Below are 115343 nucleotides of genomic sequence, written 5' to 3' on the forward strand. Positions count from 1 at the left end.
AACACTACAACCAATACGCCACCAGCATATCCCCTTCTCATCCTATACAATTGTCAATGAACAAAACCGTAAAACACATCAAAAACCTTTTGCTCTCTCAATGTCTGTGTGACCTTATCTATACAATTTAAATCCAAGAATCAACCCCTAAAATTTTATTTTTTTATTTTTAATTTTAAATCCTTTTTTATTCTAAAAAACCGTTTTTAATTAACAATGTAAATCCGCTCATTTAACAATTTATAAAATAAGATATCAGGTTTACTTCTTTTCTATTTAAAAAATTGACTATTTTCATACTGAAAATGAAATATATTTCCCACTTATTAGTATATAAGTATTATACATACATAAAACGCTGTTCATTCATTTTAAACTGATTGCAATAATGGGATTTAATTAACAAAACAATAATCAGTCCAAAACAGATCTGGTTTTAAAAAAACTGTTTCATATAAATGTATATTTGCATAAAAAACTTGCGAGATCTTTATTTTTTTTTAAAAACAAGATTGTTTTTTATTATAAGCCCTATTAAACGTAAATACATAACCATAACAATGAGTTTTTACATGTTGCAAAAAATACTTTCTTCATTTGTAGAAAGCTTCTATACACAATATGTTTGGCAACAGCCAAACAGGATTGCTCTTTTATAATCATAATGAAGTGATTATTATTTATCTTTAGGTATACTTAACAAAAGCAATTTATATATACTGTTTTGTAAAAAACTTGGTGGAATTTTAATTGTGGACATAAACAAACATCCAACACCAACGGATTCTGGTCTTAAACGACGTTTTGGTGATTTTGTTTCTCTTTCTGAGGCTTTAGATTACGCCGCTCAAGGAAAAAGCGGTATTAATTTTTATTCAGCCAAGGGAGTTTTATTAGAATCATTACCCTATTCTGACCTGCGACAACAAGCTATACATGTTGCCAAGCAACTTTTGACCTTGGGACTAAAGAAAGGCGATCGCCTGGCCATTGTTGCAGAAAGTGACAGTGACTTTAGCCGTATCTTTTTTGGCTGCCAATATGCAGGTATTGTTCCCGCCCCAATGCCTCTGCCTGTTGCTTTTGCTGGAAAATCTTCTTATATCAACACCTTGCGGGGAATGATTGAAAACTCTTCCGCAAAAGCGGTTATTATTCCACAAACAATTCAAAGCTGGACGCGGGAAATTATTGAAAAATTTCCTTTATTGTTCGGAGGAAGTCCTGCCCAGCTAAAAGAAATAAAAGTTAATAGCGCCATAGAATTACCAGTTATTCAGGCTGATGATCTTTCTTATCTTCAATTTTCTTCAGGAAGCACTCGCTTTCCTATGGGGGTTGCTGTCACCCAGAAAGCCTGTTTGGCCAATGCTCATGCAATCTCATATTATGGATTGGCAGTAAAAGAAACAGGAGACCGATGCGTTTCATGGTTACCCTTGTATCACGATATGGGGCTGGTTGGATTTTTTCTAACCCCTATGACATGCCAGTTAACCATTGATCTTTTGCCTACCAGGGATTTCGCAAGGCGTCCACATGTCTGGTTGGATCTGATCAGTCGTAATAAAGGGACCCTATCTTATAGTCCATCTTTTGGGTATGAACTTTGTACACGCCGTATGCCTTCCTCAACCCTGAAACTTGATTTATCCTCTTGGCGTGCGGCAGGTATTGGCGGAGATATGATACGTTCTCATATTTTAGAACAATTTGCCGAACAATATCAAAAATATGGTTTTAATTCAAAAGCTTTTGTCGCAAGCTATGGTATGGCGGAAGCAACATTAGCCCTTTCATTCGCACCTTTGGGAGAGGGACTTAAAACCGATACTATTGATTTGCCCCTTCTTGAAACGACAGGTATAGCAAAACCTTCCAATGATCCTCGCGTTACAACCAGGACTTTTACTCTTTGTGGTCCGATACTTCCTAATCATGAAATTGAAATACGAGACGAAAATGGAAATACTCTTCCCGAAAGAAGAGCGGGCAGCATTTACGTGCGAGGCCCAAGCCTTATGAAAGGTTATTTCAATAAAGAAAAAGAAACAGAAGCCGTTCTTGACAAAAAAGGATGGTTAAAAACAGGTGACCTAGGTTATATTTTAAATAACGAAATTGTCATAATTGGACGCGAAAAAGATTTGATTATCATTAATGGGCGAAATATATGGCCCCAGGATCTGGAATGGGCGGCTGAACATGCTTTTAACTCGCTAAGAAGCCGCGATGTCGCTGTATTCTCGGTTGATAAGAATAATCAAGAAACTGTCGTTGCACTTGTCCAATGCCGTGCCATTGATGAGTCTGAAAGAAAAAGACTTCAAGAAGATATGACCAGTCTGTTTAGAAGACAAAATGGTGTAGAAGTATCTGTCCTGTTAGTCCCTCCACATAGCCTACCGCAAACCTCCTCTGGAAAATTGACACGGGCAAAAGCAAGACAAATGCTTTTAAAAGGAGAATTCGGATTTCATTTTTAAAAATTCAGGTATGAAATGAAATTTTATGGCCTCTTGAACAGAATTTAAAAGCTATTTACAATAAATCAATTCTTTCCTTAGGATATGCGACTGATTGCGTTAAATGTCATCCAATCAGTCATAATCGTTCAAATATTGATATTTAACAAGGTAACACTATGACTGAAACGGTTGAAGAAATTTCAAAAATAATTATTGATACATTATTAGAAAACCCAAAAGTTCCCAAAAACATTTCACCAGACAGCAAAATTATTGAAGATTTGGAATTCGATTCTCTAGCTGTCATGAATTTCGTCATGGAAATTGAAGATAAACTAGACGTATCCGTTCCTTTGGATCGCCTGACAGACGTAAGAACGATTCGTGATCTTGCAGATGCCATCGTTTCCCTTAAATAAAAGCTCTCTCCTATGGATATATTTACAAAATTCAAGCCACTTGAAACTGCTTTCAACCAACTTATTTCCTTTGCCCCACACAATCCATTTGGGGTTACAATCGAAAAAACACTTTCTGCAACAGTTGGTACTATCAACGGGAAAGAAACGCTTCTTTTTGGAACAAACAATTATCTAGGCCTCAGTCAATCCGAAGAGGCACGAAAAGCAGCTGCTGAAACAGCTATGCAATATGGTGTTGGAACAACGGGATCCAGAATTGCCAATGGCTCTTATTCCTTACATCAATCACTCGAACAAGAACTGGCTCAGTTCTTCAACCGTCGTTCCTGCATGGTTTTTTCAACAGGATATCAAGCAACCCTCGGCATGGTATCAACTCTTGCCGGTAAGGATGATTACCTTTTCTTGGATGCGGACTGTCATGCCAGTATTTATGATGGCAGCAGACTCAGTCAGGCACAAATTATACGTTTCCGACACAATGACGCTGACGACTTACGTAAGAGATTACGCCGAGTTGGCAATATAAACGGTATTAAACTGGTTGTTGTGGAAGGAGTTTACTCCATGTTTGGAGATATCGTTCCCCTCAAAGAATTTATCCAGGTCAAGAAAGAGGAAAATGCTTATCTCATGATTGATGAGGCACATTCTTTTGGTGTTTTTGGTGAACATGGTCGAGGAATTGCAGAACGTGAAAACGTGGAACAAGACGTTGACTTCATCGTGGGAACTTTTTCTAAAAGCTTGGGTACTGTTGGAGGATATTGTGTTTCCGATTATCCACAAATGGATAAATTACGTCTTTGTACCAGACCCTACATGTTTACGGCCTCTTTACCTCCCGAAGTAATCGCCGCAACACGTGAAAACTTGAAAATCATCGCTAACCGTCCTGAATTGAGAAATAAACTAAAGAATAATGCCTCCCGGTTTTATCATGCATTACAGAATGCTGGTTTTCAAACTGGTCCAGATATCAGCTCTGTTGTTTCTGTCATCTTGAATGAATTACCTCAGGCTGCTCATTTCTGGAACAGGGTGTTAGAATTGGGGGCTTATATTAATCTTAGCCTGCCTCCCGCCACACCAGATAACAGACCTTTATTAAGAGCGAGTATCGCCGCGGCCCATACAGAAGAACAGATTGACCGACTAGTTCAAATCTACATTCAGGCGGCTAAAGATGTAGGGCTAACTCTTAATTAAAATCTTTATCGTTTGAATAAACCCTGTCGATATAATTTGAATAATATCCAGGGTGCATTTATAAGGGGATATTTTTTTTGGAACGCTGTCAACTCAAGATTAATGTCACGGTGTCGATTAATTTTCCATACAATATACTGCGCGCCCCCTTCAAACGTGAAAGCGGCCTTAATTAATCGGCAAATATTCAAGGGTCGACCCAATATTTTCCGAATCTTCCAGCGTTTTCTAGCATATTCTCGTTGATCCTTTGACACAGATGGAAATAAAGAATAATTTTTTGTCTCGTTATAGGATATTCCTGCTTTTTGCCAGCCCAGTTTTAAAAGTTGCTTAAAGTAATCTTCTCTATTTTCCAAAATCAACATTGGACGATTATTTGATTCCACCCTTAGCTCGACATCATAAGTATGACGGAATAATGAACACCAATATTTTTCCGCAGTCCCATATTCTGGCCCCAAAAAAGTGGCCCACCATATAGCTGTATTTACCGCTCTTATGAGACAATCCAACAATGCCTGTTTTCCTTTATCATCCTTCCACCAAAGAATCTTAACAGGCTGACAAAAACGCGCCCACATCGTTGTATCAATGGATTGTAAAGCAATAGCTTTTTGAAGTTGATCTATTGATAATATCGCAACTTTGGCCCTTAAATTAACATTCCCCTCACTCCATTCATGATATTCAATATTCGGAGGTAGACAATAATTAATCACAATTTTAAAACAATCTTCCGGATACCAATCAGACAAATTTTGACAAACAACATAAAAATCAAGCAAACCTGTCAGTTCTTTTTTCCATAAAGAAGAACCGTAATAGATAACACCTATGGGTTGCCGATCTCCTATGATCTGTTTAACGAAGGCGGTAACAGATTCTGGAACAGAATGCCGATCAAATGAAGTAGCTAATAATTGTGACAAGGATGATGACATAAACAGCCGACATTATCTATAAACGGACAAACGAAAATTTGGGACCGGTCGAAAGAAGGATACAATGATCCTCGCCTGTATCAAACTGTTCTCCATCAAGAATAATATCCTCTTTGATTGACAGTTTTATTTTATTGGCGGTACCACTAAGATAATTAGGATCATTCAATAACCATTCCGGCGTTTTACCTCTTAATAAGGCGAAACATGCCGCTAACAGATGTGGAGGATGTGCTTTAACATTCAAATAATGAAGACTATCATCCCCTGCATATCGGTTAAAAAACGGCCACATTCCATGAGATAGGCTCTGTAAAGTCGTCGATAAAAACAAAAAGCAATTCTCCTGATATGATTTCTTTTCATCAATGAAAAAAGAGCATATATTGCCGTTAAGCCATAAATCCCGTGTTTTTGAAAAAAATAATTTTAGTAAAGACGTTATAATGGTGATTGCCACAGCACCATCATGAGGAAAATTTTTTAAAATCGTCGGGTTATGTGCAATCTGAATAGCCTTCGTAAATGCCGCTGCACCTTGAAACATTCCCAAAACAGGCGGACGAGAGGGATCAGACCATTCAATTTTTAATGCATGACGATGCTGAATCATAAAATGCAATCGCTGACGTTCTGCCAAAGTCCTGATACGCTTAAGAGCATTAATTCCCCGAATACCGAATCCAATATCCTTGGCTATTAAATTTGTATTTCCTGAAGGAAGAATAATGAGGCTTGGCAATTTATCATGTGGATAACAGCTATAAATAGCTGTCATGACATGACTAATCGTGCCATCCCCACCATCTATAATGATACAATCAACCCCTGTTGCGACAAAACGATTTAACGTTTGCATCATATCATCAACAGTTCGTGGCGTAGAATAATTTTCACCTAACCAGTTCAAGGCAAAATTTGTAAATTCCTTATCCTCTTTCTGATTTAATCGACTTACAGGATTTTTAATTAAGGCAATATTCTGATTCACGGATTGCTTCTAACATTCTATAGTATCTTGTTTTAATTTAATATGAGGAGTAATAAACGTTTTTATAGTTTTGATGTTATCATTCCTTCCCATTTGCTTCTTTTATGAAAAAAATTGTGCAAAAATCAACTATATTATCATGATTTCAAGTGTGTTACATAAAATAGCATAGAATATATTTAAGGATAGTCTCTTTTGAAACGCTTTACAATTGCCCATATTTCGGACATTCATCTTCCCTTGGAAAGCATTCAATTTCCGAAATTATCCCTTGTCAATAAACGATTTTTAAGTTTTCTGTCCTGGAAAAAAAGACGCCTTTCTTTGCAAAAAAAGAGACTTGATATCATTATTGACGATATTTCCAAAGAATCTCCCGACCTTTTGTTGATATCGGGAGATCTCACCAACTTGGCTCTGCCCGAGGAATTTAAACAGGCAGCTGACTGGTTGCATCATCTTCCTTTTAAAAATATAAATATTATCCCAGGGAATCATGATGCACTTGTTAAAACACAATGGCACAATAGCTACGCTTTCTGGTCACCCTGGTCACAGGCTTACAATCATGACGATTACCCTATCATAACCCGTTATGGTTCTATCGCTGTCATTGGCATTAATACAGCTGTTCCCACGCCTCCCTTTTTTGCAAATGGCCAGGTTGGAAATTATCAGCTGAATCAAATCAGATATGCACTCCAACAACTTAAAAAAGATAATTTATTCAGGATTGTGATTTTGCACCATCCCCCTGTATCAGGAATTGTTTCGGAAAGAAAGGCCTTAAAAGACAGGAAAAAATTGCAAAAAATATTATATGAAGAGGGTGTCGAGATTATTCTTTTTGGGCATGTCCATCGTACCATTACCCGAAAATTTCTTAACACCAATATACCGATGCTGGGAATTGCTTCGGCCTCTTCAAATTCAAACCGTCCGTATCACCAAGCCGCTTGGCGTAAAATCGTAATTGAAAAATTGGATGATCACTTTCATACATTTTCAACGGTACGCTTTATAGATAAAAATGGTGATTTTTCTCAAACCCACTCCTTTTATATAAATCATTATTTTCAGTAAATCCTTGTTGAAATTTCATTTAAAAAACCAGAGTTTGACCAGATTTTTATTAACAATCCACATCAAGATGTTGGATTCCTATCTTTTTGCGCAAGCTCTCCCAAGTTTTATTGTTTCTCTTGGAGTTATTCTTGCCGCCTTGATGCTGGAAAGATTGCTTGTTTTACTTGACCTATTAGCGGCAGACAGCAGCCCCCTCAGTACTTTTCTTGGCTTGCTGGCAGATCTGATCCCTCATTATCTTGGTCTTGCCATTCCGGCAGCCTTTTGCGTATCAATTTTTTCAAGTATTCGTCAGTTAAATCTTAATAATGAAATTGATGCACTATTAAATGCTGGAAAATCCCTTTTTCAATGTACACGGTCTTACATCATAAGTGGTATTGCCGTCAGTTTTTTTTGTATAATATTATATGGTTATATTCAGCCATATGCCCGATATGATTTTCGCGCAGCTTTTTTTTATGCCTCTCATGCTGGATGGGCACCCCATATTCAAAGCCATATGATTGTTCAACCCAATAACCACACTGTTATGATCGTTGACAAAGCTAGCCAAAACGGAACCCAGCTTTCAGGAATCTTCATAAGACAAACAAAATTAAATGATAAAAAACAACTGGTTGAACAAATTATTCTGGCCGATAAAGGGAATTTTTATTCACTGGCCGATCATTCAAAAATAATGCTGACCCTTTATGATGGTCAAAATCTTACATTAAATCCGAATAACAACAATAATATAACAGATTTTTCCAATGCTTCACGAATAATACAAAACACAAACAAGAAAAACATTTTTAGGGAAAGAGGCAGCGATGAACGCGAACTAACCCTGACAAATCTCTATGAACAAATTCAGCACCATACCTATCAAGACATCCCAATTTTAGATATAAAGGCTGAATTTCATTTTCGTTTAGTCCGCGCCTTATCAATTATTGCCATTCCTTTTCTTGCTGTCGCCTTAGCCATTACACCAAAACGTCGTAAAAGAAATTTAGGTCTTGGAATCGCGGCAATCATTCTTGTTGCCTATGATCATATTCAACAACTGGGTTTAACCCTTGTTTCACACGGACATGACAATGCTTTTGTCGCTTTATGGCTACCATTTTTTATATTCTTGTTTTTTTGCTTTGGCTGTCTATTCTTAAAAAACAATCCTTTTCTCCTTACCTCTCGCAATTTGTTAAGACACTTTTCAAAGTCTTCGGATAAATAATGAAAAAATTATTGAAACGTTATGTATTAACCTTTTATTTATCCAGTCGCTTGTTAGCAACGACTTTTACTACTGTCATTATTTTAACAGCAATCATGGAGGTTTTAACCCTATTGGAACAAACCTCTTCCATTTTGGAACGACAACTTGGGCTAAAAGGGGTTGTTCATTTCATGATGCTGAAATTACCTTTACTTTTTAATTCTGTTTTACCCTTAAGTACCCTTATCGGTTTCTTGATCGCCCTCACTCAATTGACAATCAACAATGAGATAACCATCCTACGATCCATAGGCCTATCGACATGGGGACTGATAAAAAAATTAATACCTGTTACGCTATTGCTAAGTTTTCTATGTTTTATTATGTCTGACCAAATTACACCCAAAACGGAACTGGATCTGGCAACATGGTGGAACAAAACCAACCCACATCCCGAAAAAGAAAATAATTTCTATTTTTACAGCAATCTTGATATCATCAATATTGATCATATTGCCTATGGAGGAAATAAAATTACAGGACTGACAATCATCAAGCGTCGTGATTTATCTCATATTGACTCGGTGCTTATTGCTGATGAAGTCATTCATAAAAACCACCAATGGATTTTCTCTCATGCAAAATTCCTGCAAAACAAACCGGATATTCCATTAAAATTTCATGAATTAACAAATGAAAAAGAAAGAATATGGAATATTAACCTGACACCACATACCCTTATAAGACTATCTTCAAAATCAATGCCACAATCCATCCATAATATGGTTCTAGAATTATCATATCAACAACCTTTCAAAATGCCTACGAATTATATAAAAACAACAATTTGGGGAAGATTGTGTTTACCCTTTACTTTTATCATGATGCTAATTATTACTGTACTTGTGACCTACATCCCGCCACGTGCCGGGTTACGTAGCTGGATCCCCATCTATTGTTTGGGATATGGATTGTTATTTATTATATTCCAAGAAGTCCTGCATGCTTTGGGGAAAGCAGGAACTATACCCGCCCCAGTGGCTTCACTTTCTGCCTTCCTTGTCTTTATGTTAGCTACATGCACTATCATTCTATCAGTTGAAGAAAAACAATGAGCAACCAATCTATCTTTCAAATTATGCGCAATCAAGACCTACGTTCCGGACGTAGTTACGATTTAGGTAAAATGGGACTAAAACAATTATGGGTGGCCTATTTGACGCATCCAACCATCCTATTATATTTCAGCCTTATTATTGGATGTATTGTCGCCGTCTGCTACACGTTCAATGGATGGGTTCCTGTCTTAAGTTCAATTATTGTCATGATATTTGGCTTTCCATTAATCTGGTATATTATCCATCGCTGGATCATGCATGTTTCGTTACTATACAGAATGAAATGGTCGGCTTCACTATGGAAACGCATTCACTTTGATCATCATCAGGATCCCCATCTTTTAAATGTATTATTTGGATCACCCTTGAATACCATACCAACCATCATTATCATTGGGGGCGGCTTGGGATATTTAGTTGGTGGATTTTGCGGTTTCTTTGCCTCTATTGGTACAGCTGTGTACATGTCATGTTTTTATGAATTTTTTCATTGCATTCAACATTTGAATTATAAACCAAAATCCAGGTATGTAAGTCATATTAAACAGGTTCATGTTTTACACCACTTTCATTATGAAAAGGGAAACTTTGGTATTACCAACTATTTTTGGGATAAAGTCTTCGGTACCTATTATGAAGATGCCAAGGCACGCCCACGGAGCCCAACTGTATTTAACATGGGATATACTGTGAAAGAAGCTGAACATTATCCTTGGGTTATGCTAAAAACCGGGGCTCCTCCACGTGATCGTCCCGCAGGATCTAATTTTCGGGAGCATAAAAAAGATTGCACCCAACACACTCAAAAAGCAGCCTAAAAGGAATTGGGGCCATTATGGAACGTGAACCCATCAATGCTTTAATTCTGGCTGGGTCAAGGCAAGGGAAACAAGATCCTTTGGCTTTGCATGCTCACGTTTCGCACAAAGCGATTATTCCCGTATTGGGAAAACCAATGATCGAATATGTTACCGAAACCCTTGCAAAAATAGAATCCATTAATAAAATTGCTGTTTCAATTGAAAAGTTCGAGGTTGTTAGGAATATTCTACCCAACTTTATTAAGTATCTTCCCACCTGTCCTGGTCCAAGTGCAAGCATCATCCAAGCCATTCAAGCGTTGGGAACCCCCCTATTAATAACAACCGCTGATAACCCCTTACTTCAACCGGAATGGGTGGAATATTTCATACAGGAAGCGGAGGCCTCACAATGTGACCTTGCTGTTGGTATCGCCCTAAAGGAACAGATTGAAAAAGATGTTCCAAACACAAAAAGAACTTACATCAAATTGGCTGACGGTTCTTTTTCTGGTTGCAATATTTTTATGTTTCGAACACCAAGGTCCATTCAAGTCGCGAAACTTTGGCAAAAATTGGAAAGTTATCGCAAAAGTCCAGTAAAAATGGGCTTGCTATTGGGATATTCGATAATCTTGCGATATATCCTGCATCGCTTGACTAGAAAAGCACTTAAAAAAAGAATTTTCAAATTAACCAAGGTTAAGATCCATTTTGTAATTATACCCTGGGGGCAGGCTGCCGTGGATGTGGATAAACCTGATGATCTCCATTTGGTTAATAATTTGATGTCTGACCGATCAAACTAAATCAATTCTTACACATTTCATTGGTTTAAAATCAAAAAATCAATAAATATTCCAAGCTTTTTAAAATATTCCATGTATTTGATATCGCATGTCAATCAAGAAACGCCTCACAGGCTGTCTAAGTATTTTTTTGCCATCTATCAGACTATAGGGACCACCCTTACTTAATGTATGCACCCCTTGATTATATTCGCCAAATATTGAACCTTTATTGAACTGGCCTGTAATTCTTGCTTCAAATTGATCAGGGGTTAATTCAATAATGTTTAAAAATGTCAGTCCTCCTCCATACGTCAGGCTACAATCCTGTGTCGGTAAAATAATACCCTGAGATGTAATGACTGCATTACCACCAGGACGTGCACTTGAGGGGGAAATCCTTACGGGATTAAGTGAATGAGAATGCCATGTTCCTGTAAGACTTTCCGACCAGGCAACAGATAAAACGCTTTGCCGACTTAACCCTTCCCTTACAGGGGTATAAAACATCCACCATAAATCATTATAAAATAATACAGTCGGATCAATGGCCACTTCAGGAAAAGAAAAAGAGGATACCTTCTCCCAATGAAATGGAAACTCAACTGCTTTATATAAACTGGTTTCACCTGATTTGTATGCCTCTGGCAGCATGTAAACCAATCCCTGATCCTCAATTAACATTGGATAGGATAGATGCCAGGGTTTCTCCAATACAATTTTTCGATCAATAAGTGAAAGCTGTTGATCAAGAATTAATACCTCTATACGGCCATGACGATCTCTGTAATCATATGCTTCCGCAAAAACATATAGTTTATTATCTCTATAGAGGCCAAAAGGATCAGCAAGAAATTTGAACGTATCCTCCTCTTTTATCCAATGAATATCGCAAATATCACAAGCTATCACATCCTCAACCGGTGCCTTGACAATACCAATGCGCCATATATCCGTTTCAAAAATCGACATCAGAAATACAAATTTATTTTGCGGGTATTAAATTCAGTAATTCAAGGGGTTTCACAGCAAAAGGTTTTACCACGCGCATCAGATTCTGGAAATGTTCCGTTTCGCAATGCGCATCCAAAGCCTGTTGATTTGCCCAACATTCAATAAAAACAATTTTATTAGGCTTGTCACTTTGAAAATAGGCTGTATAGCTGTGATTTCCTTTTTCCTCTCTTGAACGAGAAACACACACATTCACAGCATCTGAAATTTTTGACCAGGCCCCTTCATCAATTTCCAGTATAGCAACCAAATTAACTTCCTGAGACATAATTTGTTCCTTGTTTTTTAAATAAAAATAATACGTTTCATCTTTATCAAATTTTTATCTTAAAATAGTAAACAATCTGATTCTATAAAAAATTAAATATTTCTGATAAAATTCACTATAATCACATGATTTAAATTCATTCAATCATTTAAGGTTAAGACCAATTATGAGTGACGCACTTTCACGTCGTTTTATAGCTGCACAAGAAATTGTCAAAAATGCATCTGAAATTGCCTTACAAATGCGGCCCAGTCCAGGGGGACCCCAAGGATCCCTCAAACATGCCCAAGACTGGTTGACCGAAACAGATGGCAAGATCGAAACCTATATTTCAAAAGCAATTCAATCCCTCTTTCCCGAAGATGGTTTTCAAGGAGAGGAAAAGGGGAAAACACGTTCAGGGTCGTTAAGATGGATTGTCGACCCTATCGATGGAACATCAAACTATGCACGTGGCAGAAATCGGTGGTGTATTTCTCTTGGCCTTATGGAAGAAAATGTTCCCACTCTCGGTATTATTGCAGCTCCATGCGTAAACGAATTCTATACTGCCCGTCTAGGAAAAGGGGCATTCATGAATGAAAAGCCCATTCATGTTTCCGATGTTAAAGATCCAAAAATATCCATGATTGAACTGGGCTGGAGTCACGTCAGTAAAATCGATGAATTTCTAAAAAATGCAGAAGCTATCTTAAAAACTGGCGCAATGATTCGCACTTTGGGTTCTGGCACCATGTCCCTCGTCGATGTTGCGAGCGGTAGACTGGATGGACATTTTGAAATGGCCATTAATTTATGGGATGTGGCGGCAGCACTCGTTTTGCTTAGAGAAGCTGGTGCCTGTATTTCACCTTTCTTGGAAAATGGTGGCCTTCATCAAATGACACCTATTTTAACCGCAGCTCCAGGAATTTCGGATATCCTCTCGAAAACACTTCATATGTCCTTATCATAAATCACTTTTATGTTAAACTACCGATCTGTTTTTTCTTTTTCGTCAAACCTGAACTAAATTGTTAATCCTATGAAAAATAATTTCATCTTTAAATATGGTACGATGTTTTGCTTTTCAATGCTGTCAATATTTTCTATTCAGCATGCCAAGGCCAAAACTGACAAAGTACAATCTATTGTGGACCATTCTCTTTTAACAGTTGAGGATGTCTTTGCAAATATTCCCACATCCAGCCGTGTCTATACCCGTTTAAAAAACGCCAGGGCAGTGATGATTTGCCCAAATATTACACATATCTCCCTCGTGTTTGGAGGCTCCGGGGGAGATTGTGTGCTTCTTTCTAGGGATGCAAGAAATTCTTGGTCCAGTCCTGCTTTTTACAAAATGTCAAGTGGCTCTTTTGGTATACAGCTTGGTGTACAAAATACAGAAGTCATGCTTTTCATCATGAACGAACGCAGTTTGCGCAAATTGTTGGACAGCCAATTCACAATGGGAGCCAGTGCCTCTGCAACAGCAGCAAAATCCAGTAGCGATGCCAACAAGGATACAGCCGATATTTATAACCTGCAAAAAGCATCAGGATTATTTGTCGGAGCATCTCTAAAAGGATCTAAATTAAAAATTAACAGTAGTGCCAATCATAAATATTATAACCAGATTGTGGGACCAGAAGATATTGTTATGGCAATGCGCGTTAATAATCCAGCGGCAAACCGTCTGCGTAAAATCCTGATCAAATATTCAAATATGGCAAAAAATGTCCAACCTGAAAAAAAATCATCCAAAAATCATAATGTAGAGGATGATAATGGCGATGCCAATACCAATGATGATTCAGGTGCGATTGACCTTGCCCCACAAAAAGGCTCCTCATCACATAATATTAAATCTGAAAATTTGCCTGCCCCTTCAAAATCCAGAAAATAAAAAAACCATACTATATTTTAAAAGATAGTTTTTAAAAACTATCTTTTTTTCTCTGCGGCAACATTGTGATTATGTTCTGCAAGACTTGTTGAAAAACTATGCCCACCCGTTCCATTTGCAACAAAATATAATATTTTTCCTTCTGCAGGATGTGCAACAGCCTCCATAGCGGCTTCACCAGGAGAGCATATTGGTGTAGGCGGTAAAGCGCTGGTCCAATAAGTGTTATATGGGTTGACAATTTCCAGATCCTGTCGAGTTAGCCTGCGATCAAAATCATTTTTTCCATCAGTCAGGGCATAAATCACTGTAGGATCTGATTGTAATCGCATACCAAGATGCAGGCGATTGATAAATACACGAGCAACCATGGGACGTTCGCGTTTTAAAGCGGTTTCCCGCTCAACAATTGAGGCAAGGGTAACCAAATCCTGTTGCGTTTTTATCTCAGCAAGAACCTGTCGTTCACCCCAGATTTTTTGCAGTTTTTTCTGCATTGACTGTTGCATACGGAATATCATCTTTTCACGAGACATACCCCATTCATAGGCATAGGTCTGGGGCAATACCGTTCCCTCTTCTGGTGGCTGTATCTGTCCTGTCATATAGGGGGCATCATTAACCAAATTCGCAATCTGATAGGCTGTCAGCCCTTCTGGAATGGTTAATTTATGCTGTACAGGTTTTGCATACCGCAAGATATCGATAACCTGTTGAATCGATGCCTGCTTTGGAAAAGAAAACTCAGCCGCGTGTAACGTCCCGGCCTTATCTGTCAGCTTTATGCCACTACGAAAAATAAAACCGCCCCAATAGGATTGAGTGACAACATTTTCTTTCTGAAGTTGGTTCAATATTGCCGCGACATTTCCCTTGGCAATAACCACATTTTTAGCATTATCCAAAGGACCAGGAGCAAAATAGGTATATTTTCCGTAAAAGAATACAGCAAGCAGGCATACAAGTAATGCACTGACCCCATATAACAATCGACGCATTACAATTTAACCCATGATATATCTTAGTAAATTTTCATATTCTTTTAAAAATCAGACTCGCATTCGTGCCACCGAAACCGAAACTATTGGATAGGGCAGCATCAACTTTTCTTTGCTGGGCAGTATGAGCTATACGATCAATGACACTTTCCCTTGACGGATTATCAAGATTCAAAGTGGGAGGTACCTCATTATTACATATTGATAATAGAGAGAAGATCGCCTCAACCGCACCTGCTGCACCTAATAAATGACCAATAGCCGTTTTTGTTGAAGACATTGCCAAATGTTTGCTTGCATCCCCAAACAACCGCTCGACAGCTTCAAGTTCAAGATCATCCGCCATGGTTGATGTACCATGTGCATTAATATAATGGATATCTTCCAATGATAATCCTGAATGTTTAATGGCCGATGCCATTGCACGATAAGCACCTTCATGCCCTTCTGCTGGAGCAGTGATATGATACGCATCACCTGACATGCCATATCCAGCCACCTCACCATAAATTTTTGCGCCACGGGTTTTCGCATGTTCATATTCTTCTAACACAAGAACACCGGCACCTTCTCCCATCACAAATCCGTCACGATCCTTATCCCAGGTTCTTGACGCTTTTGTAGGTGTATCATTGAACCCCGTGGATAATGCTCTGGCAGAACAGAACCCTGCAATACCCAATTCACATACAGCCGCTTCCGCTCCTCCGGCAATCATTACATCAGCATCGCCAAGCGCAATCAAACGGCTTGCATCTCCAATAGCATGCACTCCTGTTGCACAGGCTGTCACTACCGCATGATTGGGCCCTTTAAAGCCATATTTGATGGAAACATATCCTGAAACCAAATTAATCAAGGCAGATGGAATAAAGAACGGAGAAACTTTTCGAGCCTGACCTTCATTAACCTTGATTGACGTTTCATAAATGGTTTGCAGCCCACCAATTCCTGAACCAATCATGACACCGGTAGCCATTTGATCCGCTTCATTTTTGGGTGTCCAGCCAGAATCCTCCACTGCCTGAATAGCCGCCACTAAACCCAATTGAATAAAACGGTCCATTTTCTTTAAATCTTTAACGGGGATCCATTCAGACAGGTTTAACCTGCCCTCTCCCTTTGAACCTTCAGGAACTTCCCCGGCAATACGTGCAGCAACACGTGAAGCATCAAAACTTTTGATTTTATCAATGCCGCTTTCGCTTGCAACAAGTCTTTTCCAAACATTATCGATACCAATTCCAAGAGGGCTTACAATCCCCATTCCAGTAACAACTACCCTGCGGTGTGGCCATGAACTTGTACTCGTCATTAAATTATCCTGTAAGTTTTATGAATCGATAATGTTATAGACTTTTAATTAAGATGCTTGTTTCTGTTTTTCAATATAATCGATAGCATCCTTGACTGTTGCAATCTTTTCTGCGGCATCCTCAGGAATTTCCACATTAAAAGCCTCTTCAAAAGCCATAACAAGTTCAACTGTATCCAAGCTGTCTGCACCCAAGTCATCAATAAAGGAAGCTTCAGGCGTTACCTTTGATTCTTCAACACCAAGATGTTCAACAACAATTTTTTTTACTTTGTCAGCAATTTCACTCATTATATTCGTCCTTTTACAGCTATAAAGCTTACATGTTTATACTATATTACCAAAGTTCCAAAGAATTTTTAGAACTTTATACGATTTTATCACAATGGTATTGGGGAAATATCACATTTCCCCCAAATAACCAAGCAAAAGCAATATTATAATTTTATAAAATGTTCAAATGGTTCACAAAGCAAGGATCTTTACACCATATACATGCCACCGTTAACATGCAAACATGTTCCAGTAACCCAATCTGTCTCTTCAGAAGCCAGATAGACAGCTGCGGATGCAACATCCTCCACCTGTCCCATTCTATTTCTTGGAATTCTTTGTAATAATCTAGATTGTTGCTCTTCTGATAATACGGCAGTCATTGGTGTTTCAATAAAACCGGGGGCAATAACATTAACGGTAACGCCTTTTTTCGCCACTTCTAACGCCAGACTTTTACTCATAGCGATTAATCCGCCTTTTGCAGCTGAATAATTGGCCTGACCAACATTACCAATAAACCCAATGATCGAAGCGATATTAATAATGCGTCCTGAACGCCGGCGAACCATTCCCTTTAACGCAATCTGACATAATTGGAAGGGCACAGACAAATCCACATCCAGAACCTCGGACCATTCCGATTCCTTCATTCGGATTGAAAGATTGTCCCGCGTTAATCCGGCACTATTAACCAGGATATCGACAGGTGCATTTGTCTGCCTCTCTGCATTCGGGATAAGCGCTTTTAAAGATTCCTGATCCTTGAGGTTGGCTGTTTGAACAAATGCGTTCTGTTCACCCAACTCTTTTTGAACCTCTCTTAAAACGTTTTCCCTGGTTCCCGACAAAACAACCTTTGCCCCTTGCTGAACAAATGCCTTGGCAATCGCTTGACCAATTCCACCCGAGGCACCAGTAACCAACGCTACCTTATTATCTAGTCTGAACATAATCTTCATAATCCTTGTGTTCTTTTAAAAAGCAGAAAGAATTTTTGCAAATTCTTCAAGATCTGCAGGTGTATCAACAGAACAAACCTTGCTATCCCGTGCAGTACGCTGCATGATTTTAGACAAAACCTTACCTGCACCAACTTCAACAAAAAAATCAACTTCCTGATCAATCATATATCGCATAGTTTCTGCCCATCTTACAGAACCTGTTATTTGTCTAACCAATGAATCCCTGACAAAAGAAGAATTTTCATAAGGGCAGGCGGTTATATTTGCGATAACAGGAAAATTAAATGGTTTGGGATTTGTTTTAGCCAAGGCATCCCGCATTTCCCGGGCAGCGGGTTCCATTAACGGACTATGAAATGGTGCTGACACAGGCAATTTAACAACTCTACGGATACCAGCTTCCTTGGCTATGGCTATAATCCGTTTAATCGCGTCCATATGACCAGAAACCACAACCTGAGACGCACCATTATCATTGGCAACTACAACAACCGAGTTTCCCTGCGTGACCTGTTTGCATAAATCCTGAACCTGTCCAATCGTGACGCCTATAAGTGCAGCCATTGCTCCCTGACCAACCGGTACCGCATTTTGCATTGCACTGCCGCGCGTCCGTAACAAATTGACAGTTGTAACAAAATCAAACACATTGGCAGCACAAAGAGCAGAATATTCACCCAAGGAATGTCCTGCTGCCATTGAAACCAGATGATTGGCATCAATATTAAATTCTTTTTCCAAAACCCTGATTACGGCCATGGAATGTGTCATTAATGCAGGTTGTGTATTTTGCGTTAAAGTCAACGCTTCCACAGGCCCCTCCATCATAATTTTGGATAATGGCTGCTTTAACGTTTCATCCAACGCTTCATAGACTTCTCTGGCAATTGGAAATGCTTCAGCCAATGCCTTACCCATACCAACATATTGGCTTCCCTGACCGGGGAATAAAAATGCACATTTCATAATAGATGATTCCAATAAAATAAATTAAACGGCAGATCTTACAAAAAGCTGGTTAATACTTCGTAAAATTTCAAAAGTCTGCTTCCACAAAGGTAAAATACGGTGTTCCTCAATACCCCGTTTTTTGACAATCTCAATTATTTCTCCAACCGAACGGCGATTGTCAACAAGTCCCAAAAACCCGCGTGCCTGTGCAGGTAAAGGAAGCATAATCGTCAACATTCCAAAAGAATAAGGAAGCAGATTGGATGGTAAAATCTGATTGGCAAGTATTTCTCCAGGCGTTTCCCGCATAAAAGGAATTGAATCAGAGGCACATGGATCAGCAAATTGTATATTATCTTCCGCGCGACGCACATACACAACATGCGTTGACATATTCCCAGCCAAAGATTCAGCCAGACCAGCCTGTGTTCTTATATCAAACTGCCTGAATTTTTCTCTGATCTTTGGATCTGTTATTAAATAAGCAGGATCATAACGCGCAGGCTCCACCAAACAGTTTACCGCCAACTCATTTTTATCCAACAGATCCCATAATTCGGCAATTTTATAGGATCGGTCACGCGGGTTTAATAAAAGATCATACAGACCAGCGTCACCTCCAGTTAAATGATCACCAAAATTTCCATTAAATCTGAGCCAGGCAGTCGATGGAAGATGCTTCATGATTCTTTTTGCAACATCCAAACGCTTTACTGGTGGATCTGACAAAGAGGTCAGTTTGGATAATGCTTCCTGCACCATATAAACACCAGTACGACCATAGGGAGCATAAACCATCAATCCCATCCCGCCGCCAGGATTTAGTTGTTCCCTTAATATTTGCAGGGCAGCAGCAGGATCAGGCAAATGATGCAAAACACCACAACAATCAATATAATCAAACAACCCGAGATTTAAATCTGGCAATTCAAGAATTGAACCCTGAACATAACGGATATTACTCAATTTCCGTGTAGCTGCCCGTTCTTTAACAATTTTCAAAACTGCCTCGGCCCGATCCAAACAGATCACTTCACCAGAACGTTGGTGTCGTGCCATTTGTTGAGCCACCATGATTGCTGCATCACCGGTTCCACAACCAGCAATCAAAATCCTTAATGGTTGCGTATAAGAACGATATCCTCCAAATACCCAATAATCAATTTCATTCAAATGGCTTGGACTGCCTATTAATAAGCGTTTGGTTTCATCCTTTGGATTGCGTTCGGGATACGGATAGGCCTCATATTGCCTTGCCAACCCCAAATCTTGCTGATCATTTTTATGGGCCATTACGCTCTTACAACCAATTTACCACGCTGCCAAGCTTCTGCCGCCTCATCGGCACTCATCCCCTGATTGCGTATTGCATTTTCCATGAACTGAACAATCTGATTACCCAACATCATTTCCTCAAGCTCATCAATCAAGTCACCCCCAAATCGCTGAATCCAATTGGGGTTTAATAGCATGGCCGCTTTTTGTTTCCGTATAAAAATATTCTCGGATTCCCTCAGACGATAAAAATTTCCTGAATCCGTGAACAATGCCGGTTCATAAAGCATCATTAACTCGGGTTCTTGTGAGTGGATTATTTCCTGATAATGAGTCAACGTCTCTTCATCTGCAATAGGTTTCAATTGATAACCAGCCTCGATCAAACCATATTCTTTCATGATTTTATTCGCGAAAACCTGCAAAGTTTCACATACCGTGATTTCACGATGAAGAAATGAAGCCGTTATAAGTTGATCAATAGAACCCACATGTTCTTGAAACTTTTTTGGCAAAGCAAAAGAGATAGAGGGTTGATAAAGATTTCCAATCACCTTGAAATTCGGATTGGATTGAATGATATCGGCATGAATATCAGGCAACCATACACTTACAAACAAATCAATTTTCCCAGCAGTCAGCTCCTGAATCAAATCCTTACATTCACCGGTAATTAATTCTATATCCGTTATTCCATGGGCCTCTAACACACGTGTTATAACTGCTGCTGTTGCTTCATGTATCAAATTATCAAAAAAACCAAGCTTCAAAGAATCCATCCCTGTTAATGTCCCACTCTTGTTCAGAAAATTGTTATATTATAGATAAAACTTGTTTGGTATAGGCTTTCTGTTGTTTATTAATAATCATTAGTATTAATTTAGACAAATATCTTTGCCATTTTTCTGAAGGCATCCACCCAATAACCTTACAAACCATATTAACCACCCTGACAATATGATGGATTTTATATAATGACATGGCCTTTTCCATATAAAGGGCTATACATCGTTTATGATTATATGGCATTCCATGGGGCTCATTGGTGGCATGAAAGGCCGAGGCAAGCTCATCATCCTGACTTTCAATTATACGACCCAAGGCAATCCTGGCTCGTTGCAACCTGGAGAGCTTTTGAGATTTCAAATATAATTTAGCATAATCATAAAACAATTTATAATGACGATATTCATCTCCAGCAATCCTTCTGCATATCTCCTTCAGGACAGGTTCCTTTACATAATCTGCCAAGGCACTGTAATAAGATGAAGTGCCAACCTCAACCATAGCCCGGGCGATAAATTCTCCCGCCTGTGATCCACGGATTGAGTGATCCGTCTTTAAGTCAATCTTATAAAAATTTCTGAAACGCTTATAACTTTCCTGATAATCCCAAGCAGGATCAGCCATCATGGCCCATCGTCCCAATGTTTCACCATGTTGCACCTCTTCATCTTCCCATTTCCTGAAAAGCTTTGTCAATTCAGGATCATGACCAAATATATTAGTCAAATAAATCGTATAGTCTACACTATTTCGTTCAACAACAGCGGCTGTTTTTATCAAAGGAACAATATCAGCATCTATTAATGAAGGGTCAAATTTATCCCAGTTAACCTGTTCAATATCCCAATGTTTCATAGTGCCACGCTTTCCTTATCAATTTTATTTTTAATTAAGAAATTATAAAATGACTATAGTAAACCGTAGTATGAGAAAATGACTAGATATTTTTATTAAATTCAATAGTCAAAACAGGAATTAATCTCGGACTCTGAAATTGGCGCCTGATTCCATTTTGGGTTATGATCCTTGTCAATAACTGCAGCCCTCACCCCTTCTAAAAAATCGGCCCGTTGGATAAGATGACTAACTAACAATAAATCGCGTGTTAAAACAGCTTCTTGAGTTGGTAATTTCAAATGCCAAGCTCTATAAGTTACCTCTAAAGAAAATGGACAAGCTTTTAATATAGTTTTAAAATCACATACGGCCCAATTATATTTACTTTTTCGCAATTTCTCAATAATCTTTGCTACAGAAGAAGCTTGATAAATATCAGCAATTTGTTTTAAAGTTTTATTATCAAATTCATAGGATTGCTTATATGTTGAAAGAAAAAAATTAATTTCATTTGGCTGTAATTCTGTTAATTTTTGTAAAAAAAGTTCTAATTCACTTGAATAAATCATATAATCTGCAAACCCCAACTTAATAGCAGTGTTACCATTAAAACGTTGTCCCGTTAACATAGCCCTTAATCCAGAAAAACCTGGAGCATTTTGAAATAAAAAAGAACTACCTGCATCTGGGGTTAATCCGATCATCACTTCTGGCATTGCTAAAATAGAACGTTCAGTAACAAAACGATATGTAGCAAACGCTCCTAATCCTATACCTCCCCCCATGGTAATGCCATCCATTACTGAAATAATGGGCTTAGAATAATGTAGTATATAATTAGCTAATACATAATTATATTTAAAAATTTCTAAACCTTTTTGTTTTTTACCTGAACGAACTAAATCAGCAATTTTCCGAATATCACCACCAGCACAAAAAGCTCGTTCACTACTACTATTAATTAAAATTATATAAATACGCGAATCGAATTTCCACTTTTCTAAAACATCTAATATTTGATTTTGTAACACATCATCAATCGCATTCAATGCTTGCGGTCTATTCAATGTTAATACACCAACATAATTTCTTTTTTGTACTATAACTAAATTAGACACTTAAAATATATCCAACAAAAATTTATAATTATTCATAAATATTGATAACAATTTAAAAAAGTTTATAAAAGTTAATAGTTTGAAAGTATATTTTTATAAGGTTGCGTCATGGACTTACTCCATAAAAGAAATGTATCCCTTGATTGTTTTCGTGGAATTATGGCTTTATTTGTCGCTTGTGGACATTTTTTTTATTGGAACCATAAACCAATAATTCCTTGTTCTTTTGTTTTAGCTGTTGACTTTTTTTTGGTTCTCAGTGGTTTTGTCATTTGTCATTCCGTTTATCAAAAAAGAGAAAAATTTAACTCTATAAATTTTGCTTTTAAACGTTATCTAAGACTTTTTCCAGTATATATCGTTTGCGTAGTTATTTCTTATGTATTTAATATTTTTAATAATATCACTCAACCTAATTTATTTGATTGGTTTAAAATATTAACTATTTCAGAAATGATTCCCTTAAATACGCTTCACCCTTCAATACCTTTTGAACCAATAGGAATTTCATATACTATTTCAGCCGAACTTTGGGTTGGAATAATAATTTTTCCAATATTTGTAACATTACTAGATAAATTTACGCATTTGATATTTCCTGTTTTAATTCTAGTAATCTTATATTGTTTAATTGTATTAAATCAAACCTCTATAAACTATATGGATGCGCATCATAGGCTGTATAATTTATTTATAGATTATGCAATTATTAGATGTTTATTAGAATATTCACTAGGAATTCTTACTTATTTAATATTTATTAAGATTAATTTTAAACCAAACAATTTTATAATTTCTTTTTTTCAACTTTTTATAATTCTTTTATTTTCTATGATTTACTTAAAATTAAATTATAATAGAAATAATGAATTTATAGCTCCTTTTTTATTCGCTATATTTATCTATCTCTTATCTTTTAAAACTGGAATTATTTACAAAATAACTTCTAATAATTTTGCAAAATTTTTAGGAGATATTTCATATTCTATTTACCTAATTCATCCTATTTGGATAAATATCTGTTCAAAATATTTTCATTTACATACCACAAAAGGAATTAATATCGTCATTTATATATTTTGCATATTAACATCTGCATATATAATTTATCAATTTGTTGATAAACCTTGCCTACAACTTCTACGATACAAAAATAATACTTAAAACCAATTTTCAGTAATCTCGTAAAATTATTTATGATAAATTAAGGACTTATATATGCCGCTTAAAAGAGATTTCTCAACAACGATTTTTAATAATTTTCCGATTCGTCACGACTGGACCAAGGAGGAAATTGCTTCTTTGTTTCAGCTCCCGTTGCCCGAGCTTATTTACCAAGCACAAACTGCCCACCGATTAAATTTCGATCCAACACAAATTCAGGTTTCAACCTTGCTCTCGATCAAAAGTGGAGGATGTCCCGAAGACTGTGCTTATTGTCCACAAAGTGCAAAACATGAAGAAAAAATTAAGGCAGACCGTCTTATGTCCGTTGAAAAAGTGCTTGAAAAAGCACGCGCTGCCAAAGCGGAAGGTGCGACACGTTTTTGTATGGGTGCCGCCTGGCGTTCCCCGAAAGATCATGATCTCGAGACCGTTTGTGCCATGATAGAAGGCATTAAAAATCTTGGGATGGAAACATGCGTAACCTTAGGAATGCTTAATCTGGAACAAACTGAAAAACTTAAAAACGCTGGGCTGGATTATTATAATCATAATCTTGATACTTCTGAAGAACATTATGAAAAGATCATCTCAACCCGTACATATCAGGATCGTCTGGATACCCTCGCTTTTGTTCGTGATGCCGGTATCAAAGTATGTTGTGGGGGTATTCTCGGAATGAATGAAGATGAAGCAGACCGTGTCAGCATGATTGCAACCCTTGCCAATTTACCCAGACATCCGGAAAGCGTGCCTATCAATATGCTTATCCGCGTCAAAGGAACACCTTTGGGTAACGCAGACCCCATAGATCCTATTGATTTTATTCGTACAATTGCTGTCGCCCGAATTACGATGCCTGAAAGCTATGTCCGATTGGCAGCCGGCAGAACGGAGATGAGTAATGAAATGCAGACCTTGTGCTATCTGGCTGGAGTCAATTCTATTTTTCTGGGTGAACGTTTGCTAACCTGTCCCAATCCAGAAAAAAGCAGTGATTTGACCTTATTCAACAAATTAGGACTGCAAATTGCCAACCAGCAAAACCGGGCCATATCCTAAATTAACAACACTACTATAAGAATTAAGATTTTGAATTTTGGAGATCTTATCTAGATTCTTGCTTTCCAGCGTAATAACCTTAAAGCGTTCATAACAACACATACGCTACTTAAAGCCATGGCTCCCCCTGCAATAGCCGGATTTAAAAATCCGAGCATTGCCAAAGGAATACCGGTAATATTATAGATAAACGCCCAAAACAACCCTTCCTTGATACGCTGACGAGTTCTTTTGGCAATATCCAACGTATCAGCGACCAATTCAGGATTATTCCGCATCAATACGATCCCAGCCACCTCGGCCGCCACATCCGTTCCCTCGCCCATTGCAATGGCAAGATCCGCCTCTGCCAAGGCCGGAGCATCATTTATTCCATCTCCAACCATGGCAATTGACTGATGATCGATACCCTTTGAACCATGTTTCTTGATAAACTGTTGTTTATCTTCTGGTGTCAGATTCGCTTTAACGTCATCTATTCTCAATATATTACCAATTTTTTTGGCGACAGCTTCATTATCCCCCGTCAACATAATTGATTGGATTGAATGCTCTTTCAATCGTCGAACCGCCTCTACCGAACCAGACCGTACATGATCCTCAAAAGCTACAATACCCAATAAACGATAGGAATCTTGCATCTTCTCAAGAAGCCAGGATAAAGTTGATGATCGAATTTCTGACGGCACATCAGGAATTTTACACCCATGCGATTCAACCATCCGCTGATTGCCCAATAAGAAAACCCGTTCTTTTATCTTTCCCATGACACCACGTCCCTGTTCTTTTATAACCCGGAATTCTTCTGGTTGTTTCAAAGAAATAGTATAAGAGGAGGCTTCAGATAGCAGTGCCTTTGCCAAGGGGTGTTCGCTTGATAAAGACAAACTGGCTGCATGATAGAGAATTTCTTTTTTTGAAAAATCGGATAAGGAAACAATTGAAACGACTGACAGTTTTCCTTCTGTTAAGGTTCCTGTTTTATCAAATGCCACCTTTTTGACATGCACCGCTCTCTCTAAAGTTTCAGCATCACGAATTAAAATACCAGAACGAGCTGCTGCCCCGCATCCAGTGGCTAAAGCTGTCGGCGTTGCCAAACCCAATGCACAAGGACAGGCAATCACCAATACGGCAGCGGCATGCATTAACCCTATTACAAAAAGACCGTTTATCAACCACCAACCCAGAAAGGTTAATAATGCTAGAACAATAACAACAGGTACAAAAATACTGCTTATCCGATCCACCATTTTTTGGATTGGCGCCTTGGAGGCTTGTGCATTTTCAACCAATTGGATAATAGCGGACAATCTTGTCTGTCTCCCGGTTTTTTCAACCTTGATTGATAAACGCCCATTATCATTTAATGAACCACCAGTAACTTTATCCCCAATTTTTTTCTCGATTGGCAGGCTTTCCCCAGTCAGCATCGACTCATCAACCGCACTTTCACCCTGTATGACCACACCATCACAAGGAATTGTTTCACCTGGACGAACAACAACCTGATCACCAACCATTAATTGATCGAGGGGAACTGATATTTCTTTGTCATCAACAAGTTTACAAGCTGTATCAGGACGCAGAGCCTGTAATGCCCTAATTGAATCAGCGGCTTTATATCTTGCCCGCTTTTCCAACCAGTGTCCCAGTAAAATAAAGGTTATAATCAATGAGGCGCTTTCATAATAAAGATCAGGCTCAACCTTGCAATAACCCAACAACCAGGAAAACAATAAACATGTGCTCAGAATCCAGGCGGTACCTGAACCAAGTATCACCAGCAAATCCATATTTCCATTTCCTGATTTTACCGCACGATAAGCAGCAATATAAAATGGTTTTCCCAACCAGAATTGCACAGGAGTTGCCAATAAAAACTGAACCCAGCCTGGAAGCATCCAATGATGGTTGAAACCGCCAGCAATCATTGAACCCAATAATGGTGCGGAAAATAAAGCCGCGATAATCCAATGATATAAATCCCTTTCATCACGATCCCCATTCAGGTTGATAGCTGCATGACTAGGATCAAGCCATTCCGCATGATAACCAGCCTTTGTGACAGCCGTCTCAATCTCAGCGATTAAATTTTGTTGTTGGATAGCTGGTTTTGGAATGACCCTGGCCTGTTCCAATGTCAGATTCACATTGACATCTTCAACTCCCGCAACACGCTTAATGACTTTCTCAACACGTCTGACACAAGATGCACATGTCATTCCACGAATTACAAAATTAATTCCTTTATTTTCCAATGCTGCAGACATGATCGACCAATCCTACACTTTATCGGTATGCAAATAAGAATTAGTATAAAATATAAAACATGCTATAATAATTAACTTTCATAGTCATTAACTAAATAGGATTTTCATCATGAAAATATATCATGTCGAAGGAATGACATGTCAACATTGTGTCCACGCTGTAAAAGAAGCCGTTGAAGCCCTTCCAGATGTTCAGGAGGCCAATGTCGACTTGAAAACCGGAACATTAAAAATCACCGGTTCGGTCAATGAGAATGAACTCAAAAAAGCGATTGAAAAGGAAGGATACACTCTCTCTTGAAATAATCCCATAATGGGCGTTTCAGGTTCAATAATTATTATTCGCAATTATATTCTTGTCTGGCATTTTTTACAAAATGTTGAATTAGGATTGGATCCTTTTTCCCCGGTTCAGATTCAACTCCTGATGAGACATCAATTGCCTCTGTACCTGACTGCTGAATGGCTTCCTGCACATTATCGGGCGTTAATCCACCTGCCAGCAACCATGGCTTTGCCGGATTCCAGTTTTTAGTCAGGGACCAATCAAACTTGCGTCCATTACCGCCCGGTCTTGTATCCGATTCATAAAATGGCGCCTCAATCACCATTCCATCAACCTGACAAGGTTCAAGCAAATCATCACGCGTTTTAACCCCCTTTGCCAACCAAACTGGCAGACCGATTTCCTCTCGAATAATTGCCGCCTGCTTGTCAGAACAATAAAGCTGCAGAATATCCAGCCGAACCTTGTCAAGAATTCTTCTTATATCATCTAATTTTGGCCTAACAAACAAACCAACCCTTAACAGACCTTCCTTACCATAATCAGGCAACTGTCTCGCTTGGGTAACAGATAAAAAACGCGGAGACGCTGGATAAAAAACCAATCCCACCCAATTGACCCGTAATTTTAACAATAAATCACAAGTCGCCGTTTCTCTTACACCACATATCTTGATAGAAACCATAAAATTAATCTTGTAACTGACAAATGATTTCCTCAGCAACCTGTTGTGGATTAGCTGACTGTGTTATTGGCCGACCCACTACAATCCAATTTGCACCCGCCTTATGTGCCAACGCGGGTGTCATGATTCGCTTTTGATCATCTGTTTTGGCATTTTCCAACCTTATTCCCGGTACCACCAATACAACTTGATCTCCATAAATCTTACGCAAAGTTGCAACTTCCTCGGGTGAACAAACAAGACCATCGACACCAGCGTCCAAAGCCATTCCTGCCAGTTTCATTACTTGTTCAATAGGTGTCGTATGAAGATTTACACTATTTAAATTCTCCTGATCCATACTGGTCAGAACCGTAACCCCAAGTAATAACGGTTTCTGATTATCAGGAAAATTGACATCTATTGCCTTACGTGCGGCTTTAATCATGTCTTTTCCGCCTAACGTATGAACAGTCAACATGGCTGGTTTTACAGAAACCAAACTGGCAATTGCGGATGCAACGGTATTGGGAATATCATGCAGTTTCAGATCAAGAAAAACTTGCCGACCCCTAGCCAGTTTCCTTACCGCATCAAATCCGCAAGCGTAGGTAAACTCCATACCTATTTTAATCATTTGCCCTGTTAAATCAGCAATTTGAGCCCATTGCTCAGCCAAATCATAATCTTTTGTGTCAATCGCAAGAATCAAGCCGGTTTTTGTCATTATTTTTCTTAAGTGATCTATCAATTATTTATTATAATATGTGGAAATAAATCTATTCTTCTGAATTCTGTTGCGAAGGTTCAACCCCGGCAGGGGAAAGGGCAGACGTTGCTGTTGGAACTGAGGTCCCATTCTGTCCTGTTCCCTGCTGCGTTGTATTCTGTTGAGTCAGGGCTATATACTGGGCCCGCAATTCATTTAACTGTGTTTCCAAATCACGTATCTTCTGTTCTGCCTTTCTGGCTCTTTTCCATTGACTGACCAAGGAGGTAAAAACTGTTAAAGCTCCTATTGCAAAAGAAATGATTCCAGCCAGCAATACAATCATTCCAACAGAACTTTGCCAATTAGCAGAAAAGAAATTCATTGGCACAGGCGTCATATTTAACAAGAAAAAGATAATTAAAAGTACCAGGAATGGTACAACGATAATTAATCGCAACACGATATGATCTCCCTAACCCAACCATAATCAAACATTATGAATATGATCAGTATATAATACACAAACCCTTACATAAATAAGGAATTTTAATCCAGATAAAAAAAACATTTAAAATAATAATTTAAAAAAAACAAAAAATAACCATATAGTTATAAAAAGATAAATCGTTTTTTCTTATATAAATCAAAAAGCTATGCATGAAGTTGTTTCATTTAAAAAAATAAAGAACAAAATATGGGCCAACATTTTTTATATCGGAAACAAACGATACATCGCTAATATTTATCATTCTTATGAAAAAGCATATCAGGATTGTGAATGGCGGAAACAGGAAATTACTGCCTACAGACATTTATTAATCAATCATGAACAACCCGTACCACAATATTTGACAATCCCGATTCACCAATCAGAGATTCCAAAAAATTGGCAACCTTTGCCTGTATTCGGTTTTTTGCTTTCCTCAAAAAAACTTTCAAAAAAAACAATTTGATTTTATAAACAGGTCTTTCGATTCAATTTATTAATAATTTTATACCTATAAATATTTAATTTAAAAGAGAATGCTCAATGTCTAATAAACAACATGAAGAAAAAACATTTTTTTTACCTATCATCCCAGTTAAGGATTTAGTCACCAACATTGAATATATTCGAGAATTAAACGTAAAAATTTTTAATACACCCAAAGTTTTTCTTAAGGTATCTCCAAAATCCGACATTACCGTAACCGTTAATGTCAATGCCCAGCAAATTGAAAAGGATTACCCCCAATTCGAAATTATCGTTATCCTAAATTGTACCAGCCAAAAACAACTTGAAGACGATGATGAACCAACTTCTATTTTTGAAATTGACTTGCAATATGGTGCAGTTGTGACCCTTCCCACTTTAAAGGCTGCCAATATAGAAGAATTGTTGATGATACATGCTCCAGAATTATTATTTCCAGAAATTCGCAATATCATCCTGAATATAAGTCGCACATCCAATCTACCCTCTATTCTTTTGCAACCCATTGATTTCGCAGAATTATGGAAAGAAAAAAAATCCACCATGAAAAACAAAAATTAAGAAACCCTACAAAAATGGATACAACAATGCCCCAAAAACTAGACACGGACAAAAAAATTATTGGTCAAGCAGATCCAGGCGGGATTGTTCCGGAATCATCACGTATTGCCTATGAAAACCGTTGGCTAAAAATCCGTGAGGATATCATACGCTATCCCAACGGGTTAAAAGGCATGTTTGGTGTTGTAGAACGAAACGAATTCGCTGTTATTTTACCACTGCATATTAATAATGAGGGAATTAAAATAGTCACCCTTATTCGACAATACCGATATCCTGTGGGTAAATTTATGTGGGAACTGCCGATGGGAATGTGGGAATTAAAACCAGATGCCACCCCCGAGATGGTTGCTGCCGGAGAACTGGAAGAAGAAACAGGTTTGCATGCCGCCAATATGGTACATGGAGGTATATTATATCAGGGGGCAGGCTATTCAACCCAAAAAGGTCACGTTTTCCTTGCCACTGATTTAACACAACATTCCCCGAAACGCGAAGAGACAGAACTGCATATGACCTGTCATACAATCCCGTTAACTCAATTTGAGGAAATGATTCAAACCGGACAAATAACTTGTATGGTCACAATCGCTGCATTCTGTTTGTTACGTAGTAAAAAATTAGTTTGACTCTCTCTTCCTTCGTTACCTAAAAAAAGATTTAATCGTGTAATTTATGACTTGAGGAAATATAAAGTATGGCAGAAACCCAGCTCCAATATAATAACCCTTCTACATCACGTACCCTTGTCAAACATGCGGTTACAATTGGTTCCACCATGATCTTGGGACTTGTTTTTGGGTTGATCTGTCATGCTTTTGGAGATGTTATTATCTATAAGTCAGCAAATGGCTCAATAACGTTATCAAATTTTATTCTGACCTTGTCTGAATTAATTGTCAATTTGTTTTTGCGCCTGATAAAGATGATCGTGGCACCTCTGGTTCTGGCCACGCTTATTGCCGGGATTGGGAACGTTCAAGATACTAAAACCATAAAAACCATCGGGATCAAGGTTATTTTTTGGTTTATTGGTGCCTCTATCGTTTCCTTGGGTGTTGGAATGCTTGCCGCCAATATCATCCAGCCAGGTAAGAACTTTACGCATAATTTACCACCTGTCTCTGAATCTCATACCATTTATCATTTTGACCTTATTAAATTTACACTCCATATCGTTCCTGATAGTGTCATTGACGCAATGGCTCATAACGATATGTTACAGTTAGTTGTTTTCGCTGTCTTTTTCGGTTTGTCTTTAGCCGCTTTACCTGACAAACAATGTCAACTGGTAAGAGATGTAACAGATGGTGTAGGCAAAGTTATGCTGAAAGTCACCGATATGGTCATGATTATTGTACCATTGGTTGTCTTTGCTTCACTTCTTTCAATAGCAACCCGTAATGGATTACATGTAATTGAAAGCTATGGACTGTTTTTAATCGAGTTTTATGCTGTCATTCTCGTCATGTTCATTATTTTGATCGGAACTGGTTATTTCATGATGGGAAAAAAAGTGTTTAAACTTCTTCCATTCATAGCCGAACCTGTAATGGTGGGATTTGCAACCGCCAGTAGTGAGTCTGCCTTTCCAAGATTACTTGAACAACTTGAAAAATTCGGTGTTCCACCCAAAATATCTAGCTTTGTCGTTCCCTTAGGCTATAGCTTTAACCTTTGTGGAACCATGATGTTCATTTCATTTGCCGCCATTTTCATCGCACAAGCCTATGGTATTCATATGCCCATTGAAAAACAAATCATGATGCTCCTGGTCATGATGATCAGCAGTAAAGGCATCGCAGGAGTTCCACGCGCCTCAATGGTAATGCTCGCCGCTGTCATGCCAGGTTTTGGAATACCCGAAGCTGGACTGCTATTAATTGTCGGAATTGATCAGTTTCTTGATATGGCAAGAACTGCAACAAGTGTTTTGGGTAATGGAATTATTGCAGCAATCGCTAATGAATGGGACATCAGGGCAAACAATACAAAAGAAACAATATGATTTTATCTTTCCCCAAAACCAGTTGAATATAATAAAGGTCACTGATATCTTATGAAAACGCAATTAATTGATGGCAAAGGCTTTGCCACAAACATGACCCAGAAAATAGCTCTGGAAGTCAAGCAGCTGCAGCAGGAAAAAAATGTAACCCCTGGTCTTGCCGTCATTTTGGTCGGCAATGACCCTGCCAGCGAGGTATATGTCAGAAACAAGACAAAACAGACACACAGGGTGGGAATGCGTTCGTTCATGCATCTTCTTCCTGAAACAACCACACAAGAAGAAATCCTGAATCTAATTGCAAGATTGAATAAAGATCCTGATATTCATGGAATTCTCGTACAACTACCTCTTCCAAAAGGGTTGAATGCAGACACCATTATTCAGGCAATCACTCCTCATAAAGATGTTGACGGCTTGACAGCCTATAATACAGGAAAACTTGCGCTCGGACATAAAGACGGATTTATACCCTGCACCCCACTTGGATGTCTAATGTTATTGCAAAAAGAACTTTCCAGTTTGAAAGGATTACATGCAGTCATTATTGGAGCGTCAAACTTGATGGGCAAACCCATGGCACAACTTTTATTACAAGAAGGTTGCACTGTAACTATTGCCCACATTCATACACGCAATCCTGAAAAACTTGCCCGTCAAGCAGACATTCTTATTGTTGCGACTGGTTGCAGTGAACTCGTTAAAGAATCATGGATCAGTGAAGGTACGACTATTATAGATGTCGGCATTAACCGTATCACGACAAAAGATAGCAAGACCAAACTGATAGGTGATGTCGCTTTTGAAGAGGTTTTAGGTAAAGCTGCAAAAATTACACCTGTCCCTGGTGGTGTCGGTCCTGTCACTATTGCCTGTTTGTTGCATAATACATTACAAGCAGCAAGAAATACGATAAAATAATTTACACCAGAACTATTTCTTATTATAATTATTGCAATAATATAACAATAATTTCTTAAACCGCTTGATTAATATTAATAACTAAATCATTTAAAAGCGGTTTACAATTTATTAGATTGTTTTCTATAAACGAAACTAAAACTTGCTAATATAATATTTAAGTGAACAATTAAAATGACTGAAATTGATTTTCCCTCTTTACTGTTTGATTCAGCCTGGTATTTAAAAACCTATCCAGATATTGCAGCTGCCAATGCAGATCCTGTTGAACATTATCTGTTTTTCGGATTTCGAGAGGGACGAAATCCTAACCGTTTTTTTAATACCACCTTTTATCTGAATACCTATCCTGACGTTGCCGCAAGCACTATTAACCCTTTTATCCATTATATAATGTATGGTGCCGCGGAAGGGAGATTGCCCAGGGCTTCTGATCAACCACCTATACCTTCTACAACGGTAAGCACGGAATTATCAACCGGGACCGATATTCCGTATATGGTTGCCACCGAACCCAACCCACAATCTAAATCTGAAATTAATTTAAGTTTTAAAATCAGTGATTCAGAACCTCCCCAGCAATTGCAAGATAAAAAAACCGCATCCTATGATAAATTAACCTTGAATGCCGCATCTGAGGTTACAACAAAATTACCAAACAAGAAAACGACTGTAAAACCAAAAAACTCATCGGTAGCATCCTCTCGAAAACGAAATCCGAGAGTCAAAACGCAACGCGTAGCACATGGTAATAGTATAAGCAGATAGGCTGATTTTTGTATAAATTCAAAACTAGATAAATAATCAGTTTCTAACGGTTTTCTTTTTAAATTTTCTTCTTTTTTTTACATTCATTAAACGATGCTGATAAGGAGAGAGATATTTTCCAGCTTTTTTTCTCCTTATTAAAAAATTATTGTTCAAATAAGAGGCTTGAATGATTTGAAACTGATAATGATTGTTTAGATCAGGTGTATGAGAATGATAATTGCCAATCGCCTGCATTAAATTTCCATTTGTCTCTGCAAGATACAATTTAAGAATCGCCCCCGCCACGGCTATATTATAACAATTATCCTGTTTTAATCGTTGATAGATGACTTGACCAGTTTCGTGCGTTGTTTCCATCAATGGAACAATCCAACGTGTATTGATCTGCATTACTCCCAAATCCTGCGTACCATTTTTATTATTGGAAACAAGATTAGGAACTCCACCCTCCACACGTTGTATTGCCGGTAAAACAGAGGAAGGCAAATGATGAAACGCAGCAACCATCATCATACATTTTAAATATGTCGCAACCATCTAACTAAATTAACTTTATTCTATTTTATTTTTATATTAACAGTTTAAACATTAAAGAAATTGAATCTATTATTTCAAATCCACTTATTTTCATTACAAGGAATTCGTTATGACACGAATCTCGGTAGAGTTAATTCCTAGAGATAGAAATCATATCATTAGTGATATGAAACAAGTCAAGGAATGTTTTCCAATTGCCGACAGCATCAATATTCCAGATCTCATGCGTTTTTCTTTAAGAAGCTGGAACGCTTTTCAGATTACCTCTTCATATTATACACGTTCTATTCCTCATATAAGAGCAATTGATATAAATCCCGACCTTCCATTGCCCGGACATGATATCAATAATTTACAAGAAATTCTGGTTATTCAGGGAGACCCTCCCTCCGATTTCAACAAACATACATATCCCAATTCAACTGAAAGCATTTTAAGACGATATCGAAGGGAACTCCCGCATCTGAAATTGTATGCTGCCTTTGACCCATACCGTCGTTCTCCTAAGGAAGAACTTGAACATGTCCTGTCAAAAAAAGAAGCGGGAGCCTGTGGTTTTTTTACACAACCCATTTTTGATGAGAAAATGCTTGAACTCTGTATGGATTGGTTACACAACAAAACCGTTTTCTGGGGTTTGTCACCTGTCATTGGACCAAAATCGAAATCATATTGGGAAATTACCAACAAAGTTGTCTTTCCACATAATTTTGAAACAAGTTTACAGGCTAACATTGATTTTGCAAAAAAAGCCTTACAAATGATCAAAAAAACAAACCAAAATGCTTATTTAATGCCTTTACGCGTCAAATTAACCACCTATCTATCACCATTACAGGAAATTTTTCAAAACTAGTCTCCCAACGCATATAAAATTCGAATCCAAGATCGTATCCCCTTATGAAATGAACGAAGATTATATTTTTCATTCGGGGAATGAATGCAATCATCAGCATTTGCAAACCCGATTAAAAAAGATTCTATTCCGAATTCACGCTGTAAATCCTTAACCACAGGTATGGCGCCTCCACTGCCAATAATGGCTGTTTTATGAAGCCATTCATCTTCGAGGGCTTGACTAATTTTACTTAAATTCTTTCCTTCAAGGGAAACCATACTTGCATTTGAAACACCATGAGAAACAAATTCAACTTTACAATCTTCGGGTATTCTCGATTTTACAAACTGCCGAAAATTTTTCCGAATTTGAATTGGATCCTGTCCCCCAACCAAGCGAAAAGAAATTTTGGCTGAAGCCTGAGCTGGAATAACCGTTTTAAACCCATGTCCTTCATATCCCCCCGTAATTCCATTGATTTCACACGAAGGACGACACCATGTCTGTTCAACGGCATTGAATCCAATCTCACCCGCCGGATATTGCAAACCGATTGGATGAAGCAGTTCACTATCGGTTTTGCCAATTTCCTGCCATTTTTGACGAATCGTTTCAGCAATTTCAGGCACCCCTTCATAAAAATTTGGAATGGTGACCCTTCCTGTATTATCACGTAATGCTGCAATAATTTCAGCCAAAACCTGAATAGGGTTTTGAGCGGCATTTCCGTATAATCCCGAATGCAAATCCCGATTAGCCGCGTAAACGGTAACCTCTTCCCCAACCAAGCCACGAACCATGGCAGTGATTGCTGGCACATCCGGAGTAGCCATATCCGTATCACAAATAAAAGCAATATCAGGATGTAAGATTTCTTTCTGTTGCGCTAAAAAGATAGGTAAATGTTCTCCTCCACTTTCCTCTTCACCCTCCAAAATAAAAGTGATATTCAATGGAAATTGCTTGTCTTTCACATAAATCGCTCGACAGGCTTCCAGGAAAGTAAGAATTTGACCTTTGTCATCTGATGATCCACGCCCATGAATAACCTCTTTTCCTGTTGCGTCGGTTCGGATACAAGGTTCAAAAGGTGGTATTTCCCATAATTCCAGTGGATCGACAGGTTGTACATCATAATGTCCATAAAATAAAACATGCGGGGCTCCCTTTATTTCAGGAGAATTTGCCATGACGATTGGATGTCCCCCAGTTTCACAAATCTGCACATCCAAATCCATATTACGCAAGTAATCATGCAACCACTGTGCTGCCTTTCGACAGTCTTGGTTATAGCTTGGAATAGCTGAAATACTTGGAATGCGTAAAAATTCGAATAAACGATCAAGAGATTCTGTTATCCTATGATCAACATTGCAAAGAATTGATTGCAAAATAAACTCCTATTATTATAAAATTTTATTTTAAAGAGATACTTTTTTATTTAATAACCAATAATGATTTTATCCTATCTGAAACCAAAATCCATTACATTAAAGATTCTTGCCGCGGCCATTTTTAATCTTGTATGTTTCATAAATATCGGTATGCCTTTGGCTACAATACCTGTATTTGTTCATAGACAACTCGGATATAATAGTATAATTGCCGGAATTGCTGTTTCCGCAGCCTATCTTGCCACCTTTATAAGTCGCCCGGGAGCGGGTCAATGGCTGGATACCAAAGGGGCCAAAAGTGCAGTCATTATAGGTTTGGGAATTAGTGCATGCGGGGGACTTTTGACAATTTTGGCTTTATTGTTTACCCATCAACCTCTTATGGCATTAATAATCATCCTTCTAGGCCGCTTTTGCATGGGTATTTCAGAAAGCTTGGCATCAACAGGTGTTAATGTCTGGAATATCGGCAGGGTAGGAATTGAAAACGCAACCCATGTCATATCATGGAATGGTGTAACCACTTATGGCGGCATGGCCATTGGTGCCCCCTTAGGGGTTTATCTTGCTTCACAGCCCATCGGTTTTATTGGTGGGTTATCTGGATTTTCTATTCTTACTGTCATTCTGGCTTCAGCATCAATGCTTCTAGCATCAACCTATCCAGCCATCATTCCCGTTTCAACCGCTAGACGTTTACCTTTTACCAAGGTTTTCAAACGAATTTCAGCTTACGGCTGCTGTCTTGGTTTATCAACTATCGGATTTGGCAGTATTCAAACTTTCATTGCCTTATATTTTATTAGCAACCACTGGACAGGATCTGCCATTGCCTTGACAATTTTTGGCGTTTCCTTTGTCATGATCCGATTTATTTTCAAAAATTCACTTTTAAAATATGGTGGTTATATTGTCTCTATCATCTCCCTAATTACAGAAACCATTGGTCTTCTTCTGCTTGCCACACAAACCTCAATAATTGGTGCATATATCGGAGCAGCCTTGACAGGATGTGGTTTTTCACTCATCTATCCAGCCTTGGGTGTTATTGCCATATCAAAAGTCAGTAGTGAAAATAAAGGGGCAGCCCTTGCCTCATTTTCTTTATTTCTGGATATGGCCCTTTTTATTTCCGGTCCCCTACTTGGTCTCATCCAAAGTCATCTTGGATATGATTATCTTTATTTGTCAGCCAGTTTTTTTGCTTTTTGTAGTGTTCTGTTAACCTATGGGCTATATTATCAGAATAAAACAGCCTCTATTTAACAATGATATATTAAAGAAAATTTCATGACTCATTACAATTACTCAATTACCGTTTTCTGCGGTTCAAAATGCGGAAACAAATCCATCTACATTCAGGCGGCAAAAGAATTGGCAAGCCATTTTGTTCACAATCAATTACGACTTGTCTTTGGCGGTGGCAGTGTGGGTTTGATGGGAATAATATCAAATACCATGATTGACCTTGGTGGATCCGTCAAAGGTATTATCCCGCAATTCCTTATCAAAAAAGAGGGACAACATTCTCGTGTAAATGATTTAACCGTTACCGAAGATATGCATTCCAGAAAAAAGATTCTTTATGACGAAGGAGATGCCTATCTGATTATGCCTGGAAGTATCGGGACTTTTGACGAATTCTTTGAAATACTTACTTGGCGCTATCTAAAGCTCCATAATAAACCGATCATCATTGTAAATGTCGATAATTGGGCTAGGGGCATTCATGATCAATTAAACAATACTATCGAACAGGGATTTGCTGATAAGTCCCTGTTGAAACTCTTTGAAGTTGTTCCTGATGTACCTTCAGCAATAGAATCTTTGAAAAAACAGATAAAATTCTAGAAAATAAATATTCCTGTTACCATAAAATTCTGTAACAGGGATTTCACATATTATACAATATTTTCTAATGAAAATTGGCAAGATACCGTTTTAAATGCCAGTATGCTCGAGCCATATCCATACCCACGCCAAACAAATCCTTAATCTGGAATGGACAGGTTAACAGACTTCCGGCAATCCTGGAAAAATTCAACTTGCCATCCTGTGTCAAGACTGAAGAAACAAGAGGTGGAAGATTCCGACTTGCCGTATCACATACAACACGTAAAACAGCAAACGGAATATGTTTCTCCTGAGCAAACTGCGCAACCAGACCACTTTCCATATCAACTGCCAAACAGGCCGAATCTTTAAAAAGCCTTTCTTTTTTTTGGGCAGAGGTTACAATTTCATTGCTATGCAATAAACTTCCGAGCTTAACTTCTGATTTTTCCGCCCCCAACCAGCTCCTTAATTCGGCATCCGCATGATATTCCCTATTCTCGGCAACTACACTATGCGGCAATAATATTGTACCTGCCTTAATAACGGGATCCAAACCGGCAGCAAATCCAAAAGATACGATTGAATCAATTTTTTCCACCGACAATCGCTCAAGGGCCTTTTTTGCACCCAGATAGGTCGCCCCGCTCGCTTCAACAGCAGCAGGAGCTAAAGTTGAGGCTAATCTCGCCTCAAAATCCATTCCAACCAAAATACCAAGGCGGTTGTATATCATTAAAACCCAACCTCGACTTTTCCACTGTTACTCGCTTGAAGATTGCGAAAACGTGATAAGGCCAATAAAGGAAAAAACTGTTTATATCCATGATAACGAAGATAAAACACTTTTGGAAACCCCACGGCATTATAAGGGTTTTCTTCCCAGTGACCATTTTCTTTCTGGACGCTCAACAGCCAGGCCATTCCTTTTTGCACCGCTGGGTGTTTGACTTGTCCCGCTGCCATTAATCCGAGTAATGCCCAGGCAGTCTGAGAAGGCATGCCTTGATTATAAACGCCTTTTGGCGCATCCTCATAGGAGGCTTCATCTTCACCCCATCCTCCCTCTGGTCTCTGTACATAAAGTAACCATTTAACCGCACGTTTTACCATTGGATCTTCATGAGAAACTCCAGCTGCATTTAAGGCGCATAAAACCGACCATGTTCCATAAATATAATTCGTTCCCCAACGCCCGAACCAGCAACCTGCATCTTCCTGTTCAGAACGTAAATATTGAATTGCCTTATCGATTACCGCTTTATCTTCGGGATAATTAAGCTGTGCCAAGAAAGAAACACAACGCGCCGTTACATCAGCCGTAGGAGGATCCAGCAAAGCGCCATGATCGGCAAAAGGGATATGATTCAGGATCATTTTATTATTGTCGATATCAAAGGCCCCCCAACCACCATTCGAGCTCTGCATGCCAATTATCCACTGACGGGCACGTTCAATTGATTCGGCATGTTCCGGATTACAATCACGATGTAGCAACATACCGACAACAGCCGTATCATCAACATCTGGATAATAATCATTTCTATATTGAAATGCCCATCCTCCAGGAGCTGTTTCGGGAGAGTTAATAATCCAGTCTCCCTTTACATCCAAAATCTGGCGATCTTTCAGCCATTTCAAACTTTTCGCCAATTTTTGTGAGGTTACCTCTCGATCCACTGCTCGATTATGACTTATGGTTTCAATTACGGCATGGCCAGTCAAGGCAGTATCCCAAATAGGTGAAACACAAGGTTGACAATAGGCTTCTGTATCCGTCTCAATCAATAATTTTTTCACAGAACGCCAGGCAATCGCAGCGCGTGGATCATCATCGGCAATTCCCAACGCATGATATGCCATCACAGAATTTGCCATGGCTGGATAAATTGCTCCCAGCCCGTCTTCCCCATTCAATCGTGCATCAACGAATTCCAATGCTTTCTGAATGGATTTTTTTCGTAAAACAGATGGAATATATTTTTCAGCAGGTCTTACAACTTTATCCAGTCCTTTAAAGACATGTCCCCAATAAGACCGGAACGGACCCTTAATCCAATCGCTGACCTGATCAGGCGGAGTTACAAATAATTCCTGAATATGAATATTACGAGGGTTAATCGCCTTGGGTTTCAAAGCGGCCAGAATCAATAAAGGAACAACAACTGTTCTGGACCAATATGACATATTCCAAATGGAAAACAATGCTTTCTTGGGCATCAGCATCAATTCAATCGGCATTGCAGGAGTGGCATGCCATGGAACCTCACCAAACAACGCCATTTGAATACGTGTGAAAACATTGGTTCTTTCCGCACCGCCATGCGCAAGAATGGCCTCTCTGGCACGTTTCATATGGGGTGCATCAATATCATCCCCAATAGCCTTTAAAGCAAAATAAGCCTTTACGGAAGCCGAAAGATCAAATTTTCCTTGATAATAAAGAGGCCATCCACCATGATCCCCTTGGATACGGCGCAAGTAAACGCCAATTTTATTTTCCAAATCCCGGTCTATACGATTCAGAAAATGTTCCAACAATACATATTCAGCAGGGATAGTTGCATCCGCCTCCAGTTCAAATACCCAATGTCCATCTTCATTCTGATGTTCAGTTAATACATGCTGTGCTCGAGAAATTGCTGCGTCCAAATCGTCATTATCTATTCCCTTTCCCAAATCACCAGTATGATCTAGCATAATTGAATATTTCCTTATTTTATTATAAATAAACCATTACTATTTGAATTTTGATAAAAAATCTAACCTTAATTATCCCGAGTTTATAAGCTATAAAATAGCCTGAGCCGCCTTATATCCCGAACGGATAGCCCCCTCAATTGTTGAAGGAAGACCTGTAGCGGTCCAGTCTCCTGCCAAAAACAGGTTTGGACATATCGTATAACAGGAAGGACGACGTTTATTTTGTTCTATCGTTGCAGCAAAACTGGCCCTTTTTTCCCACAACAGACGATAGGACGGTACGTATTCAGGCAAAAGGGAAAAAAGGAAAGGTTCAAGGGTTTTCCTGATTTCCTGCCAAATTAATTTTGATAAATTTTCAGGATCGGACCCCGTAAAACGATTGGCGGCACTTACAGTTACCGAAATCACCCCGTCTTTAACAAAAATCCATTCACTAATTCCACCAATAACACCGATGAACCTTGCCTTTTCGACACTCCCCTTCATTTGCAAGGCAAAATCAACTTTATAATGAAGATTCAATATACTTTCAAATTCATCTGGCAAGGGAATGTCAGGTAAAATTGGAGATAAAACCTGTCTTGCCGTATAAGGATTAACCGCAAGAATAACCTGGTCCTCTGAATTAAGTTCTATTTTTTCATTATTCACGATAAAATAATCAATATATCCGTCTTTCCGATGCAATTCAGAAAGACGGGATGTCGCATGAACTTTGCCCCCTTGCAATTTTATCAGAGATAAAGCCGGTTTTACAAAGGTTTCTGACAATCCCTCCCTTGGAAAATAGGGAACACAGGCCTTTCCTCCCTTTAGCAAAGACTGACGCACAACAGAACCCAGCAAAATTGCGCTACCAACCTCACAAGAAGTATTCAAAACAGAAATGGCAAATGGTTTCAGAAGACGACGGGAAAATTCACCATTTACCAAACAATCGGCAACAGTTTGACTATGATTTGCCTTAATTAAATGCCACAAAGCCATCAATTCGGGAAATTTAAAACCTGGAACCCGACGGTTTTTACTAAATAGCCACCAAGGGAATCTTCCATTTGATAAACTAACATCCCAATGTTTGTTTTCATCAAGATCAAAAAAGGGAAATAGGGGAATTCCTGAACTGGTCAGACTATTCATGGAATCTATTTTGTTCAAATAATCAAAAACGGCATCATTTCCAGAAAGAATTAAATGATTACCGTTATCGATCAAACGATCCAATTTTGAATCATAAAAAGAACGGGCCCGCCCACCAAATGTTGGACTTCCTTCATAAAGCGCGATTTGCGCATCTGTCCTTGAAGATAAAAAGACAGCGGCAGACAAGCCAGCCAGCCCCCCACCAATAATATGAATATGTTTCTTTGCCATATTATTGAACGCTATACCATCAATCCAACCATACCAACAATAACTTTTTCCCCTGTCGATAAGGATGCTCTTTTAAAAGGTTTTTTCCACCCCAATTTTTTTTGTTTACCCAATAAAAAGCGATAAGTAGCTGCCATAATTTTTGCAGGCCGAATGGCATCAACTTTACATTGCCTCATATAGTTCGCGGCAGAACGAAAATGATCCAGGGCACGATATGACATAATATTGCAAACTTCTTGAATTGAGGGATTCTGCATACATCGTTCAGGAATCAGGGAAATATGAAAACGTTCCAACAATTCTTTCGGTAAATACAAGCGCCCTCGTTCGATATCTTCCTCTAGATCGCGCAAAATATTTGTTATCTGTAGTGCCCGGCCCAAATGATAAGCGACTTTTTCAGCCGCTTCTGATGAATCCCCAAAAATCCGGATTGCCAAACGACCCACTGCCGAAGCGACCCGATCACAATACAAATCGAGATTGGCTTCATCAGGAGCAATAACAGGATTTAATACATCCATTTCCATACCATCAATAATGGCAAGAAAATCTTCTTTCCTCAATCCAAACTGTTGAATTGAGCCCAGCAATACATTCTCAACGGAACCATCAGCCTTTCCATTATACAGAAGCTCAATTTTATCGCGCCATTTCTGCAATTGTTTCTGTTTAACCTCAGGTTCACCCATATCGTCCGCAATATCATCAACAATGCGACAAAAACTGTACAAGGCGAACATACTGTAACGACGTTCAGGGGATAACATTTTCATGCCTGCGGCAAAAGATGTCTTGGCATGACGAACGATTGCCTCGACAAAGATCAAATCAAGCTCGCTACATCCCATTATCTGTGCAGTTTCAGCTAGCGGCTTTTGCATAATTTGATCGGACCTTTCCATAGTTAAAAATAAATTAAGACAGTTTTAAGCAAGAAAACAAAAATTAGCAAATTAAATAATAGGATAATCTATTACCCTATATCAATAATTTATCTTTTTCAGGACTATTATCTTAAAATATGTGGACAAGCATATAGAACAGCCTTGATCGCATCCTTATAATTCAGTTTCACTCTTGTTGCCAATGGGTCCTCTTTTCTCAAATGCTCAGTCAAGGAACATGCAAGCGTAAGAATTACAGAACTCTCCATTCTTAACCGTCGATTGGACGTCAATCGTATTAATTGTTCGGCTTCCCTGTTTAAATCATCAATATAGTCAAGAATATAATCAAATACATTCCTTAATCCGCTTATTGTTCCCTCGTCTTTAACCGCCTGCACATCAACATTTTCTGCACGCAGCATATCCAACGGAATATAACAGCGATCAAGGCGAATGAGGTCAGACCTACAATCCTGCAAATGATTAAGAATTTGTAAAGAGGTGCATAACGCATCTGCAGCTGGCTTTGTATCAGCATTTTCTTTATGAAGATCAAGTAGATAATGACCAACAGGATTGGCAGAATATCGACAATATTCGAGAAGCTCGGCAAAAGTTTCATACCTATTTTTTACTGCATCCTGACGAAATGCAATCAATAAATCCGTTGCAGTATCAAAAGATACACCCGTTTCCAACAAACTGTTACGTAAATATCTTGCAGACTGGACATCAGCCCGATCGGGTGCCGGCACATCATCACATAAAACAGCCTGCATTCCATTCAATCGTTTAACTTTTTCTTCCGAACTTAACATTTCGGAATCAGCGATATCATCAATAACCCTTGCGAAATTATAATATGCCTGTACATGAGGTCTCAATTTACGGCTAATCAATAAAGATCCTACAGGAAAATTCTCATCTTTTGCCCCCTTGCCAGAAGAAACATCTTCATTCCCCCAAATTGAAAAATCATACAGATCACAATGATTATTCACTGAACGCATAAATTAATCCTTCTGTTTTGCATTTTTGTGCCCATTCCGTACTGAAACCAGATCTCCTAAATCCATACCGGTTTCCTGTTCATGAGCTGTACCGGAATTGTCTGTATAAGCCCTGCCTTTCCAGACCATTCCCTTCCCCCGGTAATAATTAATTGCTGAACCAATTGTCGCAAACAAATAGAACAAAGCAATAAATGGTAAAACCAAAATCCATAAATAGGAAATTTGAAAACGAGATAAGGTCGGAACAAATGACAAAATTGACATCATATAGGTGATAAATGCCAGTTGCTGCACACGTCCCTGGGAAAAAACAACCTGTAAAAAAGGCGTGAACCAAATCAGCGTCATCAAGATAATGGTTACCATTAACCAAACCAATGAATAATTCAACTGAACATAAGCAGAACGTGTAATCATGTTCCAAATGGATTCAACAGATTCATAAGGCCTTAATGAAACAGCTTGAGAACTATGTCCCAGATAAATTTTTCCGCAATTTCTTTTAACCAAAGACGCCAAGGTTACATCATCAATCAATGCATCTTTCAACGCTGCAATACCACCAATCCGATCCAAGGCCTCTTTTCGAATTAAAACTGTTCCGCCCGCCCCTGCCGCAACAGTGCTCGAAGCCTTATTCACCCTTGAAAAGGGATAAAGCATACAAAAGAAAAAAATAAAGGCAGGAATCAAGGCTTTTTCAAAAAAACTTTCACAACGAAGCTTTACCATTTCGGATACTAAATTCAAATTATCCCGTAAAGCCTTATTTACCAAAGAGGAAAGATGAGTCGGTTCATGAAAAATATCGGCATCAGTAAAAAAGAAAAAAGAATTTTTCATTGACCTCTGTTGGGTAACTTTTGTTATTCCTTGTGACAAGGCCCACAATTTACCACTCCATCCATCGGGACGAAAAGATGCATCAACAATTTGTAGTTTTTCACGTTGATCTTCCGACAAGGTCTCCCTCAGTTTCCTGACCAGTGTTCCGGTTCCATCAGTACTTCCATCATTAACCAATGTAACATCATACCGTCCAGCATAATCCTGATTTAACAAGGATAAAATGACGTTCTCGATTGTTTCCGCCTCATCACGCGCCGGGACAATAACATGCAATTCTGGCCAACAATCCTGCTTCTTTTGCTCTTCCCGGGATAGAGGATATAAAATCGGTCCCCTACTCCAAAAACGACCATGAAAAAAAATCAATCCTATCCAGATTGCAAAAGAAACACCTGCCAATACTAACATAATATTGCACCATTTATATTCATCTTAAATTTCAAGTCTTTAAATTATTTTATTGTTTAAGATATCCTTGCTTCCAAAACCATAACAGGGAATCTTTCAAGGCCTCTTTTGCAGGCCTGAATGTATAACCAAGTTCCCTTTCTGCCTTGACAGGAGAGAAAAACATTTTTTTATAAGACATCATCAGCATTTCACGCGTAACCCGTGGCTCTATATTAAGTGTACGAGCCAACCACTCCGAAATAACAGCTACCGGCCACAAAACCTTCTGATTAAGTCTTATTAAGGGAGGTTTTACACCAGCAATTTCAGCGACAATTGAAAAGAGTTCCCGTAATAACATATTTTCACCACCTAAAATATATTTTTCACCAATACGTCCTTTTTCCAAAGCCAACCGATGCCCATTGGCAACATCATCAACATGCACAATATTCAAGCCTGTATCAACATAAGCGGGCATTTTTCCAGAGGCACAGTCCAAAATCATTTTTCCCGTAGGAGTGGGTTTTATATCGCCAGGACCAATGGGGGTAGAGGGATTAACAATCACCGCCGGCAATTTTTTGTTTTTTACAAGCTCCAATACAACCTGTTCAGCCTGATATTTTGACTGTTTATAAGCACCAATTATATGATGAACAGGTGTTGTTTCATCAGCAACACTGCCGTCCCCAACCAATCCAAGGGCTGCCACAGAAGAGCAGTAAACAATTTTTTCAATGCCGGCTTCCATTGCGGCCAGCATCAACTGACGTGTGCCTTCGACATTAATATGCATCATTCTGTTAGGATCCGGTACCCATAACCGGTAATCAGCTGCCACATGAAAAAGATATCGACACCCTTGCAACGCATCGGCAAAACTTTTGGGATTAGCCAGATCCCCCTCGACCAATTCAGCCTCCAATCCATGCACATTTTGACGATTACTATTCGCCCGAACCAATAATTTAAGTTGATGTCCATGGGCAATTAAATTGCGGGCTACGGCAGAACCTACAAAGCCTGTTGCTCCTGTCACAAACGTTGGCGCGACCATCTCGACCTCATTCATCATGTTTATATTTTTTAAGTTTTGCAAATCAATAACTAAGATACGTAGGAACGTGTATTGTAATTAGCTCTATTTCTAACTAGTATGCAAATAATTTAATAATATAAAATAACTTTCTAATAAAATAACATACGGTTTGTTTTGAAAAAAATCTCAATTATTTTGTTCTTTCTCGGACTTACCCTTCTCATTGGCGGAGCTGTCTGGGTTGGTATGGACAGTATTGTTCAATCTTTTTCCTCGGTGGGAATAAAAGGATTACTCATTCTTTCTTCATGGCAGGTTATTGTCATTCTTTTACTAAGTTATGCCTGGCATGTCATCTGTCCTGATATAGGCATGCTGCGCTTGATATGGGCCCGTTTCTTACGGGAATCTGCGGCAACCTGTCTACCTTTTTCACAAGTTGGCGGAATTCTTTTAAGTATCCGTGCCGTATGTTTTAAAGGTTACCGTTATATTAAAAACCCTAAAGATCTTTCAATTGCCCATGCCGTCAGCTCGAATATCGTTGATATTACCACCGAGACACTTGGACAAATTGTTTTTATCATTGTTGGCATATGCTTCCTGATAATTGGACAATATCATGAGACCTTACAAAATATTACCGTTCCCGGCACCAAACTTAATCTTAAATGGTTTATCATCATTGGAATTTTTTTTCTGTTGATAGGCAGCATTTCCCTTATTTGGTCCCAACGACAAGGAAGCGCCTTAATTAAAAAACTTGTCAATTTTCTCAGCAAAAATATTGCCCAACAATGGGAGGATCAAGTTAATGCCAATGCAGATTCCTTTCAAAATTCAATCAATCAAATCTGGTCGAATCCAAAAAATGTTCTGTTAAGCTGTATTATCCATTTAATAGGCTGGTTAGCTGGTGCAATTGGAACATGGCTTTGCTATAAATTCCTGGGAGCTTCAATCAACATTCAGGAGGCCGTTATTATCGAGGCTTTTGTATGTGTTGCCCTTTCCATCGGGTTTCTTGTTCCCGCTAGTGTTGGTATACAAGAAGGCGCATACGTTCTTTTAGGCAGTATATTTGGCATTGATCCCCATTTATCCTTCAGCCTCTCTCTCTTGCGCAGGGCCAGAGATATTTTAATTGGGGTGCCAACCCTTCTATTATGGCAAATTACTGAAATTCATTATTTGAATAAATATTCAAAAAATAAAAAAAATTGTTGATCCCTCTTCTGAATAATTTCAAGTAAACAAATTAACATTATGACCAATAAAATTACATCAATTCCAATTTTTAAAAATATCACCGTCATTGGCCCGGGATTAATCGGTTCTTCAATTCTTCGACGCATTCAAAAAGATCCCACTATTTCAGAATATACGGTTGCTGTTGATAATCACCCTGAAGTTTGTCATCGCGTTAAGAAATTAAAAATCGCCAACAAAGTCAGTTCAGACCCTGTTGAGTCAGTTAAAAATGCAGATTGCGTCATCCTCGCAATACCTGTTGGTGCCATGCAAGAAGTTGCCAAACAAATTATTCCACATATGAAAAAAGGAGCCATTCTTACCGATACAGGATCCACCAAGGCTTCTGTCATCGCCGCCATTACTCCCTATCTAACTTCTGATATTTCCTTTGTTCCAGCACATCCCATGGCCGGAACAGAATTTTCCGGTCCTGATGCTGGTTTTGAATCTCTGTTTGAAAATCGTTGGTGCCTGATAACCCCCACCACCTCAACCGAAAAAGAAAGCGTTTATAAGATCGAGCGATTCTGGCAGGCCATGGGGGCGAATACGCGCATTCTTGATATAAGACATCATGATAAAATCTGCGCAATTGTAAGTCATTTGCCACATCTACTTGCCTTTACTATCTGCAATACAGCAGATAGTCTGGCCGATGAAACACGTTCCGAGGTATTGGATTACGCGGCGTCCGGATTTAGGGATTTTACACGGATTGCAGCATCTGATCCAATTATGTGGAAGGATATTTTTCTCAATAACCGTGAAGCCATTCTGGAAATGCTGGCTCGCTTTACCGAAGATGCCCAGGCAATGGCAAAAGCGATTCGCTGGCAAGATGAGGACTATATTGTAAAAACAATTAAAAAAGGACGGGAAATTCGTAAATCCCTTATCAATAATAAGCAAGCATAATCATTTTATTGGTCTTATTCATTAAGATATCTTATTTTAATTTATCGGCTTTTTCCTCAGCACCCTAAAATAAGATAATCATAAAATGAACGTACTGCCATCAAAACTCCCATCGATTCAAAAACTGATGAATACATTTGAATGGAAACACACAACGCTGGGAGAACAAAAAAATTGGCCGTCCACATTACATACAACAATTTCCCTGTTAATGAATTCTTCACTTCCCATGATTCTTTTTTGGGGAGAAAAGTATATCACTTTTTATAATGAAGCCTATATTCCCTTTATTGATTTTAAACATCCTGCCCTTTTGGGGCGTCCTCTACTGGAGGTTTGGCCAGAACAGAACAAGAATTTCAATAAAATCATCAAACTTGTTTATCAAGGAGAATCCTTCAGTTACACATTTCAACAGCAGCACGCCAAAAATTCATCCTCTCATCCCTTACAAAAAATTACCATTACCTTTAATCCTGTTCATAATGAACATAATAAAATAAGCGGTATCCTTGGAATCATTACAAATATAACCGATCACAAAAAACCAGAAACAGAATCAATCGAGCATTTAATCGGTGGCATAGCTCATGATTTCAACACTCTGCTTGGTGGAATAATTGGAAATCTGGAATTAATGGAATTGAGAATTCAACAAAAAAAACTGGAAAAATTACCCACTTATATCAATGCTGCCCAACAAGCGGCATCCCAAGCCTCAGTCATTACAAATCAGCTTCTTTCCTTCTCAAGAAGGCAAACTCTCATTCCGCACGTTACAAACCCCAATCACATCATTCAAATTCTGACTGATATTTTTCAAAACATACTTCATAAGAATTCAGATAAAACCATTTTTCTTGATTTTTCTTTGAGTCAAGATATTTGGCCTGTTTTTTGCGATCCAGAACAATTTAAAACCGCACTGATCAATATTTTTACAAATGCTTGTGAAGCGATACTATCCCTGACAGGAAGAATAAATATATCCAGTAAAAATTTATCTATTGACCATACTCTTGCCAATCAGCTTTCCATTAAACCTGATGACTACGTAAAAATAAGTATAAAGGATAATGGTAAAGGCATCAAGCCTGAATATATTGACCGTGTTACAGATCCATTTTTTACAACCAAACCCTTGGGAAAAAGAGCCGGACTCGGCCTTTCAATGGCTTATGGTTTTACCAGACAGTCACGCGGATATTTAAAGCTGCATTCCAGGTATATGGAAGGCACTATTATTGATTTATATCTGCCACGATATCGACGCCCTTTGGTTGTGGAAAATTTTTTCACAAATGATACCCAGCAATTATGCTATAAAACATTAATTATTTCACAAGATTACCATCTTCGTACACTTTTAGGCGAGGCATTTGAAGATCTTGGTTATACAGCGACCATGGTTAAAACTTATCCAGAGGCGACAACATTACTAAACAATAGCTCAAATTTCGATTTTATCACTATTGATACCAGGATATTACAGCAATTCAACAATCAAAATATAATTTCAACACTTCACAACAATTATCCAGATCTACTAATTCTTTTCATTACCGGTTATGAAAAGAACTTTGTAAATTTATCCGATTTTACAGACGAGAAAAATTTTATTATTCGACAACCGATAACGTATTCTCTTCTTGCCGATCAAATTGAAACAATAAAAAAAATACGGGAAAAGAAATTCCCGTATTAAAAAATTGAATTATTTTATTTTTATTAAAAGACTAGTTGATTTCCGTAACACGAATCAAATTCGTGCTACCTGTCTGACCAAAAGGAACACCGGCAACAACAACAATTTGGTCACCCTTTTTGACAATATTGTGTTCTTGCGTCGTTTTACGGGCTTCATCAACAATATGTTCAACAGTACAAGAAGGTATGCAAGCCTCATTTGTTGTACATGGATGAATACCCCACACCAATGCCAACCTACGAGCCACTTCAACACTTGGCGTTAGACTGAAAATCATACTGTTTGGACGTTCTCTCGACATGCGCAGGGCAGTTGTTCCCTTATGCGTATAGGCCACAACAGCGGGTGCAGACAAAGTCGCACAAATTTTCTGGGCAGCGGCAACAATGGCATCAGCAATATTACGTTGAGGCTGTTCACGCGTGGCTTCCATTAATTTTGTCCACTCTTTATCTTTTTCAACCCGTGTAATAATACGGTTCATAATGGAAACTGCTTCTTTCGGATATTGACCTGCAGCACTTTCAGCAGACAACATGACCGCATCAGCGCCCTCCAATACAGCAGTTGCAACATCAGAAGCTTCAGCACGGGTAGGTGTTGGTGATGAAATCATGCTTTCCAACATCTGAGTTGCCACAATCACTGGTTTACCAAGACTACGCGCCTTGCGAATAATCTGAATTTGAACTAGGGGCACCTCTTCAGGAGGCATTTCAACACCAAGATCACCACGGGCAACCATTACACCATCTGTAACTTCAAGAATTGAATCAAGATTTTCAATTGCTTGTGGTTTTTCCATTTTGGTGATAATCCAGGCTCTACCATTGGAAATAACCTTGGCTTCCTGAACATCCTCTGGACGCTGAACAAAGGAAAGCCCGATAAAATCAACACCCAGATCCAATGCAAAACGTAAATCTTTATGATCTTTTTCTGTCAATGCTGGAATGGGCAAAACCATATCAGGAACATTCACACCTTTATGATCAGATAAAACACCGCCGACGGTAACTTCGGTTTCCAAATAATCTGCACCAACATTCCGAACCGTTAAACGTAACTTACCGTCATCAAGCAATAATCTTGCCCCTGGCTTTGCACTTTGGATAATCTCTTTGTGAGGTAAACAGACACGATGTTCATCACCTAATGCCGGATCTAAATCCAAACGAAAAATTGCTCCATTTTTTAGAGTAACCTTACCATTTGCAAATTTCCCTACGCGCAGTTTAGGTCCCTGAATATCGGCCAAAATACCAATAACCTTACCTGTTTCCTCTTCGATTTCACGGATAATACGATATCGTTCTGCATGATCCTCATGTGTACCATGGGAAAAATTCAAACGAAAAACATCAACCCCAGCCAAAAATAAAGCCTTGATCATTTCTTTTGTTGAGGAAGCAGGTCCCAAAGTTGATACAATTTTTGCCCGACGATCTCTTAAGATTAATGATTTATCTTTCATAATATTAGTTCCTTACATTTTTAATTGTGAATTCAAACGTATCAAATTTGAATTCTTTATTCCTATATATCATTATTCAATAAGAAAATTAATGAGGTTGGATAATTTCCTGGGGAAGCAAGCCCCAGATATTTGATCTTGGTATCCATCCTATATAGGTATTAATTTTAACTTTACACCAACTGGCGTTGGGTTGGCATTCTTTTATACTTCCAACAACTCCGGGTTTCAAAATCGCAACTGGATCAGCCGACTCTTGTGGAACAGTTCTTACAATAATACCCTGACCCGATAATTGGGAATTTTGTGTTTTGGATACATATTCTGAAATATAGCTGTCTGTGCTTTTTACTTCTGATTTCTCTTTTGTTTCGTCTTGTAATTTATCTTTATCATCCATGACACTGAGCGGCATTCCAGTTGTAATGAAAAAACGCTCTCTGGATAAAATAGCCTGCTGGATCCATCCTTTTTGTCCATCCACGTCCTCAATAAGACGCCAGACATCAAATTCCCTAAGAATTTTTACTGGCATATGACGTCTGTGATAAATCATGATAATAGGATAACGGGTTCCAGGACCTGCTCGCATGTTCACCACATCCGCACGTAAAGAAAGAAAATGAGGAATAGGCAAACCTGTTACAGAACCCTTTTCTGGTTCCTGAGAAGGAATGCTGCTTGCAGCAGGGATTGCGGCCGCTGAAGCGGTTGCGACTCCCACTGCTGTTCCAGCTGCAGCTGTGCCCCCCTCCTCATTATTATTCACAGATTGAGTCTGAGAGTTTTCCTGTATATGAACCTTTTTTTTCTTGTGAGAAACTGGGTGGCTTTTTTTCCTGATACTTTTTTTATGAACAAGCTGTTTATGCTGATTTTTTTCCTGAGTAAAAGCGGTCGTGGAAAAACATAAAATATTTAAACAAAATATTGATATAAAAAATGAAATGTATAAAAAACAATTTAAGCTTTTTTTAATAAGATGATCTAAAAAACCGCATTGCATTTTATCTTGTCTTTCAAATATAAATCAAGGGATCAAATCGTTACTATAATATAAAATAATAATTATGTTATAATAAATTCAATGCCTTCTTTCAAAAAGGCAAGAGACATATTACCATAAATCTTATTCAAACAGGTTAAATAACAAGAATATGACTTTTTTATACATATCCCAAAAAAAATATAGAAAAAATCTGTTTTTATATATGAAATGGTTAATGGTTATAATTGTATTATGTACGATATACATTGCCTATCCATATTTGACCCTATGGTCAATTTCTAAGGCGATACAGACCCACGATACTAAATATCTAACCAAAAATTTGAACTGGCATTCTATTCAAGATCACTTAAAAAAATATCTCACTCAGGATTTTCACAGCCCTTCAAAAGAAGACCTGGATGAATTACCGGATTTTGGAACGTCTTTTGCGACTGAAGCGGTAAGTAATGCTATTGATCATCATATCAATCACAATAGTTTACATGTTTTACTTGATTATATATCCCCGCCTACATTGCCATCATCCTCTTCTTTGAAAAATAAGAAGAATGCATTACAAATTTATATGTCGAGCCATATCTATTTTTCTTCGCCTTTTACAATGCACGCAAGAATTATAATTCCTGGTGAAAACATGCCACCCTTAAGCCTGACAATGAAATTACAAAGATGGCGTTGGAAAATTACAAACATATCTTTACCTGATCAGGTTATTGCCCAACTTTTCCAACAGAATAAATAGACTAGTTCTGATTATACAAGATCTTCTTCTAATATTGTCATTGAGATCGCATAAGAAATTTCACCTTCATCCTCATCACGATAAACTGTTCCAATTGACTCAAGTGTTTTTCCCTCTTGAATACATAATTCAACAGGCTGTCCCTGACGTTTAGGCAAAATAACCTTCAAATTGTTATTCCCTAATTTTTTCTGTAAATATGACTGTAATGACTTGCCTTCTTTTTCAGTAATATTCATAGACTTTCCTTATCTTGAAATCGAAAATTGAAAATGATTCCATATTAGTTAACCAACCCTTTACCAAATTACCAGTTCTTTATTTGAAATTATCATTTAATTTTCTCTGAAGAATCAACAACAACCAACAGGTCACCAGCAATTGGTGTAACCTGGCGATTTCTAGATAAAATAGCTTCAAACCGTTTATTCTGTTTTGCGGCCTGCTCATATAAAACATCTATGATACCATAATGATCTATAAAACGGTTCATATGGGCAGAAATACGAACGCATCCTTCAGATGCAGAATTGCCCAGTCTTGGTTCCAAATATACAGGATCTGTTGCATGCATTTCCAACCGAATCTGACCTTTTACATGATTAGGCAACCACCCTTTTTCGGCCCATTGCCAACCAAAATCCCATACTCGCATTCCTTTCGTTCCGTTACCACGAATCCCTAATTTATTCTTGGTACCCAACGCGCGATATCCCAACCTTTCCGTAGTATTCATGAATACACCTGTCGGTGTGACATAATATAATTTACGTCCTTTTTTTCCTGTAGATACATGCCCTCCCCCAAATGCCATCCATTGACCCGTGCCTTGAGGAAAAGCCAGCACAAAACATAAAGCTTGAACCTTGGGATTGCGATCAACCACAACTAAAATCTGTGCCCGTTTCAAGAGAATACCTGATTTTTCAACTTCTTTTTTGGCCAGTCTAATCCATTCCATATTTTGTTTATTGCTATAAATTCTTGCACGGGGAACATTCTTGCTTAATAAACGCTGAAGCCTTCTGGCCTCAAAATAGGCCTTATCCGGTGTAAGGACTGGTAAAGGAGGTAAAGTGACAAAATGTTTATTACCAAAGATCGAGAATTTATTTTCAAACTGAGTATAATCAATATGACATTGATTCCCTGTCAGACTTGAAAAATAGTCATATATAATTGGAGAAAAATCACGATCATCAATTGGACAATAATAATGTCGTTTCAAAGAAGTCAGTTGATCAGTAACATTGAAAGAGGAGAGAGATGGTTTAGCAAAAGGCTGCATAATAAAGATTAAAGAGCACAATAATATGCAAACCCTTAATCGATAATGCTTCATCCTCTCTCCTTATTATGTAAAATATTACAATTATTCATTAATTATATATAATATTTTACAAATAAAAACAGAATAATTTAGTTTACATATGGATTGCCTGGTTCTGTGTTGCCAAGGCCGCCTCTTTAACCGCTTCGGACAAGGTAGGATGCGCATGACAAGTCAAGGCAATATCTTCGGCAGAAGCACCAAAAGCCATTGCCAATACGGCTTCTGCAATCATTTCACTGCAATTTGGACCAATCATATGAACACCCAAAATTCTGTTGGTATGTTTATCGGCCAGAATTTTTACAAAACCGTCTGCTTTACCCATTGCACGGGCACGACCATTAGCGCTGAATGGAAATTTGCCAACCGTATAGGCTACATTTTCTTTTTTCAATACTTCTTCTGTTTTACCAACCATGGCAACCTCAGGTTCTGTATAAACAACACCTGGAACAAGGTTGTAATCAACATGCGGCTTTTTACCTGCAATAAATTCTATAGCTGCCACACCATCCTCTTCTGCTTTATGCGCCAACATTGGACCAGCTATCACGTCTCCAATCGCATAAATACCCGGAATATTGGTTTGGAATTGAGCGTCTGTTTTAATTCTTCCCCTTTCATCCAATTCCACACCAATTTTATCTAGTCCCAGACCTGCAGTTACAGGACGGCGACCAACTGCCATCAAGACTACATCTGCCTCAAGAATTTCCTGATTCCCTCCTTGAGCGGCTTCAATTGCGATCTTAAGCTGTCCATTCATCTTGTCAATTTTACTAACTTTATGAGACAGTTTCAGTTCAAAACCTTGCTTGATCAAAAGACGGGCTAATGTAGATGAAATTTCCTGATCAAAACCAGGCACCAGCCGATCAAAGTATTCAACCACAGTAACCCTGGCACCTAAACGTTTCCAAACACTTCCAAGTTCAACCCCGATCACACCACCACCAATAACGACCATATGACGAGGTATTTCAGAAAGAGCCAAGGCTCCTGTTGAACTTACAACCTGTTTTTCATCAATTTCAATTCCCGGCAATCCTGCCGTCTCACTGCCAGTTGCAATGATAATGGAACGCGCGCTAATCTCTTGCCCATTAACGGAAACTTTTCCTGCGACAACAATGGTTGCCTCGCCCTCAATACGCGTTACCTTATTCTTTTTGAATAAGAACTCGATCCCATTAACATTCGCCTCAACAACTGACTGTTTATGCTCCTGCATTTTTTTCAGATCAACTGAGACATTCTTAACAACAACCCCCAATTTTTCAAATTGATGCCGGGCAGCTTCATATTGCTCGGAAGCATATAATAAAGCTTTTGAAGGGATGCAACCAACATTCAAGCATGTTCCACCCAATGTTTTCCGTTTTTCTACACATGCGACTTTCATGCCCAGTTGTGCGGCACGAATGGCGGCAACATATCCTCCTGGTCCCGCACCAATTACAAGAACATCATAATCATATTCACTTGCTGGCGCGGAAGCGTCAACTGGTTTTTGCTCAGGATTTGAGCCCGAAACAGATGACACTCTTGTATCATTTCTTGTGACTGTTTCTCCTTTTCCCAATGGTTCCAATGTCACCAATAATGCACCTACTGAAACCTCACTGCCCGCTTCGACAACATGTTTGCCGACAATTCCCGCAGAGGGGGCCGGCACTTCAACATTTACTTTATCCGTTTCAAGCTCAACAATCGCCTCATCCGCAGCAACTTGATCGCCCGGCTGTTTCAACCATTTTGAAACAACAGCAGATGTTATACTTTCCCCCAAAACAGGTACGACAATATTTATGGTCATGTTTTTTACCTTTCCTATCCTTTATAATAAATTTCACACGACCCCTTAAACATCCAACAACAAGCGTTCTGGATTTTCAATACGTTCCTTGATATGAACCAAGAAACTGACCGCTTCCTTACCATCCACGATACGATGGTCATAAGAAAGAGCAAGATACATCATTGGACGGATAACAACCTGTCCATTGACTGCAACTGGACGCTCTTTGATCGCGTGCATCCCCAGAATTCCTGATTGCGGCATATTTAAAATTGGGGTGGACATCAGAGAACCGTAAATTCCTCCATTTGTAATCGAGAAGGTACCCCCTGAAAGGTCAGCTAATTTCAGCGTATTACTGCGTGCACGTTTTGCAAAATCAATGATCTGCCCCTCAATCTGAGCAAAACTCATTTGATCCGCATCTTTGAGCACGGGAACAACCAGCCCATTTGGGCCACCAACCGCAATTCCCATATTCACAAAATGACGATAGATAATATCTTCACCATCAATTTGTGCATTGATTGCTGGATATTCCTGAAGGGCAGATACAGTTGCCTTTACAAAAAAAGACATAAACCCCAAACGGCTACCCTCATGTTTCTTATTGAAGGCTTCCTTATACAGGGTCCGCATATTTATGACGGCAGACATGTCAACCTCATTAAAGGTCGTCAACATTGCCGCTGTTTCCTGTGCTTCTTTAAGGCGACGTGCAACCGTACGACGTAACCGGGTCATTTTGACACGCTCTTCACGAGGATCATCCTGACGAGGTGCAACAGGACCAGATGCCTTGGCCGGATTTTCTTTTTGATCCAGAAATTGTACCACATCATCCCGTGTAATACGGCCACCCCGTCCCGTACCAGCCACCTGATCAACCGTAATATTTTTTTCTTCCATCATTTTACGGGCAGCCGGCATTGAAACTGGCTTATTATCAGCAGGCACTGAAACCGAAGGTTCTGCCTGTTTAGCATCCTGTACAGACACACTTTTGGATTGAGCTGATTCAATAACCGAAGCCCCATCCTCCAATACAGTCAATAAGGTCCCAACACTGACCTCCTGCCCTTCTTGTACCAGCTGTGCACCCATCACACCTGTTTTAGGCGACGGAACCTCTACACTGACCTTATCTGTTTCAAGCTCTACAATCGCTTCATCCATATTCACAACCTCACCAGGTTTTTTTAGCCATCTGGCAACTGTGGCCGTACTGATACTTTCACCTAATTGCGGTACTTTAATTTCAATGGACATATTTGTTTTTCCTAATTAAATCTTATTATTTCTCAATATAGTTCTTATAAATTCAAGGCTTGTTTAACCAATTGTTCCTGACCTGCCTTATAAACAGACATCAACCCTGCTGCAGGACTTGCCTGAGCCGTACGCCCGGCATATTCAATTTTGATTGGACTATTTTTAACCGTTTGCACAATCGCTCCAATCTTACCAGAAATAAACTGCCATGCCCCCATGTTCTGAGGTTCTTCCTGGCACCATACAAATTCCTGTGCCCCAGAATATGATTGTATCAATTTCTTAACAATATTGATTGGGAATGGATATAATTGTTCGACACGAACCAAAGCCACATCATTTTTCTTGGCTTCACGACGAGCTATCAACAAATCGTAATAAACCTTACCTGAACAGAATACAACTCGTTTGACTTTTTGACGATTTACAGAGGCATCTATTTCATCAATAACTTGTAAAAATTCCGTTTTATCCGCAAATTCTGCCAATGTTGATTGTGCAAGAGGATGTCTTAATAAAGATTTCGGGGACATGACAACCAACGGTTGACGATAATTCCGTTTCAACTGCCGACGCAAGGCATGAAAATAGTTTGCGGGAGTTGTAAAATTACAAACCTGCATATTTTCCTCTGCACATAGCTGCAAGTAACGTTCAAGTCGAGCAGATGAATGTTCAGCCCCTTGTCCTTCCTGGGCATGTGGCAATAAAAGCACCAACCCCGATTGCTGGAGCCATTTACTTTCAGCAGCCGAAACAAACTGGTCAATGATAATCTGTGCGCCATTGGCAAAATCACCGAATTGCGCCTCCCACAAGACCAAGGCATTTGCATTTTCACAAGAATAACCGTATTCAAATCCCAGAACCGCAAATTCAGACAGCAATGAATTATAGATGTCCAATTTCGCTTGATCAGTGGCAATATGATTTAAAGGAATATAAGGTTGCTGCGTCTTCTGATCAAACAGCATTGCATTACGATGACTGAATGTACCCCGTTGACAGTCTTCACCGGAAAGACGAACCGGATGCCCCTCCAACAAAAGGCTACCAAAGGCCAAGGCTTCACCAGTCGCCCAGTCAAACCCTTTTCCTGTTTCAAACATTTTGGCCTTAGCTTCAAGTTGACGAACCAATTTCGGATGGCAATTAAACCCTGTTTGGTATGAGCTAATCGCTTTACCAATCCGCTTTAAATCATCAATTGAAACTGCCGTGGAAAAATCTTTACGATTTTTTCCACGCCATTGCATTTTTTTCCAGTCACCTTTTAACCATTCTGGAGTTCCTGGATGATAATTATCAGCCTCTTCATAGGATTTTTGTAAATAATTCTGGAAATCAGACCAATATTTTTCCGTTTCTACAGCAGAAATCACTCCTTCATCTTGTAATTTCGCTGCATAAAGCTGATAAATATCCTTATGTTTATGAACAGCCTGATACATGATTGGCTGGGTAAATGTCGGTTCATCTGTTTCATTATGTCCAAATCGACGATAACAGACAATATCAACAACGATATCCGTTGCAAAACGTTCCCGATAATCAACGGCAAGCCGCATGACTGAAACAACAGCCTCAGGATCATCCCCGTTGACATGAATGACGGGAGCTTTAGCAACTTTAGCAACATCCGTACAATAATATCCAGAATGTCCATATTCTGTAGATGTGGTAAATCCAATCTGGTTATTTGTAACAACGTGAATTGTCCCGTTTGTTTTATATCCGGGAAGCCTGGACATGGCAAAAGTTTCATAAACCACACCCTGTCCGGCAAAGGCAGCATCTCCATGCATTAAAACAGCCAGATGTTTCTGACCATTAGCATCTTGCATGGCACGAACCCTTCCCTCTACAACAGGATCAGCCGCCTCAAGATGGGACGGGTTAAATTCCAGGACAAGATCGACATCCTGTCCATTCATTTGAACCTGTTTTCGATATCCAAGATGGTATTTCACATCTCCAACACCAGGAATATCGTCAGATTTATAAGATTTTCCTGCAAATTCACTAAATAAGGCAGGAAAAGACTTGCCAACGATATTGGTTAAAACATTTAAACGTCCACGATGTGCCATGCCCATCGCCACAGATTGAATATCATAATTTGCAACTGCATGTCGAATAAGGGTACGTAAGGCAGGAATAAGTGATTCCCCGCCATCCAATCCAAACCGCTTTACACCAACGTAACGTTTTTGACAAAAAGTTTCAAACCCTACAGCTTCTGCAAGTTCCTGTAAGATTGTTTTCTTATCATCCGCATTCAGAACATGGTTTTTCTGACTTTCAACCTTTTCACGAAACCATTGCTGTTGTTCACTATTTTGCAGATATGTATATTCCCAGGCAATTGAACTGCAATAAATCCGCCTTAATACAGGAATGACTTCACCAAGAGTATGAATTTCACCTGGAAGGAAATTCTTAGTAACATCTCCCATAAAAACTGGGCGATCCAAATCCTCTTTTTTAAATCCATAAGTTTCAGGATTTAATTCCTTGCACTCTGTAGGCTTATGAATGGACAAGGGATCCAATACAGCATTAAAATGACCAAAGCTCCGATATGCATTTATAAGCTCTACGGCTCGCAGACTGTCATTCGCGGCCTGATAAAGTTGTTTGGCTGTTACTTTTCCCTCTTTCGTCAAAGCGGGCTTGTCATCGGGCTCCAATTCAATTTTTACAGGTTTGCGAGGGGCCCATGAAGGTCCCCTTACATCATCCATTACAACTGTCTTATCATCATTCATCGCAGAAAAAATCTGTGCAAATGACGGGTCAACACTATTAGCGTCCTGCCTCCACTTTGCATATAATTCCGCAAGATACGCAGCATTCGATCCACTGAATACACTGGCAATTTGATCAGCAATCGCCATAATATTTCCCCTTAATTATTTCTACTAAAAACTCACTATTCAGAGTTTAATTTACCTATTAATATAACAAGTGCACCTATAAGCCACTTCAATTTTTCTTTAACAAATGTCAGAGAATCTTTACTCTCGAATGCCTATTTTGTCCAATCTAGACTTTGCATTTCATACAAACGTGATACAGTACGCTCAAAAAAAGCCGCCCTATTTTCCTCAGGATAAATATGCTCCCAATCCGTCTCCGCAGATACATAGAGAATTGTATGCCGTTCGTACAATACATCAATCAAAGTGGTAAACCGTTCAATTACATTCATATTTTCAGGATTAAATATCGGTATGTTATCAATAATCAATACTTCATATTTTTGAGCCAAAACCAAATAATCACCAGCTCCCAGTGCCGCATCACATAATTGTTCAAATTGAAACCGGGCCACCTTTCCTGCTGCGCAAGGTATGGTAAATTGACGTCTCATAACGGTTAAGATTGTTTTTTCGCCCTCTTTACCACCTGATTCCTGTAGGAATACTTTATCTAGAACAGCATGGTTTTCCGGATTACAGCCGATCAACCATTTGGTTTCAATTTCCTTGCGACCCAATCGATAGTCATGTGCCGAACATAATTCAAGTTCAATCATATTTTGTGATAATAAAGCAATAAACGGCTTGAAAGCATCAGCTCCCGGTCTGTTTTGAAATAAATCCCTGATGTGAACATTCGAAGTGGCAACAATGATAACTCCTAATTTAAAAAGATATTCAAACAGTCGTCCCAATATCATTGCATCAGCTATATCATTGACTTGAAATTCATCGAAACAAAGCAACCATGTCTTTTCGACAATTTCCTCAGCCAGTTTTGGAATGGGGTCCTCACCCTTTGGATACTGTATTTCCAACGCATGAAATTTCTTATGCACTTCCTGCATGAAAACATGAAAATGTGTTCTCATCTTTTTTTCAACAGGGGCCTGACTGTAAAATAAATCCATCAACATTGATTTACCTCTACCAACAGGCCCTACAAGATATATACCCTTGGGTTTTACAATAGGCTTTTTCCACAATTTTTTAAATGAATTCAAAAGCCCGCCAACGTTAGTCTGTTCTGGCACATAATCAGACAATTCAACACAAAGATGATCCAGTCGATCTGCAATTTGTTCCTGTGCCTTGTCTGGTTTAAGCTCACCATTCTTTACTTTTTGTGCATACAACACATTTAAACGACTCATAAATAAAAAAAACCCTGATTAACAATTAGTATAAAGACCTTTTAAATTATTTCTAAGAAGAACATAGCTTCTTTTTTTTTCCTAATAATTTTCTTTATTTTCAAACAATTTTGATAAAATTTATTTACATAAATAATAAAAGAGTTAAAATATTTGGCTGGTTTCTAAAGACTTCTTTAAAATTTATTAAACTTTATTATCTAAGGATTATATACTATGGGATATCGCATAGCCGTTATTGGAGCAACAGGGGCGGTAGGTAGAGAAATCTTAAAAATTCTGGCGGAACGTGATTTTCCAATTAAGGAAATTGTTGCCTTGGCTTCTCCACGTTCGGCAGGAAAAGAAATATCCTTTGGTGACAAAAGAATTCTAAAAGTCCAAAATCTTGAAACCTTTGATTTTAAAGGATGGGATATCGCTTTATCCTCTCCTGGCGCATCCATATCATCCGTCTATTCACCCAAAGCAGCCAAGGCAGGCTGTATCGTGATTGACAATACTTCCCATTTCCGTATGGAACCTGATGTTCCATTAGTGGTTCCAGAGGTTAATCCGGAAGATTTAAAAAAAATCAAGCGGAATATTGTTGCAAATCCAAACTGTTCAACCATTCAGATGGTTGTTGCCTTAAAACCTTTGCACGACCTGTTCAAAATTAAAAGAATTGTTGTTTCGACATATCAAGCCACAGGCGGGGCAGGCAAAAAAGGAATGGACGAATTATATATCCAAACCAAATCATCATTGGTTGGGGATTCCATTTCAATAAACAATTTCACCAAGCAAATTGCCTTTAACTGTATACCTCATATTGATAAATTCATGCCAGACGGATCGACAAAAGAAGAATGGAAAATGAATGTGGAAACCAAAAAAATTCTTGATCCAGATATCAATGTTTTTGCAACCTGTGTTCGGGTTCCTGTTTTTATTGGACATGGCGAGGCAATTACCATTGAATGTGAACGCCCCGTTGATCTTGCCAAGGCACAAAAAGCCTTACGCAACGCTGAAGGTGTCATTCTATTCGATAAACAGGAAGATGGCGGCTATATTACCCAGATTGAGGCGGCAGGAGAAGATGCCTCCTATGTTTCACGACTCCGTATCGATCCAACAGTTCCAAATGGCTTAGGACTATGGTGCGTTTCCGACAATTTACGTAAGGGCGCAGCATTGAATACAGTACAGATTGCCGAAAAATTAATAGAAATAAATCTAATTTCTAAACGGTAATTTTTAACCAACAGATCATAAAATTGATATGATTTGTTGGTATCGAAATTAAAAACATAAATAAATTAATGATTACCAATTTCACGTTTCTATAGCCATTAATCCAATTTATACAAATTAATTTGATATTTATTTTATTATCCTGAAAATTGTTATTATCATATTCTTATTGTTACTTTAAAAATAAAACAAAAAACTGTTTAGTCATCAAATAACAAAGACCCCGAATACTTCATACACAATCAATTGAATGTCCAAAAATTGACTGGATCAATCTTTTAGTGGGGTATAAAGTGCAATTAACTTAAATCGGTATCAGCCGTGTTATAAGGATTAATTAGGAAATCAAGAATGTCGGATATACGCAAAACTTTTTATGTAGGTTACAAAAGTGACGGATCATATCGAAACCGACCAATGTCGCCCCATTTACAAGTTTACAAACCCATTTTATCAATGGTCTTGTCAATCAGTAACCGCATTACAGGCGGTGCACTTTCCGCAGGAAGTGCATTAATGGTTGCCTGGCTAGTTTCAGCCGCAAAAGGACCAAAATCTTTTCAAAAAACTCAAAAATTTACAGGAAGTTTTCTAGGGCAAATTATTTTATTTGGTTTTTCATCAGCATTCTTTCTCCATTTTATTGGCGGTATTCGTCATTTTATTTGGGATTTAAGTGGCAAACGTCTTGAAAAACCTGAAATTAATCAAGACAGTAAATCAGAGGTTATCGGTGTTGCTGCTTTAACTTTAGCTTTATGGACCATTATTCTTGGTAAAAAAATCAAAAAAAGAAAAAAATAGACAACCTTCGTATTGATTAAAAAATATCAAAATAATTTTCTATAAACAATTAGGAGAAACTCCAATGAATACCTCTGTAGAACGCCCCACCATTCTACGATCTTACCTTGGACGTATGCGTGGATTGGGGACAGGACACAATATTTTCGAACATTGGTGGACCGAACGCATAACCGCGGCAGGCAGTGCCCCTTTATCAATTTGGTTTATTATCCAAATGCTAAGATTGGGTGATGCAGATCATAAGGATGTTGTAAAATGGGCTGGAAAACCTACGAATACAATTTTATTACTCACACTTGTCTTGCTAACATTCCGTCATATGCAACTCGGCTTGGAAGTCATTACATCAGATTACGCACGTGAAAGAAAAAGATTGGCTCTTAATTACTGTATTAAAGGTGGGGCCTTATTTTTAGGAATTCTATCCGTAATTTCTATATTAAAATTATTTTTTACTGCATCCGCCAGTAAATAATTCAGCATTTAAAGGATATATATCGTAATGACTGATACTACTTTATCATTAAAAGATACGTATCGTATCGTGGATCATGCCTATGATGTCATTGTCATAGGGGCTGGCGGTTCTGGCTTGCGGGCAACATTGGGAATGGGTGCGGCCGGTTTTCATACAGCCTGTATTACAAAAGTATTTCCAACCCGCAGTCATACAACAGCAGCCCAAGGGGGAATTGCGGCTTCACTTGGAAATATGGGAGAGGATCACTGGCAATGGCACATGTACGATACCGTAAAGGGCTCTGACTGGCTTGGTGATCAGGACGCAATTGAATATTTATGCCGTGAAGCGGTTCCTGCCGTTTATGAACTGGAACATATGGGAGTACCCTTTACCAGGAATAAAGATGGTAAAATCTATCAACGTCCATTTGGTGGACACATGCGCGACTTCGGAAAGGAACCCGTTCAACGCGCTTGTGCTGCGGCAGACAGAACTGGTCACGCTATATTGCATACACTTTATCAACAATGCTTGAAACACAATGTTGAATTCTTTGTTGAATATTTTGCTATTGATCTTATCATGGATGAAAATGGCACATGTCGTGGTGTTACGGCATGGTGTCTGGAGGATGGCAGTATACACCGTTTCCGTGCAAATCTGGTTGTTTTGGCGACAGGAGGATATGGACGCGCTTTTCAATCCTGTACTTCTGCCCATACTTGTACAGGTGATGGAAATGCCATGGTCATGCGTGCTGGCATCCCAACACAGGATATGGAATTCGTTCAATTCCATCCAACCGGTATTTTCCCAGCCGGCTGTTTGTTAACAGAAGGATGTCGCGGAGAAGGCGGCTATCTGACAAACAGTGAAGGTGAACGTTTCATGGAACGTTATGCGCCACATGCAAAGGACCTTGCTTCTCGTGATGTTGTCTCTCGTGCCATGATTGTGGAAATCAATGAAGGACGCGGATGTGGTCCCAATAAAGATCACATCATGTTACATCTTGAACATCTGGGGGCAGACCTTTTACACGAACGTTTACCTAGTATTGTTGAAACATCGCGCATTTTCTCCGGAATTGATGTAACCAAGGAACCCGTTCCTGTATTACCAACTGTCCATTATAATATGGGTGGTATCCCAACAAATCTTCAGGCCGAAGTTATTCGACCTACCAAAGACAATCCAGATGCAACAGTTCCGGGATTAATGGCAATCGGTGAATGTGCCTGTGTTTCCGTTCATGGTGCAAACCGCCTTGGTACGAATTCATTACTTGACTTGATTGTATTTGGTCGTGCAGCTGCCTTACGTGCAAAAGATATTCTTAAACCTGGCGCTCCTGTTGCTCCATTCCCTAAAAATGCCGGGGAAAATGCACTTGGCCGTTTAGATAAACTAAGATTTGCCAAAGGTGGAACCCGTGTGGCTCAAATGCGTGACACCCTGCAAAGAACCATGCAACGTCATGCAGCCGTTTTCCGGAATACCAAAAACATGGAAGCGGGCGTTGAAAAGATTAAGGATATCTGGTCTGGTCTGGGGGACATCTCTGTTTCCGATCAATCCCTGATTTGGAATACAGATTTAATGGAAGCCTTGGAATTCGAGAATCTATTGGCAAATGGTACCGTAACCATGGTAAGTGCAACCGCACGTCATGAAAGTCGTGGCGCACATGCCCATGATGATTATCCTGAACGTGACGATAAAAACTGGTTGAAACATACTGTTTCATATCTTAATGACAAGGGAGAGGTTTCACTTGATTATCGCCCAGTCCATATGAGAACTTTAACCGATGAAGTTCAGGTTTTCCCTCCTAAAAAACGGGTATATTAATCAGAGAAGGTGATGACTAATGGTTGAATTAAGACTACCCAAAAACAGTAAAATTGGAATTGGAAAAGTATTTTATGCCTCTTCACAGGCAAAAAATATCAAGAAATTTAGAATCTATCGTTGGAGCCCTGATGATAACAAAAATCCAGTCATCGACACTTACGAGGTTGATCTGGACAAAATCGGCCCAATGGTTTTAGACGCGTTAATTCATATTAAGAATGAAATTGATCCGACTTTATCATTCCGTCGTTCTTGTCGTGAAGGGGTTTGCGGATCTTGTGCCATGAACATTAACGGATTAAATACCCTAGCCTGTTCAAAACACATTAATGAATATGAAGGGGATATTGCAATTTATCCTCTCCCCCATATGCCCGTCATTAAGGATTTGATACCTGATCTTAATGGTCCATATGCACAATTAAGGGAAATTGATCCATGGCTTAAAGCTGATACCCCTCCACCCCCTGACAAAGAACGGTTACAATCCATTGAGGAACGTAAAAAACTGGATGGTTTATATGAATGTATCCTGTGTTTTTGCTGTTCAACCTCTTGCCCTTCATATTGGTGGAACGGGGACCAATATTTAGGCCCATCCGTCTTATTGGCTGCCATGCGTTGGGTTGCTGATAGCCGTGATGAGTATAAAGGCGAACGCCTTGATGAATTAGAGGATTCAATGCGTTTGTATGCATGCCGTACTATCATGAACTGTACACAGACCTGTCCAAAAGGGCTTAATCCAGCTCATGCAATTGCTGAATTGAAAAGATTACAAATTGAACGTAAACTTTAAATAAGCTAAAAGATGAGTCATGAAAAAGAAATATATTTTTGACTCATCATTTCCAAATCGTCGGGATTATCATATCGCATGGCTCAACAGCCTATTTGTTGACCATGCGATTTTTCGTTTATTCTGGTCAAATTTTCAGACAGTTATCCCCGGTAAAGTATATCGCAGCAACCATCCCACTCCAACCAGATTATTGAATTTAACAAACAAATATCATCTTAAAACAATTATCAATTTACGGGGGAAAAGAAATTGTGGTTCTGATGCGCTATCCCGCCATATCAGTAATAAATTAAATTTAAAACATTACGACCTCCCTTTTGAAAGCCGTGGAGCACCACATATCGATCGAATTCTAAATCTTGCAAATATTTACAAAGCTATTGAATTCCCTCTTTTAATCCACTGTAAATCTGGAGCTGATCGTGCAGGTTTAGTTTCCGCATTAATTCTTCTATTTGAAAACTACGATATTCATTCTGCAATGCGACAGCTTTCATGGAAATACGGTCATTTTAAATATTCCAGAACAGGAATTCTTGATGCTTTTTTTACCCAATATCTTCAGCAAACGCATGGAAAAGTGAATTTTTTATATTGGCTTCAATCCCAATATAATGAAAAGCAATTAAAAGATTCTTTCAAATCGAAAAAAATATCCTCTTTTATTACAGATAACATTTTACATAGAGAATGAAATATTTTTTAAATCATTCTGCCATAACCTTAATAAGATGTAGCAACTTTTTCCTGATTTCCTTATCTTTAATATGATAATACGCCTTTAACAAATCAACCGTTTCCTTATTATTCATAACATTCAAATCTGTAATTTTAATTTCCTCCTTAATGGCATTTTCCTTATCCTTGGTAATTAATATTTTTTTAACATCTAATGCCGTTGAAAATGATGGAGGAACCTGACTTTTATTTTCTTCGTTTCCGGTCAAAAACTCATCAAAGAAAAAATTAATCGGAACTTGCAAAAACTGTGCTATATAATAAAGTCTCGAAGCGCCAACACGATTAAATCCCTTTTCATATTTTTGAATCTGTTGAAATGATAAACCTAAAGCTATAGCAAGTTTTTCTTGGGAAAAGCCCAATAACTTTCTTCTTAACCGGATACGGCTTCCTACTCGTTTATCTATAGGATTGGGAGGAATTTTTTTTTCTTTTGAAATACAGTTTGATAGCAATTCATTTGCTTTCATCAAATAATAAACTTTCACAATAAAATACTTGTAAAATCATATCCACAATAAATATTTATATTAAATAACTCTTTCAAAACATTATATATTACTAGACAAATATGATTGTTTACATTATTCTAAACTAATAAATATATATATATTTACATTCAGCCATGAAATATAATTTTAATTCAACACCATTATCTCTAATTGCATAATTTTTACCTAATTTATAAATATTAATAAATAATTAAATTGTTTACCTAAAATTAGCAAATAAATTTTAAATTTTGGTATATCAATCCTTTTTTAAGTATTATTCAGTTTACAAATCTATCTATTCAACCCAGTAGCTCTAGTAAAATTTTAATAATAAATTATATTTGATTTAATAATTTTGATTGATTAAAAAAGAAATTAATTAAACTAAAACAATATTGTTTATATGTTGCGTAATGTTTATAATTAATGAAATCTGTATAATTGCCGAGAACTATTTATGAGGTTTTTTGATAATCCACCCACAAAGTTTCATTTTTTATCCATGGATAAACCCGAGGCAATTCAATATAAAAATGACCTGGTAAAACAATATGGAAACGCAAGTATCGACCAAGCCGAAGTCATTATCTGTATTGGTGGTGATGGTTTTGTTCTAGAAACACTTCATACTTATATTAATTATCAGATTCCAATTTATTGTATCAATTTCGGTTCTGTTGGTTTCCTTACAAATCCCAAGATCAAGAAGGATCTTCCATCACTACTTCAAAAAACCCAACCAACTTGTCTTCATCCTTTGGCCATGTCAGCTAAAACAGTTGATGGTAAAACACACACAGCCCTAGCTTTTAATGATATATTTTTATACCGGCAAACCAGACAGGCAGCCAAAATAAAGGTGATAATTAATCATAAGATCAGGTTATCCGAACTGATTTGCGACGGTATCATTCTTTCAACACCCGCAGGATCGACAGCCTATAATTTATCAGCACATGGACCAATCGTTCCCTTAAATTCTGATTTGTTACCCTTAACTCCTATTTGTCCTTTTCGGCCACGCCGATGGAAAGGCGCATTACTTCCTTCAACAACTCTTTTTCAATTCTTGACCCTGGAAGAAAATAAACGCCCTATAGCAGCTGTAGCCGATTTCACAGAGATACGTGACGTTGTCGAGATTACTGTCAAAGAAAACAAATCTATAAAATCTTGTTTACTATTCAATCCAAATCAAAGCTTGTCAGAACGGATTATTTCAGAACAATTTTCCGAATAAAAATTGGTGAAACGTAATATCTATTTTCATTCACTATCCATTGTTGATTTACGGAAGATATAACCTTGTCCCCATATTGTTGAAATAAAATCTTCCGCACCAGCATCTTGTAATTTTTTTCTTAATTTACATACAAAGACATCAATAATTTTAATATCGGGTTCTACATTGCATTTGTATAAATGGTTTAAAAGTGCCGCCTTTGTAATTAAAGTGCCCCGTTGTAAAATAAGCAATTCCAAAATAAGATATTCCTTGCCTGTCAAATGAACCAATGCTTTATTAACGAATACTTCATGTGTTTCCAAATTGATACTTAATGCATCAATATGAATAATTTTTTTGGAAAATACTTTTTGGACACGTCTCAAAACCGCCTTGCATCTTGCAATCAGCTCATCCTCATAAAATGGAATTAACACATAATCATCCACACCTGCCTGAAAAGCTTTTATCTTACTTTCCAGATTATTTTGTCTGGAAACAACAATAATAGAAATCTTTTCATTTAATGCGCGCAATTCTCTAATGGTCGAAAAAAACAATTTATCCAAATTATTTCCTTCAACTATAATAAGATCATATTCATACAGATGAGCCGTTGATAATACCTCAATATCAAACGATACCCTATCGATAGAAAAGTCTGTTACCTTAAGTTTTTGGTAGAATTCATGCTCTAAAAAAAAGATTTCTCCCATAAGAAGAACGTGCATACTTCTACTCCAGGTTATAAAATGAATTTAAAATACTACTATAAAGTGCATAAGTTTATAAAAAAAATCAACAAAAACTTAATAATGATAATGATAAATTTGGAAAAACAATTTTTTTTCAACAACTTCGTAAATAATGTTGAAGTATTTATTATAAAAACCTCAACATTATAAATAAAATCTATTCAGATTTTTTTCTAAATTTCTTTTTAATAAACTGCCATATAAAACTTCGTAAATATCCACCCAACGGCCCTGTAAGTGCAGTAATTAAAGTTGTCAGGGCAATTGAATCACGCAATTGCTTTAAATTATGGTTCCGAATCACCTTGGCTTCTATCTCTTCTTCACCAATTTTTGCCTGCAAGGCCAGATAGAAAAAGATACCAGCACACAAAATATCAAAAATTAGGATAATTAATGATGATCCTAAAAAACCAATATGAAACAACCAGCAACACAGCGCCGCCAAAACAGCATGCAAGGAAATTAAAACAAATAATCCAAATACTGCCCCTATACAGCATAACAGGATTTGCTTGCTTACTCTAATTGACTTTTTTTTCAAAAGCAGGAGCTCTGCATCCGCTGCTGCTTTGCCAAATTCAACAATCTTCATGTATATAGACCATTTCTACAACAAATATTACTAGCGCGTCATCCGACCCAGTACAAAACCTATAACCGTGGAGATCAAAACCGCTTTGATCGGTTTGGATTGAACTTTTTTAGAAAGCTGCTCTACTTGTTCTTCTGCAACATCCTTCATATCATCCTTAATCTTATCTGTTTTATCTGCCATTTCAGCCAAGGCAGGATTAAGCTGTTCTTTTGAAGCCATGACATTATCTTGAACCTGATTTTTAATTTGCTTTAAATTTGTTTTTTTTTTCTTGCAAAAAAACATTTTAATTCCTTCTACATATCCGATAAAACTTGTTTTCAAGTTTAATATATATTTAAATTAATAATAATAAAAAAAGACAAGAAATATTATTTATTTTACTTTGAATAATGTAATAAGACTTAATGACAAGATCTAAACATACAATTAGATTTATTACTAATAAATGATATAACTCATAAAATGCTTTTTTTATCTATAATTGCATATTAAAATTACTTGATTTTAATATGCAATTTAATTTTTTCTATTCAAATTTTCCAATTATGGACCAAATATTTCCTTTCTATTTTAACCTAAATTTTATTTACTGCAAAACGCATTGTAAAATAAAATTAATGTACATATACAATGAAAATATCTTGACTTGAAAATAATTTAGGCATAATCCGCACGGAGAGCATTTAATAATTCTTGATTTATTCCCTTACTTAAATATGTTTTAAATGCTACCCATATCATTATCCGTTTCTATCATAAATGGATTATATTATAAACAATATTAGAGTTAATTTTTTAAAATCAAATTGATTGATTCATGTTTTGTGCTTTAAAGAAAATTTTGTCCATAAAAAAAACAAATTTATATTACTCTTTTTTATTTTTCTGGGAATTTACAAACTATCCATTAAAAATTAGTAAAAATGTTTCCTTTTTTCTGAGTGCAACAAGATGATCGCAGAATTTGATTTTTTTGGTGTCTATATCGCCCCTTTTGTTGTTTATGCTTTATTTGCATTCGCCTTAACTGTTATTATCCGTTCTTTCCTGTGGAAAACAGGTTTAATAAAATTATTTTGGCATCTTGCCTTATTTGAAGTAGCTTTATATTTCAGTATCCTATGTTTGCTTATCTTATATGTATAACTTCTGACTTTAAGAATTTGTTTTTCAATCATGGCACCCATTAGTAACATCATCCGCATCATCTTGACCCTAATCATTGTAGCCATGGCTATAATTCTAGGGGTAGCCTTGTGGGACACCTACATGATTGCCCCATGGACCCGTGATGGTCGTGTCAGAGTATACGTCGTTAAAATCGCCCCGGAAATTTCGGGCACCATTGTACAGGTTCCTGTCAGGGACAACCAGTTTGTTCGCAAGGGGGATCCCCTTTTCGTAATTGACCCCTTACGTTTTAAAATCGCCATTCAACAGGCAGAGGCAAATTTGGAAAATGCGGAGGCCAATCTTGCCTTACAACGTCGTAATGCAATGCGTCGCAAAGGATTGGAAGGCATTGTTTCAACAGAAGAAAAAGAAGATTTCAATACAAAGGTTAGAACCGCACAGGCAAGTGTAGATACAGCAAAAGCAGCCCTGACAGAAGCCAAGTTAAATTTGCAGCGTTCCATACTTTTTTCACCTGTCAATGGCTATATTACAAATCTTAATTTACGGGTTGGTGATTACGTCAATACAGGCAATTCATATTTATCCGTTATTGATGCCGATTCTTTCTGGGTCTATGGCTATTTTGAAGAAACCAAAATGTGGGGCATTCATGTCGGCGATGTCGCCCGGATCAAGTTAATGGGATATAAACAGATACTGCCCGGACATGTTGTCAGTATTGCCCGTGGTATCAATGACTCTAATGCCAACGCTGATAATTTTGGTTTGCAAAATGTTAATCCCATTTTTACCTGGGTTCGTTTGGCTCAACGTATTCCCGTAAGAATTCATATTGATCATATTCCAGACACGATCCATCTTTCCGCCGGCATGACCGCCACAATCAGTGTCGGCCCACAAACAAGTGGCAGAAAAGGAAAACTGGCCACCTGGTTACAAGATCATCTATGAGTATTTCAAACATGTTCCGTCTAAAATCTATCTGGCAGAAAGCAATTACATTTTCCTTGATTGGATTGAATGCCTGCACGGTTGGCCCCAATTTTCATCGGGATCACATGAAAATTCCGGAACAATGGACTGAAAAAGTATGGAAAAGACCAGCCACAGCCCAAGAGATTGTCCAGGCAGCGAACAACATGCGTCGTTGGTGGGAACAGTTTCATGATCCATTGTTAAATCAACTTGTTGAAAAGGCCATCCAGAACAATTATGACCTTCAGATGGCGGGACAACGGATTTTGGCCGCTCAATCCTTGCGTGATCAGCAGGCGTCTAAATGGTATCCCCAACTGGATGGTTCTGGCGGATTTGGATATCAGACATCTTCCAATACCTTATCCAGCAATATCTCGATATCAAAAGGAAATCCAAATAATGCCGTTATACGTCGTTATGGCGCGACATTCAGCTGGCAACTGGATACATTCGGTTTGATCAGACGAATGGTTCAATCCCAAGAAGAGGCCGTAAAGGCCTCGATCGAGGATAGAAGAGCCGTCCTTTTAGCCATGCTTTCTCAACTGGCCAATAACTATGTAACCCTCCGCACCATGCAGCTACGGTTACGCATAGCGGATGAAAATGTTGCAATCGCCCAATATATCTATAATCTGGCACAAAAACAGTATATTGAGGGTACAGGCACGACTCTAAGCACTGCCCAGGCAGAAGCCGAGCTTGAAACCCAGCGAGCAAGTCGAGAGCCCTTGAAAACCAGCATTACCCAGATTACCCATACAATTGATGTTTTGCTGGGACAAACGCCGGGAACCACGGAAACACTTCTTAAGATAGAACAGCCTTTACCAGACTTACCCCCATTTCCACCCTCCATTCCTTCCATTGCCCTGGCCAATCGTCCAGACATACGTATGGCCGAAAGGCAATACGCCATGGCAACGGCAAATATCGGTGTTGCGGTTGCAGAACTCTATCCACAATTCACCATTGACATGAGTGCGATGCCAACGACTTCTTTTACCAGTCAAATGGCCAATATTGCCAGTCTGGTATCCAGCAGCTTTATCAATCTTTCCATTCCAGGTCTGCATGGTGGCCGCCTTAGTGCCGCGGTTAAGCAAGCGCAGGCTCAGGCAGAAGAGGCACGGTTAAATTACCGTCAAACAATCCTGACATCCCTGAAAGAAATCGAGGATGTTATCGCGGCCTGGGGTGATGATTCCGAACATGTTGATCTGTTGCACAAATCCAAAGTAAGCAGCCAGACCGCCCTTATTCGTGCCCAAAAACTCTATAAAGCAGGACTTACAGGATATCTGGATGTCCTGACCGCGCAACGAACAGCCACAAATGCCGCCAATGAAGAGGCTGTGGCCATTTTGGAACGTTTCCAGGATTCCATCAATTTGTTCACGGCCCTTGGAGCCGGCTGGCAGGGTGTGGATATAACAAAAACGGAACTTCCCATGACCATCGAACAACAAAATCTGTTAGCGAAACTGGTTAAACAATAAAATTCGAAAGCAGTTTTAAAAATTATACTTCAATTATATTAACGTATAACCTGATCCAATTTTATAGTTTTAATTTAAAAATTATTTAAATTTATACTTTTTCTGGTAATTTCAATTGTCCAGATTTAGCCCACTCTAACGCTTTTTTTGAATCTGAATCTTTAAAATTTTTTATTTTCGTCAATATTAAATTAAAATCACCTTTAACTGTATCTAAGTCATTTATAACATTGTAATAATCCGAATAAATATTATTATCTAAAATCCAATGATAAACTGATGAAATAAAATGTAAACTACCCCATAATCCCTGTAACTGTTTAACTTGTTTTAAAATATGATTTGTATTAAAATTTTTGTAATAAGCAATACAAGTGATATAACGTTTAAATAAAATTCTTCTCTTCACTATATCCTTACAAGTATTTTTATACTTTCGATCTTCATCAAATAAACTATAATATTTATCAAATTGATTTATATTTTTCTCAAAAATAATATCTAATATTTGCTCACAAATAGGAAAATTATTAATATTTCCATTTAATTTTTCATTTAGTAATTGATCCAATCCATTTGCATTATTCCACTTTGTATCTTGGAGCAAATCAAATAATTCATCAACCTTTTCCATTAAAGGCTCAATTCCTTTATCTATATCTTTTATTTTTTTTATTCTTTCAAAAAGATATGCTGCCAATTCATATTGGTTAATAAAAGGCTGTTTTTGATATGAAACACGATTTTGAAAAGCAGTTTGCAATTGTTCAAGCAATCCCTCTCCTACTAGTACCAACCTATTCAATACATCCAGGATAGATTTTTCTTGTTGAGACAATTCACCATTAAATTGCTTATAGCCTAGATCATGATTAACCTCTGACCAAGCATGCATTAATACTGAAGCAACTTGAATCTCAACAATATGATCAGAATATTCTTTATTCTCTTCTAAAGTGTCAGATCTGATTTCAACACGATAATGATCTGCATGATAACCATCAAATCTATTGTTGACCAGTTTTACTTCATTAGGAAATTTTTTATCTTTAATAATCTTAAAATTCTTCTCAATTAACTGACTCACTCTCATACGATCTGCAGGATAATATAGTGCTATTCGAACACCAGACAAATCAATAATATCTTTACTAATAGCTTCTTCATTTTGGTAACGTTTCTCTTTGCAGCGTTGAATAATTTTTTCTTTTAATCGCTCAGATGTTTTTGCACGATATGTAACAATGGCTTTGATACCATCACTCTTTAATGCTTTTTCACATTGTTTAGCTGCTAATCGGGCAAGCTCATTAAAAAAAACACGTTTTTGTTTATAATGACTTAGAAAAGATTCAATTAATTGATTTAATTGTTCCATCCTTTTCCCCGTTTTCAGTTAACATTAATTTCAAATTATATATAAAACGTAACAAAAAATTATTGTATTATTTTAATTAAATTTCTAAAATTTTAAAAAAAGGGAAAAATCAATAAATTATTCAGGTGGTGCGAACTGTGGGACTTGAACCCACACGTCCAAAACGGACACAAGATTTTAAGTCTTGAGCGTCTACCATTCCGCCAAGCTCGCCCATATTTTGTAAAAGGATTAATAGCATGAAGAACGAAAAGGTCAAAGAGTAAATTTAAAAAAAATTAATTATTTGATAAAAGATTTCAAATCCATGTAAAATTCTCCAATGCAAGTAAATATTCAGCCTACAATGAAGAAAGAAAACCGCTCATTATGTTTTTCAATCAATCCATTCCACTATATAATCCTCCAATTCCCCTGCATCATGTTCACTCACAACCTTTCCCCGCACGGAAATACCGGCTTTATGCATGGCTTCAAAATTACCGGCAATCAAATAATGCCAAGGATAAAGTGTCTTGCCTTCCGCTATTAAACGATATGCACAGGTGGAGGGCAGCCAGTCAATCCTTGATAAATTCTTTCGGGTCAATTGGATACAGTCCGGAATCCTGATTTTACGATGACAATAATCCGAACATTGTCCTGTTTTTATATCCAGCAACCAACAGGCAACATTTGTATAATAAATTTCATTCGTATCATCATCCCGCAATTTATGCAGGCAACACCGACCGCAACGGTCACATAAAGCCTCCCATTGCTCCTTGTTCATTTCTTGAAGTGACAAGTTTTCCCAATAACGATCCGTAACCATAACAACCAATATAATATTCTGATCAAAAAAATGATTTACAATATTTCAAAATTCAATTTTTCAATAAATCAACATTCATCTCAATTTATATAATTCAGGTTGCGATTTAATTAAATTGAATAATTCAACAGGATTGATTATAAACCGTTTAATCAATTTACAGATCAAAACTTTCCTGACGGTTTTCTTGCCGCTTCAAAACACGTACGTCTTTCTGCCCATCATAAAAAGTTAAGATCAAATCAGATCCAGCCCTTAATCCTCTTGCTTCAGTTACAGGCTGACCTTTCTTATTCTGTACCAAGACATATCCCCGCGCCAATACAGCCTTGGGAGAAAGGGCTTCCAATCTTGCCGTGACACTTTCCAATTTCAGCTGCCTTTCTCTCAATAAATTACGTACATTCGATATGGAGAACAGGGGTAAATTATTTTCCAACTGACGCATATAATGCAGCCAAGAAATTGCATATTGTTTTTCATTAAAGGCCAGTTGTCTCTTGAAACGATCAATCAGTCCAAAAAGATATTGATCAACAGCCTGAATGGAAGAAAGCTGATGTCTCCTTTTCAGAACCAATGCTGGAAGCGCCAAATCCAGACGATAGGAACGGTCATCCAGGCGCATACGGTTTTGCGCCAATAAAGTGGGAACATCCGGCAGTCTGGTAATGGCCTTGTTCAAACGCAGTTGATAAGATTGAATAATCTGTATTAATGCTTTATTCAAACGCGTAACCAGCTGCATTATTCCAGCAGCAAGATCAACCTGCGAAGGAACTGCCATTTCCGCAGCTGCAGTTGGAGTCGGGGCCCGACGGTCAGATGCGAAATCAATCAAGGTTGTATCTGTTTCATGTCCAACTGCTGAGATCAGGGGAATTTTCGACTCTGCTGCGGCTCTTACAACAGCCTCATCATTAAAGGCCATCAAGTCTTCCAGTGATCCACCCCCTCGTGCAACAATCAAGATATCAGGACGTGGAATTTTACCATTAACAGAAAGAGTGTTAAATCCAATAATAGCCCTGACAATCTGTTCACTTGCCCCCTCTCCCTGAACCGCCACTGGCCAGACCAGGATATCCCTGGGAAAACGTCGTTGAATTGTTGTGCGAATATCGTGCAAAACCGCGCCTTTAGAGGATGTAATCACACCTATTACTTTTGGCAATAGAGGAAAAGGACGCTTTTTTTCCTGGTCAAATAAACCTTCAGCTTCCAATTTCTTTCTTAATTTTTCGATACGGGCCAATAAAGCACCTTCGCCGGCATAATCAATCTGATCGACAATGAGCTGATATGATGAACGTTCCCCATAAGAAGAAATCTTGCCTGTTGCAATAACCTCAATACCGTTTTCGAGTTTTATAGTAAGTTTTGCCGCCTTGAACCGCCAGATAATTGCCGTCAGTTTTCCATTTTCATCTTTTAGGGAAAAATAAATATGTCCAGACGGATACTGTTTTAACTCGGTAATTTCCCCCCTCACTTTAATCCGAGAAAAATTTCCTTCCAAAACGCGCTTAATCGCTGTAGAAATATCCCCTACACTAAATTCTGGTATATTATCCGTCATTCGATCAGAAAGTTGCTCATCTATCGACATAAATATGATACAGCCTTATCCCAAAAAAGAAACATCAGTAAAGGAAATCTCTATGCGCGTTTTACTCGTCGGTTCTGGGGGAAGAGAACACGCCCTTGCCATGGCTCTTGCTTGCTCACCCAATCTTACCGAGCTTTTTATCGCACCAGGAAACCCAGGTACTGCACAATATGGTAAAAATATAAACATTAAGATAGATAATATTACCGATTTAGTAAAATTTGTACAAGACAATCATATTGATCTTGTTATTCCCGGACCAGAATTACCTTTGGTTAAAGGATTAACCGATGCTTGCGAGCACGCCGGGATCCTCTGTGCAGGTCCCAGCCGAGCGGCTGCACAACTCGAGGGAAGCAAGAGTTTCACAAAAATGATCAGCGATTCCGCCCAGATCCCAACTGCAGCATGGAAAGAGTTTACAGATAGTGAACAGGCGGTTGCTTATTTGAAAACCCAATCTTTTCCGATTGTCATCAAGGCAGATGGTTTGGCGGCAGGAAAAGGCGTTATTATCGCCTATACCTTTAAGGAAGCTGAAGAAGCGGTCGAAACAATCCTGCAAGATAACCGTTTTGGCGAAGCAGGCAATAAAATCGTTATCGAGGAATTTCTGACAGGAGAGGAAATTTCCCTATTTGCCTTTTGCGATGGAGAACATGCGGTTTTAATCGGGGCGGCTCAGGATCACAAACGCATTGGCGATAATGATACGGGACCCAATACTGGCGGAATGGGGGCGATATCCCCACCACCCTTTTTTGATCACGCAGCCCAAGAGAAAGCGTTGGATATAACAGTCAGACCCATGCTGCGCGAAATGGTAAAACGTGGAATTCCTTTCCGTGGCATTATTTTTGCCGGACTGATGATTACAAATGATGGGCCTTATCTAATTGAATATAATGTTCGTTTTGGAGACCCGGAAGCGGAAGTTCTGCTTCCTCGACTGGAAACAGATTTGTTAGATATTCTCTATAATCTCAGTCAGGGAAAATTAAAAAAATCAGAAATCAAATTCTCTGATCAAGCAGGGATTTGTATTGTTATGGCGGCAAAAGGATATCCGGGAACACCAGTTGTAGGCGGAATTATCCAAAATATTGACCAAGCTGAATCCCTACCCCATGTAAAAGTCTTTCATGCTGGAACCAATTATAACGCTCAACAAGAACTTTGTGCAGCAGGAGGTCGTGTCTTATGCGTTGCCGCTTTTGATAAAACACTCAAACAAGCACAGACAACCGCATATAATGCCGTTAACAAAATTAACTGGAAAGATGGTATCTGGCGCACGGATATCGGTAATAAAGCTTTAAAACAGTAGAATAATATAAAAACGATATTTCAAAACAGGTTAAATTGAATGTATCTTAAAATACGTTCAATTTTTACAATTCAGCAAATATGCATTTTATTTTCTAAAAATTATAGTAAAAAATATTGCTATTTAATTTAACTCTATCTTCATACTCTAAATAATGATTAAGATCAAAAATCAACATCTTCAATAAAAGACTTCATTAGATCTGGCGCTTCCATTTTTTTAATTTTTGAAACCTTTGATCCTGCCCAAAATGCGGCATACTGAGGCTGTCTAGTATATTCGTAAATTTTCTTGGCAAAATAATAAGTATAAGGATAAGGTGGTGTTAAAGGCCGATCTGGTGAATCAATTTTTAAATGCCAATCATTGACCAACCCTCTGGCAGGTCGACCAGAAATGGTCGCGGTAATTTGCGTAACTTTAGAATTAAATAATGATTGTCTATAGGTTTCACTCGCTTTTGACGAACTGCATTGGACGAATGCCGTTCCTAACTGAACACCATTTGCCCCCACTTTAAGACAATCATGAATATCTTGTGCATCCACAATACCACCGGCAGCCACAACTGGTATTGATAAATTATTTTTAATCAGAAAAACCAGTTCTAGTGTTGGTATCGCCGAATCAATATTTGGATTAAAAACACCCCGATGACCACCCGCTTCTATACCCTGCGCTATTATTATATCTATACCAGACCTTGCTATGTATGAGGCCTCTATCAAATTTGTCGCAGAAGCCATCGTAACAATATTGGCTTGTTTCAATCTGTGAATTTGACTTTTGCTTGGGATTCCAAAATGAAAACTAACAGCGGGAACTTTTTCTTGAATTACTAAATCCAGAAAATTGTCATTCTCTAAAAAACTGGAATAAAGACAGGAAAAAGCCTGACTAAAATTTTTCATCAGATCTATCCTGCCAAATTTTGAACAGCAATATTGAATCCACTGATTTTCAAGTGTAGCGTCTGATTTCTCTGGTTGATGACAGAAAAAATTGACCTGAAAAGGTAAGGAGGTCAGCTGTTTCAGCTGTTCAATTTGCTTTTTCGCCTCTTCATGATTGCAGGATCCCAGTCCCAATGATCCCAATCCACCAGAATTTGAAACCTCAGCTGCCAGTTTTGGTGTTGATACACCCGCCATTGGTGCAAGAAAAATAGGATATTGAATATTCAAAAAATTTCGTAACATTTTTTATACACTTAAATACTAATAATATACTTCTTAATAAAACCAATTAAATTATAACTTTATTAGTTATTTTAATTTGTATTATATTTCGTTTCAATGTGTTATTTATTATAAAATTATAATTATATTAATAATGCATTAATTTTATTTAAAAATATTAATATATTAATAGAAGAAAAAATTATGAATAATGATTATAATAAGATTAAGATATCTATAATAGGATTGGGATCAAGAGGCCTCAACGTACTTGAAAGAATTATATCCCATTGTATTTGGGATGAGAAACTAAAAGATAGGCAGATTATTTTACAACTATTTAACGAAAATAAAGATTATGGTGCCGGTTGTCATGATATCAATCAATCAGAAAATTTATTGGTTAACACTATTTGCAGTCAGATTACTGTTTTCCCTGATGATACGGTTAAAAACTACAAATATGCAATCCGGGGACCAACCTTTTATGAATGGTTAAAAATCAAATATAAATCACAAGATAAAACAATCAACCCTTTAAACTATTATTCACGAAAGGATCTTGGCGAATATCTATGCTGGGTCTTTAATTATTTATGTTCTATCAAGGTACAAAACCTTCAGATCATCAAAATACAGGAAAAAGTTATAAACATTTCCGGAAGTGATAAAAAAAAATGGAGTATCGTTACAAAAAATAATACTTACTCATCTGATATTATTTGTATAACCACCGGTCACGATACCCAAAATTGCGAATTTCCAAATAAGAAAAAAATATATGCTTATCCTTTGGAAAAATTAGACCATATCATTACGAATAAAGAAACCGTTGCAATACAGGGACTTGGCTTGACCACATTTGACGTTATTTCCAAATTGACTGAAGACAGAGGAGGGAAATTCATTAAGGAAAAAGATCACCTAATCTATCAACCCTCTGGAAAGGAACCTAAAATTATAGCTTTTTCCAGATCAGGATTGCCCTTGAATGCACGGGGGAGAACGCAAAAAGAATTAAGAGAACAATACAAGCCCCAAATTTTTACCAAAGAAAAAATAATTGAGTTAAAAAACAATAAAAAAATTGATTTTGAAAAGGATTATCTCCCGTTATTGATTGAAGAAATGGAATGTGTTTACAGTTTTACCTATCTCAAGAATCAGGACATAATCAAGGCTTATAATTTCCTTAATGACTATCTAAGAAACAAATCACAAAGAAACGCGATTGTAAAAGCCTATATTCCCGATGAAAAAGAAAGATTCTCATGGGAAAAAATTAGCGATCCGCTTGCCCATACTTCCTTCAAAAGTCAGGAAGAATTTCATGACTGGCTTTTAAACTATTTACAGGAAGATATACATAACGCTTTACAGGGCAATATAGACAATCCCACCAAGGCAAGCACTGATATTTTAAGGGATGTACGTGATTGGATCAGATTAACCGTTGACCATTGTGGCCTTTCGGAAAAAAGTGCTATCTGGTTCAGTGAAGTATTTAAACCAATCATGATCCGAATTTGTGTTGGTCCACCTCTTGAGAGAATTCAGCAAATGATCGCTTTAATCAAGGCTAACATATTGCGCATAGATTTGGGGCCGAATGTTAAAGTAGAAGAAAAAAAGGAAAGCTTTTACCTAACAACACAATTTAACGAAGTCATTCGTGCTGATTATTATATTGTTGCCATGGTCAATGCACCCATTGCAAAAGAAAGCAAAGACATTCTTTTTCAAAATATCCTGAAAAACAATATAGGCTGTCAATTCCATATTGGCAATTATGCTCTAGGAGAATTTAATGTCAATGCAAACTTCAATTTGATCAATAAAAACAATCAGATAATCAAGTCTATTTATGCTCTAGGTGTTCCCACTGAAGGCAGTAAATTTTATACTTATATTTTACCAAGACCTTTTGTTAATTCGACAGCTTTATTTGATGCAGAAGTCTGTACCAATAATTTGTTATCGCAAATTTCCAGATAATATTTTAACAAATATTCAATAGTTTTTTAAAAACTGGTTTAATCCAAAAAATTCTAAATTATTTGAACAGTAATTTAGAATTTAACATTCGATACTGGATAAATTTATCATTAATATCCGGTTATAATTCGATCAACCAACTGTTTAACTGTTGGAATAAACCCATTATCATAAAATGGATCAGATCCAAATCGCCATCCTGTGGTTCCACTAAACATCAAATTATGATCAACCACCTCTTTTGCGTCAGGACCATTCGCATGAGCTATTGCCTGTAATGTTTTCTGGATACAAAAAGAGCGGGGATCGGGTCGATTTCCTGTCGTATAACTGGGACCAACCTGTGACCAATTTGAAAACTGGCACATTGACAGGCATCCCATGCAGTTATTCTGATCCTGTTGTATCTCTCCTGCTTTTTCAGGAGTTACAAAAATGAATGTATGATCTGGAGTCCGGAGAGGCTGAGTAAACCCCTCGCTTTCCCATTTCTTAATATTTTCAAAACTCGTCTGGGTAACATAAATCAAACGTTTTCTAGCCCCATATTCATATGGAACATTCATCATTTCTGTAGCTTCCCTTGAAAAAGGAACTTGCCTTTGAGACCGTTCCCTCAATTCATTAAGAAAACTATTTTGAACTGCCGATGAATAAAAACCTGTAGGAGAGAAATGATTAAGATATACATCACCCTTTTTCAATGTCCGCAAACGATCTTTCCAAGCTTGAGGGATTTGGCTTTCCCTCGTTAACAAAGGTCTTGTACCGAACTGAAATGCAATCATACCCAAATCTGGATTATCAATCCAATCTTCCCATTCAGAAAGCCACCAGACATTACCTGCCATAATGATTGGAACATGATCCAGTCCATATTGGCGCATGACTCTTCTCAACTCTACAACGCGTGGAAAAGGATCCTGCGGTTCTAATGGATTTTCACTATTTGATAACCCATTATGCCCCCCAGCCTTCCATGGATCTTCATAAACCACCCCACCAAGCCATTCTGGCGTTTTTCTATAAGATCGACGCCATAACGCATTGAATGCACGTCCAGAGGAAACAATGGGATAGTAATATAATGCATGTTTTGCAGCAATTTCTGATAAACGATAGGGCATTCCCGCTCCACAGGTAACACCATTAATCAAACCTTTTGATTGTTCCAAAACCTGAGATGCAATCAGTTCACTTGCAGCCATTTCCCACATAATATTGACATGAAGAGGCACTTTTGGCCCCGCAATATCACGGGCAACCCTTATTTGAGTTATTCCGCCCTTAATTGCATATTGAATGAGTTCTTCATGTCGTTCACGCCGTGTTTTTGCATGATAGATCTGGGGAATAACATTGCCATTTTCATCATAACTATCAGCATTTACAATGGAAATGGTTCCAATTCCACCCGCAGCAGACCAATGACCAGCAGATACTCCTGTAGAAACAGAAACCCCTTTACCCCCTTCAATCAAAGGGAGGACTTCTTTATTTCCCATACGAATTGAATTAACTGCTTTCATTATTACTCCTGCTCTATATGCAGTGGACTAAACAATCTAAACCAAAAAAAACTTTGAATAGCCCACTTATATTTATTCCAATAAAAAAATCAAGAATCATCTTTTTATTGAAAAAATGATACACATAAAAACCTATGAGCGTTTGGACTGGTTATCATTGCGATTACGAGATGACGAGCTGTTTTTGACTCCAACGACTTCACTGATGTCAGCACCTGTTTCCTGATCTACCTCACGCATGGAAAGCTTGATTTTTCCTCGATCATCAAAACCTACAACCTTTACCTTGACAGTATCCCCCATTTTGACAACGTCACTTGTACGACCGACACGCCCGGCTGATAATTCAGAAATATGAACCAGCCCGTCACGAGCCCCCATAAAATTGACAAATGCTCCGAAATCGGCAACCTTTACAACTTTTCCTGTATAAATGCGGCCAACTTCTGGTTCAGCAATGATTGCATTGATACGCTCCTTGGCTTTTTCCGCCTGTTCATTCGATGTAACAGCAATTTGTATTGTACCATCATCATCAATATCAATTTTACAGCCTGCATATTCAACAATTTCACGAATTGTTTTACCGCCAGATCCAATAATATCCCTGATCTTTTCCTTGGGCACATTCATAATGATTACATGTGGTGCATTCTCTGCAATGTCATTACGGCTTTCTGTCAAGGCTTTTGCCATTTCACCCAAAATATGAATTCTTCCTTCACGAGCTTGTTCCAAGGCCTGTTCCATAATTGCTGGTGTAATGGATGTAATTTTAATATCCATTTGTAAAGCGGTGACACCAACTTCAGTACCAGCAACTTTAAAATCCATATCTCCCAGATGATCTTCATCACCAAGGATATCACTCAATACAGCAACACCCTTTTTCTCCTTGATCAATCCCATGGCAATTCCCGCTACAGGACGTTCCAGTGGCACACCTGCATCCATCAGGGATAAAGAGGTTCCACAAACCGTAGCCATAGAGGACGAACCGTTACTTTCCGTAATTTCAGAAACTACACGCATGGTATATGGAAATTTTTCCTTGCTTGGCAACAGAGGATGAATAGCTCTCCATGCCAGTTTTCCATGACCAATTTCACGACGCCCAGGTGAACCCAACCGTCCACATTCCCCCACAGAATAAGGAGGAAAATTATAATGCAACATGAAATTAGAACGATATTCCCCTTCTAACGCATCCACAACCTGTTCATCTTGAGTTGTACCTAAAGTTGTCACAACCAGAGCTTGCGTTTCACCCCGGGTAAAAAGAGCGGATCCGTGTGTTCTAGGTAAAACACCAACCTCACTGATAATGGGTCGAATCGTGGTTAAATCACGTCCGTCAATCCGCAATCCTGTCTTTAACACTGAATTACGAACAATATCGGCTTCCAATTTATCAATCAAGGAACCCGCCTTGGCTGTATCAAATTCTTCCTCAACAAGCTTATCAATAATTTTGGTACGTGCCGCATCCAGTAAAGTGTAACGTTTTTGCTTTTCCTTTTCCTTATAGGCTTCCGCCAAAGGTTTGCGTCCAATCTTGTCAATACGAGTTTTTAATTTCTTCTCTTCTGCAGTAGGTTCAGACAATTCCCAAGGTTGACGGGCAGCATGCTCGGCCAAAGCGATAATTGCATCAATAACAGGCTGACAGGCCTCGTGACCAAAATTAACAGCCCCCAACATTACTTCTTCACTTAATTCCTGGGCTTCGGATTCAACCATCAGAACCCCTTCGGAAGTACCCGCCACAACCAAGTCCAATTTGGTTTGATCCATCTCCGCCAAAACCGGATTTAGAACATATTCATTATCAATATATCCAACCCGGCAACCCGCAATCGGTCCAAAGAAAGGAATACCGGACAGGGTCAGCGCTGCAGAACAGCCAATCATGGCAACAATGGCAGGATCATTTTCCATATCATGACTTAAAACAGTCGCTATAACCTGCACTTCATTACAAAAATTATCAGGAAATAATGGACGAATAGGCCGATCAATAAGTCGAGAGATCAATGTCTCGATTTCAGAAGCGCGCCCCTCACGTTTGAAAAAACCGCCAGGAATTTTTCCAACTGCAAAAGCCTTTTCCTGATAATGCACAGTTAATGGAAAGAAATCCTGATCTGGATTGGCTTTCTTATTTCCAACAGCTGTACATAATACTGTAGTCCCGCCATAAGTAGCCATCACTGCACCATCTGCCTGACGCGCTATTTTACCTGTTTCCAGAATAAGAGGACGTCCCCCCCATTCAATTTCCTTACGATAATATTTAAACATTTTTTATCCTATGAAGTTATACGCAAGAAAATTTTTTAACCATCATTACATTCAATGCTGTAAATAACAGCGTTTCGGACGGCATGGAGCATTTATATTTTGTTATTTTCACACCATGTGGCCTGAAACGCTGTAAAGCTGGATTTCAAAAAACTTTCCTGTTTTGATTATAATATACTCAATATTCTTAATTTATAAAATAAAGACTGGTTTAATAGATAAACCAGTCTTTATTTTTTAACGACGCAAACCTAGACGCTTGATCAGGTTTTCATAACGGCTTTTATTAACCCGACTGATGTAAGCCAGCAAACGACGACGTTGACCAACCAATTTCAATAACCCACGCCGGGAATGAAAATCCTTGGCGTGTTCTTTCATATGTTCAGTTAAATTATTAATTCTTTCTGTTAACAAAGCAATCTGAACCTCAGAAGACCCTGTATCATTTTCTTTGGTTTGGTATTCTTTAATTAGCTGGGTACGACGATCCGGTGTAATCGACATCGTATATCCTTTCATCAATTTAAATATTAAAAATACGAACAGGACGCAGCCATTTATTGTTTAAATGACACAATCCTATAAAATGCTCCTTTTTCATTGCACGAACAATGCCATCATATGAATTCACATCCAGTGCAAAACGATTCCGTATCTCGGTCAGATCAATAGATTTGCCAAAATTCAGGGATTCAGCCTCCTCTTCAGTCATAGCTAGAGCCGGGATGTCGTCCAGCGCAGTTTGAACGGGAAGAAGCATATCTAAAGAAACAATTCCTTTTTTGCCATTTTCAACGAGTTTGTCCAGTAAAAAAGCATTTGCAATATCAAATGGACCCACGCGAAGGCGGCGTAATTCAGAAACATAACCAACTGTATTACAGGCAACCGCCAAATCCCTGGCTAAAGAACGCATATAAACGCCTTTACCAGAAACAACTTCAAACTTTGCACGATCTTTATCAATCCGTTCTATCATTCGAAAAGAATCAATACGTGCCAACCGTTCTTTTAGTTGAGGTTTTTCCCCTTGACGTGCTAAGTCATAAGAACGTCTACCTTGCACCTTTACCGCTGAGTAAATAGGAGGTACCTGATATATTTCTCCTTGAAAGGACTGTAAAGCTTTATTGATTTGTTCATCACCCGGTCTGAACTCTGAATGGTCAAGAACCTCACCTTCAGCATCATCCGTTGTACGAGATTCTCCAAAAGTAAGTTCAAAATGATAAACTTTTGTCTTATCCATAATGTAAGGGATTGTTTTGGTTGCCTGGCCAAAAGCGATGGGTAACAACCCTGTCGCCAATGGATCCAAGGTACCACTATGCCCTACCTTACAGGCATTAAAAACATATTTCACCCTATTTACAACGTAAGCAGATGTCACATTTAATGGTTTATCAACAAGAAGCCATCCATCCAACTTCTGTTTACGTTTTGTATGCATCAATCAATCAAAAATCCTAATTCTCTGAAAAGTAACTTTTATATTACCAATACTTCTCTTTTTTACATAGTTACTTTTTACAAAAAAAACCATATTATATAAAAAATTAAAATGATAATAAATTTACCTACATTTCATATAAGTATATAATGTTTTATATATTTACCTTTTTAGTATAATTTTATGAAATAAAATTATTCAACATTATTCAGACAAAGCATGAGCGATATAAATTCAGATCAGCAGCCTCAGTGGAAACTAGAGCAGCAAGAAAATCATTATGTTATTTCCTTAAGTGGGCAATGGTTAGCAAAAAACAATAACATTCCCCGATTTTCTCCAAAAAATCTAGAAAGGATCCCTGCTCATCAAACGCTTTATTTTGATGCTAGAAATCTTAAAAACTGGGATAGTGGATTGATTGTCTTTCTTTGGGATATCAAATGTCAGGCCACCAAACATTCCATAAAATTCTCTGACAAGGATCTGCCTGCTTCCGCACAAGAACTTCTTTCCCTCTTGCATGAAAGCAAAGATGAGGGACCTGTTAAACATTCATCTCCCTTTCGTCCGTTATATATGATTGGTGAATGGACTATCAACGGACTGACCAATCTTGGCATAACTGTCCAGATGCTTAAGGAAGTTATTATTGGTATTTTAAAATCCCTCACCGGCCGTTCTTACATGCGAATTGTGGATTTGATTTCTGATGTCCAGAACGCTGGTCCGTCTGCCCTCTTAATCATCAGTGTTGTTAATTTTCTAGTCGGGGCAATTCTTGGTTTTGTCGGTGCAGTACAATTACGCAGGTTTGCAGCTGACGCTTATGTGGCAAACTTGGTCAGCATTGCAACTGTTCGGGAAATGGCTGCCGTCATGAGTGCTATTGTTATTTCAGGCCGAACAGGTGGGGCCTATGCAGCCCGTATTTCAACAATGCAGGGAAATGAGGAAATCGATGCGTTAAAAGTCATGGGTGTTTCCGTTATGGAATATCTTATTCTTCCATCAATGCTCTCACTTGTAATCACCATGCCGATTTTATATCTTTATGGCTGTTTTATGGGAATTCTTGGCGGATTGATTGTTTCCATTTTCATGTTAAAAGTTTCAATCATAGGATTTTTACAACAAAGTTTCGGAGCGGTTGCTTTCAACCAATTTGTGTTTGGTGGTCTCAAAACCATTTCATTTGCAATATTTATAGGGGTAAGCAGCTGTTACATCGGGTTAAAATCAGGACGAAGTGCGGTTGATGTCGGCTTGGCTGCGACCAAAGCTGTGGTTACTGGCATTGTAGGGGTGATCGCTATTGATGCCATATTTGCCGTTATTGCTGATATGATTGGAATATAAATAATGAGCAACCAATCCAGCAATATACTTCTATCCGTTAAAAATCTCACCATTGGTTACGGTACAAAGGTTATCCAGAAAAACATTAATTTTGACGTTAAGCAAGGCAGCATTTTTGCCCTAATGGGTGGTAGTGGATGTGGAAAAAGTACACTTCTTAAATCCATGATAGGGCTTTTAGAACCAATAGCGGGTGATTATCTTGTCAAGAATGAAAATTACTGGAGAGTTTCGAGAAAACATCGCATAAAAATCGCGCATAATTTTGGTATTTTGTTTCAAAATGCTGCTCTATGGAGCTCTATGACAGTAGGTGAAAATGTTGCACTTCCATTGCAACTTTTTACCAACCTTTCTCCAGAAATGATTCATCGATTGGTAGAATTAAAACTGGGGCTGGTTGGAATGGAATATGCCATTAACCTGTATCCCTCTGAATTAAGCGGAGGAATGAGAAAACGGTGTGGCTTGGCTAGAGCTCTTGCCCTTGATCCAGAAATCCTATTTTTTGATGAACCCTCAGCCGGACTTGATCCCATCACTTCTAAGAGACTTGATGATTTAATTCTCACCTTACGAAATGGATTGGGAAGCACAATCATCATAGTCAGTCACGAATTATCAAGTTTATTTACAATTGCAGATGATGGTATATTCCTTGACGCGGAATCAAAGACACCCCTTGCCCATGGTTCACCACAAGAAATGCACGATCATCCATCCTGTCAATTGGTATACGATTTTATGCATAGACAACGTTATGAAAATGCAGAAGAGAAAGAAGAACAAAGATGACCATTAATAAACAAACCACAATCGGGGCTTTTGTATTGGGAGGAATAATTCTTGCTCTTTGTGCTGTTATTTTTTTCAGTAATTTTAATCTTTTTTCAAAAAAAGAGCATGCCATAATCGTTTTTCCAAGCTCAATATCAGGATTATCCATTGGAGCGCCTGTTACGTTCAGAGGAGTACAGGTAGGAACCGTTGATTCCATTAATCTCCAATTCGATCAAGGCAGTCACAAAGCATATATCCCTGTAGTAATCAATATTGATCCCAGAAAAATCCGCATAGGATATAAATATAATAATTTTAAAAAACTATTGGAAAAAATGATAGAAAATGGACTTTGTGCAGAAATTAGCACAGAAAGTTTCGTTACCGGTACGTCCAATATTTTTCTTGATTTTGATTTGCAGAATGCCCCTCACTTTCATCCTGTGATTGCAAAAAATCTTACAGAAATACCTTCCCGTCCCTCTACGTTTCAAAAAATCAAATCCGAATTAATGAATCTACAACTTGAACAACTTTCCAGAAACCTAAATGACACTGCACAAAAAATAGGACAACTTGCCGAAACTTTAAACAAACAAACTCCTGATCTTATTAATAGCGTCAAGAAAACATCAGATAGTACAAATATTCTGGTGACTCATATCAACAAAAACATAGATGGTTTATTGAAGAACTTTAATAAATTGCTTGTTGATGGAGATGTCCAACTTCGTTCACGCGGAAAAGAGCTTCACATTTTATTAAACAATTCAAACAAAGCCGTGTCATCAGCATCAGAAATGATTGATAATGTGAAAACGCTTACCTCATCCCGTTCACCTTCACGAAACAATCTTGAAATTATTCTGAAGAACCTTGCTGATGCTTCCACTTCACTTCGAGGATTTTCGCGGGAAATAGAACGTAATCCTAAATTATTACTGATTGGTCGAAAACAATGAATAAATTCATCGCTTTATCCTCATTAATTACCTTATTTATTCTCGGGGGATGCAGTGCTCCCCCTCTTAAATATTACACTTTCAATGAAAATATTATAAATCAGTCGACAAACAAAATTACACAATATTCTGAAACTTCCCCCACTATTATCATTACACCGATCACAGTACCGGATTACCTTGACACAACCGATATTGTTACCCGAGAAAACAGCAGTCTTCATCATAGTGTCAACGGAAGAATGAGTAGCGTTTTATCCGTTGCCGTAACCGATTATGTTACACATTTGCTATCCATAAAAAATCCAACTCTATTCATAACCAATCAAAGACAGGTTGGTATGCCAACAAGTCAGATCCTGATCAATATCAGCCACTTGGATGTACAAAATCTGGGGAATCAAAATGGCTCAGCAATCTTGGAAGCTGATTGGTCCATTATTCCCAGAAATGAACATCTACCCATCAACAAACAAAAAGGAACCTTTTTTGCATCGGGTTCCATTGCTTCTGACAGTGATGTAATCAAAATAGAACAGGCTCTATTAATCCAACTGGTTAATCAAATCAGTAAAAATCCTTTGTACTAACTTGATTATTGATTTTCTTTTTCAAGGTCTCTCAAAACTTCCGGACTATTCAGCACTGCATCAATCTTAGCTGCATAGTCCAAAGTTGTATCAGGCTGAAATCTCAAATCAGGTAAAAATTTAAGTCTAATTTTTTGTGATAGCTGATTTCTCAAATAAGGTGCAACTCGTTTTAATGCAGGTAAAAAATCCCCTACATCACTTTTCCCTAAGTGAGAAATATATACAATTGCATGACGCAAATCAGGCGTCATGCGCACTTCCGTTACTGTAAATTTCTGTCCCTGAAGTTCAGGCACACGAAATTCGATCCGGATGAATAAATCTGCCAAAATATGCCTGATTTCTTCAGCAACGCGCAATTGCCGTTGAGAAGGGCCTTTTGAATCCTTTTTCAAAAAATCCTTCCCAGTTACTATAAATTTATCCATCAAGCCTGTACTGTTTCAATTTCATAACATTCAACAACGTCTCCCTCTCGCAAGTCATTGTATCCTGAAAAAGAAAGTCCACATTCATAATCATGTGCCACTTCTTTGACATCATCCTTGAAACGTTTAAGCTGGCTTAAATTACCCTGATGAATAACAACATTATCACGCAACAACCGAACACCGCAGCCTCGACGGACCACACCCTGTGTTACGTAACATCCTGCAACCTTACCAGTTTTACTGATGGTAAAGACTTTACGAATTTCTGCATAACCTAAGAATTTCTCACGCTGTTTTGGTGCAATACGTCCTTTAATAATCTGTTCAATATCATCAACCACCTGATAAATAATTGAATAATAATGAATATCAACACCTTCATGCTGTGCAAGTTCTCTAGCCTGCGTTGTTGCCCTTACATTAAAAGCGATAATGATAGCCTGTGATGCTTTGGCAAGTTGAACATCACTTTCCGTAATCTGACCAACTGTTGCGGATAAAACGCGAACTTTAATTTCCTCATGTTCAAGTTTCTGAACTGTTGCCTGAATAGCCTCAGCAGATCCCTGAACATCAGCCTTGATTAAGACAGCAATTTCTTTTTGCTCATTTGCTTGAATACGCGCAAGCATCTGATCCAAGGTTCCACGTGCAGCCATTCTAACCGCCGCCTGTTTTTCACGAGCCTTACGTTGCCTAAATTCAGAAATTTCACGAGCTTTACTTTCATTATCCACAACAACAAAAGGCTCACCAGCACGAGGTACACCCGTTAAACCCAAAAGCTCTACGGGTGTGGAAGGTCCAGCTTTTTTCATATTCTTGCTTTTATCATCCAGCATCGCACGAACACGACCCCATTCAGAACCAGCGACAATAACATCTCCTTTATTCAAGGTTCCTTTCTGAACCAATAAAGTCGCAACAGGTCCACGTCCCTTGTCCAAACGGCTTTCAATAACAGCACCCTCTGCCACTCTATTCGGGTTTGCTTTTAATTCCAACAATTCAGCCAGCAAAATGATTGCTTCTTCCAGTTTGTCCAAACCGATATGTTTTTTAGCCGAAACTTCAACATCCTGAGTATCACCCCCCATTTTCTCAACGACGATTTCATGATTCAAAAGCTCCTGTCTTACACGGTCAGAATTGGCTCCAGGTAAATCACATTTATTAATGGCGACAATAATTGGAACATTTGCAGCTTTAGCATGTTTAATTGCCTCAATTGTCTGAGGCATGACCCCATCATCCGCAGCAACAACAAGCACCACGATATCTGTCACTGACGCTCCCCTGGAACGCATCGCCGTGAATGCCTCATGACCAGGCGTATCTAAAAAGGTGATTTTAGCACCTGACTGCATTCTAACCTGATAGGCACCAATATGCTGGGTAATCCCACCAGCCTCCTTATGCGCAATATCCGTTGTCCGCAGAGCATCCAGCAAAGAGGTTTTACCATGATCAACATGTCCCATCACCGCTACAACAGGTGGACGAGGCAATTTATCCTCATCCTTATCCTCTACACCTTCAATACCAAGTTCAACATCACTATCGGCAACCCTATGCACACGATGACCAAATTCCTCGATAATCAATTCGGCCGTGTCTGCATCCAATGACTGATTAACTGTTGCCATCACACCCATTTTCATCAGGGCTTTAATAACGACTCCTTGGCGTGTCGCCATACGATTGGCAAGTTCTTGTACGGTAATTGTTTCTGGAAGAGTGACATCACGAACAACCTTTACCTGATCCGTACGTAATTTCTCCAACTCTGCTTGACGGCGTTCACGTTCTCTTTGACGACGTACCGAAGCCAATGAACGAACTTTATTATCATCCTCGCCCTCAATCGCTGCCTGAATATCTATTTTACCAGAACGTCGACCATCCCCCTTGTTTCGACTACTGCTTTTACGATTTACACCGCTTCCACGACGGGATGAACCACGACGACCTTCCCCTTCATCAGAATCCATATCATCCTGAACATTAATCCTGCGTAAAGATTCAACAGATTTCTTATTTATTTTTCCGTCTTTTTCAGATGTTTTGACATTAAGAACAGATTCACTTGAATTTTTTACTGAGGTTTTACCAGAAACGGATTCTCCATTCTTAACAGACTCACTTACCACAGGTTTTTCAGGCAAAATAGCCCTTTTTGCCAAAGGTTCCACAGGAACAGGTTCTGGTGCCAAGGTAATTTCACCAGGAATAGGAACCTTGGAAACCTTGACCCGACGTAATGGAGGTTCAGATGCAGTTTTCGTTTTTTTGGATTTTATAGTTTTTTTAGATTCTTCTTCTGTCTCAGATACAGCAATTTTTCCCTGCTCAACAGTTTCTTTGCCTTCTTCCTGCGCAGCCTTTTCAGCCTCTGCCTGAGCCTTGGCTAGAACTTTCTCTTCTTCCTGTTTTTTACGTAATCTCTCCGCTTCTGAAAGAATAGATATTTTTTCCTGTTCTTGACGTTCAAGATTTTTACGCTGCTGTTCAAGCTTTTGTTCTTCCAGAACACGCTGTCTGATGGCTAATTCTGCAGCTGTCAAGGAGCGTTTACTCGAACCAGCAGATGCTTTTTTTGCCGCAGGTTTACGGACACTATTAACCTGTTTTTCCTTACTGCCAGGCGCACTACGCTTTTTACGTACTTCAACCTGGACAACCTTGCTGCGTCCATGGCTAAAACTTTGCCTAATAGATCCGGCATCGACAGTCTGCCCCACGTCCCTTTTTACTGATGAACGTAAAGATAAACGTTTTTTACCCTGTCCTTGTTCTTGATCGTTGCCTTCGCTCATATACCTGCCTGTTCTTAAATCCATTTTCGATGGGTTGACTTATTCCATCGATTTATACCCTAATTTATTATTCCTGATAACCGTTTATTATCAAAAAGAATTTGTTTTACAAACGGTCCCTTGTAAATTGCTGCATGAACTATATATTCTCGACCAAAAATCATTCCTAATTCTTTTGCCGTAAAAACTGCCATGACAGGTAAAAGACCCGTTCCTGATAATATACGCTTTTTTTCTTCTTCACTACCATCTATAGCCTGTATAATCAATCCAGCAATATTCTGAGAAATCTTTTCTCTTACTTTTACAAAACCGTACGTAATCTGTCCAGCACGTCTCGCAAAACCAAATGTATCCTTAATTTTATTCCGCAAACCATCCCTAATTATTGACACCAAATTTTCCGGAACCGTAACCTGACATTGCATTGCACGTGAGAACGAACGCATTGCTATCGCCTTATGTATGATATTTTTATCGGCTTTTAACCACATCCCTCTTCCAGGAAGCCGTTCTGTCAAATCTGGAACAATATATCCATCTGGCGACAAAACAAAACGAATTAAATTTTCAGGATCATCTCTTTCCCTTGTAACCACACAGAAACGTTGACGATTCGCCGAGCTATCAGGCCTTTTATTCATTAGCGTAAACTATTCAAAATTAAAAGAAAATAATAAATCAAAATGATTAGGCCTCCCATGAAGCCTAATCATTTAAATATCATTATCAAATTTTATTCTTTATCTTGACTTTCCTCGCTTCCCTCTTCTTCAAACCAATGTTCTCTAGCCTGCATAATAATTGCATTGGCTGTTTCTTCATCAATTGCATCTGCACCAAGAATCTCGATCAGTTCATCACTGGCAAGGTCAGCTAAATCATCGAGCGTTTTCACCCCTTTTTCACCCAATAAGATCAACATTTGTTGTGTAAAGCAATCAAGTTCCACAAGCTCATCCGAAACCCCAAGAGCCTGCCTTTTCTCATCCAGAGAACGATGTTGTTTTTCCAAACATTCTTCTGCCCTCTGGACAAGCTCTTGCGCGATATTTGCATCAAAACCTTCAATTTCAGCCAATTCCTGGGGATCGGCAAAAGCAAGCTCCTCAATAGTATGAAAACCTTCTGTAACCAACAGGCCGGCAATCACATCATCAACATCCAGCTCTTCGGCAAAAATAGCGGATCTGCGACGGAATTCTTCTTGTCTACGATCTGATTCTTCTGTTTCGGTCAGAATATCAATGTCCCATCGTGTCAATTGACTGGCCAAACGAACATTTTGTCCACGACGTCCAATAGCTAAACTCAATTGATCATCTGGAACCACAACCTCCACACGCCCAGCTTCCTCATCCATGACAACTTTTGTAACTTCCGCCGGTGCCAAGGCATTCACGACAAAGGTGGCCGCCTGACCGCTCCAAGGAATGATATCAATTTTTTCCCCTTGCAATTCCTGTACTACAGCTTGTACACGAGACCCCCTGACTCCAACACAAGCACCAACAGGATCAATGGTACTGTCTTTTGAAATAACAGCCATTTTCGCTCGAGAACCCGGATCTCTGGCGACTGCCTTAATCTCGATAATACCATCATAGATTTCAGGCACTTCTTGTGCAAACAATTTCGCCAAAAATGCGGGGTGCGTCCTAGATAAAAAGATCTGTGGACCACGTGGCTCCTTACGGACATCACAAATATAGGCTCTTACACGCTCTGAATTCCGAAAGTTTTCTCTTGGAATCAATTCATCACGCCTTAACAAAGCTTCGACACTACCAATTTCCACCAACAGATTACCATATTCAGTTCGTTTCACTGTTCCATTCACAATTTCACCAATACGGTCCTTAAAATCCTCATATTGACGATTCCGTTCACATTCACGAACACGTTGCACGATAACCTGCTTTGCAGTCTGTGCAGCGATACGGCCAAAATCTATGGGTGGCAATGGATCAATAAGATATTCACCAATCTTAATATCAGGCTGTATCTTGAGCGCAATTTTATATGGAATTTGTGAAGCCTCATTTTCAACTTCCTCCACGACTTCTGTCCATCGGGAAAGGCGCACCTCTCCCGTCTTACGATCAATTATCGCACGAATGTCTTTTTCATGACCATATTTAGCGCGTCCAGCCTTTTGAATGGCCTGTTCCATCGCTTCGAGAATCTCTTCCCGGCTAATGGCTTTTTCACGTGCAACAGCATCAGCAACCAATAACAATTCAGGACGAGCAACAGACGTATCCATTTTAACCTCACAATCTATTGTACCGGATTAAACCGGTTTTGATTTTATTTTCACTTATACTTTATTCGGTTTCCGACCCAGATAAAGCATTGACCATATGACTGCATGCATCAATTAAAGAATCAGTCAGCACCAATTTAGCCTTGCGTATTTCTGATAAAGGCAATTCAATTTCAGAACCTGTATCTAAACGCATACGCGCATTCTGTTCATCCGCTCCCAGGGCAATCCCGGAAAACCGTCTTCTGCCTTCAATTGGAATCATCATTTCCACTTTGGCAAGATGACCCGCAAAACGGTTCCAATCTTTTACGCGCACCAAGGGACGATCGATTCCGGCGGAGGAAACCTCCAATGTCCAGGCACCTTCCATAGGATCATGAACATCCATTACAGCACTTACAGCGTGACTGATCTGTTCACAATCCTCAACATTAATCAGACTACCATCAGCCCGATCCACCATAATCTGTAAGGTCAAAGCTTGTTTGCCCAACAAAGCCACTCTAACCAACTCATATCCCATATTAATCAAAATGGGTTCAATCAAAGCGATAACACGTTGTTCAATACGTACATCAGAAATATTTTCTACGGATTCCAAAATAAAAAAGGCGGCCGACTAAGGCCACCCCCCACATCTAACGGAAGACAATTTTGTATTAATTTAACAATCTTATAAATGCTTTACAAGTAACAAATCCAAATATTTATAATTCCATGATAATGACACGTTATGTTTGGATATATTACAAATGAAAAGTGACCTGTTTAACAAATAAACAGGTCACTTACACTTTAAAACAGATTTTAAGACTTAGGCCATTAGTCTGAGAACATAAGGCAAAATGCCACCATTACGATAATATTCTACCTCTTCTTGTGTATCAACACGACAGATCACAGGAATATCCTGATGTGAACCATCATTGCGAGTTATTCTCATAATCATTTTTTGACGCGGTTTTAAAGTTTCGATACCCAAAATATCGATTTTTTCATCACCCTTCAATCCCAACGTTTTACGTGTTGTACCCTCTTCAAATAAGAGTGGCAATACACCCATTCCAACAAGATTAGAACGATGAATACGTTCAAAACTTTCAGCAATAACGGCTTTTACTCCCAACAACGTCGTACCTTTTGCCGCCCAGTCACGGGAGGAACCCATTCCGTATTCTTTACCGCCAAAAACAACCAATGGTGTATTTTCTTTTTGGTATTCCATGGCAACATCATAGATTGCCCCTTCCTTACCATCAGGATAATGCTTGCTATATCCACCTTCAACTCCTGGAACCATTTCATTACGAATACGGATATTGGCAAAAGTGCCACGCATCATGACCTCATGATTACCACGACGTGAACCATACGAGTTAAAGTCCTCCACCCTGACTCCATGTTCAGTCAAATATCTGCCAGCAGGGGAATCTTTACGAATGGAACCAGCTGGAGATATATGATCTGTTGTAACATTATCCCCTAATAACGCCAATATTCTTGCCCCTTTAATATCATGACGGGCTTCAGGATGCTGCTTCATTCCTTCAAAATAGGGAGGATTACGAACATAGGTTGATTTTGAATCCCAATCATAAGTCTGAGATCCAGTTGCCACAGCCAATCTCTGCCATTCAACCGTACCTTTACTGATATTATCATATCCCTTACGGAATTCTTCACGCGTAATCGCTGCTGCCATTACCTCTTTGATTTCCTCTGTTGAAGGCCAAATATCATGTAGATAAATTTCCTTACCATCCTTGGAAACACCAATAGGATCCTTTGTAATATCCTTACGCAAGGTTCCCAATAAAGCATAAGCGACTACCAACGGTGGACTTGCCAGATAGTTTGCGCGAACGTTTGGAGAAATACGTCCCTCAAAGTTACGGTTTCCCGAAAGAACTGCTGTTGCCACCAAATTGTTATTTTCGATAGTGTCAACAATTTCTGGTGCCAGAGGACCAGAATTTCCGATACAGGTTGTACAACCATATCCAACAATATTGAATCCAAGCGCATCAAGAGATGGAATTAACCCGGCCTTTTCCAAATATTCAGTAACAACTTTTGAACCAGGTGCAAGAGACGTTTTAACCCAAGGCTTCCGCTTCAATCCCAAAGCGTGTGCTTTTTTTGCCAATAAACCAGCAGCAATCATCACTTCCGTATTAGAGGTATTGGTGCATGAAGTAATTGCCGCAATTACAACTGAACCATGTTCGAGTTTGAAATCTTTACCGGCAACAGCACAAGCGGCATCTTGATCTTTACCTTCAACATGGAATCCTGAAGACAGCTCTTTGACGAATGCAGAGGTTGCATCGCTGAGGCTGATACGATCTTGTGGACGACGAGGTCCTGAAATAGAGGGAACAACGTTACCAATATCCAGTTCCAAAGTATCAGTAAATTCTGGTTCTTCCGCATTCGCTTCACGGAACATACCCTGTGCTTTAAGGTAAGCTTCCACCAACTTAATCTGATGATCGTCACGACCGGTTAATTTGAGGTAATCCAAAGCTTGCTGGTCAACCGGGAAAAACCCACATGTTGCACCATATTCAGGTGCCATGTTTGCAATTGTAGCTCGTGTATAAAGTGGTAAATGATCCAAAGCCGGACCATAAAATTCAACAAACTTGCCAACAACACCCTTCTTACGTAACATCTGTGTAATTGTCAGAACAAGATCTGTTGCAGTTACACCCTTTGCCAATTTTCCTGTTAACCGGAAGCCGATAACATCCGGTATTAACATTGTAATCGGTTGCCCCAACATGGCTGCTTCAGCTTCGATACCTCCAACACCCCAGCCAAGAACACCCAATCCGTTGACCATTGTTGTATGAGAATCTGTTCCAAAAAGAGTGTCTGGATAGGCATAGGTTTTTCCATCTTCATCACGAAGCCAAACAACCTTGGCAATATGTTCCAAATTAACCTGATGACAAATTCCAGTATCAGGTGGAACAACGGAAAAACCTTTGAACGCTTCTTGTCCCCAACGAAGGAAAGCATACCGCTCAGCGTTTCGTTCAAATTCAAGCGTTATATTTTCTTTCAGTGCCGCATCAGATCCAAATTTATCGACCATTACAGAATGATCAATCACCAGATTTACTGGAATTAGTGGATTAACCTTTTGCGGATCACCTTTTAACTGGGTCATTCCTTCACGCATGGCAGCCAAATCGACAACAGCTGGAACCCCTGTAAAATCCTGCATCAAAATACGGGAAGGACGAAAAGGCACTTCGGACTGGCTATGATGATTCTTTTGCCATTCTATAATTGCCTTGGCATTGTCTACCGTAAAAGATTGACCATTTTCAAAGCGTAAAACATTTTCCAGCAATACTTTTAAGGTATTTGGTAAACGACGAAAATTACCCAATTTTTTCTCTGCTTCAACCAGTGAAAAATAATGATAGGTTTTTCCATCGACTTCCAACGTTTTACATGTTTTTAAATTATCCTGACCAATCAGTTTCATAATGATATCCTTAAATTATGTCGTTAGATAATCGTGTATAAACAACATTTTATATTTGTTATCTCGCCAATTACACTATACTTATTATATCTTGAATATCATAAAAGCAATTATTCATGGGCTTTTACAATTTCACTAAACAGTGTACTTTTGTAACTTAAAATCATTTTTGAAACCCTTTTCATGACCGTATCTATTGTCAATCTAACCACATTTCGAAATGAAAAACTGGTCCTGAACAATATCAATTTTTCTCTATCTGCAGGGGAAAGTCTCTGTATCCATGGTCCAAATGGCGTTGGCAAAAGTACGTTATTAAGAATTCTCGCAGGGTTCAGAAAACCAGATTCAGGCAATGTTTTATGGAACTCCAGAAATATCTTTGAACATCATGAAATTTATGAAAATTATCTTCAAACTATTGCTTGGTTGGGTCATTCAAACGCCTTAAAACCGATTATGACTGTGAGAGAGAACCTGCAGTTATATTCAAAATTTTACAAAACCAATCTTCACGATTGTTTGAAAAAATTTAATTTATACCATTTAATTGATACTCCCGTTCGATTATTATCCGCTGGTCAAAAACGTCGCACAGCCTTGGCCCGCATTTTGCTTAAACCTGCAACAATTTGGTTGCTAGATGAACCAACCGTTGGATTGGATAGAGAAAACATGATCAATCTTGCTGAAATATTTGCCTCTTTTCAAAAAAATGGTGGCATGATTTTAGTCAGTACACATACAGATCTTCCGTTGATCAACGCAAGATCTCTTAATCTTTCACTCCCTTCCTTACATTAAGATATCATTCCCATGCCTTTCATTCTTCTTTTACAACGAGAAATATTGCTTTCTTTCCGGCATGCCAGTGATACCGTTGGAACAATCTTGTTTTTTATTTTGACAGCGACTCTTTTCCCGCTTGCGCTTGGACCAGAACCTCAAAGACTTCAGCAAATAGCCCCTGCCATTTTGTGGGTTTGCGCCCTGTTGGCCGCTTTGTTGCCTATGGAACGCATATTCCAGCAAGATTATGAGGATGGGTCCCTGGATCAATTTTTTTTGCTTGGAATATCTCCCTCTACCTTGGCTTTCACCAAAATGACAGGTCACTGGTTATGTACAGGGATCCCTCTTCTCTGCGCCAGTATCCCCTTAACAATTTTATATAACTTGCCCATATCAATCCTGCCCATTTTTATTATCAGCCTTTCACTTGGAACCGCCTGTCAATCTCTTGTTGGGGGAATGACAAATTCTATTGCCCTTGGAGCCAAGAAAAACTCTTTTTTGCTCCCTTTATTAACTTTTCCCTTGTTAACCCCCGTCCTTATTTTTGGCACCATGCTTATTGATGCAAAATTAAATAATCTCGCATTCCTACCCAATCTTCAATTACTCGGGGCATGTTTTGCTATTGCTCTACCTTTTTGCCCACTTGCTGCTGGGGCAGGTTTACGATTGGCAATAGAATGAACAAAATCAGGGATTAACAGCCTCAAAAGGAATTTCACCTGTACTTTCCTCCCCTTTCCAATTCCAAACATGCCATTGCAAGATATATTGCCCCGCTTTTAACGGATATGATGTTTTAACTTCCCTGTGATTTAAAGCGGTTGTTGCGGGAATCAAATCAGGTTGTCCAGATTGATTTATCAACAACAAACGACTGCGGAAAGGATCAAATTCATGGTCATAAACCAAATGAATTTCTTGATTCCCGGCCTTAATTTTCTGATGTGGCTGAGGATTGGAAAACTTTAAACCGATTGCTTTAGCTGTACCAGTCGATAATAACAAGGCAGTGCAGCAGGCCATAAAAATTAATTTATTTTGTTTTTTACTCATTTTGAAAGCCCTTTTAAATTTATTCTTTCAAATCTTTCAAAAAAAACTATAGCCCTATAAAATGGTTAAAACCAGTCCTTACAATAATGACTGCGATCACTTACCTATTAATCTCAACTGGAAAGATAAATGATCTTTCATCTGCGCTCTTTGGCTGTAACCATAATTGCTGGAATTAGCCTAAATATCCTGTTTACCTGTAAAGCTGTCGCCCAATATAAACGATGCTGGCTGGAAAATGGTGTTGTTACTATCAACTGCGCCCCTGCTGATGGTTATTTTTTCATAAATAAACAAAATATATATAAAAAATGTCCAATAGTTGCAGGTAGTTTAGAAAAATCCTGCAATATAGAAGATGGTTATGGGTTATTTTATAAAAATTATCATTGGTATCAATGTCCCGTACAACAAGGTAAAAAATTGGATCATTGTACTTTGGCTTCCGGATACCAGATTATTAAACTGCATCAAACTTTTTTAAAAGACTAACGATCTTTCAACATTTTGAATGTTCAAAAATCAATGTGACGGCTGTTATCTCTTCTTACTGCTTATATAAACTCTAAAAATGATAACTGTATGGCTTATATTAAGATACCATACAGTTTGAACCCTATTTCCTGTTAAAGGGGATACCGTTCTCAGGATAAGCGGTTTTCCAGGAAGGAGACTGAGGCATAGATACAGGATGATCCCTTAACTCTTTTAGCAAATAATCTATTGCCGTTTCCAATTGTCTATCATGCCCATGCTGTAATTCATCTGGAGTATTCTCAATTTCAATATCTGGATCGACCCCGTGATTTTCAATAATCCATTCTGATTGTAATCCATACAAGCTTTCTTCTGGAATAGTAATATATCCTCCATCCCTAAGCGGCCAAAAACCGCGAATACCACGTACGCCACCCCAGGTTCGCTTGCCAATCAGTTTACCCAAACCATATTTACGAAAATAATAAGGAAAGATATCACCATCAGATGCAGAATACTGGTTGATTAACGTGACCTTAGGTCCAACAATCAACTGTTCAGGCAAGGAATGCGCCATTTTTTCACGGTTTGTGGTCATTCCCACCAAGATTCTCCTCAAACGCTCAAGAAGAATTTCATCGATAAAACCGCCACCGTTCCAGCGATCATCAATAATAACTGCCTGTCTATCCAGCTGGGCATAAAACTGACGGATAAACTGCTGCAATCCAAGCTCTTCCATATCTGAAAGATAGATATAGGCTATTTTCCCACCTGATAAACGATCAACCAGTCGACGATTATGTTCAATCCAGTCTTTCTCTCTTAATGACAGTTCACTTTTAATCGTATTGACTGTTACATTTTTCACGGCTTTTGATTGCCGATCCTCAAAAGAGAGTTGGACAGGATTTTCGAGCCCGACAAAAAACCGGTAAGGGTTGGTATCACTCTTTACCTCTTGACCATTTACCGTTAACAGATAATCACCTGCATGAATATTAAATCCTGGTTCAGATAAAGGACTGCGATAGGCTTTGCGGCTATTATCTCCGGAATATATTTTTGCCAAATAATAACGCTGCTTCTGTGCATCATAGGCAAAGTCAACCCCCAATAAGACTGTGGGAACTTTTTTTGTCAAATTCTGTTGATCTCCACCTCCAACATATGTATGTGAATTACCGATTTCTCCAACCATCTGACCAATAAGATAATTGATATCCGATCTTGATCCAGCCAATGGCAATAATTTGGCATAACGATCATGAATTTCATGCCAGTTCTGTCCATTCATTTGAGGATTAACGAAAAGATCACGCTGTAAACGCCAGGCATTATCAAACATTTCCCGCCACTCTTCAGACGGAATGACAAAACTTGTTAAGGATTCAAGCTTTAATGATTTATCTTCCGTATGTTTTTCCTTGGCGTCACTAATAACCCACCGATTATTCTTGTTATATAAAAATTTCTGACCGTCATACGAAAGACTATAATTCTGAATACCCTGTTCAATTATGGTATCTTTTCTCTGTTTAACGTCATAAATATGCAACGCAGGTTTTTCACCCGGAAATTCACTAGAAATCGTTTGTGGAGGACTCATCAAGTAATAAACCTTATCCCCTGCAATCTGCATATCTGTAATCATGCCACCTTCAATTGGTAGGGGAACAATTCGATCTTCCAATCCTTTTTCATCGATCTGAATTGAAGAGATCGTTTTTCCATCCTTCTCTCTTATAACCCTATCTTTATCTACAATTCCCTCATCAGAACGAGGGGCGAATAAGGATGGGGTTGCAACCCGTAGGGTTGCCACATATATTCCCGCGCTTTTAACCGTCAGGGCGTTCATTTCATTGTCAGCAAAAACAGTATTTTCATGACGATTGGAAACAAAATATAAATATTTTCCATCAGCAGAAAATAATGGCAAATAATCATTATTGTTTCCGGATGTTAGCTGAACAATCTTATTCGTAGCAAAGTTATAAGCCCAAATTGCCCGTTGCTGATTGGATTGCGTTAAACTATAAACCAACCAATGACTGTCAGGAGAAAAACTAAAATCATGTATTTCCGCATGAATATCGGTAGCAATTTTTTTTACGGATTTACCCTCAAAATCAACTGTCCATAAATTATGGTTGCCATCTGAAAAGGCAAGCTGTTTTCCATCCGGAGAAAAATGCGGAGCATAATAATAACCTGACTTGAAATGGGTTAAAAGCCGTTCGGCACCCCCCAGAGATGGACGAACGGCAATATTCTGTTCACCATCACTATCTGTTGTATAGGCGATCCATTTCCCATCCGGTGACCAGACGGGATGATCTGCATCTACATTACTTGCATTAATCAAATTTCGGATAGCTCCATTTTCAACAGGAACGGTGAATATATTTCCCCTTGCGGCAAAAGCGGCCCGTTTTCCATTTGGAGCAATCGAGAAATCAGGTTGTTGGGCAGAATCAGTTTTACGTACATCATCAGTCAAAGACACATGACGACGCATGATTTTTATACCATCATCCGGTACAATAACATGGATTTCATGCAGGTGCTCCGATGGAAGATCAAGCACGTATAAATGACCGCCCTGTTGAAAGACAATGCCTTGATCACCCAATGACGGAAAATCAATATCATAATCGGTAAAATGCGTTACCTGGCGTTTTTTTCCTGTCGTTTTGTCATAAACCCATAAATTAACGCGTCGATTGGCATCCCTGTCAGATAAAAAATAAATTTTGTCCTGATACCACATCGGAATGGTATCTGTGCCTTTCCAATGAGTTATTTGTTCCAGTTTTTTTGTATCAAAATCATAAATATAAATATCCTGTGCCAGACCACCATCATAACGTTTCCAGGTTCGAAAATCACGATAGATACGGGTATAAGCAATTTTTTTTCCATCACAATCATAACTTAAAAATCCAGAACGATCCAGGGGAAGCGCTTTTGGCAGACCACCTTTTATGGATACGGAAAAAGGCAAACTCATCCAGCTGTTCCACGCATTGCGACGAGATAAAAATACGATTGATTTCGAATCCGGTGTCCAGGTGACAACCATATTATCAGGCCCCCAACGTTCCGGTGCAGAAGCAACAATGTCAGAATGATAGGTTAATCGTTTGACCTCTCCACCCGCAGCGGGCATGAGATAGACGTCTCTATTGCCTTGATAGCTTCCTGTAAAAGCTAGCCATTGACCATCCGGTGAAAATCTCGGCATCAAATCCTCACCCTGTTCGGAAGTCAACCGAACGGCCGTTCCACCTGATTTTGAAACCTGCCAAAGATTACCCCGTGCCGAAAAAACAATTTTATTCCCATGTAAAGTTGGATAACGCATGAGAACTTGATTGTTTAAAGTTTGACTTTCCTGGGCAAGACCTGGAAAAAAAGTTCCTGCACAACCGATCATTCCGACATGAAACAATATCGTATTTACTAACAACCTATTCCATCTGTTCATGCCAAATCCACGCACTTTATTATCTCCATCTGTTCATGCCCTTTTCAGCCATTAAAATCTTCAATAGCAAAATTGCTTGTCAGGCCGAATCATTTTTTTGTAATAAGTTAAAAACTTATCGCTAAAATCACAACAAGGAAACCTAAAAATGTCAGACGTGCTTCCCGATCGCCTTTCTGCCGATCCACAAAGCCCATACTATAATGAAGAGCTTTTAAACCGTGGAGTTGGTATTCGCTTTAAAGGAGTGGAAAAAGATAATGTTATTGAATATTGTCTGAGCGAACAATGGGTCAAGGTATCCATCGGCAATACATTGACACGCAGTGGCAAGCCCATGAGCATGAAACTCAACGGCCCCGTTGAGGCATACCTCAAAGAGGAAAAATAATATTAAAAATTAAAGTAACGTAAATTTAAATATCATTCATACGTTACTTTATCGACAGCAATCTAAAAAGAATCCCTTAAAAACCGAATGACAAGCCCCATACAGGTTTGAAACAGGGCGGGATCATAGCGTGGCCCTTCATCCCTTAAAAAAGCGTGCTGGGCATTGAATTCATGCCATTCGTACTGAACCTCTGCTTTTTCCAGGGCTTCACGAATCAATTGCCGACCCGCAAAAGGGATATGGGGATCCTGTTTGCCCCACGTAAACATAACCTTTCCCTTGATATCCTTAAATCGTTTCAAGGTATCATCCCTTTGCCCCTTACCAAGGGTGGCATCATGCACATTGGTGGCATAAAAACAGACAGCTGCTGATATTTCAGGATTCAGGGCAGCTCTTAACGCTAAATGCCCTCCTAGACATACCCCCATTGATCCAATCTTGCCATTAGAATAAGGATAGGTTTTTAACCATTCAATAACTGACGTCGTATCGGAATCATAAGCTGAAACAGGTTTTTCAAATTTCAAACAGTTACCCCGATCCGTCCCTTCCTTATCATATTCCAAGGCAACACCTGGATTTTCATATTCATGATAGACTTCTGGAACAATAACAATATAACCCTGCCCCGCTATATAAGATGCCAAACGACGAATTGGCTGAGTTACCTGATAAATTTCGGAGTAAAATATGATCGCCGTATATTTTCCCTCTTTGACAGGTCGGAAAATATGACAACGCATCAAGCCTGTTGGCGTGTTAAGATCCTCTGCCTCATTCGAATAAATAATCACCCATTCATCCTTTTGTTATCATTATTTAAAATATTTTGCGGTTATTAATATCTTATTATTTTCATCAAGCAACCTTAGATATTTTCCACCAATGGAAACTGATTTAACCAATTTTAACTTGTCAAAGAAAAATTCATCCTGCGCATTAACCTGGGGATCCAAACAGGTATTTTGCTGACGTTCAATTTTACTGATTGTAATTTGGTTTCCATTGTTTTGAAAAAATCCAAGAAATTTATTACATAAACCACTTCCATTAATTCGATGTGTATAAGGATTAAAACTTAAATATGTGAATTTCTGATCATTTTGATAGGATTTAATAAATGTTTTTTGATGACTTAAATGTTCAACACGCCATATTGATTCATCAAAAGGAGCTTTACTTTTTGAATCTTGGGCAAAAGCTGAATTTATTCCTGCCCCCAATAACCCCATACCGAAAATCATTACAATAATTTTTTTCATTTAAATTTATCCTTCTATTGCGCTTTCCCATTCAAGTAAATCTACCTAATCATACGAATGAGTTGAAGTAAACAAAATGAATGCAAAACAATCAATGAAAACAAGATCTCATCATATAAACCGTTGCAATTCCGAGAATGGTCAATCCTATTGAACAAATAAGATGCGTAAACACTATAATTCCTGCCCACATAAAACGCCCTTCTTGCATGGAAAGAACAACTTCTGCAGAAAAAGATGAAAAGGTTGATAAACCACCCAAAAAACCCGTAATAATGAAGAGGCGCCATGGTAGCAGGACTGGAATTACCACAAAAATTGCCACGGCAATACCAATAAAATAACCAGCAAGACAATTGGCAGCCAAAGTTCCAAGGGGCAAATAAGGAAAAAAAGCGTTCAAGGCAATCCCCAACCACCAGCGCAACAGACAGCCCAAGGCCCCACCTATACTGACCATCATAATTGAATTGATCATTCATTTACCTTGTTCATACAATTTATTGAATCAATCCTATAAATAAATCATTCAAAATATTAATAATAATTTGATAATCATAAATAAAACTATTCATCAAATTGATATAATTTATTTTTTTATTATCATATTATTACTTATTTCAATTAACTGATCATAAAAATCATGAATATTAATAATATCTTTTATATTAGTTTCAAAGATATTTCTCTCCACTTTTTTTCCCTGTATATTTGAATAGGCCTCAACAAATACCTTTAGATGACCATCCCATGATAATCTAAGCATAAATTGACCGACAAATCTGTTTACTGATATTTTCCTTTGATCTGCCTCTTCAACCTGAAGATCCTGTAAAAAAAATAACTTGTCATTATTTGGCAAGGTCTTACACAACCTTCTTAAATTCACCCAATCACTATCATTTAAAAATTCTCTCTCTTTGAAATCCTTTGAAAGATAAGGGGTATCGAATGTATTGCGAATTTCCACTTTAGAAGCATTATAATCCTTAACAAGCCTATTAAATAAATCTGGCAATTCTTTCAAGTTAGACTGATATGCCATGACTATAAATTGTATTCTAATTGGATGAACAGATGTCAGGACCGCTTTTTTCAACTTCTCCATATTTTCCAAAAAAACATATTGTTTGGCACCTTTTCTCAATTGTTCATAAATTACAGAATCAAAGGATTCAAGAGAAATATTGATATGATCTATCCCGGAATTAACAAGCCAATTAAAAAACTGATCTGACATTCTCTTGGCCAGATTAGTTGTAAAAAAAATTTTATTTCTATAAATTTCAGGAACCTTCTCTATATAATCCTTTAATTTGGGATGAAGAGTAGGTTCATGCAGACATGAAAACCAAAATTCACTGTTCCGAATATAAGGCAAAAAACGTAAAGCTGACTCTATAACCTCTTCACTCATAAAATATGTTTTATTTGTCGAGGTATAATCATACAAACAGAATGGGCAGCGTAAGTTACAATTATTAACAATATCCATTGCCATATGTACAAATGGTTGAAATTCCAATCTAATATTTGATGCAAAAGGTATTTTATAATTTGAATTTTTTACTCGAATAACAACATTTTCATGCTCTTTCACACTGAGTACACGTGGGAATTTCATATAGAATGCATAATAACAGCTCCCATCTCCAATTTCTTTAATCGTTTCATAATGCAATTTATCAGCTACAGAAGAGACCAGTATTTCATTTGTCTTCTGCAAAATTGCTTCACAAATCAAACGCTGATTAGGAAAATCCTGATTGCATACCCAACCATATGCATATGAATCACTCAATTCATCTACAAATCCTATAAAAGGCTCATGAACTGTAAATAAGGATTTTAATTTCTTTAATAGTTTTTTAGAAATATTATACATTATGCAGATTCATAAAAATGAAGGCTGGCTTTATATAATACATATTCGAAAAAATTACGATAAATAAAATATATTTGTACAGAAATAAAATTGGTGAGCCATAAAAAACAATAAATTATTTATAAAATTTCATGAACGGTTATATATGATCTTCAATTTGATTGATCAATCCTGTACAAAACCAGTAATAATTTCATAATGTTTACATTTATAATATGCAATATTTATGATTGAAATTCAATAAAAGAACCGCTATTAAAAACCCGTAATTAATTTATTGATAGATAATTACATATTTTAGTACTTATTTTAATATATTATTGGATTTATAATGAAAAAACTGTTTTTTTTACTAGCAACCACGGGATTACTAGCCGGATGTGCGGGTGGTAAATCACCCGTGGGACTAGCTTTAATCAGTAATGTACAAGGCCCTATTTCAGCAACTGATCACACTGTCACCTCAAAAAAAGGCGCAAGTTGTGCCCACAATCTACTAGGTATTGTTGCAAGCGGGGATGCATCAATTGATTCTGCCAAAAAGAAGGCAGGCATAACAAAAGTTTCTTCTGTTGATTATAAAACCACAGGTATTTTCCCTTTTTATGGAAAAACCTGTGTCAATATAAAAGGGGAATAACTTCCTTTATATAAATAATTAACTTTTTTGGAAGTTGTTTATGAATTATTAATATAAACAATTTCTAAAAAGTGTTTTTTTCGCTTTATAAATAAGAAACAACACTTTGCGATCACTTTTAATTTGCTGACAATCATTGCGATTTAATCATTATCTCCGAGTGTGACAGCGATAAATATGGACTGGCCATCTCTTAAAATCCTCAATAAAACAGTTTTGTCTGTTTTTAGAGATGAACTAATCAACCGGTTCGCCATTTCCGGTTTATCAACATCTTGGTTATTAACGGATACAATGACATCACCGTTCTGCAATCCGGCATGATCAGCTGGGGAATCGTTTTTAATCGAGGTAACAATTACCCCCTTGATTTTTTCATCAATACCAGCCTGTTGCCTTATTTCAGGGGTTAATAATGATAAGGAGACACCCAAACTGCCAGGAGCAGGCGCTGGTGTTTTTTTACTCTTGGTATCCTCGTTTAGATTACCTACCTGAACCTTTACAACTTTCCGCGTGCCATTTCGCAAAATATTCAGATCAATCATTGTATTTGGAGTAATAGCCGCAACCTGATTGGCAAGATCCCTCGGATTTTCAACCTTTTTATCATTCAAAGAAAGAATGACGTCCCCAACCTTCAATTGGGCCTTTTCAGCAGGACTATTGTTTGCAACAGATGCAATCAAAACTCCTTTCGGTGGAATACCATGCTCAGAGGGAGGCAATTTTAACATTTTCACCATTGAAGGTGTGATCATCTGGCCCATAACCCCTAAATAACCACGGGTAACATGTCCTGTCTTTTCCAATTGAGTAACGACATTTTTCACCGTATTTGATGGAATGGCAAACCCGATACCGATTGATCCTCCTGAAGGAGATAAAATTGCTGTATTAACACCGATAACCTTACCATCTTGAGAAAAAAGAGGTCCTCCCGAATTTCCACGATTGATTGGAGCATCAACCTGGATAAAGGAATCGTAAGGAGTATCACCGATATCCCTTCCCCGGGCAGATACAATCCCTGCGGTAACGGTACCCCCCAAACCATATGGATCTCCAACTGCAATTACCCATTCACCAGGCTCAATACCATTTGAATCTCCAAGCTGGATAAATGGCAAAGATTTTTCAGACTGGATTTTTAACAACGCCAAATCTGTTTTTGAATCCCTTCCAATAATTTTTGCCTGATATTTCGCACCAGTCTCCAGGGCAATCGTTATTTTCTTCGCCCCTTTAACAACATGATTATTGGTTACGATATAACCATCAGGCGAAATGATAAATCCTGATCCACGTGCCTCAGCCACCTGCTTGGGCATTTGTTGTGGAAACATGGGAAAGGGAAAAGGAAACGGAAACGGATTCATATTATCATCGCCATTGGGAAATCCATTTCCCATCATTGAATCATCATTGTCTCCGACAACAACCCGTGAAGTAATGGATACAACAGCAGGTTTGACCTGTTTGACTAAATTTACAAAATTAGGCAGATTTTGCGTTGAGGTTACCGGCTTGATCGCATCAGAATGATCCTTTAACAAATCTGTTGCCTGGGCTGAATTATAACCTGTGACTGCACTGCCCAGCACTAAAGAAGCCAATAAACCCTGTTTAATTTTTTTTCCACAAACATGATTTATAAGCTCTAGAACCGTTTGCTTTTTTTTAGAATATTTATCCATAAAATTCCTCGTAATTTCTTTATTTTTACATAAAATTAATTATTTAAGAAATAATATGATGATCAATTATGGCAAAAATTAAAAATTTTTTACCGTAAATTCATAAAAAAATTTCTTAATAATTTTTGACAGGCATGCTCCCGAACACCTCCTATTATTTCGGGATGATACATCGTTTGCTGGTGTGAAAATATACGCGCCCCATGCTCTATTCCCCCACCTTTTGAATCATATGCTCCAAATACAATTCTTGCGATCCGAGCATGCATTGCAGCAGCGGCACACATAGGACAGGGTTCTAATGTAACGACCAGACTATATCCCATAAGCCGTTTACTCTTGACTTTTAGACAAGCTTTTTTCAAAACGATCATTTCGGCATGCGCCAAAGGATTTTGATGCACCTCTACCTGATTAAAAGCCTGCGCAACAATCTTGTTTTCCGGTGACAAAACAAGCGCTCCAACCGGAATCTCTCCCCGCTGATATGCTTTCCTCGCAAGATGCAGAGCCTGATCCATTCTCCAGTAAGATTGTTTAGAATATAATGATATCATATCTTAAAATTAATACATGTTATAATTCTATAGTAAATTTTGAATATAGAATATGTCATCTAAATCACCAATTCTTTCAATTAGAAGAACTATTTTCATCTTTAGTTAAAAGATACTTTGACAAAAATATCTTTTTCTTATTAAAAACGTCTATCCAATTTATTCTCCCTTAACATTCACCACCTCCATGATTCTTGTATGACAAATTCTTCTTTACCCTTGATTGGCATCACGCTGGATAGTGGTACAATTCCCTTTACAGATAATCACAACATTTGTTCCTATATTCTGGACAGAAACTTAAAAACAAGTGTTCTTGAGGCAGGTGGAATTCCGTTGGGTATTTTTCCAGTCAATCAAAAGAATTTATCAATGATTCTTGACAAAATGGATGGGCTTGTCCTTTATAAAAATAAATTTTCCGACTCTTCAAAAAATCATGAACCCTTTGATCAAAATCTTCTTCAATATGCTTGGGAAAAAAACATTCCCATTCTGGCCATTGCGGGTGGTGCCTGTCACATGACCTTTTTTCTCCAAGGGGAATTATATAAAAATATTCAAACGGAATTGCCTGAAAGCCTTCCTCATATTCAAATAAATTCTCCCTATCAAGGAAGTCACTGCATTCAACTTCAGCCAAAAAGCTGTTTATATTCTTTAACCAAGCGAACAAAATGGATGGTAAATTCTTTTCATCAATCTGGAATAAAATCTGCAGGAAAAGGGATCCCAAGTGCCCTTGCCGAAGATAACACTATCGAAGCAATTGAAGATCCTTCAAGGTTTTTTTTTGTTGGTGTACAATGGCATCCTGAATTTGCTGTTGATTATACTGATCGCAAATTATTTTCAGCACTAATTGCCAAGGCCAGAACCTATGCCCAAAACAGATCCTGATTCTCCCAATCTCTCATTTTCAAAAGGAGAACGCATTGCCAAATGGCTTGCACGTGCAGGTGTGGCATCCAGAAGAGATGCTGAGAAACTGGTTTCGGAAGGTAAAGTCTTTATTAACCAACAGCAAATCACCCAACCCGCCACCTTTGTCTCGAATAATGACAATGTCTATGTTAATGGAAAACTCATTTCTTATCCAGAACATTCTCGTTTGTGGCGATATCACAAACCTGTTGGCCTGATAACCACCCACAAAGACCCAGAGGGACGACCCACTGTTTTCGGTGCACTCCCGCCCAACATGCCGCGTGTTATCAGTGTAGGTAGATTGGATTTAAATAGTGAAGGCCTTCTACTACTCACCAACGATGGCTCCCTGGCAAGGCAGCTGGAACTTCCCTCCAATCACTGGGTGCGTCGGTATCGGGTCCGGGTATTTGGTCATATCGTACAAGCAAAACTGGATCAGCTAAAATATGGCATTACAGTTGAAGGAATACACTATTCCCCAATCATTGCCAAAATCGATTCACAAAAAGGAATGAATGCTTGGCTTACAGTTTCATTACAGGAAGGTCGTAACCGGGAAATCAGACGTGTTATGCAACATTTTGATTTACAAGTTAATCGTCTAATCCGAATTGCCTATGGACCTTTCCAGCTGGGTTCATTACCAA

108 protein-coding genes, 1 tRNA gene and 2 pseudogenes (1 of these 111 running past the window's edge) are annotated in these 115343 nt (G+C 38.3%); 49 read left to right on the top strand and 62 right to left on the bottom strand.

Features of this window, described 5'->3' with window-relative positions; genetic code table 11:
* Window positions 1–752 precede the first annotated feature (752 nt).
* From H3T46_RS04885 to spt, 3 genes are all read left to right on the top strand, one after another.
* Complete coding sequence (locus H3T46_RS04885; RefSeq protein ID WP_347401013.1) at window positions 753–2486, top strand: fatty acyl-AMP ligase; 1734 nt, start codon at window positions 753–755, stop codon at window positions 2484–2486.
* A 158-nt stretch (window positions 2487–2644) separates the two neighbouring features.
* Window positions 2645–2887 (top strand): acyl carrier protein, encoded by a 243-nt coding sequence (locus H3T46_RS04890; RefSeq protein ID WP_122124053.1) that lies wholly within the window; start codon window positions 2645–2647, stop codon window positions 2885–2887.
* Between the two features lie 12 nt (window positions 2888–2899).
* Window positions 2900–4099, top strand: a complete 1200-nt coding sequence (gene spt / locus H3T46_RS04895; RefSeq protein ID WP_155580879.1) for a serine palmitoyltransferase — start codon at window positions 2900–2902, stop codon at window positions 4097–4099.
* Between the two features lie 5 nt (window positions 4100–4104).
* On the opposite strand, the gene H3T46_RS04900 is transcribed toward spt, so the two are convergent.
* Window positions 4105–5043, bottom strand: a complete 939-nt coding sequence (locus H3T46_RS04900; RefSeq protein ID WP_155580880.1) for a hypothetical protein — start codon at window positions 5041–5043, stop codon at window positions 4105–4107.
* A 16-nt stretch (window positions 5044–5059) separates the two neighbouring features.
* Window positions 5060–6034: a diacylglycerol kinase family protein gene (locus H3T46_RS04905; protein WP_155580881.1), complete on the bottom strand. Its 975-nt coding sequence runs from the start codon at window positions 6032–6034 to the stop codon at window positions 5060–5062.
* Between the two features lie 195 nt (window positions 6035–6229).
* Here H3T46_RS04905 and H3T46_RS04910 point away from each other — a divergent pair, with 195 nt between their 5' ends.
* The 5 genes from H3T46_RS04910 to H3T46_RS04930 all read left to right on the top strand — a co-directional run bounded on the left by H3T46_RS04910 (window position 6230) and on the right by H3T46_RS04930 (window position 11051).
* Complete coding sequence (locus H3T46_RS04910) at window positions 6230–7117, top strand: metallophosphoesterase (protein ID WP_155580882.1); 888 nt, start codon at window positions 6230–6232, stop codon at window positions 7115–7117.
* A gap of 67 nt (window positions 7118–7184) precedes the next feature.
* A complete protein-coding gene (locus H3T46_RS04915) occupies window positions 7185–8342 on the top strand; it encodes an LptF/LptG family permease (protein ID WP_198197713.1) in 1158 nt (385 codons plus the stop codon).
* On the top strand, window positions 8342–9439 hold the full coding sequence (locus tag H3T46_RS04920; protein ID WP_155565976.1) for an LptF/LptG family permease: 1098 nt from the start codon (window positions 8342–8344) through the stop codon (window positions 9437–9439). Before H3T46_RS04915 ends, H3T46_RS04920 begins: the two co-directional genes overlap by 1 nt.
* Window positions 9436–10260, top strand: a complete 825-nt coding sequence (locus H3T46_RS04925) for a sterol desaturase family protein (RefSeq protein WP_230873472.1) — start codon at window positions 9436–9438, stop codon at window positions 10258–10260. Before H3T46_RS04920 ends, H3T46_RS04925 begins: the two co-directional genes overlap by 4 nt.
* 17 nt (window positions 10261–10277) lie before the next feature.
* The gene (locus H3T46_RS04930) at window positions 10278–11051 is read left to right on the top strand and encodes a nucleotidyltransferase family protein (RefSeq protein ID WP_155580886.1); all 774 of its coding nucleotides are present in this window, start codon (window positions 10278–10280) and stop codon (window positions 11049–11051) included.
* A 60-nt stretch (window positions 11052–11111) separates the two neighbouring features.
* Here the strand turns inward: H3T46_RS04930 and H3T46_RS04935 are convergent, their stop codons facing one another.
* Together H3T46_RS04935 and H3T46_RS04940 are read right to left on the bottom strand one after the other, a co-directional pair.
* A complete protein-coding gene (locus tag H3T46_RS04935) occupies window positions 11112–12002 on the bottom strand; it encodes a formyl transferase (protein ID WP_198197715.1) in 891 nt (296 codons plus the stop codon).
* A 13-nt stretch (window positions 12003–12015) separates the two neighbouring features.
* Window positions 12016–12312 (bottom strand): putative quinol monooxygenase, encoded by a 297-nt coding sequence (locus H3T46_RS04940; RefSeq protein WP_110439034.1) that lies wholly within the window; start codon window positions 12310–12312, stop codon window positions 12016–12018.
* Between the two features lie 166 nt (window positions 12313–12478).
* Here H3T46_RS04940 and H3T46_RS04945 point away from each other — a divergent pair, with 166 nt between their 5' ends.
* Together H3T46_RS04945 and H3T46_RS04950 are read left to right on the top strand one after the other, a co-directional pair.
* A complete protein-coding gene (locus H3T46_RS04945; protein WP_110439035.1) occupies window positions 12479–13267 on the top strand; it encodes an inositol monophosphatase family protein in 789 nt (262 codons plus the stop codon).
* A 102-nt stretch (window positions 13268–13369) separates the two neighbouring features.
* Window positions 13370–14197, top strand: coding sequence for a lipid-binding SYLF domain-containing protein (locus tag H3T46_RS04950; protein WP_198197963.1), 828 nt, complete (start codon window positions 13370–13372; stop codon window positions 14195–14197).
* Between the two features lie 38 nt (window positions 14198–14235).
* Here H3T46_RS04950 and mltG read toward each other — a convergent pair whose 3' ends face one another.
* The 9 genes from mltG to H3T46_RS04995 all read right to left on the bottom strand — a co-directional run bounded on the left by mltG (window position 14236) and on the right by H3T46_RS04995 (window position 22715).
* Window positions 14236–15195, bottom strand: a complete 960-nt coding sequence (mltG, locus tag H3T46_RS04955; RefSeq protein WP_155580891.1) for an endolytic transglycosylase MltG — start codon at window positions 15193–15195, stop codon at window positions 14236–14238.
* Between the two features lie 34 nt (window positions 15196–15229).
* Window positions 15230–16510 carry a beta-ketoacyl-ACP synthase II gene (fabF, locus tag H3T46_RS04960; RefSeq protein WP_155580893.1) on the bottom strand — a complete coding sequence of 427 codons (1281 nt, stop codon included), beginning with the start codon at window positions 16508–16510 and terminating at the stop codon, window positions 15230–15232.
* A 48-nt stretch (window positions 16511–16558) separates the two neighbouring features.
* Window positions 16559–16801: an acyl carrier protein gene (locus tag H3T46_RS04965; RefSeq protein WP_110439039.1), complete on the bottom strand. Its 243-nt coding sequence runs from the start codon at window positions 16799–16801 to the stop codon at window positions 16559–16561.
* A 191-nt stretch (window positions 16802–16992) separates the two neighbouring features.
* On the bottom strand, window positions 16993–17736 hold the full coding sequence (gene fabG / locus H3T46_RS04970; RefSeq protein ID WP_198197717.1) for a 3-oxoacyl-ACP reductase FabG: 744 nt from the start codon (window positions 17734–17736) through the stop codon (window positions 16993–16995).
* A gap of 24 nt (window positions 17737–17760) precedes the next feature.
* Window positions 17761–18714: an ACP S-malonyltransferase gene (gene fabD, locus H3T46_RS04975; protein WP_232350010.1), complete on the bottom strand. Its 954-nt coding sequence runs from the start codon at window positions 18712–18714 to the stop codon at window positions 17761–17763.
* A gap of 24 nt (window positions 18715–18738) precedes the next feature.
* The gene (locus tag H3T46_RS04980) at window positions 18739–19992 is read right to left on the bottom strand and encodes a bifunctional 2-polyprenyl-6-hydroxyphenol methylase/3-demethylubiquinol 3-O-methyltransferase UbiG (RefSeq protein WP_155565982.1); all 1254 of its coding nucleotides are present in this window, start codon (window positions 19990–19992) and stop codon (window positions 18739–18741) included.
* On the bottom strand, window positions 19992–20753 hold the full coding sequence (locus H3T46_RS04985; RefSeq protein ID WP_198197719.1) for a glycine betaine ABC transporter substrate-binding protein: 762 nt from the start codon (window positions 20751–20753) through the stop codon (window positions 19992–19994). The genes H3T46_RS04980 and H3T46_RS04985 overlap by 1 nt, the downstream gene beginning before the upstream one ends.
* Before the next feature lie 34 nt (window positions 20754–20787).
* Window positions 20788–21615 carry an acyl-ACP desaturase gene (locus tag H3T46_RS04990; RefSeq protein WP_198197721.1) on the bottom strand — a complete coding sequence of 276 codons (828 nt, stop codon included), beginning with the start codon at window positions 21613–21615 and terminating at the stop codon, window positions 20788–20790.
* A 101-nt stretch (window positions 21616–21716) separates the two neighbouring features.
* Window positions 21717–22715 (bottom strand): enoyl-CoA hydratase/isomerase family protein, encoded by a 999-nt coding sequence (locus H3T46_RS04995; RefSeq protein WP_198193507.1) that lies wholly within the window; start codon window positions 22713–22715, stop codon window positions 21717–21719.
* A 108-nt stretch (window positions 22716–22823) separates the two neighbouring features.
* Here H3T46_RS04995 and H3T46_RS05000 point away from each other — a divergent pair, with 108 nt between their 5' ends.
* Together H3T46_RS05000 and bioB are read left to right on the top strand one after the other, a co-directional pair.
* A complete protein-coding gene (locus tag H3T46_RS05000) occupies window positions 22824–23879 on the top strand; it encodes an acyltransferase (protein ID WP_155567345.1) in 1056 nt (351 codons plus the stop codon).
* 54 nt (window positions 23880–23933) lie between these two features.
* Complete coding sequence (gene bioB, locus H3T46_RS05005) at window positions 23934–24941, top strand: biotin synthase BioB (RefSeq protein ID WP_198193508.1); 1008 nt, start codon at window positions 23934–23936, stop codon at window positions 24939–24941.
* A gap of 50 nt (window positions 24942–24991) precedes the next feature.
* Here the strand turns inward: bioB and H3T46_RS05010 are convergent, their stop codons facing one another.
* Window positions 24992–27214: a cation-translocating P-type ATPase gene (locus H3T46_RS05010; protein ID WP_198197723.1), complete on the bottom strand. Its 2223-nt coding sequence runs from the start codon at window positions 27212–27214 to the stop codon at window positions 24992–24994.
* 109 nt (window positions 27215–27323) lie between these two features.
* Here H3T46_RS05010 and H3T46_RS05015 point away from each other — a divergent pair, with 109 nt between their 5' ends.
* Entirely contained in the window at window positions 27324–27515 is a 192-nt protein-coding gene (locus tag H3T46_RS05015) for a heavy-metal-associated domain-containing protein (RefSeq protein ID WP_155580912.1), read from the top strand.
* 37 nt (window positions 27516–27552) lie between these two features.
* Here H3T46_RS05015 and H3T46_RS05020 read toward each other — a convergent pair whose 3' ends face one another.
* From H3T46_RS05020 to H3T46_RS05030, 3 genes are read right to left on the bottom strand one after another with little or no spacing between them, the layout of a single operon-like run.
* Window positions 27553–28185 (bottom strand): phosphoribosylanthranilate isomerase, encoded by a 633-nt coding sequence (locus tag H3T46_RS05020; protein WP_155580914.1) that lies wholly within the window; start codon window positions 28183–28185, stop codon window positions 27553–27555.
* A gap of 4 nt (window positions 28186–28189) precedes the next feature.
* The gene (gene pyrF, locus H3T46_RS05025; RefSeq protein ID WP_155580916.1) at window positions 28190–28891 is read right to left on the bottom strand and encodes an orotidine-5'-phosphate decarboxylase; all 702 of its coding nucleotides are present in this window, start codon (window positions 28889–28891) and stop codon (window positions 28190–28192) included.
* Between the two features lie 52 nt (window positions 28892–28943).
* A complete protein-coding gene (locus H3T46_RS05030; RefSeq protein ID WP_155580918.1) occupies window positions 28944–29336 on the bottom strand; it encodes a LapA family protein in 393 nt (130 codons plus the stop codon).
* A 193-nt stretch (window positions 29337–29529) separates the two neighbouring features.
* Between H3T46_RS05030 and H3T46_RS05035 the strand changes: the two genes are divergently transcribed.
* The 6 genes from H3T46_RS05035 (at window position 29530) to H3T46_RS05060 (ending at window position 34107) form a co-directional block, all read left to right on the top strand.
* On the top strand, window positions 29530–29829 hold the full coding sequence (locus H3T46_RS05035) for a hypothetical protein (RefSeq protein ID WP_122124076.1): 300 nt from the start codon (window positions 29530–29532) through the stop codon (window positions 29827–29829).
* Between the two features lie 77 nt (window positions 29830–29906).
* Complete coding sequence (locus H3T46_RS05040) at window positions 29907–30410, top strand: protein-export chaperone SecB (RefSeq protein WP_155565994.1); 504 nt, start codon at window positions 29907–29909, stop codon at window positions 30408–30410.
* Window positions 30411–30436: 26 nt separating this feature from the next.
* A complete protein-coding gene (locus H3T46_RS05045; protein ID WP_198197725.1) occupies window positions 30437–31039 on the top strand; it encodes an NUDIX hydrolase in 603 nt (200 codons plus the stop codon).
* Between the two features lie 68 nt (window positions 31040–31107).
* Window positions 31108–32418, top strand: a complete 1311-nt coding sequence (locus H3T46_RS05050; protein ID WP_198185009.1) for a dicarboxylate/amino acid:cation symporter — start codon at window positions 31108–31110, stop codon at window positions 32416–32418.
* Window positions 32419–32469: 51 nt separating this feature from the next.
* Window positions 32470–33339: a bifunctional methylenetetrahydrofolate dehydrogenase/methenyltetrahydrofolate cyclohydrolase FolD gene (gene folD / locus H3T46_RS05055; RefSeq protein WP_198197727.1), complete on the top strand. Its 870-nt coding sequence runs from the start codon at window positions 32470–32472 to the stop codon at window positions 33337–33339.
* A 174-nt stretch (window positions 33340–33513) separates the two neighbouring features.
* Entirely contained in the window at window positions 33514–34107 is a 594-nt protein-coding gene (locus tag H3T46_RS05060) for a hypothetical protein (RefSeq protein ID WP_198197729.1), read from the top strand.
* A 36-nt stretch (window positions 34108–34143) separates the two neighbouring features.
* Here H3T46_RS05060 and H3T46_RS05065 read toward each other — a convergent pair whose 3' ends face one another.
* Window positions 34144–34647: a lytic transglycosylase domain-containing protein gene (locus H3T46_RS05065; RefSeq protein ID WP_232350011.1), complete on the bottom strand. Its 504-nt coding sequence runs from the start codon at window positions 34645–34647 to the stop codon at window positions 34144–34146.
* A 109-nt stretch (window positions 34648–34756) separates the two neighbouring features.
* On the opposite strand from H3T46_RS05065, the gene H3T46_RS05070 reads away from it, so the two are divergent.
* Window positions 34757–35503 (top strand): methylenetetrahydrofolate reductase, encoded by a 747-nt coding sequence (locus H3T46_RS05070; protein WP_155569653.1) that lies wholly within the window; start codon window positions 34757–34759, stop codon window positions 35501–35503.
* Here the strand turns inward: H3T46_RS05070 and H3T46_RS05075 are convergent.
* Window positions 35500–36876 (bottom strand): dipeptidase, encoded by a 1377-nt coding sequence (locus H3T46_RS05075; protein WP_198197731.1) that lies wholly within the window; start codon window positions 36874–36876, stop codon window positions 35500–35502. The genes H3T46_RS05070 and H3T46_RS05075 overlap by 4 nt on opposite strands.
* Before the next feature lie 63 nt (window positions 36877–36939).
* Here H3T46_RS05075 and H3T46_RS05080 point away from each other — a divergent pair, with 63 nt between their 5' ends.
* Both H3T46_RS05080 and H3T46_RS05085 read left to right on the top strand, forming a co-directional pair.
* Window positions 36940–38145 carry an MFS transporter gene (locus H3T46_RS05080; RefSeq protein WP_198197733.1) on the top strand — a complete coding sequence of 402 codons (1206 nt, stop codon included), beginning with the start codon at window positions 36940–36942 and terminating at the stop codon, window positions 38143–38145.
* A 24-nt stretch (window positions 38146–38169) separates the two neighbouring features.
* A complete protein-coding gene (locus H3T46_RS05085; protein WP_198197735.1) occupies window positions 38170–38730 on the top strand; it encodes a TIGR00730 family Rossman fold protein in 561 nt (186 codons plus the stop codon).
* Window positions 38731–38794: 64 nt separating this feature from the next.
* On the opposite strand, the gene H3T46_RS05090 is transcribed toward H3T46_RS05085, so the two are convergent.
* The 7 genes from H3T46_RS05090 to hpnA form a co-directional block, all read right to left on the bottom strand.
* The gene (locus H3T46_RS05090; RefSeq protein ID WP_155580932.1) at window positions 38795–39448 is read right to left on the bottom strand and encodes a hypothetical protein; all 654 of its coding nucleotides are present in this window, start codon (window positions 39446–39448) and stop codon (window positions 38795–38797) included.
* Window positions 39448–41412, bottom strand: a complete 1965-nt coding sequence (gene shc / locus H3T46_RS05095) for a squalene--hopene cyclase (RefSeq protein ID WP_155580934.1) — start codon at window positions 41410–41412, stop codon at window positions 39448–39450. The genes H3T46_RS05090 and shc overlap by 1 nt, the downstream gene beginning before the upstream one ends.
* Before the next feature lie 90 nt (window positions 41413–41502).
* Complete coding sequence (gene hpnE, locus H3T46_RS05100) at window positions 41503–42792, bottom strand: hydroxysqualene dehydroxylase HpnE (RefSeq protein WP_155569658.1); 1290 nt, start codon at window positions 42790–42792, stop codon at window positions 41503–41505.
* An 11-nt stretch (window positions 42793–42803) separates the two neighbouring features.
* The gene (gene hpnD / locus H3T46_RS05105) at window positions 42804–43679 is read right to left on the bottom strand and encodes a presqualene diphosphate synthase HpnD (protein WP_198197737.1); all 876 of its coding nucleotides are present in this window, start codon (window positions 43677–43679) and stop codon (window positions 42804–42806) included.
* Window positions 43680–43807: 128 nt separating this feature from the next.
* Entirely contained in the window at window positions 43808–44695 is an 888-nt protein-coding gene (locus H3T46_RS05110) for a squalene/phytoene synthase family protein (protein WP_198185018.1), read from the bottom strand.
* Window positions 44696–44698: 3 nt separating this feature from the next.
* Window positions 44699–45955 (bottom strand): glycosyltransferase, encoded by a 1257-nt coding sequence (locus tag H3T46_RS05115; RefSeq protein ID WP_232350012.1) that lies wholly within the window; start codon window positions 45953–45955, stop codon window positions 44699–44701.
* Window positions 45956–46004: 49 nt separating this feature from the next.
* The gene (gene hpnA, locus H3T46_RS05120) at window positions 46005–46997 is read right to left on the bottom strand and encodes a hopanoid-associated sugar epimerase (RefSeq protein WP_198197740.1); all 993 of its coding nucleotides are present in this window, start codon (window positions 46995–46997) and stop codon (window positions 46005–46007) included.
* A 156-nt stretch (window positions 46998–47153) separates the two neighbouring features.
* On the opposite strand from hpnA, the gene H3T46_RS05125 reads away from it, so the two are divergent.
* The 3 genes from H3T46_RS05125 to H3T46_RS05135 all read left to right on the top strand — a co-directional run bounded on the left by H3T46_RS05125 (window position 47154) and on the right by H3T46_RS05135 (window position 50853).
* Window positions 47154–48206, top strand: a complete 1053-nt coding sequence (locus H3T46_RS05125) for a flippase-like domain-containing protein (protein ID WP_155567365.1) — start codon at window positions 47154–47156, stop codon at window positions 48204–48206.
* Between the two features lie 39 nt (window positions 48207–48245).
* A complete protein-coding gene (locus tag H3T46_RS05130) occupies window positions 48246–49148 on the top strand; it encodes a prephenate dehydrogenase/arogenate dehydrogenase family protein (RefSeq protein WP_155569662.1) in 903 nt (300 codons plus the stop codon).
* 85 nt (window positions 49149–49233) lie between these two features.
* Entirely contained in the window at window positions 49234–50853 is a 1620-nt protein-coding gene (locus H3T46_RS05135; RefSeq protein WP_198197742.1) for an ATP-binding protein, read from the top strand.
* A 31-nt stretch (window positions 50854–50884) separates the two neighbouring features.
* On the opposite strand, the gene pyk is transcribed toward H3T46_RS05135, so the two are convergent.
* Together pyk and H3T46_RS05145 are read right to left on the bottom strand one after the other, a co-directional pair.
* A complete protein-coding gene (gene pyk / locus H3T46_RS05140) occupies window positions 50885–52330 on the bottom strand; it encodes a pyruvate kinase (protein ID WP_155572321.1) in 1446 nt (481 codons plus the stop codon).
* An 88-nt stretch (window positions 52331–52418) separates the two neighbouring features.
* Window positions 52419–53099 (bottom strand): SH3 domain-containing protein, encoded by a 681-nt coding sequence (locus H3T46_RS05145; RefSeq protein WP_198197744.1) that lies wholly within the window; start codon window positions 53097–53099, stop codon window positions 52419–52421.
* A gap of 454 nt (window positions 53100–53553) precedes the next feature.
* On the opposite strand from H3T46_RS05145, the gene H3T46_RS05150 reads away from it, so the two are divergent.
* Window positions 53554–54084 carry a DUF2939 domain-containing protein gene (locus H3T46_RS05150; RefSeq protein ID WP_196424173.1) on the top strand — a complete coding sequence of 177 codons (531 nt, stop codon included), beginning with the start codon at window positions 53554–53556 and terminating at the stop codon, window positions 54082–54084.
* A gap of 11 nt (window positions 54085–54095) precedes the next feature.
* Here H3T46_RS05150 and H3T46_RS05155 read toward each other — a convergent pair whose 3' ends face one another.
* The 6 genes from H3T46_RS05155 to zapE all read right to left on the bottom strand — a co-directional run bounded on the left by H3T46_RS05155 (window position 54096) and on the right by zapE (window position 62622).
* Complete coding sequence (locus tag H3T46_RS05155) at window positions 54096–54323, bottom strand: DUF3126 family protein (RefSeq protein WP_110439075.1); 228 nt, start codon at window positions 54321–54323, stop codon at window positions 54096–54098.
* Window positions 54324–54415: 92 nt separating this feature from the next.
* On the bottom strand, window positions 54416–55426 hold the full coding sequence (locus tag H3T46_RS05160) for a L,D-transpeptidase (protein ID WP_155580945.1): 1011 nt from the start codon (window positions 55424–55426) through the stop codon (window positions 54416–54418).
* A gap of 82 nt (window positions 55427–55508) precedes the next feature.
* A complete protein-coding gene (gene lpdA, locus H3T46_RS05165; protein ID WP_198197746.1) occupies window positions 55509–57233 on the bottom strand; it encodes a dihydrolipoyl dehydrogenase in 1725 nt (574 codons plus the stop codon).
* 45 nt (window positions 57234–57278) lie between these two features.
* Window positions 57279–58484, bottom strand: a complete 1206-nt coding sequence (gene odhB / locus H3T46_RS05170; protein ID WP_198197748.1) for a 2-oxoglutarate dehydrogenase complex dihydrolipoyllysine-residue succinyltransferase — start codon at window positions 58482–58484, stop codon at window positions 57279–57281.
* A 44-nt stretch (window positions 58485–58528) separates the two neighbouring features.
* Entirely contained in the window at window positions 58529–61384 is a 2856-nt protein-coding gene (locus tag H3T46_RS05175; protein ID WP_198197750.1) for a 2-oxoglutarate dehydrogenase E1 component, read from the bottom strand.
* Window positions 61385–61518: 134 nt separating this feature from the next.
* Window positions 61519–62622, bottom strand: a complete 1104-nt coding sequence (gene zapE, locus H3T46_RS05180) for a cell division protein ZapE (protein WP_198197752.1) — start codon at window positions 62620–62622, stop codon at window positions 61519–61521.
* A gap of 216 nt (window positions 62623–62838) precedes the next feature.
* Between zapE and H3T46_RS05185 the strand changes: the two genes are divergently transcribed.
* The 6 genes from H3T46_RS05185 (at window position 62839) to H3T46_RS05210 (ending at window position 68481) form a co-directional block, all read left to right on the top strand.
* Window positions 62839–63861 carry an aspartate-semialdehyde dehydrogenase gene (locus tag H3T46_RS05185; protein ID WP_198197754.1) on the top strand — a complete coding sequence of 341 codons (1023 nt, stop codon included), beginning with the start codon at window positions 62839–62841 and terminating at the stop codon, window positions 63859–63861.
* A 351-nt stretch (window positions 63862–64212) separates the two neighbouring features.
* Window positions 64213–64665 carry a succinate dehydrogenase, cytochrome b556 subunit gene (sdhC, locus tag H3T46_RS05190; RefSeq protein WP_230873109.1) on the top strand — a complete coding sequence of 151 codons (453 nt, stop codon included), beginning with the start codon at window positions 64213–64215 and terminating at the stop codon, window positions 64663–64665.
* A 64-nt stretch (window positions 64666–64729) separates the two neighbouring features.
* Window positions 64730–65143 (top strand): succinate dehydrogenase, hydrophobic membrane anchor protein, encoded by a 414-nt coding sequence (gene sdhD / locus H3T46_RS05195; protein WP_230873110.1) that lies wholly within the window; start codon window positions 64730–64732, stop codon window positions 65141–65143.
* A gap of 27 nt (window positions 65144–65170) precedes the next feature.
* Window positions 65171–66982 carry a succinate dehydrogenase flavoprotein subunit gene (gene sdhA, locus H3T46_RS05200; protein WP_122124100.1) on the top strand — a complete coding sequence of 604 codons (1812 nt, stop codon included), beginning with the start codon at window positions 65171–65173 and terminating at the stop codon, window positions 66980–66982.
* A 19-nt stretch (window positions 66983–67001) separates the two neighbouring features.
* A complete protein-coding gene (locus H3T46_RS05205) occupies window positions 67002–67784 on the top strand; it encodes a succinate dehydrogenase iron-sulfur subunit (protein WP_110439083.1) in 783 nt (260 codons plus the stop codon).
* A 34-nt stretch (window positions 67785–67818) separates the two neighbouring features.
* Window positions 67819–68481, top strand: coding sequence for a tyrosine-protein phosphatase (locus tag H3T46_RS05210; RefSeq protein ID WP_370533621.1), 663 nt, complete (start codon window positions 67819–67821; stop codon window positions 68479–68481).
* Window positions 68482–68494: 13 nt separating this feature from the next.
* On the opposite strand, the gene H3T46_RS05215 is transcribed toward H3T46_RS05210, so the two are convergent.
* Window positions 68495–68998, bottom strand: coding sequence for a helix-turn-helix domain-containing protein (locus tag H3T46_RS05215; RefSeq protein WP_122124102.1), 504 nt, complete (start codon window positions 68996–68998; stop codon window positions 68495–68497).
* 481 nt (window positions 68999–69479) lie between these two features.
* Here H3T46_RS05215 and H3T46_RS05220 point away from each other — a divergent pair, with 481 nt between their 5' ends.
* Window positions 69480–70262 carry an NAD kinase gene (locus tag H3T46_RS05220; protein WP_198197756.1) on the top strand — a complete coding sequence of 261 codons (783 nt, stop codon included), beginning with the start codon at window positions 69480–69482 and terminating at the stop codon, window positions 70260–70262.
* A 26-nt stretch (window positions 70263–70288) separates the two neighbouring features.
* Here the strand turns inward: H3T46_RS05220 and H3T46_RS05225 are convergent, their stop codons facing one another.
* From H3T46_RS05225 to H3T46_RS05235, 3 genes are all read right to left on the bottom strand, one after another.
* Window positions 70289–70978 carry a response regulator transcription factor gene (locus tag H3T46_RS05225; RefSeq protein WP_155566027.1) on the bottom strand — a complete coding sequence of 230 codons (690 nt, stop codon included), beginning with the start codon at window positions 70976–70978 and terminating at the stop codon, window positions 70289–70291.
* Between the two features lie 181 nt (window positions 70979–71159).
* Window positions 71160–71597 (bottom strand): hypothetical protein, encoded by a 438-nt coding sequence (locus tag H3T46_RS05230; RefSeq protein ID WP_110439088.1) that lies wholly within the window; start codon window positions 71595–71597, stop codon window positions 71160–71162.
* Between the two features lie 30 nt (window positions 71598–71627).
* The gene (locus tag H3T46_RS05235; protein ID WP_198197758.1) at window positions 71628–71885 is read right to left on the bottom strand and encodes a hypothetical protein; all 258 of its coding nucleotides are present in this window, start codon (window positions 71883–71885) and stop codon (window positions 71628–71630) included.
* A 669-nt stretch (window positions 71886–72554) separates the two neighbouring features.
* On the opposite strand from H3T46_RS05235, the gene H3T46_RS05240 reads away from it, so the two are divergent.
* The 3 genes from H3T46_RS05240 to H3T46_RS05250 are packed head-to-tail and all read left to right on the top strand — an operon-like array spanning window position 72555 to window position 75217.
* Window positions 72555–72749, top strand: coding sequence for a DUF1656 domain-containing protein (locus tag H3T46_RS05240; RefSeq protein ID WP_110439090.1), 195 nt, complete (start codon window positions 72555–72557; stop codon window positions 72747–72749).
* A 30-nt stretch (window positions 72750–72779) separates the two neighbouring features.
* A complete protein-coding gene (locus tag H3T46_RS05245; RefSeq protein ID WP_198197760.1) occupies window positions 72780–73691 on the top strand; it encodes an HlyD family secretion protein in 912 nt (303 codons plus the stop codon).
* Between the two features lie 11 nt (window positions 73692–73702).
* A complete protein-coding gene (locus H3T46_RS05250) occupies window positions 73703–75217 on the top strand; it encodes an efflux transporter outer membrane subunit (protein WP_370533622.1) in 1515 nt (504 codons plus the stop codon).
* A 91-nt stretch (window positions 75218–75308) separates the two neighbouring features.
* On the opposite strand, the gene H3T46_RS05255 is transcribed toward H3T46_RS05250, so the two are convergent.
* The 4 genes from H3T46_RS05255 to xseA form a co-directional block, all read right to left on the bottom strand.
* On the bottom strand, window positions 75309–76595 hold the full coding sequence (locus H3T46_RS05255) for a RelA/SpoT domain-containing protein (RefSeq protein WP_198197762.1): 1287 nt from the start codon (window positions 76593–76595) through the stop codon (window positions 75309–75311).
* Between the two features lie 126 nt (window positions 76596–76721).
* A tRNA-Leu gene (locus tag H3T46_RS05260) sits at window positions 76722–76808 on the bottom strand.
* A 163-nt stretch (window positions 76809–76971) separates the two neighbouring features.
* Window positions 76972–77409 (bottom strand): YcgN family cysteine cluster protein, encoded by a 438-nt coding sequence (locus H3T46_RS05265; RefSeq protein ID WP_155566031.1) that lies wholly within the window; start codon window positions 77407–77409, stop codon window positions 76972–76974.
* A gap of 157 nt (window positions 77410–77566) precedes the next feature.
* Window positions 77567–79018, bottom strand: coding sequence for an exodeoxyribonuclease VII large subunit (xseA, locus tag H3T46_RS05270; RefSeq protein WP_155569674.1), 1452 nt, complete (start codon window positions 79016–79018; stop codon window positions 77567–77569).
* Window positions 79019–79070: 52 nt separating this feature from the next.
* On the opposite strand from xseA, the gene purD reads away from it, so the two are divergent.
* On the top strand, window positions 79071–80345 hold the full coding sequence (gene purD / locus H3T46_RS05275; RefSeq protein ID WP_198197763.1) for a phosphoribosylamine--glycine ligase: 1275 nt from the start codon (window positions 79071–79073) through the stop codon (window positions 80343–80345).
* A gap of 164 nt (window positions 80346–80509) precedes the next feature.
* Here purD and H3T46_RS05280 read toward each other — a convergent pair whose 3' ends face one another.
* Window positions 80510–81544 carry a nitronate monooxygenase family protein gene (locus H3T46_RS05280; RefSeq protein WP_155569675.1) on the bottom strand — a complete coding sequence of 345 codons (1035 nt, stop codon included), beginning with the start codon at window positions 81542–81544 and terminating at the stop codon, window positions 80510–80512.
* A gap of 183 nt (window positions 81545–81727) precedes the next feature.
* On the opposite strand from H3T46_RS05280, the gene H3T46_RS05285 reads away from it, so the two are divergent.
* Window positions 81728–83518, top strand: coding sequence for an FAD/NAD(P)-binding protein (locus H3T46_RS05285; protein ID WP_198197765.1), 1791 nt, complete (start codon window positions 81728–81730; stop codon window positions 83516–83518).
* Between the two features lie 110 nt (window positions 83519–83628).
* Here H3T46_RS05285 and H3T46_RS05290 read toward each other — a convergent pair whose 3' ends face one another.
* The 4 genes from H3T46_RS05290 to truB all read right to left on the bottom strand — a co-directional run bounded on the left by H3T46_RS05290 (window position 83629) and on the right by truB (window position 88801).
* The gene (locus H3T46_RS05290) at window positions 83629–85047 is read right to left on the bottom strand and encodes a nitronate monooxygenase family protein (RefSeq protein WP_155569677.1); all 1419 of its coding nucleotides are present in this window, start codon (window positions 85045–85047) and stop codon (window positions 83629–83631) included.
* 132 nt (window positions 85048–85179) lie between these two features.
* On the bottom strand, window positions 85180–87348 hold the full coding sequence (pnp, locus tag H3T46_RS05295; RefSeq protein WP_198185035.1) for a polyribonucleotide nucleotidyltransferase: 2169 nt from the start codon (window positions 87346–87348) through the stop codon (window positions 85180–85182).
* A gap of 237 nt (window positions 87349–87585) precedes the next feature.
* Window positions 87586–87855: a 30S ribosomal protein S15 gene (gene rpsO / locus H3T46_RS05300; protein WP_155580969.1), complete on the bottom strand. Its 270-nt coding sequence runs from the start codon at window positions 87853–87855 to the stop codon at window positions 87586–87588.
* 19 nt (window positions 87856–87874) lie between these two features.
* Window positions 87875–88801 (bottom strand): tRNA pseudouridine(55) synthase TruB, encoded by a 927-nt coding sequence (gene truB / locus H3T46_RS05305; protein WP_155566038.1) that lies wholly within the window; start codon window positions 88799–88801, stop codon window positions 87875–87877.
* 219 nt (window positions 88802–89020) lie between these two features.
* On the opposite strand from truB, the gene H3T46_RS05310 reads away from it, so the two are divergent.
* From H3T46_RS05310 to H3T46_RS05325, 4 genes are read left to right on the top strand one after another with little or no spacing between them, the layout of a single operon-like run.
* Window positions 89021–90160: an ABC transporter permease gene (locus H3T46_RS05310; RefSeq protein ID WP_155572337.1), complete on the top strand. Its 1140-nt coding sequence runs from the start codon at window positions 89021–89023 to the stop codon at window positions 90158–90160.
* A gap of 3 nt (window positions 90161–90163) precedes the next feature.
* The gene (locus H3T46_RS05315; RefSeq protein WP_155566040.1) at window positions 90164–90955 is read left to right on the top strand and encodes an ABC transporter ATP-binding protein; all 792 of its coding nucleotides are present in this window, start codon (window positions 90164–90166) and stop codon (window positions 90953–90955) included.
* Complete coding sequence (locus H3T46_RS05320; protein ID WP_122124116.1) at window positions 90952–91902, top strand: MlaD family protein; 951 nt, start codon at window positions 90952–90954, stop codon at window positions 91900–91902. The genes H3T46_RS05315 and H3T46_RS05320 overlap by 4 nt, the downstream gene beginning before the upstream one ends.
* The gene (locus H3T46_RS05325; protein ID WP_198193545.1) at window positions 91899–92492 is read left to right on the top strand and encodes a membrane integrity-associated transporter subunit PqiC; all 594 of its coding nucleotides are present in this window, start codon (window positions 91899–91901) and stop codon (window positions 92490–92492) included. The genes H3T46_RS05320 and H3T46_RS05325 overlap by 4 nt, the downstream gene beginning before the upstream one ends.
* Window positions 92493–92497: 5 nt before the next feature.
* Here H3T46_RS05325 and rbfA read toward each other — a convergent pair whose 3' ends face one another.
* The 7 genes and pseudogenes from rbfA to acnA all read right to left on the bottom strand — a co-directional run bounded on the left by rbfA (window position 92498) and on the right by acnA (window position 101510).
* The gene (gene rbfA, locus H3T46_RS05330; protein ID WP_122124118.1) at window positions 92498–92923 is read right to left on the bottom strand and encodes a 30S ribosome-binding factor RbfA; all 426 of its coding nucleotides are present in this window, start codon (window positions 92921–92923) and stop codon (window positions 92498–92500) included.
* Window positions 92923–94899, bottom strand: a pseudogene (gene infB, locus H3T46_RS05335) (translation initiation factor IF-2); the annotation flags it as partial. The pseudogene infB and the gene rbfA, both read right to left, overlap by 1 nt.
* Before the next feature lie 185 nt (window positions 94900–95084).
* Window positions 95085–95742 (bottom strand): annotated as a pseudogene (locus tag H3T46_RS09085) (translation initiation factor IF-2 associated domain-containing protein); the annotation flags it as partial.
* A gap of 59 nt (window positions 95743–95801) precedes the next feature.
* On the bottom strand, window positions 95802–96386 hold the full coding sequence (locus tag H3T46_RS05340) for an RNA-binding protein (RefSeq protein WP_198197769.1): 585 nt from the start codon (window positions 96384–96386) through the stop codon (window positions 95802–95804).
* A gap of 92 nt (window positions 96387–96478) precedes the next feature.
* Window positions 96479–98008, bottom strand: a complete 1530-nt coding sequence (gene nusA / locus H3T46_RS05345; RefSeq protein WP_155572340.1) for a transcription termination factor NusA — start codon at window positions 98006–98008, stop codon at window positions 96479–96481.
* Between the two features lie 61 nt (window positions 98009–98069).
* The gene (gene rimP, locus H3T46_RS05350; RefSeq protein WP_155566045.1) at window positions 98070–98612 is read right to left on the bottom strand and encodes a ribosome maturation factor RimP; all 543 of its coding nucleotides are present in this window, start codon (window positions 98610–98612) and stop codon (window positions 98070–98072) included.
* 213 nt (window positions 98613–98825) lie between these two features.
* Window positions 98826–101510, bottom strand: coding sequence for an aconitate hydratase AcnA (gene acnA / locus H3T46_RS05355; protein WP_122124122.1), 2685 nt, complete (start codon window positions 101508–101510; stop codon window positions 98826–98828).
* 183 nt (window positions 101511–101693) lie between these two features.
* On the opposite strand from acnA, the gene ccmA reads away from it, so the two are divergent.
* Together ccmA and ccmB are read left to right on the top strand one after the other, a co-directional pair.
* Complete coding sequence (gene ccmA, locus H3T46_RS05360; RefSeq protein ID WP_155569684.1) at window positions 101694–102314, top strand: heme ABC exporter ATP-binding protein CcmA; 621 nt, start codon at window positions 101694–101696, stop codon at window positions 102312–102314.
* Between the two features lie 12 nt (window positions 102315–102326).
* A complete protein-coding gene (gene ccmB / locus H3T46_RS05365; protein ID WP_155567394.1) occupies window positions 102327–102989 on the top strand; it encodes a heme exporter protein CcmB in 663 nt (220 codons plus the stop codon).
* Between the two features lie 6 nt (window positions 102990–102995).
* On the opposite strand, the gene H3T46_RS05370 is transcribed toward ccmB, so the two are convergent.
* Window positions 102996–103361, bottom strand: coding sequence for a copper resistance protein CopC (locus H3T46_RS05370; RefSeq protein WP_155566049.1), 366 nt, complete (start codon window positions 103359–103361; stop codon window positions 102996–102998).
* Between the two features lie 129 nt (window positions 103362–103490).
* Here H3T46_RS05370 and H3T46_RS05375 point away from each other — a divergent pair, with 129 nt between their 5' ends.
* Window positions 103491–103853, top strand: coding sequence for a hypothetical protein (locus tag H3T46_RS05375; RefSeq protein WP_155568589.1), 363 nt, complete (start codon window positions 103491–103493; stop codon window positions 103851–103853).
* Between the two features lie 124 nt (window positions 103854–103977).
* Here H3T46_RS05375 and H3T46_RS09025 read toward each other — a convergent pair whose 3' ends face one another.
* Window positions 103978–107343, bottom strand: coding sequence for a S41 family peptidase (locus H3T46_RS09025; RefSeq protein WP_198197771.1), 3366 nt, complete (start codon window positions 107341–107343; stop codon window positions 103978–103980).
* 133 nt (window positions 107344–107476) lie between these two features.
* Here H3T46_RS09025 and H3T46_RS05385 point away from each other — a divergent pair, with 133 nt between their 5' ends.
* Window positions 107477–107719 (top strand): DUF3297 family protein, encoded by a 243-nt coding sequence (locus H3T46_RS05385; protein WP_198185043.1) that lies wholly within the window; start codon window positions 107477–107479, stop codon window positions 107717–107719.
* A 62-nt stretch (window positions 107720–107781) separates the two neighbouring features.
* On the opposite strand, the gene H3T46_RS05390 is transcribed toward H3T46_RS05385, so the two are convergent.
* The 4 genes from H3T46_RS05390 to H3T46_RS05405 form a co-directional block, all read right to left on the bottom strand.
* Complete coding sequence (locus H3T46_RS05390) at window positions 107782–108519, bottom strand: dienelactone hydrolase family protein (RefSeq protein WP_198197773.1); 738 nt, start codon at window positions 108517–108519, stop codon at window positions 107782–107784.
* A gap of 21 nt (window positions 108520–108540) precedes the next feature.
* Window positions 108541–108987 (bottom strand): META domain-containing protein, encoded by a 447-nt coding sequence (locus H3T46_RS05395; protein ID WP_122124129.1) that lies wholly within the window; start codon window positions 108985–108987, stop codon window positions 108541–108543.
* Window positions 108988–109078: 91 nt separating this feature from the next.
* Window positions 109079–109465 (bottom strand): fluoride efflux transporter CrcB, encoded by a 387-nt coding sequence (gene crcB / locus H3T46_RS05400; protein WP_110439121.1) that lies wholly within the window; start codon window positions 109463–109465, stop codon window positions 109079–109081.
* A gap of 111 nt (window positions 109466–109576) precedes the next feature.
* Window positions 109577–110872: a radical SAM protein gene (locus H3T46_RS05405; protein ID WP_198185045.1), complete on the bottom strand. Its 1296-nt coding sequence runs from the start codon at window positions 110870–110872 to the stop codon at window positions 109577–109579.
* A 331-nt stretch (window positions 110873–111203) separates the two neighbouring features.
* Between H3T46_RS05405 and H3T46_RS05410 the strand changes: the two genes are divergently transcribed.
* A complete protein-coding gene (locus H3T46_RS05410; RefSeq protein ID WP_198197775.1) occupies window positions 111204–111512 on the top strand; it encodes a TRL-like family protein in 309 nt (102 codons plus the stop codon).
* A 143-nt stretch (window positions 111513–111655) separates the two neighbouring features.
* On the opposite strand, the gene H3T46_RS05415 is transcribed toward H3T46_RS05410, so the two are convergent.
* Together H3T46_RS05415 and H3T46_RS05420 are read right to left on the bottom strand one after the other, a co-directional pair.
* Complete coding sequence (locus H3T46_RS05415) at window positions 111656–113209, bottom strand: trypsin-like peptidase domain-containing protein (RefSeq protein ID WP_198185046.1); 1554 nt, start codon at window positions 113207–113209, stop codon at window positions 111656–111658.
* A gap of 89 nt (window positions 113210–113298) precedes the next feature.
* Window positions 113299–113730 carry a nucleoside deaminase gene (locus H3T46_RS05420; protein WP_198185047.1) on the bottom strand — a complete coding sequence of 144 codons (432 nt, stop codon included), beginning with the start codon at window positions 113728–113730 and terminating at the stop codon, window positions 113299–113301.
* Between the two features lie 234 nt (window positions 113731–113964).
* Here H3T46_RS05420 and H3T46_RS05425 point away from each other — a divergent pair, with 234 nt between their 5' ends.
* Both H3T46_RS05425 and H3T46_RS05430 read left to right on the top strand, forming a co-directional pair.
* Window positions 113965–114666 (top strand): gamma-glutamyl-gamma-aminobutyrate hydrolase family protein, encoded by a 702-nt coding sequence (locus H3T46_RS05425; protein WP_198197776.1) that lies wholly within the window; start codon window positions 113965–113967, stop codon window positions 114664–114666.
* A protein-coding gene (locus H3T46_RS05430; RefSeq protein ID WP_198197778.1) for a pseudouridine synthase crosses the window boundary here: on the top strand, window positions 114647–115343 show its 5' portion. Its footprint extends 80 nt past the window's final position; 697 of the gene's 777 nt are visible here — the first part of the coding sequence; the start codon lies at window positions 114647–114649; its stop codon lies beyond the right edge, outside the window. The genes H3T46_RS05425 and H3T46_RS05430 overlap by 20 nt, the downstream gene beginning before the upstream one ends.

The sequence above is a fragment of the Commensalibacter sp. M0133 genome (assembly GCF_016101485.1).
Taxonomy (GTDB): domain Bacteria; phylum Pseudomonadota; class Alphaproteobacteria; order Acetobacterales; family Acetobacteraceae; genus Commensalibacter; species Commensalibacter melissae.

Coding starts and splice junctions, on each gene's coding strand:
- rpsO (WP_155580969.1), bottom strand. CDS start 87,855: ATGTCGATTACACCGGATCGTCGTACCCAGCTAATTAAAGAATACCAA.
- H3T46_RS05325 (WP_198193545.1), top strand. CDS start 91,899: ATGAATAAATTCATCGCTTTATCCTCATTAATTACCTTATTTATTCTC.
- ccmA (WP_155569684.1), top strand. CDS start 101,694: ATGACCGTATCTATTGTCAATCTAACCACATTTCGAAATGAAAAACTG.
- fabG (WP_198197717.1), bottom strand. CDS start 17,736: ATGTTCAGACTAGATAATAAGGTAGCGTTGGTTACTGGTGCCTCGGGT.
- H3T46_RS05385 (WP_198185043.1), top strand. CDS start 107,477: ATGTCAGACGTGCTTCCCGATCGCCTTTCTGCCGATCCACAAAGCCCA.
- hpnA (WP_198197740.1), bottom strand. CDS start 46,997: ATGGTCGCGCCAACGTTTGTGACAGGAGCAACAGGCTTTGTAGGTTCT.
- H3T46_RS04985 (WP_198197719.1), bottom strand. CDS start 20,753: ATGGATTCTTTGAAGCTTGGTTTTTTTGATAATTTGATACATGAAGCA.
- shc (WP_155580934.1), bottom strand. CDS start 41,412: ATGCTAGATCATACTGGTGATTTGGGAAAGGGAATAGATAATGACGAT.
- H3T46_RS04900 (WP_155580880.1), bottom strand. CDS start 5,043: ATGTCATCATCCTTGTCACAATTATTAGCTACTTCATTTGATCGGCAT.
- nusA (WP_155572340.1), bottom strand. CDS start 98,008: ATGGATACGTCTGTTGCTCGTCCTGAATTGTTATTGGTTGCTGATGCT.
- odhB (WP_198197748.1), bottom strand. CDS start 58,484: ATGTCCATTGAAATTAAAGTACCGCAATTAGGTGAAAGTATCAGTACG.
- rbfA (WP_122124118.1), bottom strand. CDS start 92,923: ATGGATAAATTTATAGTAACTGGGAAGGATTTTTTGAAAAAGGATTCA.
- H3T46_RS05155 (WP_110439075.1), bottom strand. CDS start 54,323: ATGAATATTACTGAAAAAGAAGGCAAGTCATTACAGTCATATTTACAG.
- H3T46_RS05375 (WP_155568589.1), top strand. CDS start 103,491: ATGATCTTTCATCTGCGCTCTTTGGCTGTAACCATAATTGCTGGAATT.
- folD (WP_198197727.1), top strand. CDS start 32,470: ATGAAAACGCAATTAATTGATGGCAAAGGCTTTGCCACAAACATGACC.
- H3T46_RS05205 (WP_110439083.1), top strand. CDS start 67,002: ATGGTTGAATTAAGACTACCCAAAAACAGTAAAATTGGAATTGGAAAA.
- ccmB (WP_155567394.1), top strand. CDS start 102,327: ATGCCTTTCATTCTTCTTTTACAACGAGAAATATTGCTTTCTTTCCGG.
- H3T46_RS04935 (WP_198197715.1), bottom strand. CDS start 12,002: ATGTCGATTTTTGAAACGGATATATGGCGCATTGGTATTGTCAAGGCA.
- H3T46_RS05290 (WP_155569677.1), bottom strand. CDS start 85,047: ATGAAAGCAGTTAATTCAATTCGTATGGGAAATAAAGAAGTCCTCCCT.
- mltG (WP_155580891.1), bottom strand. CDS start 15,195: ATGCGTCGATTGTTATATGGGGTCAGTGCATTACTTGTATGCCTGCTT.
- pnp (WP_198185035.1), bottom strand. CDS start 87,348: ATGTTTAAATATTATCGTAAGGAAATTGAATGGGGGGGACGTCCTCTT.
- H3T46_RS05425 (WP_198197776.1), top strand. CDS start 113,965: ATGACAAATTCTTCTTTACCCTTGATTGGCATCACGCTGGATAGTGGT.
- sdhA (WP_122124100.1), top strand. CDS start 65,171: ATGACTGATACTACTTTATCATTAAAAGATACGTATCGTATCGTGGAT.
- H3T46_RS05370 (WP_155566049.1), bottom strand. CDS start 103,361: ATGAGTAAAAAACAAAATAAATTAATTTTTATGGCCTGCTGCACTGCC.
- H3T46_RS05085 (WP_198197735.1), top strand. CDS start 38,170: ATGACTCATTACAATTACTCAATTACCGTTTTCTGCGGTTCAAAATGC.
- H3T46_RS05060 (WP_198197729.1), top strand. CDS start 33,514: ATGACTGAAATTGATTTTCCCTCTTTACTGTTTGATTCAGCCTGGTAT.
- truB (WP_155566038.1), bottom strand. CDS start 88,801: ATGCATACAAAACGTAAACAGAAGTTGGATGGATGGCTTCTTGTTGAT.
- H3T46_RS05090 (WP_155580932.1), bottom strand. CDS start 39,448: ATGATATACAACCGCCTTGGTATTTTGGTTGGAATGGATTTTGAGGCG.
- xseA (WP_155569674.1), bottom strand. CDS start 79,018: ATGTCGATAGATGAGCAACTTTCTGATCGAATGACGGATAATATACCA.
- H3T46_RS05065 (WP_232350011.1), bottom strand. CDS start 34,647: ATGGTTGCGACATATTTAAAATGTATGATGATGGTTGCTGCGTTTCAT.
- H3T46_RS05135 (WP_198197742.1), top strand. CDS start 49,234: ATGAACGTACTGCCATCAAAACTCCCATCGATTCAAAAACTGATGAAT.
- H3T46_RS04940 (WP_110439034.1), bottom strand. CDS start 12,312: ATGTCTCAGGAAGTTAATTTGGTTGCTATACTGGAAATTGATGAAGGG.
- H3T46_RS05225 (WP_155566027.1), bottom strand. CDS start 70,978: ATGCACGTTCTTCTTATGGGAGAAATCTTTTTTTTAGAGCATGAATTC.
- H3T46_RS05265 (WP_155566031.1), bottom strand. CDS start 77,409: ATGGTTACGGATCGTTATTGGGAAAACTTGTCACTTCAAGAAATGAAC.
- H3T46_RS05250 (WP_370533622.1), top strand. CDS start 73,703: ATGTTCCGTCTAAAATCTATCTGGCAGAAAGCAATTACATTTTCCTTG.
- bioB (WP_198193508.1), top strand. CDS start 23,934: ATGCCGCTTAAAAGAGATTTCTCAACAACGATTTTTAATAATTTTCCG.
- H3T46_RS04915 (WP_198197713.1), top strand. CDS start 7,185: ATGTTGGATTCCTATCTTTTTGCGCAAGCTCTCCCAAGTTTTATTGTT.
- H3T46_RS04920 (WP_155565976.1), top strand. CDS start 8,342: ATGAAAAAATTATTGAAACGTTATGTATTAACCTTTTATTTATCCAGT.
- sdhD (WP_230873110.1), top strand. CDS start 64,730: ATGAATACCTCTGTAGAACGCCCCACCATTCTACGATCTTACCTTGGA.
- H3T46_RS05405 (WP_198185045.1), bottom strand. CDS start 110,872: ATGTATAATATTTCTAAAAAACTATTAAAGAAATTAAAATCCTTATTT.
- H3T46_RS05220 (WP_198197756.1), top strand. CDS start 69,480: ATGAGGTTTTTTGATAATCCACCCACAAAGTTTCATTTTTTATCCATG.
- zapE (WP_198197752.1), bottom strand. CDS start 62,622: ATGAGTCGTTTAAATGTGTTGTATGCACAAAAAGTAAAGAATGGTGAG.
- H3T46_RS04980 (WP_155565982.1), bottom strand. CDS start 19,992: ATGGCCCATAAAAATGATCAGCAAGATTTGGGGTTGGCAAGGCAATAT.
- acnA (WP_122124122.1), bottom strand. CDS start 101,510: ATGAAACTGATTGGTCAGGATAATTTAAAAACATGTAAAACGTTGGAA.
- H3T46_RS05050 (WP_198185009.1), top strand. CDS start 31,108: ATGGCAGAAACCCAGCTCCAATATAATAACCCTTCTACATCACGTACC.
- pyk (WP_155572321.1), bottom strand. CDS start 52,330: ATGAAAGATAAATCATTAATCTTAAGAGATCGTCGGGCAAAAATTGTA.
- sdhC (WP_230873109.1), top strand. CDS start 64,213: ATGTCGGATATACGCAAAACTTTTTATGTAGGTTACAAAAGTGACGGA.
- H3T46_RS05035 (WP_122124076.1), top strand. CDS start 29,530: ATGCATGAAGTTGTTTCATTTAAAAAAATAAAGAACAAAATATGGGCC.
- fabD (WP_232350010.1), bottom strand. CDS start 18,714: ATGAAATGTGCATTTTTATTCCCCGGTCAGGGAAGCCAATATGTTGGT.
- H3T46_RS05160 (WP_155580945.1), bottom strand. CDS start 55,426: ATGAAGCATTATCGATTAAGGGTTTGCATATTATTGTGCTCTTTAATC.
- H3T46_RS05000 (WP_155567345.1), top strand. CDS start 22,824: ATGGACTTACTCCATAAAAGAAATGTATCCCTTGATTGTTTTCGTGGA.
- crcB (WP_110439121.1), bottom strand. CDS start 109,465: ATGATCAATTCAATTATGATGGTCAGTATAGGTGGGGCCTTGGGCTGT.
- H3T46_RS04990 (WP_198197721.1), bottom strand. CDS start 21,615: ATGAAACATTGGGATATTGAACAGGTTAACTGGGATAAATTTGACCCT.
- H3T46_RS04890 (WP_122124053.1), top strand. CDS start 2,645: ATGACTGAAACGGTTGAAGAAATTTCAAAAATAATTATTGATACATTA.
- H3T46_RS05215 (WP_122124102.1), bottom strand. CDS start 68,998: ATGAAAGCAAATGAATTGCTATCAAACTGTATTTCAAAAGAAAAAAAA.
- H3T46_RS05020 (WP_155580914.1), bottom strand. CDS start 28,185: ATGGTTTCTATCAAGATATGTGGTGTAAGAGAAACGGCGACTTGTGAT.
- H3T46_RS05245 (WP_198197760.1), top strand. CDS start 72,780: ATGGCACCCATTAGTAACATCATCCGCATCATCTTGACCCTAATCATT.
- lpdA (WP_198197746.1), bottom strand. CDS start 57,233: ATGACCATAAATATTGTCGTACCTGTTTTGGGGGAAAGTATAACATCT.
- pyrF (WP_155580916.1), bottom strand. CDS start 28,891: ATGACAAAAACCGGCTTGATTCTTGCGATTGACACAAAAGATTATGAT.
- H3T46_RS05420 (WP_198185047.1), bottom strand. CDS start 113,730: ATGGATCAGGCTCTGCATCTTGCGAGGAAAGCATATCAGCGGGGAGAG.
- H3T46_RS05045 (WP_198197725.1), top strand. CDS start 30,437: ATGCCCCAAAAACTAGACACGGACAAAAAAATTATTGGTCAAGCAGAT.
- hpnD (WP_198197737.1), bottom strand. CDS start 43,679: ATGCAAAAGCCGCTAGCTGAAACTGCACAGATAATGGGATGTAGCGAG.
- H3T46_RS05070 (WP_155569653.1), top strand. CDS start 34,757: ATGACACGAATCTCGGTAGAGTTAATTCCTAGAGATAGAAATCATATC.
- H3T46_RS05410 (WP_198197775.1), top strand. CDS start 111,204: ATGAAAAAACTGTTTTTTTTACTAGCAACCACGGGATTACTAGCCGGA.
- H3T46_RS05415 (WP_198185046.1), bottom strand. CDS start 113,209: ATGGATAAATATTCTAAAAAAAAGCAAACGGTTCTAGAGCTTATAAAT.
- H3T46_RS05175 (WP_198197750.1), bottom strand. CDS start 61,384: ATGGCGATTGCTGATCAAATTGCCAGTGTATTCAGTGGATCGAATGCT.
- H3T46_RS05285 (WP_198197765.1), top strand. CDS start 81,728: ATGAATAATGATTATAATAAGATTAAGATATCTATAATAGGATTGGGA.
- spt (WP_155580879.1), top strand. CDS start 2,900: ATGGATATATTTACAAAATTCAAGCCACTTGAAACTGCTTTCAACCAA.
- H3T46_RS05130 (WP_155569662.1), top strand. CDS start 48,246: ATGACCAATAAAATTACATCAATTCCAATTTTTAAAAATATCACCGTC.
- H3T46_RS05280 (WP_155569675.1), bottom strand. CDS start 81,544: ATGTTACGAAATTTTTTGAATATTCAATATCCTATTTTTCTTGCACCA.
- H3T46_RS05230 (WP_110439088.1), bottom strand. CDS start 71,597: ATGAAGATTGTTGAATTTGGCAAAGCAGCAGCGGATGCAGAGCTCCTG.
- H3T46_RS05235 (WP_198197758.1), bottom strand. CDS start 71,885: ATGTTTTTTTGCAAGAAAAAAAAAACAAATTTAAAGCAAATTAAAAAT.
- H3T46_RS05315 (WP_155566040.1), top strand. CDS start 90,164: ATGAGCAACCAATCCAGCAATATACTTCTATCCGTTAAAAATCTCACC.
- fabF (WP_155580893.1), bottom strand. CDS start 16,510: ATGACGAGTACAAGTTCATGGCCACACCGCAGGGTAGTTGTTACTGGA.
- H3T46_RS05340 (WP_198197769.1), bottom strand. CDS start 96,386: ATGAATAAAAGGCCTGATAGCTCGGCGAATCGTCAACGTTTCTGTGTG.
- H3T46_RS05150 (WP_196424173.1), top strand. CDS start 53,554: ATGGTTATAATTGTATTATGTACGATATACATTGCCTATCCATATTTG.
- H3T46_RS05320 (WP_122124116.1), top strand. CDS start 90,952: ATGACCATTAATAAACAAACCACAATCGGGGCTTTTGTATTGGGAGGA.
- H3T46_RS04945 (WP_110439035.1), top strand. CDS start 12,479: ATGAGTGACGCACTTTCACGTCGTTTTATAGCTGCACAAGAAATTGTC.
- H3T46_RS05010 (WP_198197723.1), bottom strand. CDS start 27,214: ATGTCTGCAGCATTGGAAAATAAAGGAATTAATTTTGTAATTCGTGGA.
- H3T46_RS05040 (WP_155565994.1), top strand. CDS start 29,907: ATGTCTAATAAACAACATGAAGAAAAAACATTTTTTTTACCTATCATC.
- H3T46_RS05115 (WP_232350012.1), bottom strand. CDS start 45,955: ATGTTAGTATTGGCAGGTGTTTCTTTTGCAATCTGGATAGGATTGATT.
- H3T46_RS05310 (WP_155572337.1), top strand. CDS start 89,021: ATGAGCGATATAAATTCAGATCAGCAGCCTCAGTGGAAACTAGAGCAG.
- H3T46_RS05185 (WP_198197754.1), top strand. CDS start 62,839: ATGGGATATCGCATAGCCGTTATTGGAGCAACAGGGGCGGTAGGTAGA.
- hpnE (WP_155569658.1), bottom strand. CDS start 42,792: ATGGCAAAGAAACATATTCATATTATTGGTGGGGGGCTGGCTGGCTTG.
- H3T46_RS05110 (WP_198185018.1), bottom strand. CDS start 44,695: ATGCGTTCAGTGAATAATCATTGTGATCTGTATGATTTTTCAATTTGG.
- H3T46_RS05080 (WP_198197733.1), top strand. CDS start 36,940: ATGATTTTATCCTATCTGAAACCAAAATCCATTACATTAAAGATTCTT.
- H3T46_RS05395 (WP_122124129.1), bottom strand. CDS start 108,987: ATGAAAAAAATTATTGTAATGATTTTCGGTATGGGGTTATTGGGGGCA.
- purD (WP_198197763.1), top strand. CDS start 79,071: ATGCGCGTTTTACTCGTCGGTTCTGGGGGAAGAGAACACGCCCTTGCC.
- H3T46_RS05240 (WP_110439090.1), top strand. CDS start 72,555: ATGATCGCAGAATTTGATTTTTTTGGTGTCTATATCGCCCCTTTTGTT.
- H3T46_RS04925 (WP_230873472.1), top strand. CDS start 9,436: ATGAGCAACCAATCTATCTTTCAAATTATGCGCAATCAAGACCTACGT.
- H3T46_RS05255 (WP_198197762.1), bottom strand. CDS start 76,595: ATGGAACAATTAAATCAATTAATTGAATCTTTTCTAAGTCATTATAAA.
- H3T46_RS04950 (WP_198197963.1), top strand. CDS start 13,370: ATGTTTTGCTTTTCAATGCTGTCAATATTTTCTATTCAGCATGCCAAG.
- H3T46_RS05015 (WP_155580912.1), top strand. CDS start 27,324: ATGAAAATATATCATGTCGAAGGAATGACATGTCAACATTGTGTCCAC.
- H3T46_RS04965 (WP_110439039.1), bottom strand. CDS start 16,801: ATGAGTGAAATTGCTGACAAAGTAAAAAAAATTGTTGTTGAACATCTT.
- H3T46_RS04930 (WP_155580886.1), top strand. CDS start 10,278: ATGGAACGTGAACCCATCAATGCTTTAATTCTGGCTGGGTCAAGGCAA.